Source organism: Methylomonas sp. Uni0009 (genome assembly GCF_054188105.3).
The window spans coordinates 3,908,832-4,024,174 of record NZ_JBTAFN010000001.1; the positions used below are offsets into that span (position 1 = coordinate 3,908,832).

Annotated in this window: 96 protein-coding genes and 2 tRNA genes (1 of these 98 only partly in view); 51 read left to right on the forward strand and 47 right to left on the reverse strand. The window is 53.5% G+C overall.

Features of this window, described 5'->3' with window-relative positions:
- Window positions 1-171: 171 nt before the first annotated feature.
- Entirely contained in the window at window positions 172-336 is a 165-nt protein-coding gene (locus ACWAU0_RS17955; protein WP_458137477.1) for a hypothetical protein, read from the reverse strand.
- 355 nt (window positions 337-691) lie between these two features.
- Between ACWAU0_RS17955 and dbpA the strand changes: the two genes are divergently transcribed.
- The 5 genes from dbpA (at window position 692) to ACWAU0_RS17980 (ending at window position 5,602) form a co-directional block, all read left to right on the forward strand.
- Entirely contained in the window at window positions 692-2,080 is a 1,389-nt protein-coding gene (gene dbpA, locus ACWAU0_RS17960) for an ATP-dependent RNA helicase DbpA (RefSeq protein ID WP_458137478.1), read from the forward strand.
- 214 nt (window positions 2,081-2,294) lie between these two features.
- Complete coding sequence (locus tag ACWAU0_RS17965) at window positions 2,295-3,431, forward strand: acyltransferase family protein (RefSeq protein WP_458137479.1); 1,137 nt, start codon at window positions 2,295-2,297, stop codon at window positions 3,429-3,431.
- A 36-nt stretch (window positions 3,432-3,467) separates the two neighbouring features.
- A complete protein-coding gene (gene mepA / locus ACWAU0_RS17970; RefSeq protein WP_458137480.1) occupies window positions 3,468-4,325 on the forward strand; it encodes a penicillin-insensitive murein endopeptidase in 858 nt (285 codons plus the stop codon).
- Window positions 4,326-4,392: 67 nt separating this feature from the next.
- Entirely contained in the window at window positions 4,393-4,815 is a 423-nt protein-coding gene (locus tag ACWAU0_RS17975; protein WP_458137481.1) for an HIT domain-containing protein, read from the forward strand.
- 412 nt (window positions 4,816-5,227) lie between these two features.
- Window positions 5,228-5,602 (forward strand): hypothetical protein, encoded by a 375-nt coding sequence (locus ACWAU0_RS17980; RefSeq protein WP_225587603.1) that lies wholly within the window; start codon window positions 5,228-5,230, stop codon window positions 5,600-5,602.
- A 115-nt stretch (window positions 5,603-5,717) separates the two neighbouring features.
- Here ACWAU0_RS17980 and acnB read toward each other — a convergent pair whose 3' ends face one another.
- The 3 genes from acnB to ACWAU0_RS17995 are packed head-to-tail and all read right to left on the reverse strand — an operon-like array spanning window position 5,718 to window position 9,942.
- Complete coding sequence (gene acnB / locus ACWAU0_RS17985) at window positions 5,718-8,276, reverse strand: bifunctional aconitate hydratase 2/2-methylisocitrate dehydratase (RefSeq protein WP_458137482.1); 2,559 nt, start codon at window positions 8,274-8,276, stop codon at window positions 5,718-5,720.
- A gap of 18 nt (window positions 8,277-8,294) precedes the next feature.
- A complete protein-coding gene (locus ACWAU0_RS17990; RefSeq protein WP_101052330.1) occupies window positions 8,295-8,909 on the reverse strand; it encodes a Uma2 family endonuclease in 615 nt (204 codons plus the stop codon).
- A 22-nt stretch (window positions 8,910-8,931) separates the two neighbouring features.
- Window positions 8,932-9,942 (reverse strand): isocitrate/isopropylmalate dehydrogenase family protein, encoded by a 1,011-nt coding sequence (locus ACWAU0_RS17995; RefSeq protein WP_458137483.1) that lies wholly within the window; start codon window positions 9,940-9,942, stop codon window positions 8,932-8,934.
- 322 nt (window positions 9,943-10,264) lie between these two features.
- Between ACWAU0_RS17995 and ACWAU0_RS18000 the strand changes: the two genes are divergently transcribed.
- The 3 genes from ACWAU0_RS18000 to ACWAU0_RS18010 all read left to right on the forward strand — a co-directional run bounded on the left by ACWAU0_RS18000 (window position 10,265) and on the right by ACWAU0_RS18010 (window position 14,484).
- Window positions 10,265-11,179: an ABC transporter ATP-binding protein gene (locus ACWAU0_RS18000; protein WP_458137484.1), complete on the forward strand. Its 915-nt coding sequence runs from the start codon at window positions 10,265-10,267 to the stop codon at window positions 11,177-11,179.
- On the forward strand, window positions 11,176-12,471 hold the full coding sequence (locus tag ACWAU0_RS18005) for an ABC transporter permease (protein ID WP_458137485.1): 1,296 nt from the start codon (window positions 11,176-11,178) through the stop codon (window positions 12,469-12,471). Before ACWAU0_RS18000 ends, ACWAU0_RS18005 begins: the two co-directional genes overlap by 4 nt.
- A gap of 165 nt (window positions 12,472-12,636) precedes the next feature.
- The gene (locus tag ACWAU0_RS18010) at window positions 12,637-14,484 is read left to right on the forward strand and encodes an ATP-binding response regulator (protein ID WP_458137486.1); all 1,848 of its coding nucleotides are present in this window, start codon (window positions 12,637-12,639) and stop codon (window positions 14,482-14,484) included.
- A gap of 89 nt (window positions 14,485-14,573) precedes the next feature.
- Here the strand turns inward: ACWAU0_RS18010 and ACWAU0_RS18015 are convergent, their stop codons facing one another.
- The gene (locus ACWAU0_RS18015) at window positions 14,574-15,248 is read right to left on the reverse strand and encodes a response regulator (protein WP_458137487.1); all 675 of its coding nucleotides are present in this window, start codon (window positions 15,246-15,248) and stop codon (window positions 14,574-14,576) included.
- A gap of 493 nt (window positions 15,249-15,741) precedes the next feature.
- Between ACWAU0_RS18015 and ACWAU0_RS18020 the strand changes: the two genes are divergently transcribed.
- The 8 genes from ACWAU0_RS18020 to ACWAU0_RS18055 all read left to right on the forward strand — a co-directional run bounded on the left by ACWAU0_RS18020 (window position 15,742) and on the right by ACWAU0_RS18055 (window position 24,833).
- Window positions 15,742-17,496: a patatin-like phospholipase family protein gene (locus ACWAU0_RS18020; protein ID WP_458137488.1), complete on the forward strand. Its 1,755-nt coding sequence runs from the start codon at window positions 15,742-15,744 to the stop codon at window positions 17,494-17,496.
- A gap of 32 nt (window positions 17,497-17,528) precedes the next feature.
- On the forward strand, window positions 17,529-17,996 hold the full coding sequence (locus tag ACWAU0_RS18025) for a M15 family metallopeptidase (protein ID WP_319960841.1): 468 nt from the start codon (window positions 17,529-17,531) through the stop codon (window positions 17,994-17,996).
- 71 nt (window positions 17,997-18,067) lie between these two features.
- A complete protein-coding gene (locus tag ACWAU0_RS18030; protein ID WP_458137489.1) occupies window positions 18,068-18,466 on the forward strand; it encodes a hypothetical protein in 399 nt (132 codons plus the stop codon).
- Window positions 18,467-18,519: 53 nt separating this feature from the next.
- Window positions 18,520-19,332, forward strand: coding sequence for a lipase family protein (locus ACWAU0_RS18035; RefSeq protein ID WP_458137490.1), 813 nt, complete (start codon window positions 18,520-18,522; stop codon window positions 19,330-19,332).
- A 109-nt stretch (window positions 19,333-19,441) separates the two neighbouring features.
- The gene (locus ACWAU0_RS18040; RefSeq protein WP_458137491.1) at window positions 19,442-21,208 is read left to right on the forward strand and encodes a T6SS phospholipase effector Tle1-like catalytic domain-containing protein; all 1,767 of its coding nucleotides are present in this window, start codon (window positions 19,442-19,444) and stop codon (window positions 21,206-21,208) included.
- A gap of 66 nt (window positions 21,209-21,274) precedes the next feature.
- The gene (locus tag ACWAU0_RS18045; RefSeq protein ID WP_458137492.1) at window positions 21,275-21,907 is read left to right on the forward strand and encodes a glycoside hydrolase family 19 protein; all 633 of its coding nucleotides are present in this window, start codon (window positions 21,275-21,277) and stop codon (window positions 21,905-21,907) included.
- Between the two features lie 350 nt (window positions 21,908-22,257).
- A complete protein-coding gene (locus ACWAU0_RS18050; protein WP_458137493.1) occupies window positions 22,258-23,466 on the forward strand; it encodes a hypothetical protein in 1,209 nt (402 codons plus the stop codon).
- 2 nt (window positions 23,467-23,468) lie between these two features.
- Window positions 23,469-24,833, forward strand: coding sequence for a lipase family protein (locus tag ACWAU0_RS18055; protein WP_458137494.1), 1,365 nt, complete (start codon window positions 23,469-23,471; stop codon window positions 24,831-24,833).
- A gap of 125 nt (window positions 24,834-24,958) precedes the next feature.
- Here ACWAU0_RS18055 and ftsH read toward each other — a convergent pair whose 3' ends face one another.
- Window positions 24,959-26,890, reverse strand: a complete 1,932-nt coding sequence (ftsH, locus tag ACWAU0_RS18060; protein ID WP_458137495.1) for an ATP-dependent zinc metalloprotease FtsH — start codon at window positions 26,888-26,890, stop codon at window positions 24,959-24,961.
- Window positions 26,891-27,354: 464 nt separating this feature from the next.
- Between ftsH and ACWAU0_RS18065 the strand changes: the two genes are divergently transcribed.
- From ACWAU0_RS18065 to ACWAU0_RS18085, 5 genes are all read left to right on the forward strand, one after another.
- On the forward strand, window positions 27,355-28,056 hold the full coding sequence (locus ACWAU0_RS18065) for a hypothetical protein (RefSeq protein WP_458137496.1): 702 nt from the start codon (window positions 27,355-27,357) through the stop codon (window positions 28,054-28,056).
- Window positions 28,057-28,236: 180 nt separating this feature from the next.
- Entirely contained in the window at window positions 28,237-28,368 is a 132-nt protein-coding gene (locus tag ACWAU0_RS18070) for a hypothetical protein (protein ID WP_319960832.1), read from the forward strand.
- 272 nt (window positions 28,369-28,640) lie between these two features.
- On the forward strand, window positions 28,641-32,330 hold the full coding sequence (locus ACWAU0_RS18075) for a PAS domain S-box protein (RefSeq protein WP_458137497.1): 3,690 nt from the start codon (window positions 28,641-28,643) through the stop codon (window positions 32,328-32,330).
- Between the two features lie 3 nt (window positions 32,331-32,333).
- Entirely contained in the window at window positions 32,334-33,314 is a 981-nt protein-coding gene (locus ACWAU0_RS18080; RefSeq protein ID WP_171695366.1) for a response regulator, read from the forward strand.
- Window positions 33,315-33,521: 207 nt separating this feature from the next.
- Complete coding sequence (locus ACWAU0_RS18085; protein WP_171695365.1) at window positions 33,522-33,698, forward strand: hypothetical protein; 177 nt, start codon at window positions 33,522-33,524, stop codon at window positions 33,696-33,698.
- Between the two features lie 327 nt (window positions 33,699-34,025).
- On the opposite strand, the gene ACWAU0_RS18090 is transcribed toward ACWAU0_RS18085, so the two are convergent.
- Window positions 34,026-34,568, reverse strand: coding sequence for a hypothetical protein (locus ACWAU0_RS18090; RefSeq protein ID WP_458137498.1), 543 nt, complete (start codon window positions 34,566-34,568; stop codon window positions 34,026-34,028).
- A gap of 622 nt (window positions 34,569-35,190) precedes the next feature.
- Here ACWAU0_RS18090 and ACWAU0_RS18095 point away from each other — a divergent pair.
- From ACWAU0_RS18095 to ACWAU0_RS18125, 7 genes are all read left to right on the forward strand, one after another.
- Window positions 35,191-36,585 carry a CmpA/NrtA family ABC transporter substrate-binding protein gene (locus ACWAU0_RS18095; RefSeq protein WP_033156211.1) on the forward strand — a complete coding sequence of 465 codons (1,395 nt, stop codon included), beginning with the start codon at window positions 35,191-35,193 and terminating at the stop codon, window positions 36,583-36,585.
- Window positions 36,586-36,676: 91 nt separating this feature from the next.
- Window positions 36,677-37,690 carry an ABC transporter permease gene (locus tag ACWAU0_RS18100; protein ID WP_033156210.1) on the forward strand — a complete coding sequence of 338 codons (1,014 nt, stop codon included), beginning with the start codon at window positions 36,677-36,679 and terminating at the stop codon, window positions 37,688-37,690.
- Between the two features lie 10 nt (window positions 37,691-37,700).
- Window positions 37,701-39,461: an ABC transporter ATP-binding protein gene (locus ACWAU0_RS18105; RefSeq protein WP_458137499.1), complete on the forward strand. Its 1,761-nt coding sequence runs from the start codon at window positions 37,701-37,703 to the stop codon at window positions 39,459-39,461.
- Window positions 39,462-39,492: 31 nt separating this feature from the next.
- Window positions 39,493-40,785: an alginate export family protein gene (locus ACWAU0_RS18110; protein ID WP_415878117.1), complete on the forward strand. Its 1,293-nt coding sequence runs from the start codon at window positions 39,493-39,495 to the stop codon at window positions 40,783-40,785.
- A 77-nt stretch (window positions 40,786-40,862) separates the two neighbouring features.
- A complete protein-coding gene (locus ACWAU0_RS18115) occupies window positions 40,863-42,086 on the forward strand; it encodes an NAD(P)/FAD-dependent oxidoreductase (RefSeq protein ID WP_051669854.1) in 1,224 nt (407 codons plus the stop codon).
- 12 nt (window positions 42,087-42,098) lie between these two features.
- On the forward strand, window positions 42,099-44,777 hold the full coding sequence (locus tag ACWAU0_RS18120; protein WP_458137500.1) for a molybdopterin-dependent oxidoreductase: 2,679 nt from the start codon (window positions 42,099-42,101) through the stop codon (window positions 44,775-44,777).
- A 19-nt stretch (window positions 44,778-44,796) separates the two neighbouring features.
- Window positions 44,797-45,969, forward strand: a complete 1,173-nt coding sequence (locus ACWAU0_RS18125) for an EAL domain-containing protein (protein ID WP_458137501.1) — start codon at window positions 44,797-44,799, stop codon at window positions 45,967-45,969.
- 258 nt (window positions 45,970-46,227) lie between these two features.
- On the opposite strand, the gene ACWAU0_RS18130 is transcribed toward ACWAU0_RS18125, so the two are convergent.
- Window positions 46,228-47,214 (reverse strand): integron integrase, encoded by a 987-nt coding sequence (locus tag ACWAU0_RS18130; protein WP_458137502.1) that lies wholly within the window; start codon window positions 47,212-47,214, stop codon window positions 46,228-46,230.
- Window positions 47,215-47,405: 191 nt separating this feature from the next.
- Here ACWAU0_RS18130 and ACWAU0_RS18135 point away from each other — a divergent pair.
- The 6 genes from ACWAU0_RS18135 to ACWAU0_RS18160 all read left to right on the forward strand — a co-directional run bounded on the left by ACWAU0_RS18135 (window position 47,406) and on the right by ACWAU0_RS18160 (window position 50,448).
- Window positions 47,406-47,504: transfer RNA gene (locus ACWAU0_RS18135), tRNA-OTHER, on the forward strand.
- 3 nt (window positions 47,505-47,507) lie between these two features.
- The gene (locus tag ACWAU0_RS18140; protein ID WP_458137503.1) at window positions 47,508-48,347 is read left to right on the forward strand and encodes a hypothetical protein; all 840 of its coding nucleotides are present in this window, start codon (window positions 47,508-47,510) and stop codon (window positions 48,345-48,347) included.
- A gap of 296 nt (window positions 48,348-48,643) precedes the next feature.
- A complete protein-coding gene (locus tag ACWAU0_RS18145; protein ID WP_458137505.1) occupies window positions 48,644-49,126 on the forward strand; it encodes a hypothetical protein in 483 nt (160 codons plus the stop codon).
- A 35-nt stretch (window positions 49,127-49,161) separates the two neighbouring features.
- Window positions 49,162-49,419 (forward strand): hypothetical protein, encoded by a 258-nt coding sequence (locus ACWAU0_RS18150; protein WP_458137506.1) that lies wholly within the window; start codon window positions 49,162-49,164, stop codon window positions 49,417-49,419.
- 120 nt (window positions 49,420-49,539) lie between these two features.
- Window positions 49,540-50,037, forward strand: a complete 498-nt coding sequence (locus ACWAU0_RS18155) for a hypothetical protein (protein WP_458137507.1) — start codon at window positions 49,540-49,542, stop codon at window positions 50,035-50,037.
- Window positions 50,038-50,154: 117 nt separating this feature from the next.
- Entirely contained in the window at window positions 50,155-50,448 is a 294-nt protein-coding gene (locus ACWAU0_RS18160) for a hypothetical protein (protein ID WP_415878130.1), read from the forward strand.
- A 148-nt stretch (window positions 50,449-50,596) separates the two neighbouring features.
- Here ACWAU0_RS18160 and ACWAU0_RS18165 read toward each other — a convergent pair whose 3' ends face one another.
- Window positions 50,597-51,346, reverse strand: a complete 750-nt coding sequence (locus tag ACWAU0_RS18165; protein WP_129871393.1) for an IS5 family transposase — start codon at window positions 51,344-51,346, stop codon at window positions 50,597-50,599.
- Between the two features lie 73 nt (window positions 51,347-51,419).
- Between ACWAU0_RS18165 and ACWAU0_RS18170 the strand changes: the two genes are divergently transcribed.
- The 7 genes from ACWAU0_RS18170 to ACWAU0_RS18200 all read left to right on the forward strand — a co-directional run bounded on the left by ACWAU0_RS18170 (window position 51,420) and on the right by ACWAU0_RS18200 (window position 54,615).
- Window positions 51,420-51,644 (forward strand): hypothetical protein, encoded by a 225-nt coding sequence (locus tag ACWAU0_RS18170; RefSeq protein ID WP_458137508.1) that lies wholly within the window; start codon window positions 51,420-51,422, stop codon window positions 51,642-51,644.
- Between the two features lie 84 nt (window positions 51,645-51,728).
- Window positions 51,729-52,040: a hypothetical protein gene (locus ACWAU0_RS18175; RefSeq protein ID WP_458137509.1), complete on the forward strand. Its 312-nt coding sequence runs from the start codon at window positions 51,729-51,731 to the stop codon at window positions 52,038-52,040.
- 95 nt (window positions 52,041-52,135) lie between these two features.
- On the forward strand, window positions 52,136-52,408 hold the full coding sequence (locus ACWAU0_RS18180) for a hypothetical protein (RefSeq protein ID WP_458137510.1): 273 nt from the start codon (window positions 52,136-52,138) through the stop codon (window positions 52,406-52,408).
- Window positions 52,409-52,492: 84 nt separating this feature from the next.
- Entirely contained in the window at window positions 52,493-52,897 is a 405-nt protein-coding gene (locus tag ACWAU0_RS18185) for a hypothetical protein (protein WP_458137511.1), read from the forward strand.
- Between the two features lie 95 nt (window positions 52,898-52,992).
- The gene (locus tag ACWAU0_RS18190; RefSeq protein WP_458137512.1) at window positions 52,993-53,388 is read left to right on the forward strand and encodes a hypothetical protein; all 396 of its coding nucleotides are present in this window, start codon (window positions 52,993-52,995) and stop codon (window positions 53,386-53,388) included.
- A gap of 73 nt (window positions 53,389-53,461) precedes the next feature.
- A complete protein-coding gene (locus tag ACWAU0_RS18195) occupies window positions 53,462-54,067 on the forward strand; it encodes a hypothetical protein (RefSeq protein ID WP_458137513.1) in 606 nt (201 codons plus the stop codon).
- An 89-nt stretch (window positions 54,068-54,156) separates the two neighbouring features.
- Window positions 54,157-54,615 (forward strand): hypothetical protein, encoded by a 459-nt coding sequence (locus tag ACWAU0_RS18200; protein ID WP_458137514.1) that lies wholly within the window; start codon window positions 54,157-54,159, stop codon window positions 54,613-54,615.
- Window positions 54,616-54,666: 51 nt separating this feature from the next.
- Here ACWAU0_RS18200 and ACWAU0_RS18205 read toward each other — a convergent pair whose 3' ends face one another.
- The 12 genes from ACWAU0_RS18205 to ACWAU0_RS18260 all read right to left on the reverse strand — a co-directional run bounded on the left by ACWAU0_RS18205 (window position 54,667) and on the right by ACWAU0_RS18260 (window position 65,974).
- Complete coding sequence (locus ACWAU0_RS18205) at window positions 54,667-55,632, reverse strand: IS110 family RNA-guided transposase (RefSeq protein ID WP_458137515.1); 966 nt, start codon at window positions 55,630-55,632, stop codon at window positions 54,667-54,669.
- Between the two features lie 293 nt (window positions 55,633-55,925).
- Window positions 55,926-56,861, reverse strand: coding sequence for a vWA domain-containing protein (locus ACWAU0_RS18210; RefSeq protein WP_458137516.1), 936 nt, complete (start codon window positions 56,859-56,861; stop codon window positions 55,926-55,928).
- A gap of 36 nt (window positions 56,862-56,897) precedes the next feature.
- On the reverse strand, window positions 56,898-57,461 hold the full coding sequence (locus ACWAU0_RS18215) for an MxaK protein (RefSeq protein ID WP_458137517.1): 564 nt from the start codon (window positions 57,459-57,461) through the stop codon (window positions 56,898-56,900).
- Window positions 57,458-58,441 (reverse strand): vWA domain-containing protein, encoded by a 984-nt coding sequence (locus ACWAU0_RS18220; protein WP_033156204.1) that lies wholly within the window; start codon window positions 58,439-58,441, stop codon window positions 57,458-57,460. Before ACWAU0_RS18220 ends, ACWAU0_RS18215 begins: the two co-directional genes overlap by 4 nt.
- On the reverse strand, window positions 58,438-59,355 hold the full coding sequence (locus ACWAU0_RS18225; protein WP_051669851.1) for a hypothetical protein: 918 nt from the start codon (window positions 59,353-59,355) through the stop codon (window positions 58,438-58,440). The genes ACWAU0_RS18220 and ACWAU0_RS18225 overlap by 4 nt, the downstream gene beginning before the upstream one ends.
- Window positions 59,352-60,206, reverse strand: a complete 855-nt coding sequence (locus tag ACWAU0_RS18230) for a DUF58 domain-containing protein (protein WP_033156203.1) — start codon at window positions 60,204-60,206, stop codon at window positions 59,352-59,354. The genes ACWAU0_RS18225 and ACWAU0_RS18230 overlap by 4 nt, the downstream gene beginning before the upstream one ends.
- Before the next feature lie 16 nt (window positions 60,207-60,222).
- Complete coding sequence (locus ACWAU0_RS18235) at window positions 60,223-60,849, reverse strand: hypothetical protein (protein WP_033156202.1); 627 nt, start codon at window positions 60,847-60,849, stop codon at window positions 60,223-60,225.
- A gap of 5 nt (window positions 60,850-60,854) precedes the next feature.
- Window positions 60,855-61,874: an AAA family ATPase gene (locus tag ACWAU0_RS18240; RefSeq protein WP_458137518.1), complete on the reverse strand. Its 1,020-nt coding sequence runs from the start codon at window positions 61,872-61,874 to the stop codon at window positions 60,855-60,857.
- Between the two features lie 371 nt (window positions 61,875-62,245).
- Complete coding sequence (locus ACWAU0_RS18245) at window positions 62,246-62,527, reverse strand: methanol dehydrogenase [cytochrome c] subunit (RefSeq protein ID WP_033156200.1); 282 nt, start codon at window positions 62,525-62,527, stop codon at window positions 62,246-62,248.
- A 158-nt stretch (window positions 62,528-62,685) separates the two neighbouring features.
- Complete coding sequence (gene moxG, locus ACWAU0_RS18250; protein WP_033156199.1) at window positions 62,686-63,162, reverse strand: cytochrome c(L), periplasmic; 477 nt, start codon at window positions 63,160-63,162, stop codon at window positions 62,686-62,688.
- 14 nt (window positions 63,163-63,176) lie between these two features.
- Window positions 63,177-64,019, reverse strand: a complete 843-nt coding sequence (gene moxJ, locus ACWAU0_RS18255; protein ID WP_033156198.1) for a methanol oxidation system protein MoxJ — start codon at window positions 64,017-64,019, stop codon at window positions 63,177-63,179.
- Window positions 64,020-64,165: 146 nt separating this feature from the next.
- Window positions 64,166-65,974, reverse strand: coding sequence for a methanol/ethanol family PQQ-dependent dehydrogenase (locus ACWAU0_RS18260; RefSeq protein ID WP_033156197.1), 1,809 nt, complete (start codon window positions 65,972-65,974; stop codon window positions 64,166-64,168).
- A 506-nt stretch (window positions 65,975-66,480) separates the two neighbouring features.
- On the opposite strand from ACWAU0_RS18260, the gene ACWAU0_RS18265 reads away from it, so the two are divergent.
- Both ACWAU0_RS18265 and ACWAU0_RS18270 read left to right on the forward strand, forming a co-directional pair.
- On the forward strand, window positions 66,481-67,152 hold the full coding sequence (locus ACWAU0_RS18265) for a response regulator (RefSeq protein ID WP_033156196.1): 672 nt from the start codon (window positions 66,481-66,483) through the stop codon (window positions 67,150-67,152).
- A gap of 439 nt (window positions 67,153-67,591) precedes the next feature.
- Window positions 67,592-69,793 carry an Ig-like domain-containing protein gene (locus ACWAU0_RS18270; protein WP_458137519.1) on the forward strand — a complete coding sequence of 734 codons (2,202 nt, stop codon included), beginning with the start codon at window positions 67,592-67,594 and terminating at the stop codon, window positions 69,791-69,793.
- Between the two features lie 140 nt (window positions 69,794-69,933).
- On the opposite strand, the gene ACWAU0_RS18275 is transcribed toward ACWAU0_RS18270, so the two are convergent.
- The 5 genes from ACWAU0_RS18275 to ACWAU0_RS18295 all read right to left on the reverse strand — a co-directional run bounded on the left by ACWAU0_RS18275 (window position 69,934) and on the right by ACWAU0_RS18295 (window position 84,778).
- Complete coding sequence (locus tag ACWAU0_RS18275) at window positions 69,934-70,461, reverse strand: SRPBCC family protein (RefSeq protein ID WP_171695348.1); 528 nt, start codon at window positions 70,459-70,461, stop codon at window positions 69,934-69,936.
- Window positions 70,462-70,672: 211 nt separating this feature from the next.
- The gene (locus ACWAU0_RS18280; protein ID WP_458137520.1) at window positions 70,673-81,082 is read right to left on the reverse strand and encodes a YDG domain-containing protein; all 10,410 of its coding nucleotides are present in this window, start codon (window positions 81,080-81,082) and stop codon (window positions 70,673-70,675) included.
- Window positions 81,083-81,108: 26 nt separating this feature from the next.
- Window positions 81,109-81,837 carry a SapC family protein gene (locus ACWAU0_RS18285; protein ID WP_458137521.1) on the reverse strand — a complete coding sequence of 243 codons (729 nt, stop codon included), beginning with the start codon at window positions 81,835-81,837 and terminating at the stop codon, window positions 81,109-81,111.
- Window positions 81,838-81,884: 47 nt separating this feature from the next.
- Window positions 81,885-83,606, reverse strand: coding sequence for a ShlB/FhaC/HecB family hemolysin secretion/activation protein (locus ACWAU0_RS18290; protein WP_033156191.1), 1,722 nt, complete (start codon window positions 83,604-83,606; stop codon window positions 81,885-81,887).
- A gap of 554 nt (window positions 83,607-84,160) precedes the next feature.
- A complete protein-coding gene (locus ACWAU0_RS18295) occupies window positions 84,161-84,778 on the reverse strand; it encodes a TetR/AcrR family transcriptional regulator (RefSeq protein WP_033156190.1) in 618 nt (205 codons plus the stop codon).
- A gap of 109 nt (window positions 84,779-84,887) precedes the next feature.
- Here ACWAU0_RS18295 and ACWAU0_RS18300 point away from each other — a divergent pair, with 109 nt between their 5' ends.
- From ACWAU0_RS18300 to ACWAU0_RS18310, 3 genes are read left to right on the forward strand one after another with little or no spacing between them, the layout of a single operon-like run.
- Window positions 84,888-86,135: an efflux RND transporter periplasmic adaptor subunit gene (locus tag ACWAU0_RS18300; protein WP_458137522.1), complete on the forward strand. Its 1,248-nt coding sequence runs from the start codon at window positions 84,888-84,890 to the stop codon at window positions 86,133-86,135.
- Between the two features lie 3 nt (window positions 86,136-86,138).
- Window positions 86,139-89,330 carry an efflux RND transporter permease subunit gene (locus ACWAU0_RS18305; protein WP_458137523.1) on the forward strand — a complete coding sequence of 1,064 codons (3,192 nt, stop codon included), beginning with the start codon at window positions 86,139-86,141 and terminating at the stop codon, window positions 89,328-89,330.
- The gene (locus ACWAU0_RS18310) at window positions 89,327-90,796 is read left to right on the forward strand and encodes an efflux transporter outer membrane subunit (protein WP_458137524.1); all 1,470 of its coding nucleotides are present in this window, start codon (window positions 89,327-89,329) and stop codon (window positions 90,794-90,796) included. Before ACWAU0_RS18305 ends, ACWAU0_RS18310 begins: the two co-directional genes overlap by 4 nt.
- A gap of 374 nt (window positions 90,797-91,170) precedes the next feature.
- Here the strand turns inward: ACWAU0_RS18310 and ACWAU0_RS18315 are convergent, their stop codons facing one another.
- The gene (locus ACWAU0_RS18315) at window positions 91,171-92,385 is read right to left on the reverse strand and encodes a PepSY-associated TM helix domain-containing protein (protein ID WP_458137525.1); all 1,215 of its coding nucleotides are present in this window, start codon (window positions 92,383-92,385) and stop codon (window positions 91,171-91,173) included.
- A gap of 13 nt (window positions 92,386-92,398) precedes the next feature.
- Window positions 92,399-94,825, reverse strand: a complete 2,427-nt coding sequence (locus ACWAU0_RS18320; protein WP_458137526.1) for a TonB-dependent siderophore receptor — start codon at window positions 94,823-94,825, stop codon at window positions 92,399-92,401.
- A 265-nt stretch (window positions 94,826-95,090) separates the two neighbouring features.
- On the opposite strand from ACWAU0_RS18320, the gene ACWAU0_RS18325 reads away from it, so the two are divergent.
- Both ACWAU0_RS18325 and vapC read left to right on the forward strand, forming a co-directional pair.
- Complete coding sequence (locus ACWAU0_RS18325) at window positions 95,091-95,285, forward strand: type II toxin-antitoxin system VapB family antitoxin (protein ID WP_033156185.1); 195 nt, start codon at window positions 95,091-95,093, stop codon at window positions 95,283-95,285.
- Window positions 95,282-95,671, forward strand: a complete 390-nt coding sequence (gene vapC / locus ACWAU0_RS18330; protein ID WP_458137527.1) for a type II toxin-antitoxin system VapC family toxin — start codon at window positions 95,282-95,284, stop codon at window positions 95,669-95,671. Before ACWAU0_RS18325 ends, vapC begins: the two co-directional genes overlap by 4 nt.
- Window positions 95,672-95,698: 27 nt before the next feature.
- Here the strand turns inward: vapC and ACWAU0_RS18335 are convergent, their stop codons facing one another.
- Together ACWAU0_RS18335 and ACWAU0_RS18340 are read right to left on the reverse strand one after the other, a co-directional pair.
- On the reverse strand, window positions 95,699-96,664 hold the full coding sequence (locus ACWAU0_RS18335; RefSeq protein ID WP_458137528.1) for a FecR domain-containing protein: 966 nt from the start codon (window positions 96,662-96,664) through the stop codon (window positions 95,699-95,701).
- Between the two features lie 6 nt (window positions 96,665-96,670).
- A complete protein-coding gene (locus tag ACWAU0_RS18340; RefSeq protein ID WP_101053120.1) occupies window positions 96,671-97,174 on the reverse strand; it encodes a sigma-70 family RNA polymerase sigma factor in 504 nt (167 codons plus the stop codon).
- Window positions 97,175-97,688: 514 nt separating this feature from the next.
- On the opposite strand from ACWAU0_RS18340, the gene ACWAU0_RS18345 reads away from it, so the two are divergent.
- Entirely contained in the window at window positions 97,689-100,856 is a 3,168-nt protein-coding gene (locus ACWAU0_RS18345; protein ID WP_458137529.1) for a hypothetical protein, read from the forward strand.
- A gap of 6 nt (window positions 100,857-100,862) precedes the next feature.
- Here the strand turns inward: ACWAU0_RS18345 and ACWAU0_RS18350 are convergent, their stop codons facing one another.
- On the reverse strand, window positions 100,863-102,254 hold the full coding sequence (locus tag ACWAU0_RS18350; RefSeq protein WP_458137530.1) for a glycoside hydrolase family 30 protein: 1,392 nt from the start codon (window positions 102,252-102,254) through the stop codon (window positions 100,863-100,865).
- Window positions 102,255-102,492: 238 nt separating this feature from the next.
- On the opposite strand from ACWAU0_RS18350, the gene ACWAU0_RS18355 reads away from it, so the two are divergent.
- Window positions 102,493-102,732, forward strand: coding sequence for a hypothetical protein (locus ACWAU0_RS18355; RefSeq protein ID WP_033156179.1), 240 nt, complete (start codon window positions 102,493-102,495; stop codon window positions 102,730-102,732).
- A gap of 94 nt (window positions 102,733-102,826) precedes the next feature.
- Here the strand turns inward: ACWAU0_RS18355 and ACWAU0_RS18360 are convergent, their stop codons facing one another.
- Window positions 102,827-103,111, reverse strand: coding sequence for a hypothetical protein (locus ACWAU0_RS18360; RefSeq protein ID WP_133120677.1), 285 nt, complete (start codon window positions 103,109-103,111; stop codon window positions 102,827-102,829).
- Window positions 103,112-103,341: 230 nt separating this feature from the next.
- Between ACWAU0_RS18360 and ACWAU0_RS18365 the strand changes: the two genes are divergently transcribed.
- Entirely contained in the window at window positions 103,342-103,662 is a 321-nt protein-coding gene (locus ACWAU0_RS18365; RefSeq protein ID WP_445369211.1) for a hypothetical protein, read from the forward strand.
- Between the two features lie 193 nt (window positions 103,663-103,855).
- On the opposite strand, the gene ACWAU0_RS18370 is transcribed toward ACWAU0_RS18365, so the two are convergent.
- The 15 genes from ACWAU0_RS18370 to thiL all read right to left on the reverse strand — a co-directional run.
- Window positions 103,856-104,989 carry a methyltransferase gene (locus ACWAU0_RS18370; protein ID WP_458137531.1) on the reverse strand — a complete coding sequence of 378 codons (1,134 nt, stop codon included), beginning with the start codon at window positions 104,987-104,989 and terminating at the stop codon, window positions 103,856-103,858.
- A 1-nt stretch (window position 104,990) separates the two neighbouring features.
- Complete coding sequence (locus tag ACWAU0_RS18375) at window positions 104,991-105,602, reverse strand: TetR/AcrR family transcriptional regulator (protein WP_458137532.1); 612 nt, start codon at window positions 105,600-105,602, stop codon at window positions 104,991-104,993.
- A 113-nt stretch (window positions 105,603-105,715) separates the two neighbouring features.
- Window positions 105,716-105,976, reverse strand: a complete 261-nt coding sequence (locus ACWAU0_RS18380; RefSeq protein ID WP_458137533.1) for a hypothetical protein — start codon at window positions 105,974-105,976, stop codon at window positions 105,716-105,718.
- Window positions 105,977-106,063: 87 nt separating this feature from the next.
- Complete coding sequence (locus ACWAU0_RS18385) at window positions 106,064-106,291, reverse strand: hypothetical protein (RefSeq protein WP_458137534.1); 228 nt, start codon at window positions 106,289-106,291, stop codon at window positions 106,064-106,066.
- 210 nt (window positions 106,292-106,501) lie between these two features.
- Window positions 106,502-107,266, reverse strand: coding sequence for a hypothetical protein (locus tag ACWAU0_RS18390; RefSeq protein WP_445369207.1), 765 nt, complete (start codon window positions 107,264-107,266; stop codon window positions 106,502-106,504).
- A 12-nt stretch (window positions 107,267-107,278) separates the two neighbouring features.
- Window positions 107,279-108,436: an AAA family ATPase gene (locus ACWAU0_RS18395; RefSeq protein WP_445369206.1), complete on the reverse strand. Its 1,158-nt coding sequence runs from the start codon at window positions 108,434-108,436 to the stop codon at window positions 107,279-107,281.
- On the reverse strand, window positions 108,433-109,773 hold the full coding sequence (locus ACWAU0_RS18400) for a GmrSD restriction endonuclease domain-containing protein (protein ID WP_445369205.1): 1,341 nt from the start codon (window positions 109,771-109,773) through the stop codon (window positions 108,433-108,435). The genes ACWAU0_RS18395 and ACWAU0_RS18400 overlap by 4 nt, the downstream gene beginning before the upstream one ends.
- 397 nt (window positions 109,774-110,170) lie before the next feature.
- Complete coding sequence (locus ACWAU0_RS18405; RefSeq protein ID WP_445369204.1) at window positions 110,171-111,040, reverse strand: AraC family transcriptional regulator; 870 nt, start codon at window positions 111,038-111,040, stop codon at window positions 110,171-110,173.
- 66 nt (window positions 111,041-111,106) lie between these two features.
- A complete protein-coding gene (locus ACWAU0_RS18410; RefSeq protein WP_523070819.1) occupies window positions 111,107-112,123 on the reverse strand; it encodes an alpha/beta fold hydrolase in 1,017 nt (338 codons plus the stop codon).
- Window positions 112,124-112,187: 64 nt separating this feature from the next.
- A complete protein-coding gene (locus tag ACWAU0_RS18415; protein WP_458137536.1) occupies window positions 112,188-112,436 on the reverse strand; it encodes a flavodoxin domain-containing protein in 249 nt (82 codons plus the stop codon).
- The gene (locus ACWAU0_RS18420) at window positions 112,429-112,644 is read right to left on the reverse strand and encodes a GFA family protein (RefSeq protein WP_458137537.1); all 216 of its coding nucleotides are present in this window, start codon (window positions 112,642-112,644) and stop codon (window positions 112,429-112,431) included. Before ACWAU0_RS18420 ends, ACWAU0_RS18415 begins: the two co-directional genes overlap by 8 nt.
- A gap of 163 nt (window positions 112,645-112,807) precedes the next feature.
- Window positions 112,808-112,884: transfer RNA gene (locus tag ACWAU0_RS18425), tRNA-Met, on the reverse strand.
- A 119-nt stretch (window positions 112,885-113,003) separates the two neighbouring features.
- Window positions 113,004-113,834 carry a heme-binding protein gene (locus ACWAU0_RS18430; RefSeq protein WP_033158637.1) on the reverse strand — a complete coding sequence of 277 codons (831 nt, stop codon included), beginning with the start codon at window positions 113,832-113,834 and terminating at the stop codon, window positions 113,004-113,006.
- A 177-nt stretch (window positions 113,835-114,011) separates the two neighbouring features.
- Entirely contained in the window at window positions 114,012-114,524 is a 513-nt protein-coding gene (locus ACWAU0_RS18435) for a phosphatidylglycerophosphatase A family protein (RefSeq protein WP_033158638.1), read from the reverse strand.
- Window positions 114,508-115,343 carry the 3' portion of a thiamine-phosphate kinase gene (gene thiL / locus ACWAU0_RS18440; RefSeq protein WP_033158639.1) on the reverse strand. It continues 97 nt past the right edge of the window, so only the last 836 of its 933 coding nucleotides appear in the window; its start codon lies beyond the right edge, outside the window — the gene reads right to left on this strand; its stop codon occupies window positions 114,508-114,510. The genes ACWAU0_RS18435 and thiL overlap by 17 nt, the downstream gene beginning before the upstream one ends.

Sequence of the window (115,343 nt, forward strand, 5' to 3'; positions counted from 1 at the left end):
TTCAACCATTAAGTATTTACATACTACTGGGGCTTAAATTTGTGGTTACACTGCAATTTGGCCGAGTCGATCAGCACGCTCAAACATTACGGGCAGGTGCTATTCATTATGGAAACCGGTTGACCTAAGTGACACCGCTTTGCTCAGACGGTGCGATTTACTTAAGCTTTCTTACTCCGCACTTTCCTCATATTCCTCAATCACCTTGTCCGACAAATGCGACAGATGTTTTAAATCACTGATCTCAATGACATTGTCGTAAGACAGATAGGTACACATTTCAGCCCGGTAGGGTACGCACCGCGTACCTTCTGACAGACAGCCACCGGTACGCATTGCGTACCCTACACCCGCTTGTTGGCTTTGGTGATGAGTCGCTTCGAACCATGTTAGCCTTGTTTCAGATGGACGCTGGAGCGTTGGGGTCTGCGTTCCCACGCAAAGCGTGGGAACGATGATTCGTTTGGAACCAAGCTTTCACCGCGATTGTCTGCCTCCGGCTTCAAGCGAATGATCGATATTTTTAATGTTTGAACGGCGGACAATTTTGTTTATCGGCCGATAAGTGAAAAATCGACTGCGAATGGCAAGCTGGCAGCCCGTTGATTCGGCAAGGACCCAATGTGCAACTCTGGTATCATGGCCTCCCGCATGTCGGCAAGCGCGCCGCATCATATCGATTAGAGCCTTTGTGAATACACCCGAATTTTCGTCCCTGCCCTTAAAACCCGCCCTGCTGGAAAACATCGAATCGCTGGGTTACACCCACCTGACACCAATCCAGGCCGAAAGTCTGCCGCATATTCTGGAGGGCAAGGATGTGATCGCCCAAGCCAAGACCGGCAGTGGCAAGACGGCGGCGTTTGGCATTGGCTTGTTGTCGCGGCTGGATTTGAGCAGCTTTAAAGTGCAAGCCATGGTGATCTGCCCTACCCGCGAGTTGGCCGATCAGGTTTGCAAAGAAATCCGCCAATTAGCCCGCTTCACGCAAAATATTAAAGTGCTGGCCTTGTGCGGCGGCACGCCGTTCGCGCCGCAGCGCAGTTCGCTGGAGCACGGCGTACATGTAGTAGTGGGGACGCCGGGCCGCTTGCAGGAACATCTGCAAAAAGCCAGCTTGCGCCTGGATCATTTAAAAGTATTGGTACTGGACGAGGCCGACCGCATGCTGGACATGGGCTTTGCGGACATCATCTCCGACGTGATTTCCTACGCGCCGACACATCGGCAAACGCTGCTGTTCTCCGCGACTTATGCCGAGCCGATTCGCGCCTTGAGCCAGAAATTTCAATTCAAACCGGTCTCGGTCAGCGTCGAAACCAGCCATCTGGACAACCCTATCGAACAACGTTTTCATCAGGTAGACAAAGCCAAACGCCTGAATGCGCTTGGTTATTTGCTGGCTTATCATCGCCCGGAATCGACGGTGGTGTTTTGCAATACCAAGCGCGAATGCCAGGACGTGGCAGATACATTGAGCAATTGCGGTTTTTCCGTGCAGGCCTTGCATGGCGATTTGGAACAAAAAGACCGCGATCAAGTGTTGGTGCGTTTTGCCAATAAAAGCTGTTCGATTCTGGTCGCTACCGATGTTGCCGCTCGGGGGCTGGACATCAAAGACATGCAAGCGGTGATCAATTACGAACTACCTTGGGATCCGGAAGTGTATGTGCACCGAATCGGCCGTACCGGCCGTGCCGGTGCGAAAGGCCTGGCGCTGAGTTTGGTCAGCGAAGCCGAGTTAAACCGGGTTAAAGCCATCGAAGACTATATGGCAGGTTCCGTGAAATGGGACGAAATTGCACCGTTTAAACTGAGCAGCGAACACCGCTTCGAGCCGCCGATGGTCACACTGTGGATAGACGGCGGCCGCAAGGACAAGATGCGGCCGGGCGATATTTTGGGAGCACTCACCGGCTCTAACGGCATAGCCGGCGGCGAAGTGGGGAAAATCGACATCTTCGATAAACGCGCCTATGTTGCGGTGAAACGCGGCAGTGCGGATAAGGCTTTGACCTGCTTGCGGGCCGGCAAAATCAAGGGCCGCAATTTCAACGTGCGCAAATCGCAATGGAATTAGTTTAAAGCCTTGAGCAGCGGTTTTGCTTGGTTTTTCTGACGGTATTCCCGCATCTCTGCCGACGCGGGGATGACGGCTGAAGACGGATGATCAGCAACTTAACAGCGTCTGCTTTCGCAACCCAGCAAATATAACAGCGCTCGATAGCCGAATCGCCAAAGCCTGCTATACCTATGCCAGCCGACACTGACTACTCCAAAATAAGATTCTGCCCGTGGCACCTAAAACACATATCAGTTACCTGGACACCATTCGCGGCCTAGCGGCCTTGGCCGTCATCAGCGAACATTTCGTCATCGCGTATGGCCTACCCTGCGAAACGCCACTTTGCCAGCAATGGTTGGATTTCTCGCCGCTACACATTTGGTGGGACGGCTCGGCGGCGGTATCGATGTTTTTCGTGCTCAGTGGCGTGGTGCTGTCTTTGCGCTATTTTCGTGCAGGGCACACACCTGATCTCAGCGAGTTTCATTTGGCGCGTTTCTTGATCAATCGGATGTTTCGGATCTGGTTGCCGTACTTGTTGGTTTTGCTGATTAGCGCCGGCCTGTTTGTGAACACCTTCGATAGCGCGATACTCAAGACCAGTCTGCCGGCGACCGAATGGATAACCGGCATGTGGCATAAATTTCCGTTAACGCCCGCCGATATGCTGCGTGAGAGCTTTTTGTTGAAATTGCCTGCCTTGATCGTACTACTGCCGCAAGCTTGGACTTTAAGTATCGAATTGGTATTGTCTTTGCTGCTGCCGGTAGGCTTATTGCTGGCCGGACGCGGCAGTTCTTGGCTGGTATTTTTTGGCTTGCTGGCGACCAGCCTATTGGGTGTGTCGATTTTCTTGCTGCATTTTCTATTGGGCATGACCATTGCCAGACACTACACCGATCTTACCCATTACCTGTCCGGCCGACGCTGGCAACGGCGTTTGTTGCTATTGACCGGCTTAGCGTTTTATACCTGCGGCACTTTTGTGCCGTCCGACATATTTGGCGATACCGCAGTCTGGCTGGGTTCCGGTCTGGGAGCCGGCTTGATTTTGATGTTCGTGCTAGGTTCTAAAGATGCACAGCAGGTGCTATCGCAACCGATGTTACGGCAAATCGGCAAAGTGTCTTACAGCGCCTATCTCAGCCACATGGCGATTCTGATTTGTCTGACGCCGCTGGTTTTAAAATTTTTGGAAGGGTTTACCGAAAACCGGCTGGCACTTTGGTTTGGCGGCTGGCTTATCACCATCGGCTGCGTACAAGGGGTTTCTTTGTTGTTTTATCATTGGCTGGAGATCCCCAGCATGAGTTTGGGGCGGCGAGTGACCGATGCGATAGCCGCTATCGGCAAGCCAACGGTATAATCGCGGCCCGTTATTCCATTCCCTTGCCAATTGACCATGCGCCTAGCTAGCATTTCATCCATTTTAGTAAGCGTTGCCGCGTTGGGCGTTAACATCGACGCTACGGCCGGCTCGACCGCTCAAGACTGGGCCAAAATCACCACACCGACCCAGGAACCCAGCGAAAGCATAGGCACCTATACCAGCGGCTGCATCAGCGGCGCGGCCACCCTGCCCCAGGATGGTCAAGGCTATCAAGTGATGCGCTTATCGCGCCACCGCTATTATGGGCATCCTAACTTAATCGGCTTTATCCAGCATCTGGGCCAGTTCAGCGCCGAGCATAAATTGGGCTCGTTGTTGATCGGCGATTTGGGCCAACCGCGCGGCGGCCCGACCTTGAGCGGACATCGCAGCCATCAGTCAGGCTTGGATGTGGATATATGGTTTTTGTTATCCGAACCAGCCAGTAACCGGCAATTGACGGCCAACGAACGCGAAACCTGGAGCGCACCCTCGGTTGTGAACATGCAAAACGATACCATGGATTACCGGCATTGGTCGCCGGATCTGGCAAAGCTACTGGAAGCCGCCGCACGCCAACCGGAGGTCGACAGGATTTTTGTAAACCCCAGCATCAAACAAGAATTGTGCACCACCAAAAGTGCCGGAGCCGGTGAATGGTTGCGGAAGATTCGCCCATGGTGGAAACACGACGATCATTTTCATGTGCGCTTGAAATGCCCCGCGCATAGTCCGCATTGCGACTCGCAAGAGCCGTTACCTGCCGGCGACGGTTGCGACACCAGCTTGGCGTGGTGGTTTTCCGCGGAAGCCAAAGCACCATCGAAAAGCGTGCCGCTACCACCGCCGCCGTTACCGGCATTGTGCGAGCAGCTGTTGCGTCGTCCTTGATTATATTGGCGTATCGGCCTTTACAGCATCAGTCGGCTGATTATTTTATTATTCATTTGAGAGCACCATGCCCGATTTCGTACTTCATCAACAACTAGCGCAAGATTGTTTTAACGTAGGGAGCTTTGCGCTAACGGAATTATTAATGATGAACGACAGCCAATACCCTTGGTTCATCCTGGTGCCCAGGCGCCATAATATCAGAGAAATTTATCAGCTTGGACAGGCGGATAGACAGGCTCTGCAAAGCGAGTCCTGCCTGCTTGCCGAGGCACTGGTGAGTATTTATCGCCCCGACAAACTCAATATTGCCGCAATTGGCAATCTCGTCCCGCAATTGCATCTGCACCATGTGGTGCGCTATCAAACCGATAAAGCCTGGCCGGCGCCGGTATGGGGAAAGTTCGCCAGCCTGCCGTATGTAGGCGACCAGGCCGAACAAAGGATCACCCAACTCCGTTCCGCTTTGCAGATGTATTTAATCAATTAAAAATTGAGTGAATCTTTAGCTAGGGATAGCAAGCGAGAATATGCAATAACTGAAATAACCCAATTATTGTGTGATTGACGCTCGGTGCAAAAGCAAGTCACAATCAAAAAGGTCGCAACGTAAGGACAGGCGCTTGCAAATATCGTGACTCCAGTTTGAGCCCGCATCAGAAGCTCAGGAAATTTCGAGCCAGGTAAGCCGCTTATATCGATTGCTCAAATCCGTCGAGCTTATGGCAGACTGTGTAAAACTTAAAAAAGCCATTGTTACTACCATGCCTATTTTCATCGTCTGCTGTCTAATCTTAACTCCCCTAACCTTAACCCAAAATGCATTTTTACCCTTACTCAATATAGAGGCCGTATGGGGTGCGGGAGCGTGCCTTGCGGTGCTTTTTCTATTGAGTGGTTGTTTGAAATTAGTACCCAGCAAAATATGGCACGATGGTTTTGCCTCCGCAGGCTTATGGACTTGGTACGGTTACTGGAGCCCGCAATTCAGCGACGGCTCACCGCAATTCAGCGTGTTTCCAGTTTATTTTGCTTTGCTTAGCAGTTGGATGCTACTGGGTTTAATCAACAAAAGTCCGCAGTTTGATTGGGAATCCCAAGAATCCTTGCGCTATATGCAAAAATATTTGGCCCGCTTCGATTCCTGCGCCGTTGCGGTTTTGGTGCTGATTTGTCTGGCACTACCTGAGCACTATCTATCCTACCCGCTTGCAATGACCTTTTTCATCGTCCGTAGTGCTTTTCAGCGCTGCCTGGAGATTATTGATAGCCTGTAATTTTTTTCATTGCTTACCACTTCCGCGCCATATCTTCCCACCTGATGCGGCGCGGTAGCCCAACTAAAACCGGGTTACCGCGCCTGCTACGGCGCGATGCCTAAAACTCGCCGGGCTAAGCGACTTCCTTGGCCTTATCCTGATAACTGTCAATTTGATCGAAGTTAAGATAACGATAGGTATCCGCGCTGGTTTGTTCGATGCTGGCGGCATATTGCATATACTCGGCAACCGTCGGAATCTTGCCCAATAGCGAGCACACCGCCGCCAATTCCGCTGAGGACAGATAGACGTTGGCGCCATTGCCCAAACGGTTGGGGAAGTTGCGGGTCGATGTCGATACCACGGTCGAACCTTCCGCCACTCGCGCCTGGTTGCCCATGCACAAGGAGCAGCCCGGCATTTCGGTGCGCGCTCCGACCTTGCCGAAGGTGCCGTAATAGCCTTCTTCCACCAACTGGTTTTGATCCATTTTGGTCGGTGGTGCTACCCACAAACGTGTGGGCAAGGCACCGGCTTTTTCCAGCAACTTGCCGGCGGCGCGGAAGTGGCCGATGTTGGTCATGCAGGAACCGATGAAAACCTCGTCGATCTTTGTGCCCGCCACTTCCGACAAAGGCTTGATGTCATCCGGGTCGTTCGGGCAAGCTAACAATGGCTCGGTGATTTCATTTAGGTCAATTTCAATGATTTCCGCATATTCCGCGTCTTTATCCGCTTCCATCAATACCGGGTTCGCCAACCAATCCTGCATCGCTTTGATGCGGCGCTGAATAGTTCTGGCATCGCCGTAACCTTCGGCGATCATCCATTTCAATAAAGTGATATTGGAGTTCAAATACTCGCGAATCGGCGCTTCGTTGAGTTTGATTGTGCAGCCGCCGGCGGATCGCTCTGCCGAGGCATCTGACAACTCGAACGCTTGCTCGACTTTTAAATCCGGTAAGCCTTCGATTTCCAAAATACGGCCGGAAAACACGTTCTTCTTGCCTTGCTTGGCGACGGTCAATGAGCCGCTTTTCAATGCCGCATAAGGAATAGCATTCACCAAATCGCGCAAGGTGATGCCGGGTTGCATTTGGCCTTTGAAACGCACTAAAACCGACTCAGGCATGTCCAGCGGCATCACGCCGGTGGCGGCGGCAAAGGCCACCAGCCCGGAACCGGCCGGAAAGGAAATACCAATCGGGAAACGGGTATGCGAGTCGCCGCCGGTGCCGACGGTATCCGGCAATAGCATCCGGTTCAACCAGGAGTGGATCACGCCGTCGCCGGGACGCAACGAGACGCCGCCGCGAGTCATGATGAAGTCCGGCAAGGTGTGCTGCATTTGCACGTCCACCGGCTTGGGATAAGCGGCGGTGTGGCAGAAAGACTGCATCACGAGATCGGCGGAAAAACCCAGGCAGGCCAGGTCTTTGAGTTCGTCTCGGGTCATCGGCCCGGTGGTGTCTTGCGAACCTACGGTGGTCATTTTCGGTTCGCAATAGCTGCCAGGCCGCACGCCGGCCACGCCGCAAGCCTTGCCGACGATTTTTTGCGCCAGGGTAAAACCTTTGCCGGTATCCGCGGCTTCGCCCAAGCGGCGAAATACCGTAGAAGCAGGCAAGCCCAAGAATTGGCGGGCACGGTCGGTCAAACCGCGACCAATGATCAACGGAATCCGGCCACCGGCGCGAACTTCGTCGAAGATCACTTCGGTTTTCAAAGCAAACTCGCAGACGACTTCGTCCGTATCATGCCGTTTGACGATACCTTGATAAGGATAAATATCGATCACGTCGCCCATCGCCATGCCAGTGACGTCGCATTCGATCGGCAGTGCGCCGGAATCTTCCATGGTATTGAAGAAAATCGGCGCGATCTTACCGCCGATACAAACACCGCCGCCGCGCTTGTTGGGGATATACGGAATGTCGTCGCCCATGAACCACAACACCGAGTTGGTCGCGGATTTGCGCGAGGAGCCGGTGCCGACCACGTCGCCGACATAGGCCACCGGGAAGCCCTTGGCTTTCAGTTCGGTAATTTGTTGCTCAGCATTGGTGATGCCGTCGCGCGGCATCTTCAGCATGGCCTTGGCGTGCAACGGGATGTCCGGCCTGGACCAGGCGTCCGGCGCCGGTGACAGATCGTCGGTATTGGTTTCACCGGTGACTTTGAACACTGTCACGGTGAGTTTTTCCGGCACTTCCGGCTTGGCGGTAAACCATTCGGCATCAGCCCAGGATTGCAGTACCTGTTTGGCGTAAGCGTTGCCTGCTTGGGCTTTTTCCTGCACATCGTGAAAGGCGTCGAATATCAGCAGAATTTGCGACAGCGCTTTCGCGGCAATCGGCGCCAATGAGGCGCTTTCCAGCAATTCGATCAACGGCGCGACGTTGTAACCACCCAGCATCGTGCCGAGCAATTCGGTGGCTTTTTCCGGCGTCAGCAGCGGTGAAGTCGCCTCGCCTTTGGCAACGGCGGTCAAGAAACCAGCTTTGACATAAGCGGCTTCGTCGACGCCGGCTGGAATGCGGTTTTCCAGCAAATCCAGCAGAAACGCTTCTTCGCCGGCAGGCGGCTGTTTCAATAATTCAACCAGCGCGGCAACTTGTTCGGCGTCCAGTGGTTTGGGAACGATGCCTTCGGCAGCGCGTTCGGCGACATGTTTTCGGTATTGTTCTAGCATGATGATTTCCGGTAAAAATTATTGGACTTGGGACGCTTGGTCTGCGGCGGCCTGTTCGGCGATAAAAGTGCGCATGTCGTCGTTATCAACCCGCTGATAAATCTCGGCAACGTCCAGCGTTAAATCCACTGACTCGAAGCGGGCTTGATCGCCGAGAAAGTAATGATTGGAGACCCAGCCTTCGCTACGCCGGCAGACCTCGACATCGACGATGTCCTGCTCGATCAGCACATATTCCAGCAAGCTGGGAATGGTTTGGTATAAGCGGCGCTTGATGGTTTCGTCGCGGCGGCGGGTGGATTTGGACAGTACTTCGACGATCAAGACTGGCGCTTCGGCATAATAGTCGTGGGTCGAGGTATCCTCGCAAACCACCATCGCATCGGGGTAGAACAGATACTGGCCGATCTTGACTTTGACATCGGAACTGAAGGGTTCACAAGGCTTGCCTTGTAAATGATTACCCAACAGTCGAGCCAAACTCATCTTGATGCGCTCATGATTCTTGCTGGCACCCGACATGGCCACCAGCTCGCCGGCGTCATACTCGTGCTTTATGTCGCTGAGCAATTCCGCTGCCAGATAATCCTCAACAGACATCCAGGGCTTATCGAATTTAGGTTGCGCACTCATAACCGCCTCCGCCGCAGGTTAATCACTCCATCGCATCGACGATGGCTTGACCCATTTCCTGGGTGCCGTATTTGGTGTCCGGGTTCAAATCCGGGGTGACATAGACACCGCCGTTCACGACTTTTTCAATCGCGTTCAGCATCCGGGTAGCCGCTTCGTGTTCGCCCAAATGGTTCAGCATCATCACGCCCCCCATCATCACCGCCGTAGGGTTGGCGATATTTTTGCCGACGATGTCCGGCGCACTGCCATGTACCGCTTCGAACAGCGCGGCGTCGGCACCTATGTTCGCACCAGGGATCAAGCCCAAGCCGCCTACCAAACCGGCAGTCAAATCCGACAAAATGTCGCCAAACATATTGGTTGTGACGACCACATCAAATTGTTCCGGTTTCATGACCATGTGCATACAGGCCGCGTCGACGATTTTTTCGTCGAATTCGATGCCCGGATATTTGGCCGCCACTTCCCGTGCCGCTTTGAGGAACAAGCCCTGGGTGTATTTCAAAATATTGGCTTTGTGGCAGACCGTCACTTTCTGACGATTGTTATCGATAGCATACTTAAAAGCATATTCCACTATGCGCTCGGAACCGGCCTTGGTGACCACGGCCAAGCTTTCGGCAATGTCTTTAGCCGGCGTCAGATAATGTTCCAAACCGACATAGAGGCCTTCGGTATTTTCGCGCACAATGACAATATCGACGTCGTCGTAACGGGTTTTTACGCCTTTCCAGCTTTTCGCCGGCCGCACGTTGGCATAAAGATCGTATTGTTTGCGCAGTTCTACGTTGATGCTTCTAAAACCCTCGCCCACCATCGTGGTCAACGGTCCTTTAAACGCCACCCGAGTCTGGGCGATAGATTCCATCGTCGCATCCGGCAGCGGCGTGCCGGTTCTTTCATAAGCCGACATGCCGGCGTCCGCCTCATGCCAATGAATTTTCGCACCCGAAGCGTTGATCACCGCCACGGCGGCGTCCATGATCGAAGGGCCAATACCATCACCTTTAATCAACGTGACGTTATGCATTCATTTCTCCTACTTGATGTTTAAAAATAACTAGTCATTGCGTGCGCTCATCTGTATCGCGATTGAGCCGTTACTCATTCGCGCAATAAAGCACGTTATTGCAAGTAATAATACACAGTTTCGCGCCCCGCCGCATGGTCAAGCGGGATTGGTGTAGGCCTTAATTTCGGGCGTACTCGGAGTTTATCAGCCAAACTCACCCCAGAAATGCAGCAAAATTCATACCCAAGCAGCCTAAGCCGATAATCGGCGTCTGGCAAACCAAAAAGCGGTATCATCAAACCCGCATCATTTTTTACCCAAGCCTTCACTAAAGCTAAACATGATCTCCGTCGATAAGCTGATTTTCGAATACCCAGGCCTACGCGCATTGGACGATGTGTCGTTCGACATCGCTGCCGGCAGCATCACCGCGCTGGTCGGCCCCAACGGCGCCGGCAAAACCACGCTGCTGCGCTGCATAGCGGCGCTGGATCAACCGGTCAGCGGTGCGATCAACATCGCCGGCATCAATGTATTGGAACAACCGCGCGAGTGCCATCGCATCATCGGCTACTTATCGGATTTTTTTGGGCTTTATCAACGCTTGACGGTGCGGCAATGCCTGCATTTCGTGGCCCGCGCCCAGGGCATTTTTGCAGCTGATTGCCCGGCCGCTATCGAAGCTGTCAGCCGGCGTTTGCATATTCAAGATAGATTGGAAAACAGCCCGGCCGAATTATCGCGCGGCTTACGTCAACGGGTAGCCATCGCCCAGGCCATCATCCACAAACCGCCGGTGGTGTTGCTAGACGAACCGGCATCCGGCTTGGACCCGGAAGCCCGCCACGAACTGGCCGAGCTATTTTTAGACCTGCAAGCCCAAGGCATGACGCTGCTGGTGTCCTCACATATCCTCGCGGAACTGGAAGCCTATTGCACCGATATGCTAGTGCTGCGTCACGGCAAGATCGTCGAACAGGTTGCGGTGAAAGCGCCGTCCCTACTTAAACCGTTTAAATTGCTGTTGGCACATCCAATAGAACACCTGCTGCAACGCCTGCAATCGCTACCCAATGTTAAGGTGTTGAATAGCGACGATAAACAACAAGCCTTATTGCAGCTGAACGGCGACGCGGCTCAACAACACCAAGTGTTGAAAGCCCTCATCGCGCTGGATTTACCGGTCTGCGAGTTCGCACCTGCTGCCAGCAATCTGCAAGACGCTTACCTACAAACTATCCGCCACAGCTCATGAATCTGAATCCCGAATTTGAACGCCAGCTGATTTTGGAATGCTCGCCAGCTCGGCTGGTCGGTGCGCCAATCGTGCTGGGCACGGTGTTTACCTTAAGCTATTTTTTGGACGACTACCGGCTGGGCAGCATCACCGCGCAAGCCGCTTTGACGCTGTTCATGTTGATCACGCTGCTATGGGGCACCCGGCAAAGCCTGGACAGCATTGTTGAAGAATACCGCGACCGCACCTGGGATACGCAACGCCTGTCGGCTCTGGGGCCGTGGGAAATGACCTGGGGTAAACTGCTGGGCAGCACCAGTATGGTTTGGTACTGCGCGGGCATTTGTTTACTGGTCCATGCGCTGGCGACCGACAATCCGGCCGCCCTACCCTTATTGTTTTTTTACGCCATTGGCACTGCATTACTGGTACAAAGCGCCGGTCTTTTGTTGGGTTTGCTGGCAGTGCAACGCGGCCAGCTAAAAACCGGTTCGATACTCATTTTGGTATTGGTGGGTTTCCTTGTTTTTATGCCGTCTTTGACTGATTTAACCGAAACGGCCAATTATTTGTCCGGTCATTTTCAAAGCAACACCTGGTATAACCTGACTGTTAACTCACAGACTTTGCACCAAATAAGCCTGCTTTGCGCCTTATTCTGGTGCGTCATGGGCAATTATCGCTTGCTGGCGCAAGACTTGAGTTTGCGAAATTTGCCCTGGGCCTGGCTGGGTTTTACGCTGTTTTTGATTGTCTATTTGGGCGGCTTTATTCCCAATACCCACTATTCCTTTTCCCTGGCTGCTTTAGCCGTTTGCAGCGCTTTAACTTTCATTGGCGTCATCGTCGAACGGCACGAGCCAATGCGCATCAAACGCTTACTGGATTATTGGCGACAAGCGAATTGGCGCCGAGTGGGTGAGGAACTACCCTTGAGCGCATTGAGTTTTGCGCTAAGCCTGCCGTTTGCGATATTTCTGAGCTTCCAAGAGCAACGCTTTGCCTGGCTGGACATCTCCCTGCATGCCTACCCACTGGCAGTCGCACTATTAGTACTACGCGATTGCGCCGTTTACCTGTTTTTTTGCTACGGCAAAAATCCGCAACGCGCGTTTAGCCTGAGTTTACTGTCCGCGGCGCTGCTTTACGGCATTCTCCCCGGCTTGTTCGGCGCGGTCGGCATGACCGGCGTTTCAGCCTTATTCTTTCCACTATGGGCGGATTCTGCATTCTCGGCGTTAGCTTTTGCCGCGCTGCAATGTGCGCTGATTTTACGCCTGCTTTATCAACGCTGGCGGCAAAGTGTTTAAGGCCGATAGAATTTGTTGGTGCGTTAGCTAACTTTTCTTGCTTAGGCCTACCGGAATAGAGAAAATAAAGCCCAGCTACAAAAACAACAATAACTTGGCTATCGGAAACACTGATGCGCTCTTTGCGCCGCATCGAGTACGATGGTTGCGACCGGGACCGGCGGCATGCGCATACCAAATCCATTCATCGAACATCTTGCCAGCAAGGCTTTTTTTCGCGCCCCCACCCACCAACCGCTCCGACGTTTTCTCGATACCAAACTATCGCTCAGCCTCACCAAACTGTTTGCCATCCCGCAATTTGATGAAGATAGCGAACGGCAGTTTTGGGAAGAACGTTACCTAGTATTACTAAGCCCCCTCAAATGGGCGTTAGGCTTGGGAGCCATCGCATTCCTGGTCTATATCCTGCTGGATCTGCATACTGGTAATACCTCAACCGCAGAAGCCATCTTAAGACTTCCCATAGTCCTGGTACTTTTGGGCTTATTCAGATACCTAAATGTCTGCGTAGAAGCGGCGGCAAAAATCAACACCATCGCCAAACTCAGCGCCGGACTGTCCGCAGCCAATTTAATCGCCATCTTGCTATACGACGGTAATCCTCGCTACTACGCCGAAACCTGGCCGGCCCTATTGCCCATGTATTTTTTCAGTTACGGGCAAATGTTCATGTCGTTGCGAGCGACAATAAGTTTTGGCTGGAGTACCGCGCTGACCATGCCGCTGGCCGGCTATTGGCTTGGACTGACCATGATTGACTTGATCCCGTCTATGCTGAATCTTTGCATCGTCAATATCTTCGGCGTCTGCACTCGTTGCCAATTGGAAGCTTACGCCCGCAAATCCTTCAGTGAAAAGCGCAAAGTGGAACTGGTCGCCGAGCGTAAGAGCCGCTTCTTGCGGCAGCTCAGCCACAATTTGCGGCAACCACTGCAGGCCCTGAGTTGCTATTCCTCCGTCATGGAGGCAGCCTGTATGGACCCTGCCACTCAATCATTGCAACATATCGCCGGGCGTATGGGCTTTGCGATTGATGAACTGAACCGCGCCGTCAACCATATTTTGGACATTGGCAACCTGGAAAACGGCACGCAACGTCCGTTGCTGACTACCGTCGACATCAATTTGTTGCTGGCCGCATTAGAAAACCAGTTTGCCCCACAAGCCGCCAAACGCGGCCTGAATTTGATCGTGCATCTCCGTCGAAGCCCACCTTATAACGTCCACAGCGACGCCAGCATTTTGAGCCAGATCATCGGCAACCTGCTGGATAACGCGATCAAATACACCAATAGCGGCTGGATCATACTGACGGCCGTCAAAATCGGCCCGGACTGCTTGCAAATCCATGTGCGCGATAGTGGCCCCGGTATCTCGACGGACATACGCGGCGACATCTTCAAGGAATTTGTCCGCGGCCAGCGCCGCAATAACGACCCCAGCGCGCATGGTTTGGGGATTGGTCTGGCTTATGTATCCACCGCCGTCCAACATCTACCCGATCACGAACTGGCATTGCATTCCAAACCGGGACGCGGCTGCGACTTTAAACTGAGCGTACCCATCGCTCAACCCAGTTTGACCAATTTCGAATCACCGGCGCCTATCGGCGACTTTGCCGGCCGTCTGATCCTGGTTGTGGACGATGACGCCGAAACACTCGAAGCTCTGAGCTGCCGACTACAAGCCTGGGGCTGCGACGTACAAACCGCGACTTCGCTTGTCGAAACCCGACTGGCTCTGGCCGACACTCTACAAGTGCCGGACTTACTGATTACCGATTTTTACCTGGGTAACACCGAAACCGCCCACAACATTATCGCCGCCGTCCACGCCGATTGCGGTCCGGTGCCGATCTTGGTGCTGTCGGCGGAAGGCATCTGCGAAGAGGACAAAGCCCACTGGCCGGCCGGTACTCAGTTGTTGCGCAAGCCGGCGAAGTCCAATGTGCTAATGGCGACGATAGTTAAGGCGTTAGAGCGCGAGACGGAGAATGCACAACTTATTTGAGCCTGCCATCGCGCCTACGTCTCTACGCGACCGCAAAAACGCTGCCAATTCCCCCCCATTTATAAAAATAGGGAAAAGGGGGAGATTTTCTACAATCCTGCTCCGGTCAACCCAAACACAATCCCTTGCTCGAACAACTTCACCAGCAATTCGGTCCGCCGTGACACCCCGAATTTCTGGAAAATAGGCCGCAAATGATTCCTGACCGTCTGCTCCTGAATGTTTAACCGCTTGGCAATCGACTTATTGGTATGCCCGCAGGCAATCCAACGCAGAATTTCAAATTCGCGCGGCGTCAGACCCAAGCTGGTCGGACTGGTTTTTGGCTGAATGCCGGACATTGAGTCGTCACTGCTTGCGGCTACCGACGGCTTACCAGCCATAGCCGCCGGCAAATACACCTTGCCAAACAACACGTCGCGCAAAGCCTCGACAAAGGCCTGCCGCGACACAGTCTTGACCACAAACCCCATCGCTCCGGATTTCAGGGCTTGAAATACCACGTCCCGGTCTTCCACCCCGGAGAACATCACCACGCACAAATCCGGAAACACCTGTTTCAGCTCGGTTAAACCGTCCAGACCACTTCGATCCGGCAGCTGCAAGTCCAGCAATACCAAATGCAAAGTCTGAACCCGCGCAATCGCCAGACCGGCGGCGAAACTCTCCGCCTCGAACACCTGCGCGTCCGGGTAAATCTGTTTCAACAAACAGGCCACCCCTTCGCGCGCGCAAAAGTGGTCGTCGATTAACAAAATATTCACAGTCTTCATCCCCGTAGCAAGCCTGATTGGCGGATTGTAACCCCGTACAGCCCACAATAGACCCAGTACACTTGTACTAGTACGGAAAACAAGTGGCAGTGGGAATTGCGTTGGGCCAGAATCCTTATAGGCAAAACCAAAGAGGCACCGACATGGCAAGTATCCATCGCCAACTTGGCTGCCGGCTCGACTTAGCCTGTGCTCACGGCTATCACATCTGGCTGAGCAAGCACTCAAAAGCTATTATTAAACCGGCGCTCAAATATAGCCGCCCCGCGTATGCGGGGCCCAATTTTCAAGGTGGGTTCCCGCTTCCGCGGGAATGAGGGAACCAGGGAATCTAAGGACCGGGTTAATAAAAGAGGCGGCAAAGCAATCAAGACCTAACCCGACTGGGTTTTATCGTGTAATTTCGAGTTTATTGGCAAACAAAGTTTCGATCTTTTTCATTTAATATTAATTTCTACGCGGACATTAACAGGGCAACGGTACCATGGCCAATTTCAAAGATCTGCAAGGAAAACCAACAGATTTCGACCAATGCTTCCCCGATGTTGTCAAATACGACCCCGCCTCGAAAACCTTCGAAATTGGGTTGGTCATGGGCGGTACGGTGTCGTCAGGCGCCTATACCGCAGGCGTAATCGATTTCCTGATCGAAGCGTTGGACAACTGGCAAACCGCTAAAGAAAACGGTGAAGACGTACCGGACTGGAAGGTCAAACTCAAAGTGGTGACCGGCACTTCCGGTGGTGGGGTCACGGCTGCGTTGTTAGCGCGAGCATTGTCCTTCGATTTTCCGCCGGTTCGTAAAGCGTCAAGCCCTAGCGATCAAGAAGCTAACCCTTTCTACCGAATCTGGGTCAAGGAAGTCGATATTCATAAAATGCTGGATACCGCTGATATCGAAGGCCCGGAGCCGACGGTTTCCTTGTTGAATGCACGTGTGCTCGATAACTGCGCTTGGATGATCGCCAATTTTGACAAGGCCTTCCCCAGCCTGACGCTCAAAGCCAAAACCCGCGAGTTTATCGAAAATCCGCTACCAATTTATCTGACCCTGACCAACTTGCGCGGCATCCCTTACCGGATCGACATGGGCGATAATGGCCTGCAGCAGGAATACGTCAATCATGCCGACCATGTGCGGATGGCAGTTTTTAGTCAAGGGCTGAATCCTAATTATCAGGTTCGCCCGGATGAGTTTACGGTAGGCGGCAACACAAAAAACGCCATTCCATGGGATCAGGCCGTGCAATATGCTTTGGGTACCTCTGCTTTCCCGCTCGGATTTCCGTTGCGCGCTTTGTCACGACCGATCACGCATTATCGCTACCGCGCCATTATCTTGCCTAATTCGAATGATCCCATTCGCCATATCGACCCGATCTGGACCGAATTGGCTGTTGAGCCGATCACTACTTCTCAGGGCATGGTCGCCGACGTCGTCGCTGATGAGTACCATTTTGCCGCCGCCGACGGCGGCATGACCAACAACGAACCTATCGAATTGTGCCGATCCGCACTGGCAGGTTTTTTAAATTCCAACCCTCGTGGCGGCGATGATGCACATCGCGCCTTGATTTTGATTGATCCCTTTGCCGACCAGGCTTCGCTGGGTCCAAAGGATCAGCCCGAGCTATTGAAATCGATTCCCCCCCTGCTGAGTGCTTGGAAAAATCAGGTCCGCTACGATAGCCGCGATCTGATGCTGGCTGCGGACAGCAACATTTTCAGCCGTTTTATGATTACCGCCAAACGCGACGGCGAGGTCGCAGGGGGTAAGTCCATCGCCACGGCATGTGCTTCTGCTTTTGGTGGATTTTTAAGTGAGCGTTTCCGCCGTCACGATTTCTTGTTGGGCCGTAAAAACTGCCAGGACTTTCTGATCAGCACCTTCAATTTGCCGGTTTCCAATTTATTGGTCAAAGACTGGGCAAACGCTCATACTGCCAGCTCATTAATTTCAAACGGTAAAATTAGCTTAATTCCTCTTTGCGGTAGCAGCCAGTTTCCCGAGCAGACAGAGCCTTATCCAAAAGACGAATTTGACTTGGATGCCGCCGATTTTCAAGCCCCCTTGGCAAAACGTATCGCCCGTTTGATTGAAAAAGCCAAAGGCCGCATTAGTCCGCACGGTGTATTTCCCCAGCTCTATCTGGCCCCTTTGTTCGAAAATTCCAAGGACGGTTTACAAACCAAAATCAACGATTGGTTAAAAACGGCTTTGCGAGAGTGGGGGCTGTAAATTCATTATTTAACAACTTTTAAGGAACCATCATGAGTGGATTTAAATTGGGCGAAAAATCCCTTAAAGAACTTAACGGCGTCCATGCCGATTTGGTGGCCGTTGTCAAACGGGCCATAGAACTCACCAGCCAGGACTTCTCCGTTCACGACGGCATTAGGACACTGGCCGAACAGCAAAAATTGGTTCAATCCGGCGCGTCCCAGACGTTGGATTCCCGGCACATCACCGGACATGCGGTCGATTTGGTACCATATATCAACGGCAAACTGCGTTGGGAGTGGGAGCCTATTTACAAAATTGCCGACGCGGTGCGCACTGCCGCGAAAGAACTGAATGTGCCGATCCGCTGGGGTGGTGCCTGGGATGTCACTTTAACCAATACCGACGAAGCGCCGGAAGACTTGGTTGCCGATTACACGGCATTACGTAAAAAGGCAGGGAAAAAGGCCTTCATTGACGGTCCGCATTTCGAGTTGCCAAAAGCAAAATATCCGTAACGCCTTGGCTGCACGGCTACCGACATTTACATACCATCCGCTGACTTTTGAACATTAAACCCTAAGCAAGCATGAAATTAGAACCCAACCACACCCATCAAGTAGACGTTGATCCTCATCACCGCTATTACCCCACCGGCTTGGACGTTGCTGTTGGTGAGAAATATCAATTTACTGCGTCCGGCAGTTGGCGAGATGCTTCGCATATTTGCGGCCCCACGGGTTGGCGAGAAGACTGGACTCAGTATGTGGCACGATTTAGCCGTTTACCGGACTACGACTTGTTTTACTTGTGCGGTGCAATCGACGAGAATGAAAAGAACAATTTTCCGATCGGCGCATCAGCCGAAGTCACGATGACAGCGAACGGTAAGCTCAGTCTATTCGCCAACGACTTGTGGCTGTTTTACTGCAATAACTACCGAGTTCACGATGCGCCCATGTTGGCGAACATTCGGCGAACTGCCTAGTGATTGAATTTGACTATCGCGATAGGCCAACACTCCAACCTTTGGTGATCAAAATGAAACAACTCACTATAGAACCCAACAACACCCAGTTTTCGCTGCCGAACGCCTATGCGCTGGCTTTAGCTTCCAAATTGGCGTATGCCACGGAAGCCGAGGTTTTGAACAAACTGTCGGTGCAAGGCTTTAGCGGCCGATTTATCGACGGCAGCAAAATCGCCGGCTCCAGCCAGGATACCCAGGCCTTTATTGCCCACAGCGGCAGTGTCATCGTGATTGCCTTTCGCGGCACCGAAAAAGTGCCGGAAGACTGGTGCGCCGACGCCAAGATGGCATTTCGCTCCACGCCACACGGCAACATCCACACTGGCTTCGACGATGCTCTCGACGCCATTTGGGATACCTTGATCGATACCCTGGAAAGCGTCCATCAATACGGCCAGTCGTTGTGGCTGACCGGCCATAGCCTGGGCGGCGCGTTGGCGGTGCTGGCGGCGGCGCGTCTGACGCTGGACATCGACCAACGCATCTACAAATCCATCAACGGTTTGTATACCTTCGGCCAGCCACGGGTCGGCGACCGCCGCTTCGTCACCGAAATGGACCAAGCCCTGAAGCCGCGCTATTTCCGTTTTGTTAACGATAACGACATCGTGCCGCGCGTACCCGACCGGCTAAACAAATATCAGGAAGGCGGCAGTATTCGCTTCTTCGATTCGGAAGGCAAATTACACGAGGATGTCGGTTACTGGTTTAAATTCATGGAACGGATTAAAGGCTCGCTAAACCAAAAACTCGATTTAATTCCATCCTTTATCGAACATCATTTCATCGACCGATATATTCAAAATATCGAGAAGAATTTATGATCTCCAGGCAAACGCAGTTGCCGAGTCGGAACGTACATATGGGACAGTTTAAGCAAGGCCTCGGTCAATAATAATAACGGCAAACCCGCCAATTCAAGAGAGGTATACCATGAGCACTAAAAACATCGTTCTCTGTTCCGACGGCACCGGCAACAAGGGCGGGTACGGTAGCGACAGCAACGTGTACAAAACCTATAAGGCGGTGGATGTCACCAGCGGCAACGCCCATCAATATACCTTCTACGACCAGGGCGTCGGCACCGACAAAAGCGACACCAGCAAAAACAAATATTGGACCGCTATGTCCGGCGCGTTCGGTTTCGGTTTTCGCGACAATGTCTTGCATCTTTATCACTTCCTGGCCCGTAGCTATAAACCGGGCGACAAGATTTTTTTATTCGGTTTCAGCCGGGGCGCCGCGACAGTACGCGCCTTTGCCGGGTTTCTGAATGCGTGCGGCTTGGTCGATATCCGCCATGCCCAAGGGCCTAGCGGCTTTGATTCCGACCGGTTCGAAGACTTGGTCAACCAAGCTTTTGCTTGTTACCGAAGCAAGGACGCCGCCAAGCAGCAAGCCTTCAAGGACCAATACGCGCTTGCCGGTGACGGTTACGCGCCCGGCGGCAATTTAGCGATTCATTTTATCGGTGTCTGGGATACGGTATCGGCGTTGGGTTTCCCGAAAGATTTCAGTTGGGCGCTCGAATATCTCTTCGGCGCGTTGGATAAATTCACAGACCAATTCCCGAAACTGGCGCATAACTTCTACGACTTCAAACTAAATAACTCGATACAAAACGCCTATCACGCATTGTCGATAGACGACGAGCGGCAAACCTTTCACCCGCTGGTCTGGGATGAGCGCCATTTCAACAACACTGTCGAACAGGTCTGGTTTGCCGGCGTGCATTCCAACGTCGGCGGCGGTTACCCGCGCACAGGCATGTCGGATGTCGCGCTGGTCTGGATGCTGGAAAAAGCAATGGCCCACGGACTGATTGTTTATGACGACGTGCTGACCTCGTATCGGGAAAGCGCCAACGTCTACGATAAACTGTACGACTCCCGCGACGGCGTTGGCTTGTATTACCGCTACGGGCCGCGCAACCTGCGCGCCCTATCGCTGGACCCCGATACCGACGAACCGATGCTGAAGGGCAATATCGCCGTGCATTTCAGCGCCTACCGCAAACTCAAGGAATTCAGCGAAGGCTACGCGCCGGACGGCATGCCGGCCCGCTTCGATGTAGTCGATGTGGTTGATGCATCGGGCCAGCTACAACGCTTTACCACCGATGCCCTCGAAAATCACGCTAAACCGCAGCACGAAAGCAAACCGGACTGGCCTACGCTAGATGCGGCCGGCAATAAAATCATTCAATCCCGGAAATACCTTTACCGAGCGTTCGTTGAAATCACGATGCTGATCATCATCGTCGCCAGTGTTTTTTGGAAAAATCCGCCCGAGTCTGTTATCGAGCTAAACGACTGCGAAGCAACCCATGTTCAGATTGCCCGAATTCACATCGAATCCGGCAATCAAACCTGCGACAAGGCGTCGCTGGCCGGTAACGATTATTTCAGCATCACGCAAAAAGTCTTGGACGTGCCGGACTCGGTTCAGTACCAAGCTTGTGGGGACGAGAGTGAGCCGAAATTCTGCGCGGCGGCGACTAATAGGCCATTACGTTTGCTAGGCGACCTGCTTCGCTATGTCACGCCCGTCTATTTCGAAAACTTCATTACTTACGTGGTCGAGGTTCATCCGTGGATATCGGTGCTGATGCTCGCGGTCTTGTTGGCAATGAGGGAAACTCGAAAACGTCTGGTCAATAAGCTCGACAAAATCTGTCGGCAGATGACGGACCTGCTATAGCGTTAGAGCCAAGCCGCCGAACCACACGCTCGGTGGCTATCGATCACAGAAATGAGAGGTAACCATATGATAGACGCCACGTTACTTAAAACCGCTCTCCCCCAATGCAAAACCCCTGACATCTGGGCCGACGCGTTGAATCCAGCCATGGAGCAATTTCAAATCAACAATCCCGGCCGCATCGCCTGCTTTCTGGCCCAGACCGGCCACGAATCCAGCCAGTTCAACCGCTTGACCGAAGGCCTTTACTACAAAACGGCCGCCCGATTGGTGGCGGTCTGGCCCAAGCGTTTTCCGACCGAAGCCGTCGCGTCTCCCTATGTCGCCAACGAAGAGAAATTAGCAAATTACATCTACGCCAACCGCATCGGCAACGGCCCGGAAAGTTCGGGCGACGGCTATCGGTTTCGCGGCCGGGGCTTGATTCAAATCACCGGCCGCAGCAACTACGCGGATGTCGGCAAGGCCCTGGGCGTCGATTTGATCGCTCAGCCAGAATTGCTGATTGAACCGAAATGGGCAGCGTTGAGCGCGGCCTACTTTTGGTTTGGCCACGGCTTGAACGCATTGGCAGACGATGAAACCAACGATAACGATATCGAGGACTTCACTTCCATCACGAAGAAAATCAACGGTGGCACCGCCGGCTTACAAGATCGTCTGGCTTTGTATAGATCGATCAAGCCCTTAGTGAAGTAAGCGGAAAAGTGATCGGGCATTGGCTGGCCAACTGAGCGATCACTAGAACAGGTTGCTGCGGATTGCGATAGGCGTGTCTAAAGCGCACCCGGCGCGCCCTACCCAGAAGCTAGACTAGGCGGTGCGCCTTTCTCGATTGCGTAGAAGTACAAACCTGGGATTGCAATCCCAAGGGTTGGGAGGCCCGGCAACCCAGGCTGGCGCACCAATTTAAATGTAAGCCAGCCGACAGTTTTCAATAGTGCTTTTATACTCGATCCGCGCGAAACCTAAACGCGGCGCGACGCAATCATGAATGGCGCCGCGCCGGAACGGATTCGGCAACGGCCTTATCGGTTGTCGAAATAATAATGACTCACGCCACAGGACAAACCATGGACAACGCCTATTTCTCCACTACACGCCTTTTACCCTGGCTGCTGGCAGCCTCCACCGGTCTGGTCGTCGGCTGCGCCGAGACGCCGAAAGCGCCAGTGGCCACGGTAAGCCACCTACCGGCCTTCGAGAAAATTAAAGACAAACTACAGGCGTTGAATCTGACGCTACCCAAACCGGTAACCCATATCGACGCCGCCGGATTCGTCGGCTGCATGGCGCCTTTAACTTCGCGCCTCGAACCCGGATTGGTCAAGGCACTAGGCAATCTAAAAGCCGAACTCGACAAACTGCACGACTTGGACGATGCCAATCTGCTTGGCAAGCCATCGCTGATTTCCGATCTGTTGGACAACTTGACCACCTCGCCGCACTTCGACGGCCCTGCCGGCCTGGCCGACAAAATCAAAACCGGTCTGACAGAGCACCGCAAACAGCTTCATGAGCGCCTGAAAACCGAAACCGCCCTGCTCGCCGCTGACACCGAGCAAGTTCTGAAACTCGAAGAAGACTATCTAAAGGCCTATTTCATAAAAGGCGGCGCGCAATGGTTGTCCCAAGCCATTAAAAACCCCGCCGAACAAACCGAGCTGCGGCAACAAGCCGCGTCAGTTTTAAAGCTGAACCCTGATGATCCCAAGCTGGAGAAAGTTCTGGCCTTGTTCGACAAGCAACTCGGCAAAGCCACCGGCAAACTGGCGCAAAAAAGCCGCGGCTTCGTCGGCCGCGACGGTACCCAATACGGCTATCCCGGCATCGTCGAAACCGGCAACCAAGTCAGCATCGATCACAGCCAAATCGCCGCCGACACCTTGCGTATCACCTTGGAAGCCTTCCGCGACCATTACGCGCCGTTGCCGGTTCTGCCGAATACCAACGCCGCCGCCAGCTTGAAAGATTACGTCATAGATTTCAACAAACCGGTGCACTGGGTTTACGACCGCCGCGACGGTGCCTCTGCCACTATTACCATCGACGAAGCCGGCTTCCAAGCGATCGAAGCCCAGGCCCGTAAAGCTGAAGCCAGTGTCGCCGGGGCAGTTGGCAAGGCCATCCGCGGGGGGGCGTGGGGTGCGTTGAACAACGAAGCGGTCGCCAAACTGGCGGAAACTGCCGCCGGCGTCGTCGCCCGCCACATAACGGAACGCGGTCAATGGTGCTTAAAAGCGCAACAAGGGGGCTAGTGATGAAATGGTTTACCTATCCACACCCGCAGCTACCTTTAACTTGTCTTGGCCTGTCCTTGCTCGCCTCGGGTTGTGCTACAGCACCTACGCCTCATTCCTTGGCACCCTATCAAAACTTACGCGATCAGGCTGTCGTTTCCAATATCATTCCAGCCGAGTTCTCGGCGGCGGAAGCTGCTTCGTTATTGGAGCTATGCATCGAACTGAACAACCAGGACGACCGCAACAATCCCAAGTTTAAAGATCCTGAGGGCCAATTTCAGGCCAAGCCCGATGATTGGCGGCTAGTCTATGACAGTCGCTACCCAGGCAACGCCGATTGGAACAAAGTTTGGTCTTGGAATGGTGAAGGGGAGAATCCCAACGACATCAAAACCAACGGTCTCAAACCACTGAATAATGCCTGGATCATGGCAGAATCCAAGCAAAATCCAGGACACATTGCGATAGCGATTCGCGGCACGGTAGCCGAATGGACCAGCATCCTGGCTGATGCCTATGCCAGCACCATCCCAGCATTCGGCGGCATTGAACTCCCTAAAAACCGCTCGCTGCCCATCGCCTTTGCCGCCACACCGAGTGCGGAAGTACATTTAGGATTTGCCTACGCCGCATTCTCGCTGCTATTCGATCAGCAGCGAGGCATTCTCGAGCAACTGCAACAGCGCTTGGCAACGCAGCCGATAAACCGAATTACAGTAACCGGGCACAGCCAAGGTGCAGCGGTCGCAACGCTAATCCACGCCTTTTTATACTACGCCACCGTCGATCAGCAGAACCCCTATCAATTGCCGCTCAAGAGTAAACCGATACTCAAATCCTACCTATTTGCACAGCCCAAACCCGGCAACTTACAGTTTGCCCAAGACTTTGCAAGAATCGCCGGTTCTACCGCTTTTGTGGTCAACAACGACCGCGACCCAGTGCCGCAAGTACCTTTAAGCTTGGAAACCGTATCCGAAGTCACCCGTTTCGTGACGGAAGATAATGTCAGCGTCGGCGGGATTTTGAATCATGTGTCCGATTTCTTTGGTGACGCCAAGGAAGCCGTGCGGGGCTCAATAGCAGAGTTATTTACCGGGCACGTTGCCGACGACTTTGAAAACACCGGTGTAAAAGCCAGCGTAGCCAAATATTTTGGCAACGCGCCGGCCAACAACCCGGAAATCCACGCCAAATCACTGAATTACACGCTGGCCGGACAATTGATACCGGTTTTCGGTGTCAAGGAAGGCGGCGACTGCTACACAATCGGTAAACAGCCTGACATTCTGTTGCAGCACCACGCCACTAGCTATCGAAAGCTGATTAATGCTCAGTTGTTACGTCGGGACAGCCGCTGCGGAAACCCGAATAACCCGTAATTCAGAAATAGGCTAAACCCATTCATCTCCTAAATAAAACGGTGATCGGAATCCCTCACTGCCCTGCTGGATGCACGCAAACAGGGCTGTATCTCAGCATGTTTTGAGCAGATAGTCCGTTTTCTTTAATTTTTACTGCTAAACAAGGTCTGCATCTCCTCCCGCTGAATGACTTCTTTGTCTTGCAGCAGCTCGGCCAGTTTGTCCAGGTAGCCGCGTTTTTCGCTGAGTATTTTGTGGGCGCGACGCTCGGCCTCCTCAATTAAGGCTTTGATTTCGGCATCCACTAAGCGAGCGGTTTCTTCGCTGTAGTTGCGTTGCTCGTTGACGTCGCCGGGCAGAAATTGCAATTGCTGGCGTTGGCCATAGATTTGTGGACCCAGTTTTTTGCTCATGCCCAGGTAACAGACCATGTTGCGGGCAATTTCACTGGCTTTTTCCAAGTCGTTCTGGGCACCGGTTGAGACGCTTTGCAGCGCCAATTGTTCGGCCACCCGGCCGCCGAGCAGGATGGCTAATTGGTCTTTCAGCTCGTTTTCGGTGGAAAGATATTTTTCCTCAACCGGCAATTGCAACGTAAACCCCAGCGCAGAGACACCACGCGGGATGATGGAGATTTTATGCACCGGCTGTCCGGTCGGCACGTTTTCCGCCACGAGTGCGTGACCGGCTTCGTGATAAGCCACTCGGCGCTTTTCGTCCGGGCCGAGAATGCGGTTTTTCTTTTCCGGTCCGGCCATCACTCTATCGATGGCGGCTTCGAAATCCGCCATGTTGACGGTGTCGCGGCCGCCGCGCGCAGCCAATATCGCCGCTTCGTTGGCGATGTTGGACAGATCGGCGCCGACGAAACCGGGTGTGCGTTTAGCAACCGTGTTTAAGTCGATATCTTTGTCCAATTGCATGGCTTTGCTGTGCAATTTCAGGATAGCCACCCGGTCGATCAGGTCGGGTTTATCCACCACAATTTGCCTGTCGAAGCGGCCGGCACGCAGCAAAGCTTTATCCAGGATTTCCGGCCTGTTGGTGGCTGCCATCACCACGACGCCGGAGGTGGCGTCGAAGCCGTCCATTTCGGTCAACAATTGATTCAAGGTTTGCTCGCGTTCGTCGTTGCCGCCCAGCATCGCCGGGCCGCCGCGCGAGCGGCCAATCGCATCCAGTTCGTCGATGAAGATAATGCACGGGGCTTTTTGCCGGGCTTGTTCGAATAAATCCCGCACGCGCGCCGCGCCGATACCGACAAACATTTCGATAAACTCGGAGGCGCTGATGTTAAAAAACGGCACTCCGGCTTCGCCGGACACCGCGCGGGCCAACAGGGTTTTACCGGTACCCGGCGAGCCGACCAGCAACACCCCTTTCGGCATGCGGCCACCCAACTTTTGCAGTTTTTCCGGGGATTTTAAAAATTCGATGGTTTCCTTCAATTCCTGCTTCGCGCTTTCCGCACCGGCCACGTCGTCGAAGGTGGTTTTAGACGTTTCCTGCTGAATACGGATTTTATTGCCCAAGTTCAAAAAGCCGCGCCCTGCTCCGCCGGTCATTTTCGGCAATAGCCAAATCCAGATTCCGGCAAAAATCGCCAGCGGAATCACCCAGTTAAACAGCAAATTGCTCAACCAATTGTCACCGCTTCTGACTACGTATTCGACTTCATGCTCTTGCAGGTTTTTAACCAGCGACTCGTCCCACAAGGGCACGGTGAAAAAATGCTTGCCGATTTTCTTATCTTCTTCTTTTAATGTGCCGTTGATGAATCGCTGGGTAACCACGGCGTTTTCGACTTTATTGTCATTAACCAAAGTTAAGAACTGGCTGTACGGTATTTCCTGGCCCTGGATGCGCTCGCCGCCGGCGAATAGCGACATTACAAAAATCCCCAACAGCACGTATAACCATATCGGCGAACGCTTAGGCTCACTGCCGTCGGGCTGGTCGGTACCCGGTTTAGGTTTGGATAGGCTTTGCCACGTCGATTTGAGCCACGCCCAAAACACGCATAACCATTTAATAAAAGTCTGATAAAGCTCGGTTAGTTTTTGCTGGTCTATCATGACGCACTCCCCTCTTGTAGTTATCGAGGCCATTGCAGGGTCCCTAATCCGCCATTCCAGCCAAAATGGGGATACCTGTTTTGGGCCTCTTTGTTCGTTCACTGTACGCCAGTTTTACCGGTTTTTAACGAGTAAGCAAATGTACTGAGCCGGAAATATTTTCTTAAATATACGGAAATCCGGATATCAACTACCTCTAGCCCCAGCTTCAAGCGAACGCCGGCATTTGAGACGCGGGTTAATGATTTAAGGTCCGATGCACTATTTTTTGCCGTTAGCAAAGTGAAAAATGCATCCAAAGCTTGGGTATTTACGTACATCCTCATACAAGCCAATGTCGGCATAATGGGTTCATCAATTGAGTTGCTGTTTCGCCGCGTTTGCTATCTAATGACCAACGGTCAAAGCAACCGGGCGCACCGTGTCCCGCAACTCATTTTTCCCAACTTAGAAGGAGGGACAAAATGTCAAACCCGCTCAATACGCTGATCGGCAAACTTTTCACAGACCCGATCGAACAAGTCGGCATCGCTTTGCCGTCCGCTACTTTGGTAGCCGTATTCTTTAATTACCGCGAACAGATTCACCCTGCATTGCAGGATTTGCCTGACCCGTTTGACGCCAGCACGGCGGGTGCGTTAATTTTTATGCTGCTGACACTGGCGATCTCCCTTATCGTCAAACGCTTGTCGCACGACATACTGAACACCGCTTACGATTATTTATATCGAAACCGCAAACGCCAGAAAACGGATAGTTGGTATCGGCGCGCGCAAAATCTGGCTTTAACCACCAACGACCCGTTGTTGAGTCAATATCACGAAGCCTTGGATAGACTTAGGGACAACGACAACCCCGTGGTGGCCAAGGTGGAGGCGTTGCAATTGCAATCCAAATTAGCGCGCAGCCTGACTTTGATACTGGCCATTTTTACTGTGGTCTTGTTTATTGAGAAGTTGCTATTACTGGGATGGGTATGCGGCGGCGTTTCAGGATTAATGCTTTCCAGTTTTTGCAAGGAACGTTGGGCCGCGTCCGAAATGGTTTATCAAGCGCTTTACGAAACCTATTACCGCCAGGAGCGCCGTCATCCGATATGGACCTCGCCGATGATGAGCATCAACAAACCGCCAACGCAGCCGCGCGAGCCCGAGACTGTAGACTAAAAAACTCAAGAACACCGACCAGTCGCGGAGCGTAAATATCAGATCGGCAAATAAGGGGGTATATCATGCGCCGGGCAAGTCTAGTTAGAGACCTTAATCCCCTGCAATTCGCTTCAAGCCGGCACCGCTTACAACGCAGGCGGCATCTATCGTAACGACTCGGCCCGCAATCGTTGGAAAATGCGTCAATACCCGATCGGCAGCGCCGAACACGCCGACCGTTTTGTGAAATGGTTTAACGATTGTTTTGTGTTTTTCGACAGTAACGGCGGCGCACCCGAGTGTAGTTTTTTCAATGCCTTGCGCAAATAAGCTGCGCAGCTTTCTCCGCAAAAGTTGGGGCCTCTGAGCGCATCGATTACGACAATTTTGCTCCCGCCTGCGCGGGAGCGGCGACTTTTAAGTTTGGAGCAATCACAAGATGGGCTCTCTGGTTCCAGGTGTCCTTACCACCACAGTTTGACAATTCCCTACCCCGAGGAATCTTAGCGTTATGTGAGTGTCGACTGGCGTAAGATATTGCCGCATCGCCACCATCCATGGCATAAAGTCGGCTAACCTGCTTGCCGACATGGAGTCCCAACATGCTGCAAAAACGCCTGATTGCCCTGCTGTTGCTGTTGATCCTGTTGCCGACTTTATCGGTCGGTTACATGGCCTATCGGTTTGCCATCAACAATATCCGCACGGATCGTTTTAATATTGTCAGCCGCGTCGCGGATAACCGCCATGAACAACTCAAACTGGTACTGGCACGTGCCGACACGCGCGCCCACGCCTTCCTGGCCGAGGTGCTAATGAAATGCGTGGCGGCGGAGCAATTGAACCGCGCCTGTGCCACTGATTTCATAAACGACTATTTACTCACCGAAGGCGCTGCCGGCGCGGTGTTTTTCCGGCTCGACTCCGAATCGGGCACGGTCAGCGTCGGCGAGCAGCCGGTGGCACTTTCTGATCTAAAAAATTTTCAAGCCGGACAACTGGCCGACTTCAGCAAACCGGTTCCGGACCAGCCACGTTTTTATTATGTGATTGCCAAAGATGCCAAACTGCCCTGGCAATTGTTGATCAGCTATCCGGTTAGCCTGATTCAAAGTATTTTTACGGCTCACCCCGATTTGGGCAAATCCGGCGAATCTTTCCTGGCCGACAGCAGCGGCTTTTTCGTGACCCAGCCGCGCTATGCCAGCCGACAAGACCATAGCCATGCTATCGCTGCGCAACCCATGCAAAGCTGCCTGGCCCTGAAAAACGCGGAAATGATGGTCAGCGATTACCGGGAGCGTGCCGTCATTCATGGTTTCCGTACGATTCCGGAAATCGGCGGCGGCTGCATCATGGCGCATATCGAACAGGCCGAGGCGCTGGCCCCCATTCAGCGCCTGGAAAAACAAATGCTGCTCACCGTGCTGGTTTTTGTCGGCTTGACGACGATAATCGCCAACGCCCTGGCCCGGCGTATCGTCCGGCCCATCTCGCGCCTGACCTGTACCGCCCGACGCATTCGCGACGGCGACTTGTCGGTGCGAGCAGAAGTCCGAGGTCTGGATGAAATCGCCGAATTGGCCAACTCCTTCAATCACATGACCGATGCACTGGCGGATGCCCAACATAATTTGGAAGCGAAAATCGCCGAACGCACCCACGCCCTGCGTACCAGCGAGGAACGCTATATGCTTGCCGAGCGGGCTGTTAACGACGGTATCTGGGACTGGGACATCGTGCATCACGAATACTACTTATCACCGCGCTGGAACAAGATTCTGGGTTATGCCGACGGCGAATTGCCGAACGTGGAATCGATTTTCTTCGAATTAATCCACCCCGATGACAAAGCCCGCGCCAGTGAAGCGTTTCGCAAACACTTGGAACATAACGAGCGTTACACTACCGAACTGCGTCTGCGGCACAAAGACGGCAGCTACCGCTGGGTGCTGGATCGGGGGGATGCGTTGCGCGACGCCGAGGGCCGGCCGGTGCGGATGGTCGGTTCCATCACCGACATTACCGAACGCAAGGCAGCGGAAGCCGAATTGCTGAAATACCGGGAGCACCTGGAAGAACTTGTAGCGATGGCCACCACCGAGGTCAAAGCGATTGTGCAAACCGCCGTGAATGGCGTGATTTCCATCGACAGCAGCGGGCTGATTCGGATGTTCAATCCGGCCGCCGAAAAACTGTTCGGCTGGAGCAGCGCCGAGATCGTCGGTAAGAATGTCTCGCTACTAATGCCGGAACCGGATGCCTCCGCGCACGACAGTTACATCCAGCATTTTTTAGCCACCCATCAGGCCAAAATTCTCGGCATAGAGCGGGAAGTCATCGCCCAACGCAAAGACGGCAGCCGCTTTCCGGCCAATTTGGCGGTGGGGCACGGCATTATCTCGGAGGGCCGGCACCTATTTGTCGGCTTTATTTCCGACATAAGCCTGCAGAAACAAGCCGAGCAGGAACTCAGACTGGCTAAGGAAGCAGCCGAGGCCGCCGCCAAAGCCAAGGCCAATTTTCTGGCCAATATGAGCCACGAAATCCGCACGCCCATGAACACCGTGATCGGCTTTGCCGAAGTGGCCTTGCAAGATCAAAACCTGGCCGCCGATACGCGCGGCCACATCAAAACCATCCTCAGTTCCGGCCGGCATCTGCTGGGTGTGATTAACGATATTCTGGATTTTTCCAAAATCGAAGCCGGCAAAGTAGAGTTGGAATCGGTGTGCTTCAACCTGCCGTTTGCGGTGCAAGAAGCGCTGCAAATTATGGGTTTACGCGCCGCCGAAAAAGGTTTGCGTATCGATCTGGCGATAGAAGCCGGACTGCCCACCCATTTCGTCGGCGACCCGAACCGTTTACGGCAAGTGATTTTGAATCTGGTCGGCAACTCGGTAAAGTTTACCGATACCGGCAGCATAGGCGTGACGATCAAGCGTGCGGAAGGCATAGAGATGTTGCATTTTGCCATCAGCGATACCGGCATAGGCATGACCCAGGAACAAACCGAGCATATCTTCGAATCGTTCTCGCAAGCGGATACCACCACTAGCCGCCGCTTTGGCGGCACCGGTCTAGGTACCACCATCAGCAAACAAATTGTCGAGATGATGGGCGGTCGTATTTGGGTGGAAAGCCAAGCCGGGGTCGGCTCGGTGTTTCATTTCACCGTGCATATGCCGGAATCAGCCAGCGCGGAAAACTGCCTGTACGATGTGAGCTCGGTGCATAGCGTGGCTTATTTTTCGCCGCGCCGCTTCAAGGTATTGCTGGCGGAAGACATAGAAGCCAACGCCACTTTGGCGCGCTTGCGTTTGGAACAACAAGGCCATCAAGTCAGCTGGGTTAAAAACGGCCAGGAAGCGGTGGACGCCTTTCGAAGCGGTGACTACGACTTGATTCTGATGGACTTGCAAATGCCGGTGCTGGATGGCATAGCCGCCACCCGGCAAATTCGCAAACTGGAACAAGCCAGCGGTAGCCATATCCCGATTCTGGCCCTGACCGCCAGCGTATTGAGCCATGAACGCCGTGAATCACTGGATGCCGGTATAGACACCATCGTCGGCAAACCCATCGATGTCGACGATTTATTAACGCAGATGGAACGGCTAGTGCCCAAGGGGCACGGCATTGCCAACACCGGCGTGAATATTGCCGAACCAGTAAAAATTGCCGTGGACTTTACGCCGTTGACGGGCTTCGCCGATTACGAAAAAGGTTTGGCAACCTGGCTGGACCCACTGATTTATGCCGATGCCTTACTAAATTTTGCCGAACAACATGGCGCGGACGGCAGAAAATTACTACGTAATTTACAGGAGCACCCGGAGAATCCGGAAGCGGTCCGGCGCATCGCCCATGCGTTAAAAGGCGTGGCGGGCAATCTGGCCTTAACCGTTATCGCTGGTCTGGCGACCGAGGTTGACGCGCAATTCAAAAGCGGCGACCTGCAAAATATCCAGGAATTGATCAAGACGCTGGACGCCGCGCTAAACGCCGCTGTTGCAGCCATACACCAACTAAAACTGCCGAGCAAACCGGTCGCCGTCGCCGCAATAGCCTTCGATGCCGATCAGGTCGGCAGCCTTTTACAGCAATTAAACACCGCGCTGGACAGCTTGAATCCTGACCACGTCGAACCGGTTTTACAAAGGCTTAGCGCGTTTCTCGACGAAACCGAGCTGAAAGCCATCCGTTTTGAAGTGGATAGTTTCGATTTCGACGCCGCGAAAATCCAAGTTAATCGCTTGGCGGATAAATTAGCGATCACGTTTAAGGAATAAGCCATGAAAGACAGCTACAAAGTATTGCTGGTCGACGACGAACCGAACAATTTAAAAGTGTTACAGCAAATACTCAAGGACCACTTTCAACTGCTATTTGCCATCAACGGCGAAAAAGCCTTGGCCGCCGCCCGGGAACATCAACCGGACATTATTCTGCTGGACATCATGATGCCGAACATGGACGGCTACCAAGTATGCACGCAGTTAAAAGCCGATCCGCTGACCGCGAAAATCCCGGTGATTTTCGTTACCGCGATGGGAGAAATGGAAAACGAGGCGCGCGGTTTCGATGTCGGCGCAGTTGATTACATCCAAAAACCGGTCTCCGGCCCCATCGTATTGCGCCGAGTGCAAACCCATTTATCGCTGGTACGAGTTGACGAGTTGGACCAACTCGCCCGCGCCGCCATCGAAATGCTCGGCGATGCCGGCCACTATAACGATCCGTACACCGGCGACCACATCTGGCGCATGGCTGCCTATTCGGCGGCACTGGCCCGCGCCGCCGGCTGGACGCCATCGCAAGTGGCGATGATGGAATTGGCCGCCCCCACCCATGACACCGGCAAAATCGGCATTCCGCACGGCATTTTAAAAGCCGCACGGGCGCTTAATGAAGAAGAATGGCCGATCATGCAATCGCATTCGCAAATCGGCTACGACATTCTGAACAAAAGCGACAATCCGGTCTTCAAAATGGCTGCGGAAATCGCCCGCCATCACCACGAAAAATGGGACGGCAGCGGCTACCCGTTGGGCTTGGCCGGTGAGGCAATTCCGGAATCCGCCAGAATCGTGGCGATAGCCGACGTGTTCGATGCCTTGACCACTAAACGTCCTTACAAAGAACCGTGGCCGCTGGAAGAGACTTTAAAATCGATGCAAAGCATGGCCGGCAGCCATTTCGATCCGCGCCTGCTGGCCTTGTTTATGGAAATAATGCCGGAAATCTTACGCCTGAAAGCGGCATGGGGCCAATAAGCTACTAAATATCGTATCGGTGACGATTTTCCGTAACGATTGCTGGCGGAAACGGGCTTTTATATTTCTGGCCTTATCAAGCTCTTCGCACTCAGGCCGCAGCCTGCAAGGCTTGGCCGCCCTCTACCCCAAACCCCCGTTTAATTCGATAGTTTTGGCATTTTTTATGCTGCGTACTGCTTGTCATTAAATAACCAGGGGCGCGTCATGAAAACCTACGAAAAAATACAAATCGGCGATGTCATCCACAGTAACTGGTATGGCGACGGCACCGTCGCCGATCTGAATGAAGCCGGGACAGGCAAAATCAAATTCGGCAGATTCTTCGTGCTGTTCCGGGAGTTTGAGATTTTTTATGCAAACGGCTGGATGTTGTCGGTGTAAAGGCAGAGCATACTAGCCAAACACAACACTCGAACCGGTGAGGACAAGTCCACGCACAGTCAGCGGATTGGCTGTTCCTCTCTGGTTTGATGGGGGTATTGGGTACTCCAAAGTGCAAAGCACTTGCTTAAACACGTTTCAGTGGTGGCATTAACCCTGCTGCGGGTCCCTCTCTAATCAAGGCATCCGCAGTGAGCTTGTCTGGCGTTTTCAAAATACCGTTTTGGTCTTGTCAGCCGGAAATTGGCTTAGCAGTGTGATGTGGCAGCTAGTCGCTGTCCCGTGAATGTCGGACTGCGCGGGAGCGACGATATTTACGGGCCGGGCTTAGGATTTAGCCGCGCTTTTACTGCCTAGTAAAATCGTATGGCGTTGATAGCCGTCTTCTGCCGCTGCAGTCTCAGCCTCGGCTTTCCGCAATTGCTCGGCTCGGTCGTGTTCTAGCGCTTCTCTGAGTACATCGCGGTAAGACCGATTGATGCTGCTGGCATATTGTCTGTCTTTTTTCTCTTGGGTTTCGGCGATGGTCTTGGTCGGTTCCGGGTCGTAACGCTCTTCAAGTTCCTCAGCCAGTTTTTTTAGCTGTTGGCTGATTGCCAGGGCTGATTGAGATGAATGGGTTTTGTTGTCGTCCAAACTAAAAATTCGGATCATTTCATCCCGCAAATTAAACCCATACACCACAGGGTCGCCGTGCTTTTGCTGAAAATCGTAGGCAATAAAAAAATCCAGCGGATTGGTAGGATTTTTATCGAAAAATATCGTAGCGCTTTCCATGGTGTAATTCAGCGCCTCGACAAACTGCTTCCTGGCCTGCTCCATTTCTTCAAAGATAAAGTCATCGGCAATTTGTTTTACGATGTATTTCATAATCCGCCCCAGCTTAAATTCGATTGACTCGTCTACCTAAAACTCGCTGCATCCTATTCTGTTTCATAGACGGCGAGCATCATTGCTACGAATTGTATCAATTTGCTTCGCTCGTGCGCCTAAATGAAATATTGCCATTATCCGGCAGGTTTACACCTGGCAAAATGCCTATCCAGCCAACGGGAAGCTCATATCGGCCCAGCCCAATCCTGCATCGCAGACCCGCGACCTTAGCAATACCGCTAATTCTTCCGCATGTCTCGGCGAGCCTCCCCATTCCGGTGCGCACCACGCATGTGCAAAAAAAGCACTTCCGAATCAATAGAGTGCATGATTTTTCTGCATGCCAAGATGCACCCGCAAATTTCTCCAAAAACAGACGCACCCAAAACAGATGTAACACACTGTTTATAATGGTTTTTTACATATAGTTATCACAAGGTTCATTAAACTGGCATCAGCATTGCTTATTAAGCAGCAATACTCCAGTGTAGGAGTGGTAAACCCAAACCCCGCTCACTGTTGAGCACTAAAGACAAAGGCGTCTACTGTCAGGCTTGCAAACAAGTCGGACATAGACGCCTTTTTTTTGGCCCGTTTTTCTCAATTGACAGGAACCGACATGAAACAGAACCGCATTTTCACCCCGAAGACACTTGCCGCCGCTTTCAGCTCGGTGGTTGCGCTGGGCATATTAGGCTTTTCCAACCACAGCTTCGCCGCCGGGAAACTGGAAAAAGAAGATTTGAAGTTCGGTTTTATCAAATTGACCGATATGGCACCGCTGGCGGTGGCTGCGGAAAAAGGTTTTTTTGAAGAGGAAGGCCTGTTCGTGCAACTGGAAGCACAAGCCAATTGGAAAGTGGTGATGGACCGGGTTGTGAACGGCGAGCTGGACGGTTCGCACATGCTGGCGCCGGCACCGTTAGCGGCCAGCATCGGCTTCGGCACCAAGGCCGACATCGTGACTGCCTTCAGCATGGGCTTCAACGGCAATGCCATCACCGTATCCAACGACATCTGGAAACAAATGAAAGCCAATGTGCCAATGGAGGGCGGCAAACCGGTGCATCCGATTAAGGCTGATTATCTGAAACCGGTAGTGGACAAATATAAAGCCGAAGGCAAGCCATTCAATATGGCGATGACTTTTCCGGCCGGTTCCCACAACCTGAAACTGCGCTATTGGCTGGCGGCTGGCGGCATTAATCCTGGCTACTATGCGCCACCGCAAGACATTTCCGGCCAGATCAGCGCCGATGCTTTGTTGTCGGTCACGCCACCGCCGCAAATGCCGGCGACGCTGGAATCCGGCACCATCTTCGGCTATTGCGTCGGCGAGCCGTGGAACCAGCAAGCAGTATTTAAAGGCATCGGTGTACCGGTGATCACCGACGAGGAATTGTGGAAAGACACTCCGGAAAAAGTGTTCGGCGTGACCAGCTCTTGGGCCGAGAAATATCCCAACACCTATCTGGCAGTCACTAAAGCCTTGATCCGCGCTTCGATCTGGCTGGATGCCGAAAGCAACAAAAACCGTAAGGAAGCGATTGAAATGTTGTCGCAAAAACAATATGTGGGCGCCGACGTTGAAGTACTGGCGGCCAGCATGAACGGCACCTTTGAATACGAAAAAGGCGACAAACGCTCCCTGCCCGACTTCAACACCTTCTTTCGCCACGGCGCCAGCTATCCCTCTTACAGCAGTGCGGTTTGGTACCTGACGCAATTACGGCGCTGGGGCATGATCGCCGAGCAAAAACCGGATAACTGGTATCTCGACACCGCGAAAAAAGTTTATCGCCCCGATATTTATTTGGCTGCGGCGAAAGAATTGGTGGCCGAGGGTAAAGCCAAAGCGGAAGATTTTCCGGCCGACACCGGCATCAAGCCTTCACAAAACTTTTTCATCGACAAAATTCCGTTCGATGCCAACAAACCTAACGATTATCTAGCCAAATTTCCGATTGGCTTGAAAGGCAAACAAACCGTCTCCGGCGGCAAGATTGTCGACTAAGAAACTCTGGTGGGTGCTCTACACAAGGATCGTATGTTGATGCAAGGACGCATCCTTTTTACCGACACCATTAAGACAAGCGAGCAAAGACATGACTAATACATTGATCAAATTCTTTAACATCACCGGCCTGACTTGGTTCGTACCCTTGGTCAAAATCGCCGCCGGTGAAAATCCTGCCCAGCAAATGCGCCAGTTATGGCTGGTCATGGGCGTGCCCATCATCGCTTTCATCTTGTTTTTAGGATTTTGGAGCGTCACTGCCGCACGCATCAACACCAGTTTGGGCGCCATTCCCGGCCCGGTCGCAGTCTGGTCGGAAGTCAGCGGTTTGGTGACTGAACACTATGCGGAAAAAACCAAAATGGCCGAGTTTTACGAACGCCAGGAATTGCGGAATAAAGAAAAGTTGGCCGAAGACCCCAAAGCGGAAATCAAGCCCCGCCCCTACACCGGCAAACCGACTTATCTGGACCAAATATTTACCAGCCTGCGCACCGTATTCGCCGGCTTTATCATCGCCACGCTGATTGCCGTGCCTCTAGGTATCATCTGCGGCATGAGTCCGGTGTTGAATACTGCGTTTAACCCGTTGATTCAAATCTTCAAACCGGTATCGCCGCTGGCCTGGTTGCCCATCGTCACCTTGGTGGTGAGCGCCATCTATGTCACTGACGACGATTCCTGGTTCGCCAAATCGTTCGTCACCTCGGCCATCACCGTGACTTTATGCTCTTTATGGCCAACGCTGATCAACACCGCCGTGGGTGTGTCATCGATAGACCGCGACCTGGTCAACGTCGGCAAAGTGTTAAGACTGGATTGGGCCACGCAAATCAAACGCATCATTCTGCCTTCGGCATTGCCTTATATCTTTACCGGGATGCGCCTATCCTTGGGCGTGGGTTGGATGGTGTTGATCGCTGCCGAGATGCTGGCGCAAAACCCAGGATTGGGCAAATTCGTCTGGGACGAATTCCAAAACGGCAGTTCCAATTCTTTGAGCAGAATCATGGTGGCGGTATTTACCATCGGTATTATCGGCTTCATTCTCGACCGGGTAATGCACTCGTTACAAAACCTGTTCTCGTTCCAAAAAATCTGAGGATACCTTCATGAGCGCCGCCCAAGCCAAAATCATCGAACTTTCCATGCACAAACAATCCGCTATGTCTTCCGTTCCCGCCAACGATGAGTATAAGCCGCTAGTAGAGTTGAAAAATGTCTGTAAATCTTACGGAGAAGGCAAAGACAAAACCTCCATCCTCAGAGACATTAATCTGGATATTCGCGAAGGTGAGTTTATCGCCATTGTCGGTTTTTCCGGCAGCGGCAAAACGACCTTGGTATCGATGATTGCCGGTTTAATCCATGCCGACAGCGGCGAACTATTGAAACAAGGCCAGCCCATCACCGAACCCGGCCCGGATCGCGGCGTGGTGTTTCAAAACTATTCCTTAATGCCCTGGCTAACCGTTTACGAAAACGTGGCGCTGGCGGTGGATGCGATCTTCAAGGACTGGACGCCGGAACAACGCCGCGCGCATACCGAGAAGTACGTCAAAATGGTGAACCTCGGCCGGGCGATAGACAAAAAACCCGCCGAGTTGTCAGGCGGTATGCGTCAGCGTGTTAACGTGGCCCGGGCGCTGGCCGCCAACCCGGATATTTTGCTGCTGGACGAACCGCTCAGCGCCCTTGATGCATTGACCCGCGGCAACTTGCAAGACGAAATTCTGCAAATTTGGGAGCAGGATAAAAAGACTGTCATCTTGATTACCAACGACGTCGATGAAGCCATTTACATGGCCGACCGGGTCATTCCACTCAATCCCGGCCCGGATGCCAGCTTTGGCCCGTCCTTTACGGTCAACCTGGAGCGGCCGCGCGACCGCACCGCTTTAAACCATAACGATGAATTCAAACGCCTGCGCGCGGAAATCACCCGTTATTTGATGAATATCGGCATGGAAAAAGCCCAAGCCGACGCTGGCGACAAGCTCAAGCTACCGGATGTCCGCCCCAATACCAGTAACGACTGGAAGCTGGATACCTCGGCGCTGAAACCCAGCGCCCGCGATCTGGGCAAGGCCCGCTATCTGGAATTCTCGAATCTGTCCAAAATCTACCCTACCCCGGACGGCAACAGTACCGTTAAAGTGGTGGACGGCTTCGATTTAAAAATGAAGAAAGGCGAATTCATTTCCATCATCGGCCACTCCGGTTGCGGTAAATCCACTGTATTGTCGATGACCGCCGGCCTGAACGAAATTTCCGAAGGCGGCATTATTTTGGATAACCGGGAAATCAGCGGCGCCGGTCCGGATCGCGGCGTGGTGTTTCAGGCTCCTAGCCTGTTTCCCTGGCTGACCGCCTTCGAAAACGTGATGCTGGGCGTGGATAAAGTCTACCCACATGCCTCGCAAGACGAACGCGAGGACATCGTCGAATACTACCTGACCCGGGTCGGTCTGGCCGATGCGATGTTTAAAAAAGCCGGGGACATGTCCAACGGCATGCGCCAGCGCGTCGGTATTGCCCGCGCCTTTGCCTTGTCGCCCAAATTACTGCTACTGGACGAACCGTTCGGTATGCTGGATTCGTTGACCCGCTGGGAATTACAGGAAGTATTGATGGAAGTCTGGGAACGCACCCACGTCACCGCAATTGTCGTGACCCACGACGTCGACGAAGCCATCCTATTGGCTGACAGAGTGGTGATGATGACCAACGGCCCGCACGCCAAAATCGGCAAAATTCAAGAAATCGACCTGCCTCGGCCGCGTACTCGCAAGGCCCTGCTGGAGCATCCGGATTACTACAAGTACCGGGAGAGCTTGCTGACCTTCCTGTCCGAATGCGATCACACCCATTAATTTATAACCGCTTGTTTTCCTAGGGGGCCTTATGCCGCAAACACTCAAACGTCCAACCGGCAAGTTACCGGCGACACTATTATCACTCACCTTCTTCAGCCTGCCGGCCGCCGCCGACATTACCAAAGAGGTAGAAGACGCCTTAAATTTCTACCATTACGGCAGCAACGGCGCGGTAAAAATGGATTTAAATTACCGCTGGGAGAATGTCGATAAAGACAACTCTGTTCGTAAACCCGCCAATATGGGCGGCCAGCCGGTGGAAACCGCCAACGCCAATACGGTGCGCCTGCGGCTGGGTTTCCTGACGCCGGTTTTTCACGATTTCCAAGGTTACGCGGAATACGAAGGCCTCTACGCGGCGCAAGCCGACTACGACCGCGGCGGTACTACCTCGAACCGTGACCGCAACTATGCCGTCATTGCCGATCCTGCCCGTAACGAGCTGAATCAATTCTGGATCAGCTACAAAGGCATCGCCGACACCCTGATCAAAGTCGGCCGGCAACGCATCAAATTGGACGACGACCGCTTCATCGGTAACGTCGGCTGGCGGCAGATGGAAATGACCTATGATTCGATTCTGATCACCCACAATAATCAGACCTTGTTCGGGCTGACAGCAAACGTCGGCTATATCGACCACATCCAAAACATATTCGGCGAAACGCATTCGATAAACGCGCCGTTTTTAAACCTGAATTACAAGATTAATGACTGGGGCAACCTGATCGGTTACGGATACTGGCTGGATTACCGCGAACGCGCTAACTACGCTAACTCCTCGCAAACCTACGGCTTGCGCTTCGACGGCAAATCGCCGCAGTTTTTTGACACTGTCAATGCCATCTACACGGCCGAATGGAGCAAACAATCGGACTACGGCGACAACCCCAACCACTATCAGGCCGACCGCTTCAATCTGATGGCGGGGGCCAGTGCTTACAATCTGACCGTGTCAGGTGCCGTGGAGCAGCTAAATGGCTACGGAGCCGGCAGGACTTTTCAAACCCCGTTGGGCACCAATCACGCTTTCCAGGGTTGGGCCGATTTATTTCTAACCACGCCTGCTAATGGTATCCGCGACGTCTTCGCCACCGCCAGCTACAAAGCAATGAACGACAGCTTGATCATTACCGGCGTCTATCACGACTTTAAAGACGATACCGGCAAAATTGAATACGGTAAGGAATGGGATTTTCAGGCCCTGAAAAAGTTTGGCAAACATTACTCGCTGTTAGCCAAGTACGCGAACTTTAACAGTGATAACCCGGCGTTCCCGGACACCCAAATTATTTGGATGCAAGGCAACGTCAGCTTCTAGGCAACAGCGGCGCAAACTGTCTTGCACAGTTTGCGTCCGATTTCCCACCGATCTTCGCAAATAGTACCGACAACATCATGAAACTCAAATTGGTAGTGATAGGCAATGGCATGGCCGGCATGCGCACCGTTGACGAATTGATTCAAACCGTACCGGATCGCTACGACATTACCGTGTTCGGCGCCGAGCCGCACGGCAACTACAATCGCATCATGCTGACACCGGTGTTGTTCGGCGCCAAAAGCGTTGCCGACATCATGATTCACGATTTCGATTGGTATCTAAAAAACCGCGTGACCTTGTATTGCGGACCGGACAAAGCGGTTGTCGATGTGGATCGCGAACGCCGCTGTGTCATCGCCCACGACGGCACCTGTGCGTTTTACGACAAACTGTTGATCGCCACCGGTTCCTTGCCGCTGATGCTGGACATACCGGGCCGCGACGTCGAAGGCGTATTGGGCTTTAGAGACATCGCCGACGTGGAAACCATGATCGAAAAATCCGCCAGCAAACGCCATGCGGTGATTCTGGGCGGCGGCTTACTGGGTCTGGAAGCCGCCAACGGCTTATTGCAACGCGGTATGCAAGTCAGCGTCATCAACCGTGCCGACCATTTGTTGAACCGGCAATTGGATGGTAAAGCTGCGGCGTTTTTACAACGGCAATTGGCGGATAAAGGCATTCAATTTCATCTGGGTACCACCATCCAACGCATAGACAGTCAGGACGGGCATATCAGCGCGGTGACTTTAAGTAACGGCAGTGTTTTACCGGCCGACATGCTGATCATGTCCACCGGTATCAAACCCAATATCAGTCTGGCGAAACGCATTGGCCTGGCGTGTCAGCACGGCATCGTAGTCGACGACGGCATGCAGACTAGCGACCCGGCGATATTCTCGGTCGGCGAATGCGTGCAGCATCGGGGCGAACTGTTCGGTTTGGTCGCGCCGGTCTACGAACAAGCCAAAGTCTGCGCCCAACAACTGGCGGGTAAAGTCGACAGCCAATTTAAAACCTTATCGTCCGCCACCATGCTGAAAGTCACAGGCATCGATTTATTCTCGGTAGGCGATTTCGAAGGCGACAGCGAATGCCAGATTTTGCAGTTGATTGACCACGGCCTGGGCATCTATAAAAAAATCGTGCTACGCGGCGACGTCGTCGTCGGCGTTATTTTGTACGGGGATACCAGCGACAGTGCCTGGTATCTGAATTTGGTTAAAGAAAGCACGCCGATTGCCGCGATCCGCGACCGCTTGATGTTCGGCAGAATCCCGCTCGCGCGCGCGGCTTAAATTCCTTTACCCATGAACACCATCAAAACCACTTGTCCTTATTGTGGCGTCGGCTGCGGCATCGAAGCCACGATAGAAGACCACGCGACACACCGGGTCAGCATCAAAGGCGACAGTAAGCACCCGGCCAATTTCGGCAGACTTTGCTCCAAAGGCGCGACGCTGGGCGATACCGTGTCGCTGGAAAATCGCCTGCTCTATCCCAGCATTCAAGGGAAACAAGTCGATTGGGCGTCAGCTTTAGATCATGTCGCAGAACGCTTTAACACCATTATTGCGCAGCACGGCCCCGAAGCGGTGGCGTTTTATGTCTCAGGCCAATTGCTGACCGAGGATTACTACGTCGCTAACAAATTGATGAAAGGCTTCATCGGCACCGCTAATATCGATACCAATTCCCGTTTGTGCATGTCCTCGGCGGTAGTGGGCTACAAACGCGCGTTTGGCGCCGATACCGTGCCTTGCAATTACGAAGACCTGGAACTGGCCGAATTGATTTTACTGGTCGGCTCCAATGCCGCCTGGTGCCACCCGATTGCCTTTCAACGCATCCGCAAGGCTAAGGAAAACAACCCAAATTTAAAGATTGTGGTGATCGATCCGCGCAGCACGGCCAGTTGCGACATCGCCGATTTGCATCTGCCCGTTAAACCGGGCATGGATGCACTATTGTTCAACGGCATTTTGGCTTATTTAGCGCAAAACGGCCGGATCGATCAGACTTATATAGCCACGCATACCGAAGGTTTCGAAGCCGCATTGCAAGAAGCTGTGAAAACCGCCGGCAGTATCGAGCAGGTCGCCGCAGGCTGTGGCTTGCCTAGCGAAGCAGTCGCCACACTGTTCGACTGGTTTGCCGGCACCGAGAAAACCGTCACGGTTTATTCGCAGGGCATCAACCAGTCCAGCTCAGGTTCGGATAAATGCAATGCCATCATCAACTGCCACCTCGCCACTGGCCGCATCGGCAAACCGGGCATGGGACCGTTTTCCTTCACTGGTCAACCTAACGCGATGGGCGGCCGTGAAGTGGGCGGTTTAGCCAACACCTTGGCTGCGCATATGGACTTGGAAAACCCGGAACACGTCGATAGAGTCGGCCGCTTTTGGGGCATTGACAAAGTCGCCGACAAACAAGGTTTGAAGGCCGTAGCGATGTTCGACGCCATCGCCGCCGGCCAAATCAAGGCCGTGTGGATCATGGCGACCAATCCGGTCGTATCGATGCCTGACGCCGACAAAGTTAAACGTGCCTTGCAACAATGCGAATTGGTGGTGGTATCCGATTGTATCGCCAACACCGATACCGCCAAGTTGGCCCACGTGTTGCTACCGGCCACCGGCTGGAGCGAGAAAGACGGCACCGTCACCAATCTGGAGCGGCGCATCTCTCGGCAACGGCCCTTGTTTCCGGCCTCCGGCGAAGCCAAACACGACTGGTGGATCATCAGCCAAATCGGGCAACGCATGGGTTTTAAGGATGCCTTTGACTACCAATCCAGCGCCGATATTTTTCGCGAACACGCAGCGCTGTCGGCCTTCGAAAACGATGACGAGCATCAGTTACGCGATTTTAATTTATCGGCCTTTGTCCACTTGGACGGGCAAGGTTATGACGCGCTGCAACCAGTGCAATGGCCGGTCACCAACGAGCAAACCGCAGGCATAGCCAGAATGTTTACTGACGGCCAGTACTACACAAGCAATCGTAAAGCCCGCTTCATCCCGATTACCCCGCGTCCGCCTGTTAACGCGCCGGATAGCGATTATCCGTTTACGCTGAATACCGGCCGCCTGCGCGACCAATGGCACACGATGACCCGCACCAGTCTGGCCGCCAAATTAAACGCGCACCGCCCGGAACCTTTCGTCGAGATAAACCCCGCCGACGCTGAACGCCTCGGCTTAAGCGCGCGCAGTCTGGCGCAGATCCAAAGCCGGTGGGGCAGTATGCTGGCCCGCGTCGATCTCAATCCGGGGCAACAAATCGGCAGTCTGTTCGTACCTATGCACTGGACCGAACAACTCAGCAGCCACGGCCGCATGGGTGCCGTGGTCAATCCGGTGATCGATCCCTATTCCGGGCAACCGGAAAGCAAGCAAACACCGGCCACAATCCATGCCTGGCCGGCACGTTGGTATGCCACTATTTTGTCGCGCCGTCCCTTACAAATTGGCGGGGCCGAGTATCAAGTCAGTGTGCGCGGCGACCGCTATTTTCGTTACGAGTTAGCGTCTACCAAACCCGGCGAGGACTGGCGGGCCTGGAGCCGCGCGCTGCTCGCTGACACAAGACATATCGATGATGATAGCTGCTGGCTGGAATACAGCGACCATCAAGCCGGCTATTACCGTACCGCTTATTTACCGGATCGCGAATTACAAGCCTGTTTGTTCGTCGGACCGGATTGCGAGCTGCCCGAGCCTGGCTGGCTGGGCAGTTTATTCGCTAAAAATGAGTTGAGCCGAGCCGAGCGCCTGAGCTTGCTGAGCGGACTGCCGCCAAAAGGTGAAGCCGATATTGGCCGAATCGTCTGTTCGTGTTTCAATGTGGGCGAAAAAACCATCCGACACGCGGTGCAAACCCAGCAACTGCAAAGCGTCGCCGACATCAGCGCCTGTTTGAGCGCCGGTAGCGGTTGCGGTTCCTGCGTCGCGGAGTTGAAGGAGTTTTTACCCAAACCCAGTTAAATTGATAGCCCAAGGGACGATGCCAGCTAAAACACAGTTATTTCCGTATTTCCAACCCATTATTTCGGTGGCCAGCGGCAAAATCATCGGCTACGAAGCCCTGGCCCGCCAATACGACGACAAAGGCAAAGTGGTGTCCGCCGGTGCCCTGTTCTCTTCCGCCGAGGTCGATGCCAAAACCCGCATCGAGCTGGACAGGCAGGTGCGCTGGCAAGCCCTGGAAAAGTTCTCGGCCTTGGCCGATACGCAAAGCTATCTGGCGCTGAATATTTCCGCGGCCTGGATAGAAAATCTGCGCCAATTAAACACGCTGCCCACGTTACGGATGTTGGACGAGTTGAATATCGACCGGCGGCGCATCATCGTGGAAATTTCCAATGCGCATGTCGATCCGCAGAAGTTAAAACAAATCGTGCAGCGCTACCGCAAACACGGCTTGAGTGTGGCTATCGGCGATTTCGGCGCCGGCGCCTCGCAGCTGGAACGGGTGATCGCCATTCAACCCGACATCATCAAAATCGACATGCGGCTGTTCAAACTGGCCACCAAGGGCGGCATCGCCGGCGACATCATTCATATGATTTCGCGGCTGGGTAAACGCACCGGCTGCCGGATTATTTGTGAAGGCGTGGAATCGGACGAAGCGTTTTTATTTAGTTTGAACTGCGGCGCGCAATTCATGCAGGGGTTTTTGTTTGCCAAAGCCGAAGCCGATTTTCAGCATGCCGGGCTTTACGAACAACACATCGCCTCATTGCGCACCAAATTTTTGAAAAACACACTGGTTAAGGTGCAAAAGAAAGTCAGCGCCATTAACACCACCAAGACCCTAATTTACAAGCTGGCCGAAACCTTGCAGGACGACTTTAACTTGAATGAACTGGTCAGCTGGAACTTTACCGATAGCGGCGTGATACGGTTTTATTTGTGCAACAACCACGGCGACCAGGTTTCGCCGGATTTCAATTTCAAAGAAAACCAATGGTTTACCGATCCACGCAAGATCGGTTTTAACTGGTCCTGGCGTCCCTATTTCTTTCAATTACTGGCCTTGGAAAACTGCGGCGACCGCAACCGCATCGTCACTTCCGAGCGCTACATGGATTTTGAAACCAGCTTGCTGTGTAAAACCCTGTCTTTACGCCTGGATAGCGAGCGGATTTTGTTGGTGGATACCGTGGCGGGCGATTGATTTACCTTACATCGGGTACATTCAAACAAACCGCGAAAGTCCCACGGGAGTTTTTTCAACGCCATTACTGGCGTGGCTTTGAACTGATTTAGAACTTCCCAATTTTTTGAATCCAATGGGACAGGTCTTAAAATATACCAAAGTCTTTCATAGTTGCATGATTGCAAGATCTAACCCTATTCTCCTCTCCGAACAAGCAGCGCTCGGCTAAATCGAAAATAGTGTTCAAGTTTTCTCCTAAATCGTCACACTGACCAATCAAATAGCCAAATCATCCAGCGGACTGATGACGCCCTGCCCACCCTGATTCAAAACATGGGTATAAATCATCGTCGTTTCCAGCTCACTATGCCCCAGTAACGCCTGAATGGTTCGAATATCCGTACCACGTTGCAACAGATGTGTGGCAAAAGAATGCCGAAAGGTGTGCGCGGAAACCCGTTTGGCAATACCGGCTTGCCGAACCGCAGCCTTGATAGCCTTATTCACCAACGATTGATCGATATGATGGCGTCGAGTCTCGCCGGACAAGGGATCGACCGATAAGGAACGTGTTGGAAACACATATTGCCAGCCCCACTCTCGCTCGGCATTGGGATACTTTTTAGCCAAGGCATAAGGCAAATACACCGCGCCGAAACCATCAGCCAAATCCTGTTCGTGAATCGCCTTGACCTTTTCCAAATGATTTTGTAATAAAGGCATCAGGCTTGCAGAAAACGTGGTGACCCTATCCTTGTCGCCTTTGCCGGAACGTACGGTAATCTGCTTATAGCCGAATTCGACATCCTGCACCCGCAACCGGACAGCCTCGGTAATCCGCAAACCACTGCCGTATAAAAGCTTGACCACCAACTGCGCCACGCCTTCCACGCGCGGCAAAACCTGCTTGACCTCGTCTATCGTCAACACCACCGGCACATGGCGACTGGTTTTGGAACGGATAGCCTCGATGCGCTGGGGCACCGGCATATTCAGCACCTGTTTGTATAAAAACACCAATGCATTCATCGCCTGATTTTGGGTGGCCGATGCCACCTTGTGCTCTGTCGCCAGATAGCTTAAAAACGCTTCTATCTTGGCCTCGCTGTTTTCAAACAGCCCAGCTCGCTCATCCAGTTGATGAAACTTCACGAACTGCTTGATCCACTCGGAATACGTACGTTCGGTATGCAGCGAATAATGCTTGAGCCGCATGACGCGGCGAACATCTTCCAGCAAGGTCGGCGATTTTGAACTTGACATAAAAGTGTTAACAGCTATAGTCAGGCGAAAATATATTATATAGGCAAATTTGCCTGAATTTATGGCTAATATCAGATTATAAAGGCACATTTGCCCGGTTCGGGAGTTATCAGGGCAAAAACGCCTGAAAAGACCGGCAATATTAACTTATCAGGCAGATTTGCCTGATAATCAATAGTTAGCCAACATATGCACCAGTCGTCTCATGGGTTAAGACGTTCCCCTTCATTAGGGCCGCGTGGCCTTCCTCAGAGGGAAAGACGCAAGTTCGAATCTTGCTTGGTGCACCAAATATGAAAAAAACACTAGCCCGAATTCAGTTCAAAAAACATTTTGGTCAGGCCAACCATCACCTGATAACTTCCCTTGTCGCACTCCATACCTTAGAAAAGAGCCACGTAGTTGAGGCGCCCGCTGAACTTCACACTGCATGGAGTCCAAAGGATAAAAATGCCTCAGTTATACGTAGCCGGAACTTTGTCCTCCAGTCATTCTTGGGTTGGGCTGTAGATTCCATTGATATGTATTTAGGCCTTCTCAACCGAAACCCAAATTATCTTCAAAACTCATCGCTATCTAACAAACTCGATGGCGCAGGGCGATCAGTACTGAAAAAGATGATTATTTATTCTGACCACTACAAGATTACAGAGACCACTCAAGCACTAATTGATGTGCTGATAACTTGGCGCAATAACGTATTTCACGAACTGGCAGATAACAAGCTTCGCGCTGAGAGCAGAAAAACACTATCAAATAAGAGCACTGAGATTGCTGAAATCTACAGAGGATTAGATGTCAGCCAGTTGGCAGAAAAGGCTGAAAAGGGAGCATCGCTAACGTTCAAGGAAACTGCTTCACTCATAAATGCGGCAGATCACTTTGTGCAGGAGTTAGACGAGAAAATATTGAACACCTTTGATGCCATCGAATTCTGTAAAGAAGCCATTCAGGATGCGTTGAACAACAAAGACCAGCCTACGGGATTTGCAGCAAAGTATCTAGGCTTGACCGAGGAACAGCGCTTCAGATTTCTTCGCAATTGGTTCATGAATGAATTTGGCTTTGATGAGCCAAGAGACGACATCCTCAAGAATTGTGTTTGTATTCACAGGAACGCAGATGTTGGCTAACCCAGCATTCAAGCGGGACGCGCTGAAGCGCGCCCCTTAATTTAACGTTATGTTGCATCATGACCAAGCGCAGAAAATTATTCACATGGCTTGGGTTATTTCTTTCGTTACTAGCTGCTGGTTACGCAGGTGTGAGCTTTATTTTCTACCCGTGGCTAAGTGCTGCGGAACCCGAGCGTTGGCCACCTGAGCGAGCTGGGGTTTGGGCATTCGGTGCATTAGCACTCGCAATTATTTTTTGGGCTTGTTCGTTTATTGCATCGTCAGCCTGATCCGAGAAGCTAACCGGAGATATCGTGAATCACAGTAAACAACATAACCCGGCGCTCAAAGGGACGCTCCGCTTCGCTGCGCGCCCCTTAGCTCAGCGTTATTTAGCCATGAACGGTTTCTGGATCACCACGAAACAACCCTCAGCCGTCGTGCGGCGGCTCTTGGAATCGCATCCGACGGAGGTGGAGGTTCGCGTTGATCGGAAGCGGTACAGCGACAGCGATCTGCCGTGGTTGCTCAAGCAATGGTGTACCAACCGAAATATCCGATCTACGAACACTTTCGAGATCAAACATCGCGGTGAACCGGTGTTCGGCTTCCACGACGACATCAACGAAGCTTGGGCGACGGAATCAGAGCGCGAAACGGTTGAACAATTGGTGCGCGAACGAGTCGTCCGGGTGCGGCTGATCGCTGGCCAAATAACCCACCATTGCAGTGTACCGAGGCCGCGTCGCGTCATCTCGTGGATTCGAAGTCTGCTGGGGTACGGCCCCAGCCACTGAATGGTTATCCGTTATAAAGCAGCGCCTGAAGATATATGGATGGGATACAAGTTCTAATCAAAGTAATAAATAAACTTCTACCGCATAAACTGGCGGCGCTTGTAGTAGCTTTTTCCGTTTGGATATTTGGATTCAGATTTTTAATCAAAAAACACGGTCAGCGGCTTGAATCTGAAAACAAGGAATTCACAGAAAACATACAACTACACCAAGTGAACGCCAAAGAGTGGCTTGTTTTCACTGTGTTTTTAATATCAGCATTTGGACTATTAGTAATTGCTGCAAATTTGTAAATTGCCTTATAACAACCACATCAACATGGAAAAAATAAAGCTACGTTCGCTATCGCTCGCTCCACTTTATTTTTCCAGTTATGTGGAGCGTTGGGCCCAAAGAAAGGAGTGTGGGTGTAAATGAAACTTGTAGTTCTTGTTTTAAGCCTTTTGTTACTCGGGTCGTGGCTTTTATTGTCATACGTCTTGTTTGGTCAAGTCCACATTTCTTGGCTGAAGCTTGCCCTCCCGAAAACAACCGCAGAGTTTGGTGATTCTATCGGCATTCTCAACGGGCTATTCTCCGCGCTTGCAGTAGTTCTTGCGTTGGTTGCAGTCCTCTTACAAGGAAAAGAGCTTCGGGCATCCACTGAGGCCCAGAATGACCAAGCAAATGCTTTGCGAGCTCAGCTGATACATCAGGAGAAAATTAATAGTGAGCAACTTAAGCGCTCACAAACTATGCTTGATCAGCTTCAGCAACAACAGATAGCAAACCGAGCAATCATTCTCCAGGCACAACAGCAATATCATGCCTCGGAGGTAGCTAGAATGGATGCTCTCCTTGAAAAATTGGAGGGCAACCACGAGAAGGCCGATCTTTTTAATAACAGTGTTTCAAGCATCTTAATAATCTGAAAAATATTCAGAAACAGTTTCAAGAAATTTAATGACAAACTGCACAACCCGGCGCTCCACCCGACCAAAAACCGCTACGTGGTTTTCGTCGGGTGAGCTTGTCGTTAGAGCGCATCAATGAAATTCGAAGCCCTCCCAGTCCATGACGCGGTCCTTGCCGCGATCTATATCAGCTGGGAAGCAGACCGTTGCGATCTGCGAATTCATCCCGTGGGGACAACTTCGCACTTGTTGGTGTTCGAAGGATTCACCGCCCTGGAATTTCCGAAGCAAGAGCCGTGGGGGCCGTCATCCTCGATCAATGCTGTTCGCGAGCCGAAGCAGGGTCAATTCGAGGTCGAACTTCAGTCCGGCGACGTTCTGCGAGTTCTGGCTAAATGCTGGTCTTATCGCCCGGAGGTCTCGCAGTGACATGCTCTAACGTTGGCTTTCCCGCCCCCACTTACTGGTGGTGGGCCATGCGCTCTAACCCTGCGGTTCACACGGACTCCGCGCCTGCGGCGCTCCGCCGGTGACCTCCACGTTATGCATCACCTAATTATTAGGGGCTGTTGCCGTTTCACATCGGTAACCAGATAAATGCACAAGCCAGGGCGATAGCACCTTCAAAATTGCGTTTTAGTTTGTCATATCGGGTGGCAATAGCTCTAAAATGTTTCAGTCGCGCAAATACGTTTTCAACGAGGTGGCGATATTTATAGAGACACCAGTCCATTTCCTCATTCCCGACTATTGAATTTTGTTTTCTTGGGATGATGGGGACTGTGCCTTGGTCTCGAATTTGAATCCGTAACGGCTCGCTGTCATACCCTTTGTCTGCAATCATGTAGCCCGCCTGGGGGAGTTTGGCCACAAATTCCGGCGCTTCTTTGCAGTCATGTACTTCGCCCCCCGTAATCGAAAACTGGATGGGAAGTCCACCGGCATCAACCGCCATATGGATTTTGGTCGTGTTGCCTGCGACCGATTTCCCGATGGCTGTTGGATTTTCATGGGCGCCGCCGCTACTGTGTTGATGGGCTTTAATAATGCTGCCATCAATAAATAGCCATTCCAAATCAGGCTCAATCACTAGCGCTTGAAAGATACCCCTCAGCTTTTCTTGCAGTGACCAGGCATTGAAGCGCTTGTACACGGCATTCCACTTGCCAAAAGCGACGGGCAAGTCTCGCCAAGGGCAGCCAACACGCAAGCGATAAAAAATCCCTTCGACCGTTTGCCGAAGACCGGGTTTGTCGTAAATGCTGAAACTCAACATAATCGTTTTTAGCTTTTCCCAGTGGGTATCTGTAAGCAGTTGGCGTGGCATTCGCTAGTTATCGTTTGATTGAAAACTCAATCAATATGGCTCGCCAATCGATTTTCAAAGGGATTATGACAAAATGGCAACAGCCCCTAGTGTTTGTACCAATTTTGGCATTTTTTTATACGCTTACAAAAAATTGGCCTTCCCTTACCTCCATGAAGCCCAGCGCATGGAAAATGCACCGCACATATTTAGCTATGTTCTTTTAGCTTTTATTTTTAGCTCAATTCTATTTTTTTTAGTTCAGCGCTTGCTAACCAAAAAAATGCATAACAAAGCAATCAAACGGATGGATTTTTAAGTTGCTCTTTTGCCATTCCGCTTCGCTCCATTTTATGGCAAAAGTGCAACTTAAAAACCACCGTTTATCGCAACGTTAGCTGACATGAACTCACGATTGAGTGCTGAGACAAAACGTCGCATTGATGCTCTCTTTGCCCCAAGTCAAAGAGACGATGTGGCGCGTCTGCTTCAGGACGAATGCGGGAATAATCTTCCGATGCTTGAAAACTTCGATGAAGTTCAACTTGAAAGATTTCGCTTCGCCGCTCTAAAGCTGAGCACAGGGAGCCTCCCGAAACTACACGACGCGGTGCGTTTAGCGAAGGTGGACTGGCGTGATCTACTTGTCGCCGCAGAGTTCGAGAATGACATCAATGCACATAAACAGTGGTTCCCCAATAATGCAGCCAGCTAACCCTGCGCTCAAGTTCGCTCCCTCCGGTCGCTGGGACGCGCCTTCTGCGCGCCCCTTAGCTGCATGTTAGGCACTACAAATCTTCTGGAGCCACTATGTCACGCCCATTTCTAGGCCGATCAGCCATCGTAGATATCATCAAAGACAAAGAGCGCACGAATGCCATTCAAAAGCGTGAAGGACTGACGAATCATCCGGTGCGCTTTACGGTATGTGGTTGCCCAGATCCGAACTGTGGTGGCTGGCATACCATTGAAATGAATCGAACCGTTCCATCGTCTGGTGAGTGCGAGGCACTTCTCAAAGCGGACAACGTCGAGCGTAAGTCCAAGAAGCCTCACAAAGGTAAGGGACCGACAAGTGACTAACATGGCGCTCAACCTCGCTCCCTTCGGTCACTGGACGCTGCGCGATAAAGCCGCGCAGCGCCGGTTAGCTCTACGTTAGCAGTCATGACACTTGACCTGAGCACATCTCAAGAACTTCAACTGCGCCTTGATCCAGTTGCGTCCGAGGATAGATTTCCTTCTGTTGCGTTCGATGTCGAAGCCAAATTCACTATGCCATTTCAGCAGACCACCATTTCCATCAAAGAGTGTTGGTTTTCGCATGCCGACCTCAATAGGTTTGAGGAAGAGCTGGGCAATCTGTGCCGGCAAGAAACGGGTACCGCCGTTCTTCTCAATATGAGCGGGGACCCAATTGTTGCCGTGGAACGATGTAATCAAGAAATCACAACCCGAGTTCAAGCCACTGACACCGTAGGTATCGGCAAAGTTGTTCTTGAGGTCACCGGGTATCCCAGCGAAGTACCGGTCATGCTAGAGAAAGTTCGGGAGTATCCCAAGTGGTGGTGATCCGACTGCTAACCCATCAATCCACCGGACGCTGCGCGATGAAGCCGCGCAACGCCGGTGATTTCAAACGTTATGCATTTTAAGTAGGAGGAAGCATGAGCCCGCTTTGGAGAATCATCGGTCTAGGAGTTATTGCTGTTCTGGTGTTTGACACCACTGCCTCGTTTGCTGCCTTAGCAGTGGGGTTCCCATATGCATATGCTTCGATAGGCTCGTTTGTAATCTATACCCTGGTCGGCTACTTCGCGTTTCGCCGATGCGGACTCTTTCGCGCCATCGGAGCTGCTGTCCTAGTGGAGCTAGTTGATGCAACACTGGGCTGGTTTATCTCTTGGCAAATCGGCCCCGGTGCACTCCCAGAAGATCAAGTAACAACATCCATCGTCGCTACCACCTTGGTGTTGGTTCTTGTTTTCGCTGTTGCTTGCTCGATTATTGGTTCTACAGTCGCCCGTGTGGCGCATGGTCCTCGCCAGAAAACCAATGCATAACACGTCGCTCAAAGGGACGCTCTGCTACGCTGCGCGCCCCTTAGCTTTGCGTTAGCCCTTTCAGGTTCATTCTATGAATATGCCATTCGAGTTCTGTGCGCTTAGATTCCTTCTGCAATGGGAGCGGAGCGAGAAGAGCCTACATCGCGAGATGAAGGGAACACCAAGCATTGCGGATATACGAAAGTCTCTGAGATATTTTCAAGTAGCGAGAAACTTTTCTGGCCTCAAAGACGATGGCCGCGCTCAAATGGTTTCACAAGCGCTGGGGTCAATTGATTTGGAAAGCGACCTTACGCCAGAGCAAAAGGTGGACAGGCTCGCACGTCGCTTCAAACGCGATTTCAATCAATTTAACCTGTCAGCCGCATCCAAGCTATTCTGGCTTAAACACAAGAGGCCATACATCATTTATGATTCGCGAGCTGTTAGTGCGCTTAAAGAGCTTGGTCACACATTTGACAAACGAAACTACGCTGCATACTGCAAGTCATGGCGCGAACAATATCGACTGGATCGGGACAACATCAAGACCGCTGCCTCAAGGCTTATTGAGATTCGTGGCTTCCTTCCTGCTTGGCACGTGGACGAAGAAACGATGTCAAAACTGACTCGTCAACCTTGGTTTCTTGAGAGGGTTTTCGACATTTACCTATGGGAGGCAGGCGGTGAGAGCTAACCCGGCGCTCAACCTCGCTCCCTTCGGTCGCTGGACGCTGCGCGATAAAGCCGCGCAGCGCCGGTTAGCTCTACGTTATGCCTCAACACATGGATGACGCACAAATAGGGTGTCTGGTGGCGGAATTGGAGACCACCAAAACGAGCGAAGAAGAGGCTGCATGGGAGCAACTCAGGCCCCTTGGGCCTAGAGTGTTGCCATTCTTACTAGAGTTCTACCCAAGAATGAAGAAATGGCAAGGCAGAGTTTCACTGGTATTCCATGCCATACCTTATGCGAGAGACTACGACGACGCAATTCAGTTAGGGATCAAAGCCACGAAAGACAAGGCCACAGTCGTGCGCTATCGCGCCTGTATGTTGCTTGCGTATTCGTTGAAGAACGATGCGCTGCCTCATCTACAGGCGCTGCTGAACCACAGTGACACGAAAACCGTGGACGATGCAAAGGCCGCTATAGATGCGATTGAACGCAAGAACCACAACTACTTCGTTGACCGGCAGCATTCTGGAAAGATGTTTTGGACCGTTGGTGATAATGCTGCATAACATGGCGCTCAACCTCGCTCCTTTCAGCCCGCGTAGATACTGTTATCCAAGTCAAGCCAAATGCACAGCCGAATCGAAAGGTTTTGCGGATTTCAAGACACCGAATGCCACATGAATCAATTTACGCATCATGGCCCCGATAATCAGTTTATTGGGCTTACCAGCACCGGCTAATCGTCCACGGAATTGTTTACCCCAGGCTGTTTTATAAAGAGTCACCATGGCAGGCATATAGAGCGCTTTGCGCAGGAAGGCATGGCCTATTTTGGAGAGCCTGGGTTTGCCCTTGATACTACTACCCGATTCGTATTGCCTAGGATCGAGTCCGGCAAAGGCTGCGGCTTGTCGGCTATTGGCGAAGCGCGAGGTATCGGCGTAGAACGCTAGGATAATAGCGCTGGTGCGCTCGCCAATGCCGGGGATGCTGTCGAGTAATTCGCGCTGTTGCTTGAGATCGGGATGGCGATCAATGTGATCGTTGATGGCGTCGATCAATTGTTGGATCGCAGTATCCAGCCAATTCAGATGCTGTTGAATGTCCTCACGCACGGCCTCGCGCGCCACTAGCAAGCGGTTGTTTTCCTGGGTGCGCATGGTTTGTAAGGCGTCCAGCCGTAATACTAGTGCGCGCAGTGTGACTCCCGCCTCGCTACGGGGCTGCCAAGCAGGCGGTTGGCGCTCGGCGCAGAAATCGGCGATGAGTTTAGCATCGACCGTATCGGTTTTGCTGCGGGTGAGCCGTGAAGCGCCATAGGCCTTAATTTGTGCTGGATTGACGACGCTCACGGTGAAACCAGCGGTTGCCAGATGCTGAGCAACGTCTTCCCAATAAATGCCGGTCGCTTCCATGCAGACATGAGGCGATTGGGCCTTTTGAGCGGCCAACCACGTCAACAACGTCGCGAAGCCGTCGAGAGTATTGGGAATGACTTTGGCGCGAAACTTACCGCTGGGCAAGCGCAACGCGCAGTCCAGCTTGGCTTTAGCAACATCGATACCGAGATAAAAATGGGACATGAAAACCTCAAATGATCTACCTTGTGAATGCAGGCTGCCGGAAACCGGGCCGAAGAGACTGTTCGATCGTTGATCGAGGGTGGGTCGCTGCTGCAAAGATCTACGCCGGGGATTTCGAAATCCAAGCTCCGATACGGCATCCAGCGACCCAAACCTGAGGTGCCCCTCAGGTGTGTTTTCATGGTTTATTATCCTTTGAAAAGCACGCTTGGATAATACAAGCTCCGAATAGCGAAGCGTATTCGGAGGAATGAAGACTTTAAATTCGTCCGATTACGTTTCACTAAACGGACCTACGGCCTAACATACACCGCCGCGAACAACAATAAGGCTAGGCCGGCATAACGCCAACCGGTATCGACATTCTGTTTGCCAGGCTTGGCAAACTCGGCTTGTTGCAGCGCTTGATCCAGACTGTCGGTATCGGTCAGATGCCGATACTGCAAACCGCTCTCGGCGACCAACTGGCGCAGATAGCTTTCGTGCAGCCGGCTCATATGTTCGTCACCGCTTGCCGCCTCGCTGCCGAATGGCGCATTACGGGCGTTGTAGCCCTGGATTTTCTCGGGGTTCAAGTCCGATTCGCCAAACGAAGAACGATGCGGCACGTCTTCGGGTTTGTAAAAGCCCTGGCGTTGGCCCTTGGCGTCGAACTTGGGGATGGGCGACAGTTGTTCGCCGCCGACGCCGACGATCACACCTTTTACCTTATCTTTAACTGGCGACAGATCGGGTTTGTAACGCGGATTGGGCGGGGGTGCCTCCTGGCCGTCGCTAAAAAACACCAGGGTCTGATCTTTATCTTTCAACATTTCCAGCGTACTCAGCAAGCCACTGGCGATGCGGCTGTCGGCGGCCCAGGCCATGCGCCAATCCAGCGCCGCAATCGCTGCGTCTATCTCGGCAAATCCCGAACACACGTCTATCGGTTCGAACAGCAACGTCGAGTGGCGTTCGGTAAACACCCCCAAGCCGACTTGCGAACCACAAGGCAGTTTCAACAACTCTTGGCGCAACGCCTGTTTGACAAACTGCAAGCGGCTGACCGGCTGTTTATCCAGCTGATAGTCTTCGGTGTTCATGCTGCGGGTAATGTCGACAACAAACACCAGCCGGTACAGTGACACTTGCGCGCTGGTTTGCGGATGGAAAAACACTACCGACAAGGACAGCAAGGCCGCGGTCAGCAACCAGAAACGGTAATTCCTAAGATTGGGGGCGATAGTCATATAGCGAAATTATCGGTCGGGAAGATAAGCGCCAATTTAGGGCAAGCCACGCGGAAAGCCCGGCAAGGTGGTCCACAGTTGGGTCTGTTGATTAAGATCATCCTGCTCGTCGCCGCTGCTGATTCTGTCCATCTCCGGCAACAGCCGCATCGCCACTTCCAGATTGTACTTGGCATCCCAAAACTGACTGTCCAGCGTCAATGCATCGCGATAGGCGTGCTTGGCCAACCCCAGCAGCGGCATCGCTTCGTTGACATTGCCCGTTTCGGCTTTCTGCATCGCTTGCCTTAGATACAGATTACCCAGATTGTAACGGGTGTGCGCCTGTGCCTCTGCGCCGGCTTGCTGCAACAACAAATTCAGCGTTGCCAAGGCTTCGTCGTAGCGTTGGTGCCGGCTGAGATACACCGCTCTGGCCATACGTACTTCCGGCGCCGAGGTGGCCAATTCGTCTGCGCCGACATCCTGATCGGCCAGTAATTGGCCGATCAGCCGATTTTGGCCGGCTAGGCCATACAGTTGCAGCAATTGCGTCAGAGTCACTAATAAAGCTGCTGCCAATATGGCCCACAGCGCCCAGTGTTTTAACTTACGGATCACAGTCTGGCCTCGCAGAGTTTCACGCCCAACAATAACAACATCAGCGCCGCCGCAAAGGCATAACAGCGCGTGGATAAATCCTGCTTCGGAATCCGCTCGAAATAATGCAAAGGCCGATTCTCCAAGCGGTTGATGTCGTCAATGGCCTGCTGCAATGCACCGGGCGTTTCGGCTTCGTAGGCTTGATAGGGAATATGCAGACTGTTAAAGAACAGATGCAGATAACGTTCCGGCATGGCCTGAGCATTATCGTCGCGCGGGTCGTCGGGCACTTCAAACAAGCCAGGGCTGTTGGCGGTGCGCAGAAACACCCAATACAAACTGACTTGGCGTTGTTTGAACAACTCGCGCAAGGCCGCTTCGCTGTCCGGATCGATTACCGCCGCGCCGTCCGACACCAGCAACACGATGCGCGAACCGGTCACCGGCCGGCTATCGAAGAACTCCAAAGCCATGCTCAAGCCTTTGCTGACGTTGGTATAAGCCAAGGCCGGCAAGGCGGTGGCGTCTATCGCAGCATGAATCGCGGCTTTGTTTTCAGTGAGCGGTAGCACGAATAGCGGCGAAGTACTGTATTCGGCGATGCCGATCAAATCGTGCGCTCGGTGATCGACAAACTGATTCAACAAGCGGCGGGCGGCGTTGGCTTTGGATTCCTCGCCTTGGGTTTCCGGCGTCTTGCCGGCGAAGGTGTTGTCCATACTGTTACTGCGATCCAACAGCATAACGATGTGTGCGCCGTGGCCGATGCGCTCCACTTGCTGTTCTTGCTGATAGGCACCGGCCAAGCCCAGAATCAACCCGCCTATCGCCAGCACGCCCAGCAAGCGGATCAAGGCGCTGATAGCCAGCGATAGTGGGTCGACAGGCAATATCGCCAGCCAGGGATAGGGGTTGGCGACCATTCCCATTCTCCACATCGGCAACAGGCATAAGCCCAAACCGAGCAAGACCCAAGGATACTCAAAGCCCAAATTCATCGGCTGCCTCGCTCGATTTCCCGGCAATGCAGGCACAGGGTTTTGAGTTTTTGCAGATCGTGTTCTTGCGGCATTATCGAAGCGTCACCGAAAAAGTAACGATTGGAATAATCGAAAAACCAAGTCAATTCGTCAGCGATGCTGCGATATTCCGGGTGGCCCTGATAAAACTCGGCCAATTTGTGCAAAAACACCGGCTTACCGTGAAGACCGTTAAACGCCGTATGCACTGCGGCAAGTGCTTGCGGTAATTGTTGAAGGCCAAGGTTTTGCAACTGACGCTGCGCGCGCTTGAATACGCTGCGTTTCGGTAGTCCCGGTAAATAACCGTAAAGCCAAGCCAAACGCAAAGCGATGCCCAGCGCCACCGTCAGCGACACGCATAAGCGCCGGACAATTGCCGCGTCATCCAACAAGCTCGGCGCTTGGTCCGGGCGCATGTATTCGCCGTGTTCATCCTGCCTGACCACCAACTCCCGCAATGGCGAGGTCGTGAAGGTCCAGGCCGCGACCGGCTGTTCCAGAGTTTGCCCGTGCTGCTGAAAGCGCAAGGTAAAACCGGGTATGCTCAAGGCTTTCACTTCCAGCGGTGCGTAAAATTGCTGATATTGCAGATCGATTTGATAGCGCTTGCCGTCATTGCCGGCCGTTTCCTGCACAGTCACCGCGTTCAGTTGTAACCAGCGATTCAAACGGCCCGGCGCCGGCAGGCTATTGCGCTCCAAGATCATACCGGCGCGCGTTTCCAGCACAATCCGCTGCGGGATGGTATCGCCGATCACATAACCGAACGGCCGCGGCGTTTGCAGTTGAAAGTCGCGGAGTGCTTGGTTAGACGTGCCGGAGCACGCCGCCAGCAGCGTGACGCATACCCATACCCAAGCACAACCAAGCCGCTTTGCCGCCAACGTCACCCTGCTCTCCTTAAAAAATATTGCCCCAGCTGCTCGGCGCGGTAGCCGTTGTCGATAAACAGCGGCTCACAGCCCGAGGCCCGAAACTGCTGTTGCAATTGCTCCCGGCGCTGGGCAAATGCCTGTTCTATCTTGCGCTTCAAACCTGGACGCAACCACAGCGTGCTGCGCTTGCCGGATTCCAGATCCTGAATTTGAAACAGGCCCCAATCCGGTAAGCGGCTGTATTCGGTTTGGTCCCACAGCACCAGCGGTATCAGGTCGTGGCGACGCAAGTTCTGTAAAATGGCTTGCAGCTGCGGCAACGGAAAATGAAAATCCGACGCCAGAAACACCAAGGCTCGATGCTTGGGTAGATAGCGTTGGGCTTGCTGCAAACCGGCCGAACCGGGTTGCAGGTCGAGTGTTTCCAGGCGTTTTGCTGTCGATTGAATCCGACCTAGGTGTTTACCAGCCGGCAAATAACAGTCGGTGAGCACCTGCTGGTTAGCCGCAATAAACCCGATGTTGTCGCCGTATTCCAAGGCCGATGCGGCAATCGATAACAGCATATCGGCCATTACACGGCGCTTGTCGTTATTGCCGCCGAAACGCATGGAAGCAGACAAATCGGCCAGCAAATACACGTCGATAGCACTGTGTTGTTGCTGCACCCGCACTTGATAATTTCCGAACGGGTCGAGCAGGCTGGCCCGCAGATCGATGCGTCTGGGGTCCGGACGGGCGATCAAGGTGTCATGGCGCTTGAACAATTGGCCGTTGCCGACCATCTGTCCGGGGTGCGCGCCGGGAAATACACCGACTGCCGGGCGTGGCAGGCGGTATTGGAAAGGCTTTATCGTGGCCGACATCGTTTTAGCGAGTACCTTATTGGCTGACAACCAAATTCGCCAGCACGGCCGTCACGACCAGGTATCCGGGCAGGGAAAATCTCAGCGGCACCCTCATCAATAAGGCCACCACGCCTGAGTAAGTTTTCGGATTGCGGCTATGGATGGCTTCGCCGAACAGCCATAGCAGGGAGTTCAACAGGCATAAGGCCAGGATAGTGAAAAAACCGACATCGCTGAACAAAAACGATTTGTTAGCCAGCAGCGAAATGCGCTCGCTAGTATCGATAAAATTGGCGGTCAAAATCCCTATCATCAGGCCGCCCTCGTCGAAGGCCACCAAAAAAAACGTGTAGGTAAACCGCCGCAAGCGCCGGCTGAACTCCGTCAAGGCGGGAAAATGCAGCGATAGATATAACACCGGCAGGCTCAGACAAAACAGTAAAGTGCCGACCACCGCTAATAAAATCCAGAACTTAAAGCCCACCGCGTCGTTCAAGGCGCTGGTGTAATACGCGGCGTAAGGGACGTCGGCATGTTTATCCAAGCTACTGGCGATAAACGAGCAGATAAAGCCGACACCGGACCAAGTTAAATAGGTGTCCAATAAGTGGCCAAGGCCAGCATGCGGCAGCATGGCCTGCAGAATCGATTTAATGTTCATGACTGTTACGGTGCGGCGATTTGGTTGAGTATGCTGTCTATCAAGGTGGGAATAATGTCGTCTTGGCGATAGCTGTACATCGGATTCAGGAATATCCGGTGCGACATGGTGACGGCGAAAACCGCCTGCAAATCTTCCGGCAACAGGCTGTCGCGATTTTCCAGCCAGGCCCGGACTTTGGCGGCACGTATCATGTAGCTGACGCCGCGCGGACTGGCACCGGCCTGCAGCAGGTTATCCATGTCCACATCGGCTAAAGCGATGCCGAATGCGCCGGGATCGGCGGTGGCTTTCCATAAATCCAAGGCGTATTGGCGCAAAGCGGCGCTGGGCTGGATGCTGTCTTGAATCGCCGCCGCCCAGTCGTTGAGCTGGTAATAAGGTATTTGGCTGGCGGCCATTTCCCCGATCAAGGTATCGACATCGTGGTAACGCGGATTGAACAGCAAATCGTCCAACACCTTGTCGTCACTGGGTGCGGTGATGTTGATTTCCATAAAGAAGCGGTCGCGAGCGGCCGCCGGCAATTCAAAGGTTTCTTCTTTTTCCACCCGATTGCGATCGGCAAATACCTGAATGTGCGGTATCCGGTATTCGCGGTTGAACGCGCCGATACTGCGCTCGGCCATCACCCGCAACAGCAGCGAATGCACTTGCGGCCGAGCCCGGTTGATTTCGTTAAAAAAGAACACCGATAACTGTTCGCCCTGCTTCAACAAAGGGCCGGGATCGACGCAGGGCCGGCCTTCTTGATTTAAATAGGTGTAATAGATCAAGTCGGCAGGCATTAAGTCGATGGTGCCTTCGATACGCTGGTAGTGTCCGCCCAGACCTTGGGCGATGGCCCGCAATAAGGTGGTTTTGCCGACGCCGACTTGGCCTTCCAGCAACATATGGCCGCGGGCGAATACGGCTATCAGCAGATTTCTTACCGCCGCCTGCTGGCCGACGACGACATGGTTGATTTGTTGTTCCAACTGCAACGCACTGGCGCGCCAGTCGCTGAGGGTTTGCTTGCTTGTCATAGCTAATTGAGCGCTGTTGATTAAAGCCAATACCGCAAAAAGAACTCCGGTGCTCGGTTGCCATGCCGCCGATTGCTGACATACGCGCCGCTGATAACGGGCCGTCGTGATCTAAGCGGCATAGCAACGGCCCGGAGCCGTGAGGTTTCGTTTAGAAGCTGTTTAAAGGCTACTGCACTCGCGAAGTTCTTAAACAGCTTGCATGGGTTGAGCGTGCCGTTGCCCTGGGCATTCCCTGGTCTTCGCTTCGGCAGAATAATCTTCGATTCCCTCCGCATCATTAGTTACCGCCATCCCTGGCGGCGTCCTAAGGGTTCTATCCTCGTGGTCACTGTCGGCTTGCGCACTGCGCATCCCGACCCACCCGTTGCTTATTGGCCTTCGACGTCGTAAACAAACTTGCCGGTTTTCGCCAGCACTTCAGTACGTTTGGCGTTGCGGGCTTCCATTTCCTTGATCGATTGCGCTTGTTTGTTCAGCTCGTTGGGATCGTGTTTCGGGTCGTATTTGCTGCCCGCCACTTGCGCCGGATAACCCGGTTTCGGTTCCCAGCAGTTGCCGGCTTCTTTGCATTTGGTGCCGTCGTAGGCTTTTGCCGCGCCGGACAGGCCAAAAGCCAGCAGTACCGCGCCTAACATTACTAATTTGTTCATGTTGATCTCCTAATAAATTGTTGGATAACCCTCACCCTGCCCTCTCCCCTGGGGAGAGGGTTCAATACCTACTTCCAAGGCAAACTCAAGCCGCCTGGAGTTAGCTGTATAGTGGCTTTATGCCCTCTCCCTCCGGGAGAGGGCTAGGGTGAGGGCGTTTATTTCAACCACTCGGCTTTCTTCGGATCGCCTTTGTAAATGCTGCGCAAGAAAGCCATGATGTGCAGCATGTCGTCGGTGCTGAAGTTGACGTATTGCGGGCCCATCATGCCGTTGGCACCGCCGAACAGGATTTCGAACAAGCCCTGGTCGCTCAGGCCGCGCGGATAAGTCCAGTAGTCGTCGGCCAAACCGGGGCCAAGCTTGCCTTCCGCTTCATGGCCGTGGCAGCCCGAGCAACCGGTCATGTACAAGCTCTCGCCTTTCTTGGCTGCCTCGGCATCGCCGTTGTAAGGGTTTTTGCCGGTTTGCATAAATTGCTTGAATTTGTCGGTGTTACCGCCTTTTTTGGCAAAACTCAAATCCAGCGCTTCCCCGGTCAAGGCATGGCGCAGGGTGATGTCGGCCTGGACAGCACTTGCCGCCAGCGCTGACATTGACAGCACGGCGCCAGTCAAAAATGTTTTCAATTTCATTCAAGGTTTCCTGTTTAGTTCATGGACACGGCGGTTTCAGGTTGATCCAGCAACGGAATGCCTTCCGCTTCCAGCAACGCTTCGATATTGTCCTGCCCGTCTTTGATGATTTTGTTCAATTGCCCCAGCAAAGCGCTGTCGTTCTTACGCACGCCAATGGAAGTGCTGTAATGCAAACCCACTTTTTCGCCGTCGGCGCGCTTGGCGTTGTCCGGAATGACCGTCATCGTCAGCGGCGTGGCCGATGTCTTCACGTAGCGGGCCGCGGCGGGTCCCCACAAGATGGCGATTTCCGCTTTGCCGGAAGCCACTTCGTTGACCAATTTATCGTTGTCGTACTTGACGTACTGGTTACGTTTGGACTTGAAGCCGGCCAACTCTTGTTGGTAATTGAACATATCGTTGTAACGGCCGATAGCCCGCAGCATGGTTTCGGCTGGAGAGCCCGGTGCGAAAGCAATCCGCTGGGCTTGCTTCAAGGCCGGGCTATCCCAGTTCTGCAAGTCCAACCCATCTTTTTCGCGGCTGATAAACACGTAGCCGGACCGGTAGTAAGGTGCCGTGGTCAACAAACGCGGGTCGCCGGCATCGACGCCCATTACCACGTCGCACAAGCCTTTATCCAGGTAATCGCGGATAAAGTAGCGCGGATCTGTCCAGCTGACGGTTTCCAATTTGCGGCCCAGTTGTTCGGCCACATACTGCGCCAATTTGTTTTCAAAGCCTTCGCCGTTTTTATTGGAGTAAGGCATTTCGTTTTCAGCCGTGCAGACTTTTAAAACCGGCTGTTCGGCTTGAACTGTGGAAAAACCAAAGCCCAATGCCAACGCAGCCACAATGCGTGTGCTTGTTTTCATAGTGATTCTAGGAATTAAGTAGACTCGTTGCCTCGTTCCCACGCGCTGCGCGGGAACGCCTTAGTAGCCGCGCTGCGGCAGATCATCGCCACCGCAGCGCGGTTAACCTGAATTCCCACGCAGCGCGTGGGAACCAGGAAAGCTTTCTACAACGCGAACACCATCACGCCGCCGCCCATTTGGGTGTAGTGCGCCAACTCTTTAAACGCACCCACTGCACCCAGACCGGCAGTCGGATCGGCCAAGTCGAATACCAGACCTACGCCAGGCCAGCCGCCGACACCGTAATAAATCGCAACGTACTGTTTGTTGTTGTGTTTATAAGTGATCGGATGGCCGATGACGCCGGAAGGCAGCTTAAACTTCCACAGCTCTTCGCCGGTTTTGGAATGACGGGCTTTGATGTAGCCGTCCAAAGTGCCGTAGAACACCAAGTCGCCGGCTGTGGCTGTGGTACCGCCCCAGACCGCGAATTTCTCCTGAACTTCCCATTCCATTTTGCCGGTGACGGCATTCATGGCTTTGACTTGACCCAAAGTGCCTTTCGGACCCGGATACATGTTCAAGGTCGCGCCGACGAAGAACTGGCCGGCCCGGTAAGGCAGCATGAACGGTTCCCAGTCCATGCAGATATGGTTGGTGCCCATGAAGAACAGTTTCTTATTCGGATCGTAAGACTCGATACCTTGGTTGTGGTAACCCATCGCCGACGGGCAGATACCGGTGGCTTGGTGGTCCATGTGTGTCGAATATTCCGGATCGCGGATCGGCAGACCGGTTTTCAGATCGACTTTTTTCACCCAGTTGACGGTGTCGTCGATTTTGAAGGCATTGACCAAGCTGCCGTTTTCGCGGTTCAAGGTATACACCAAACCGTTGCGGTCCGGATGCGTCAGCAGTTTGGTCATTTTGCCGTCGACCATTTGCTCGGACAGACCCATGTAGTTAACGCCGGCGTAGTCCCACTCGTCGTGCGGGGTTTTTTGGTAACCAAATTTGGCTTCGCCAGTGTTGACGTCGCGGCCCCAGATGGTCATGGTCCATTTGTTGTCGCCGGGACGCATGGTTTCGTTCCAAGGTGCTGGGTTGCCGGAACCGTAGTACAACATTTCCAGGTCGCTGTCATAGGCATACCAACCCCAGTTGGTGCCACCGCCGATTTTCCAGGCGTCGCCTTCCCAGGTTTTCAGACCCAAACCGAACTGACCGTAATGCGGGTTAGCGCTGTTGAAGTCTTTGGATAATTTGATGTCTTCATCCGGACCGGTGGCGTAAACGCGCCAGGCTTGCTTGCCATCCTTGATGTTATAAGCGGTGGCGTAACCGCGCACCCCCAACTCGGCACCGGAGGTGCCGACGATGACTTTGTCTTTCACCACGAACGGGGCGACGGTCAACGTCGAACCCATGGCGATGTCGGAGTTTTCCATTTTCCATAGTACTTCGCCGGTCTTGGCGTTAATCGCCACCACATGGCCATCCAGCTGGTTTAAGAAAATAGTAGCAGGGTAATCTTTGCCGGCCGGCGCATAGGCCAAGCCCCGATTGACCACGTCACAGCAGGCTACCGCGCGAGCCGCCGGATTTTGCTTGGGCTTGAACTGCCAGAGGATTTTATCGGGCTCATCCAGGCTGATGGCGAAGACGTTGTTAGGATATGGCGTATGGACGTACATAATGCCATCAACAACCAGAGGCCCACCTTCATGACCGTTGAGCACGCCCGTGGAAAACGACCACGCCACTTTCAGATTTTTGACGTTGTTGGCGTTGATGTCGATCATTTCGCTGAAATGAGTCGAACCGTAATCCTTGGTCTGCATCACCCAGTTGGTGTTTTGCTTGGCTAGTTGTTCCAGTTCTTTATTCGCTTGCGCCGATGACGACACGGCCAAGGCCGCAGCCGTGACTAAGGCCGTGGTCGATACCTGCTTGGCAAACCGTGAAATTTGCATGAATCCTCCTATGTTGTTTATTAGGTTGCATGGCCCGGCAAATCGGTTGGTTAGGGGAGCCTTCCGTTAAAAGCGGATAACGCCATCGGCATTTCCGGGCAAAATCAATCACACGCTGCGCTTAATTTTGGCGTCCATCCGTGACGCGAGATTTTGCTTTGCGGCAGAAATCTCCTTCACTTTTCACATCAGCAATCTCAATCAAGTCGCACACAATATTGACTTAGACCTACCGGGCCATGCTGGCGCAAATGGTAAAGAAGGCGGCCTATCGGGCGTTACGGAATAATCCATAAATAGCCTGGGAATTCCGCGAAAAAAGTCATGGAAGTTTTCCCGGTCGCACGCAGCCGCACGCCGCGGCAAAACGGGAAAAGCTCCCATGGTTTCCCGGCATAAAAATCGGCATCATGGCGGGGCAAGAAGCGCCAGCTAGGGATAGCACCGGTTCTGCCGGGGGCGTTTCTTGCTCATCCACACCAAAAACCAATCAGGACACGTAGTTAGTGGCGAATAAAATCAGCGTTTTATTAGTAGACGACCATGCAGTGGTCAGAGCCGGATACAAGACTTATTTATCCTTGTCGGAACGAATAGGCGCCGTCTATGAAGCCGATAGGGGCGAGACCGCTTGCCAGGTATATGACAAGCAGACGCCGGATGTGGTGGTGATGGATTTATCCATGCCCGGTCTGGGCGGTTTGGAATCGGTGCGGCGCTTATTGGTTCGCTATCCCAGTTGCAAGATATTGGTATTTTCGATTCATAACGAACTGGTCTACGTCACCCGCGCGATCAAGGCCGGCGCCAAAGGTTACATCACCAAAAATAATGAGCCGGACACGCTGGTGACCGCAGTCTGCACGCTAGCGGAAGGCGGCACGTATATCGAACCCGCTTTGGCACAGCAATTGGCGGTGAATATGGCTATCGGCCAGGATGAGGCATATAAAGTTAAATCGCTGTCGCCGCGCGAATTCGACATTTTTTGCCTGCTGGCCAATGGTTTGAGTACCCGTCAAGCAGCGGAAAAATTATGTTTGAGCTACAAAACCGTCTGCAACCACAGTACGGCGATCAAAGAAAAATTAAACGTCAAAACCATGTCGGAATTGACACTGCTGGCTGGTCGCCAGGGTATTATCAATACCGGCAGCGAACTGTATGAGCACAGCTAGCGCGGAACACCCCCTTCCCTATTAACCAGGCCCTATTTATCCCTGGCATGCCGTTCGGGCTGAGCGAGTCGAAGCCTAGGCCTGTGCGCGCTTCGATAGACTCAGAGCTAACCGGTTTAACAACGCTGTTAATGGGCGCTTGCGACCGGAACTCCCGGTTGTAAGCCTGCAAATCCCTCTCCCAAGCAACTGGCTCAAGACGCCCGATTAAAGCCTTCCCGGTCTAAAAGCTGCGCCAGTCTTAATCATTACTTCATTATATTTTCATCTTCAATTCATGTTGAATGGTTATTGTGCCGACTGAATAACCTTATTAAAAAAAGCAATAAAGCATCATCGAGAAGCGACGCGGTATCGGATGTTGGCCGTTTGCTTCCATTCATATGGGCAATTCATTAACGATTACCCATCCGATCAAAACGTATTCATGGGAGATATTATGAATGCACGTCTATTTATATTTCAGTTTCTGCTGATTTTTCTGGGTGTATGCGAATTTGGTAGCGTCCAGGCGCTTGAACTCAAACCTAATTCCGTCGAAATCTTCGTAGGTGAACTAGCCAAGATTGCGGTCACAAAATCATCAGGAAGCATCAGTGTAAAATCCAGTAATACCAGTGTGGCGACAGTCACTTACGCTAGCGGTATCGCTAGCATCAAGGGTGTAAAAGCCGGCTCTACGACGGTCACGGTGAGAGATCGTAAGAGCTCGAAGCGCGTGGAAGTCAAAGTCATCAGCGCCCCTTCTCCCGTCTTGACGATTTCGCCGGCCGTATTGGCGGTCAATGTGGGCGGCACTGCCACCGTCACGGTCACTAACGCCTCCGGCACAGTAAACATTCAATCGTCGGACAACTCAATTGCCAGCGTCGGCTATGCCAATAATCTCGCTACCATAAAAGGTCTTAAAGCCGGCTCGGCCACGGTGACCATCCGCGACAGCAAGACGTCCAAAACGGTCGCGGTGACGGTGTTAAATACCACAGCGGTCGGCGAATACACCCTGCTGGCCTGGAATGATTTAGGCATGCATTGCATGGACGGCCTGGATTTTTCCGTGTTCGCGATCTTGCCACCCTACAACACCCTACATGCGCAATTGAAAGACAAAAACGGCAAGTTAATCAGTAGTAATGTGTTGCTGACTTATGAAGCAGTCGCCGACGGTAGCGGCTCTATCAATACCAGTAGTGCCAATAAAACCAATTTCTGGTCTTGGGTCGGTGAGTTGGTAGGCCTGAATCCGGCACCGGATGTCGGGGTTAACCTGGACGGACTCGCCAGCGGAAACCCCATGCCCGGCAACAAAACGCCATCCCTGACACCCGCGCCTATGACCTACAACACAGCGTTCGGCTGGTTCGAAGCCGAGGGTATTCCGGTGACGCCCTTCGACGACAAAGGTAACAAGAACTTCTATCCCACCGTCAAGGTCGTGGCTAAGGATGCGCTGAGCGGTAAGGTTCTGGCTAGCGCCACCACCGTGTTGCCGGTCAGCGACGAGATGACTTGCAAAGGCTGCCACGCATCCACTGACACCAATAACAATGCCGCACAAACTGCCGCCAAACCGGTGACGGGCTGGGTGTTCGACGCTGATCCCGACAAAGACTGGAAGCGTAACATTCTGCGTCTGCATGATGAAAAACAGGCGGGGAGTAAATTATTCAACGATGCACTGACCACATTGAATAGCAAAGGCTACAAATCAACAGGTTTACTCGCAACGGCCGATGGCGGGCAACCGGTTCTTTGCGTGGCGTGCCATGCCAGCAATGCCTATTTCGATAAGGAAAACAAAACCACGGTGATGGGCGGCATGGCCGGCATTGCGCCATTCACCCAGTCCTTGCATTTAAAACATGCCGATGTAAAAGACCCTGCCACCCAGTTAACCCTGGATAGTCTGGACAACCGCAGCGCTTGTTACCAATGTCATCCGGGATCGGTAACGCAGTGTCTGCGTGGTGCGATGTCCACCGCCACGGACGCCAGCGGCGACCCTGCTATCAGTTGCCAAAGCTGTCACGGCAATATGAAAGCGGTCGGTAGTGCCACTCGGCAAGGCTGGTTCAACGAGCCGACCTGCGAGTCTTGCCACAATAGCGCCGCGCCCGGCAAACGCGCGATCTCAGGTATCGACGCCACCGGCAAAGCGATTGTGCCAACAGATCATACCTTTGCCACCAATGCCAATACGCCGGTTCCCGGATTGAACTTGTACCGCTTCAGTAAAGGCCACGGCGGCTTGCAATGCGAGGCTTGTCACGGTGCGACACACGCGGAGTATCCCTCCACACATGCTGACGAAAACCTGCAAAGCATCGCCGTGCAAGGACACGCCGGTACGGTAGCCGAATGTAAGGCTTGCCATACTACAGTCCCGAACACGGTAAACGGCGGCCCCCACGGCATGCATACCACCGGCGACGCCTGGGTTAAGCAACACGAAGACGCCAATAAAAACGGCACAGCCACTACGCCAAGCTGTAGCTATTGCCACGGTACGACCAGCGCCGGCACTCCCTTGAGTGCGGTAAAGGTTGCGAAAACCATTGATGCCGATGAGTTTGGTATTAAGAATTGGCCGGCGGGTTATCAAGTGAGTTGTTTTAGCTGCCACAACGGACCCAATCCGTAAAACTTCAGACAACAGATCGCCCCGCAAGGGGCGATTTTTTTTGTGGGTTGACTCCGCTCACTACAGGAGACGATTGAAATTCACATACAAAGGTCTCTGGCTCTGTCACTCCCACGTAAGCAGGAATGACGACATAAAATTTACTTCTCCAGCTTGGCCTTCAAGCCATTCAAGCCGTTCTTGAAAAAATGCGTCATTGCTTTAACCGCCGCTTCGTCACTCAAATTCTCCGGTGGCGTGTTGCCGGTATCACCGCGGTAGAAGCGGCTTTTGATGGTGACCACGCTGCTGTCGGCGGCCTCACCTGCCGCGACTTTTACATCGACCGTATGCGAACTGGTCGGAAGCGCTTTGGTGTTTTCGGTTTTCAGCCGGTAGCTGTATTCGTGTTCCGCTTCGTTGTAATAATCCAATTCTTCGGTGAGGGTTTCATCGTTTTGAAACGTCAACGTGCGCAGACCGCCGGACTGATTCTTGCCGTCACCCGCGCTCTTTTTCAAGTCGCTATGCCAATTGGCAATGTCGTCGAAATTTTTCAGCTCTGCCCATACCTTGGCGATAGGCGCTTGGATGGTCACAGACTCCTTGGCTTTTTGCGGCGTCGGGCCGTGAGCGTGAACTTGCCAGGAAAGGAGCAAAAAGCTGAATGAAAGCATGATGTGTCGCATAAGCAATCCCGAAGGGTGGTGAAAAACCCGGTATTATCCGGGCGCACCGCCAGCGTTCATCGGGAATAAACCCCGAATTGATCCGGGGAAACTTCATTTAGCCTGCTGCCGGCAACTGCCGAAAGGAGCGAAAAGGTAAGTGCATCGCGAAGCCGACGCGGTTAAACCGAGCAAAGGTTCACCCGGTCGATCAGCTTTTATTGCCGTAGATTCAGATTGCTTGGTCTTGTTTTTCGATAGTCACCACAATCGATTTTTGTTGGTCGCTCGCGCTGGTCTGAGTGATCACGACTTGCAGTGGCAACTGCGCCGCGCCGGCGCTGTCGGTACTGAAGCTTAACGATTGGCTATTAAAACTCAGCCAAGAAGGTAACGGCTCGCCATTACCCATTTTCGCCGAAACCGTACTGTCTCCGGCCGTTGTAGGCAGTGTTCCGGCTGGCAGGGCAAAACTGAACCCACTGGCGTAATCATTAACCTCAACGTTGGCAACGATCTGCATCTGCCCTCCCGCTACCAGGGTTTGGGACGCCAATAAGTGCACGGTATTGCCTGATTGCGACGGCCCGGTACCACCCGTCGTCAAGCCGGTGGCGCTACTACCACCGCCATTGATCCCCGAGTCGGCGATATTAAATTGTACGGTCCGGTTGCTATCGGCACCGCGTAACGCAGAAAGCGCCAAGCCGCCGGTTTTGGCGCCGCTGTTGGAACCGTTGTTGCTCACGCCGCCGTTTCCGCCGCTGTCCGGTACTACGGTACCGGCGTCGACGGTATCGGTTGGCGTATTGCCGGCGGAGCTTTGTAGGATGGTGACCACTGGATTGCCGCCGGCTAGCGTGTAATTGCCGGCCAAGCCGCCATTTCCGCCGTCGCTCAAGGCCAAGGTTCCAAGATCGACCGGTTTATCGATACCGGCGCTACTATCTAACATTTGGCCAGCCCCGCTCAGCAGCAGAGTTTCATTGCCAACCAAAGTGCCTAAATTGAATACATTAGCGTTCACAAGGTTGCTGCCGTCGAACGCCCTCGAACCGGTTAAATGGATGACGTAAGGCAAAATTGTGCTGGTCGTGTTATCGCTGTAACTGATTGCGTAGTTGTTGCCACCATTGCCGTCGGAAACGCTAATACCGCTAACTCTCACGGTGCTACCGCCGCTGGCATTCTTATCGATGAATGTGTACACACCGCCGGATAAGCTGTCCGAGCCGAACAGTTGGCTAGCGCTACCGGCTTTGACGATTGGCGTGCCCGAGGCGGACGTGGTGCCGTCGTACGTTTTGATGATGTCGCCGGTGGTCAAAATCAGATTAGCTTGGCTGATGTCCGCTCTAAGATCTCCTCCTATCAAGGTGTAATTGCTGACCAAGCCGCCGTTGCTGCCGTCGGCCAAGGTCAAAGAGCCCAAGCTCACGCTTTTGCCGATGCCAACGTTTTTATCGCCGATGGAGCCCACGCCTGTGAGGGTTAAAGTCTCGCCACCGACCAGACTTCCGATGTGCAAATCCGTGGCGGCGACGACTGTGGTGCCGTCATAGCTCCTGCCGCCACTCAGGTTCACAACAAACGGGCTGATAGTGCTGGTTGTGTTATTCAGATAGGACACCGAATAATTATTGCCGGCATTGCCATCGTTCACGGTGACCCCGGCAACCGTGACGGTCTTGGTGCCGATACCGACATTTTTATCGGTGAAGGCAAACGTGCCGCCAATCAGGCTGTCGCTACCATAGAGTGTGCCGCTTGAGACCATGGCGGCGCCTATCGCCGACGTATTGCCATCGTAGGTTTTACTGACGTTTCCAGTGCTGACGGTCAAACTTGCCGTAGTGAGGGTCGCGTTATGTGTGCCGCCCGTTAGCGTGTAGTTGCTAGCCAAACCACCGTTGCTGCCGTCGGCCAGCGCTAGGCTGCCCAGCGTCACGGATTTACCGACCCCTACGTGTTTATCCGCTACCGTACCGGTACCGCTTAGGTTCAAGGTTTCGGTTCCAAGCAGCGCACTCATGGCAAAAATATTGGCAGCCACATCGGCACTGCCGTCGTAGCTGCGATTGCCTGTCAAACTGACTGTGTAAGCCGTAATATTGGCACTAAGCGTACCGCCAACCAAGGTGTAATTGCTGGCCAGACCGCCGTTGCCGCCATCATTCAAGGCCAAAGAGCCTAGCGAAAGCGTTTTACCGGTGCCGACATTTTTATCGGCGACCGTTCCGGCACCGCTCAGGCCCAGGGTTTCGCTACCGACCAGGGCAGAGGTCGCCAAACTAGCGGCAATGATGGCGGTGGTGCCGTCGTAGGTACGACTGCCGGTCAGGTCGACGACGTAGGCTGTAATATCGGCAGCATGCGTGCCGCCGGTCAGCGTGTAGTTACTGGCCAAACCGCCGTTGCTGCCGTCGGCCAGGGCCAAAGTCCCCAAGGTCACCGCTTTGCCGGTGCCGACGTTTTTATCGGCGACCGTGCCGGTGCCGCTCAGGCTCAGGGTTTCGCTGCCAACCAAGCTGCCGGTGGAGAATATGCCCGCCGCCACGTTGCTCGAACCGTTATAGGCCCGGTTGCCGGTCATGCTGACCACGAACGGCGTGATGGTGCTGCTGGTGTTATTGGCGTAACTGATCGAATAGTTGGCGCCGCTGTTGCCGTCGCTGACGGTCACGCCGCTGACGCTCACCGTCTTGTTGCCGGCGCCGACGTTTTTGTCGGTGAAAGCGAATGTCCCACCGCTCAGACTATCGCTGCCGTACAGCGTACCGCCGGTCAGCGTGGCGGTCCCGGCCGCACTGGTGCCGCCGTCGTATGCCTTGCTGACGTCGCTGGTGCTGACGGTCAAGCCGGCGGCTGAAATATCGGCGGTATGCGTGCCGCCGGTCAGCGTGTAGTTACTGGCCAAACCGCCGTTGCTGCCGTCGGCCAGGGCCAAAGTCCCCAAGGTCACCGCTTTGCCGGTGCCGACGTTTTTATCGGCGACCGTGCCGGTGCCGCTCAGGCTCAGGGTTTCGCTGCCAACCAAGCTGCCGGTGGAGAATATGCCCGCCGCCACGTTGCTCGAACCGTTATAGGCCCGGTTGCCGGTCATGCTGACCACGAACGGCGTGATGGTGCTGCTGGTGTTATTGGCGTAACTGATCGAATAGTTGGCGCCGCTGTTGCCGTCGCTGACGGTCACGCCGCTGACGCTCACCGTCTTGTTGCCGGCGCCGACGTTTTTGTCGGTGAAAGCGAATGTCCCACCGCTCAGACTATCGCTGCCGTACAGCGTACCGCCGGTCAGCGTGGCGGTCCCGGCCGCACTGGTGCCGCCGTCGTATGCCTTGCTGACGTCGCTGGTGCTGACGGTCAAGCCGGCGGCTGAAATATCGGCGGTATGCGTGCCGCCGGTCAGCGTGTAGTTACTGGCCAAACCGCCGTTGCTGCCGTCGGCCAGGGCCAAAGTCCCCAAGGTCACCGCTTTGCCGGTGCCGACGTTTTTATCGGCGACCGTGCCGGTGCCGCTCAGGCTCAGGGTTTCGCTGCCAACCAAGCTGCCGGTGGAGAATATGCCCGCCGCCACGTTGCTCGAACCGTTATAGGCCCGGTTGCCGGTCAGGCTGACCACGAACGGCGTGATGGTGCTGCTGGTGTTATTGGCGTAACTGATCGAATAGTTGGCGCCGCTGTTGCCGTCGCTGACGGTCACGCCGCTGACGCTCACCGTCTTGTTGCCGGCGCCGACGTTTTTGTCGGTGAAAGCGAATGTCCCACCGCTCAGACTATCGCTGCCGTACAGCGTACCGCCGGTCAGCGTGGCGGTCCCGGCCGCACTGGTGCCGCCGTCGTATGCCTTGCTGACGTCGCTGGTGCTGACGGTCAAGCCGGCGGCTGAAATATCGGCGGTATGCGTGCCGCCGGTCAGCGTGTAGTTACTGGCCAAACCGCCGTTGCTGCCGTCGGCCAGGGCCAAAGTCCCCAAGGTCACCGCTTTGCCGGTGCCGACGTTTTTATCGGCGACCGTGCCGGTGCCGCTCAGGCTCAGGGTTTCGCTGCCAACCAAGCTGCCGGTGGAGAATATGCCCGCCGCCACGTTGCTCGAACCGTTATAGGCCCGGTTGCCGGTCAGGCTGACGACATAAGGTGTGATGGTCAAAGTGCCGTTGACGTAGCTGAAATCGTAGTTGCTCGCGGTATAGCCGCTCGCGGTAAAGGTGTAGCTACCCGCGTTGGTGGCGCCTTGCGAGGTGCCGCCGTAACTGACACTGCCGCCCAATACGCTTGATGTTTCGCTGTTAACGAAGCCGGTAATATTGACGCCATGGCCACCGCTATAGCCCAAGCCGTTGTAGGCGCGGCTGTCGTCACTGGCGGTCACGGTCAGCGTTTTTTTGTTGACCGTTAAGGTTCCGCTGGCGCCCCCGGTGCCTATCGTTGTCGAATAACCGGCCCCGCCGCTGATCGCAGCCGAACCCACCGCGCCGTTGACGTTATAGCTGCCGACCGCACGGCCGGTGCCGGCCGTGCCGCCGACAATGCTAAAACTCGGCGTGCCGCTTAAACCCGCAACGGTGGCCGAGTCCGTCACGCCGTCGTCGTTGACGTAGCCCGAAAATGCGCTGCTCGCGCTAGGGTCGGCGTCGCCGTAGGTTTTACTGATGTTGCCGACGTCGACGCTCAAGCTCGGCTGGTAGTCATAGATCAGGTGATTGCCCGCGACGATTGTTGCAGGCGCGTTACCGTCGTAAGTTTTGTTGTATAGCCTGGGGAGCGCCGAACCCGCCACCCCGGTCAGGCCGCCCTCGGTCGAGCCCGATGGGCTGTGCATGTACACCAACCAGCGTCCGTTTCCCGCAGAGAGTACATTGCTACCCACATTGTTGATCAGCTCGCCGCCGCTGGCGGCCGCCAAAACCAGCGCATCCCCGCTGCCGTTGGCGGTCAAACCTGCACCGCTGTTCAAAACGATATTCTTGCTGCCGCTCGCGCCGCCGGTGCCGCGATGGATAATACTGATCGTATCGGCCAATAATTGTCCCGCCAACGTGATATTGCCGCTGTCGTCTTCGGTGTTGCCGGTGCCGTCGCGCAATTCCATGGTGATGGAACCGGTGCCGGCGTTGATCGTAACACCGTTGGCAACTTCGATGACGGCATTACCGGCCGCACGATCAGCGTCGACCACGCCGTTGGCGGCCAAATCGTTGGCATGCAAGACCAAATTGCCGCCGTCGGTGGTGATGTCGGCATTGAGGTAAATGCTGCGTCCCGCCTCCAATTTCAGGGTCGCTGACGAACTAAAAAGCCCGGCGACATTGAGCGCACTGTTAACGGTGATGTCGTTGCTGGCTTGTAGCGTGACGTTGGTACCCCAGCCGAGTAGATTGGTCAAAACGTCCGGGGCTATGGCCATGTCTTTGCCGACCGCCATCCCATAAGTAATGCGACTCGGATCGGTGGCGCCCGAGGTGACCCGGCCGGTGTTCTCGTTGGCGAAGCTGACCACAAAGGTATCGCCGTGGTCGTAGGCAAAGCCGGGCAGCAGGCTAAAATAGTTGGTGCCTGCATATTGATAGTAATCCACCCAAGGGCCACCGGTATCGAAGCTGATGCCGCTGTTCGCCGTGGTGCCGACAACGCTGTTCGCGTCCGAAACCTCACCGAAGATACCGTAGAAGGCATCGCCGTAGGTCACGGCGCCGGCGTTCGCCAATGCGCCGTTGCGCCAATCGGTATCCATGACCAGATAGTCGTAGTAATAGGTATTGTAGTTAACGGTTAATCTAACTTGGTTCAGGCCTACGTCCTGATTGCTGTAACTACCGATCAAGCTGTTGCTGGCCGACACCGCGCCGGCGACACCGATGCTGGCGCGCGCCCAGGATAACGCCCCGGCATCCGCAGCGGAACCGTTATGCCAGTGCCGGCTACCGACTAAATAAGATACGCCCAAGTCTATGATCCCGTCGCTGCCGACCTGATCGCCAGCCTGGCTGCCGACCAAGCTGTTACCGATCCCGACCACCGCGCCTTGGCTGCTCTCGCCGTAAGCGAAACCGGTTTTTTCCGCGACCCAGGTTACCGCGCCGGCATCGGCATTAGCGCCGCTGTGCCAATGCGGACTTAACACCAGATAGTTGTAACTCCAGACGCTGTTGATGGGGTCGTAACCGTTGGTCAGAACCGTGACGCCGCCGCTGCCGATCTGGTCGCCGGACGTGGCGCCTATCAGGCTGTTGCTGCTGCTCACCGCCCCTAAAGCGCCGGTCAGGCGGCTGCCCCATGTCACCGCACCCAACTGGGTGTCGGTGCCGTTACCCCAGTTCGGGCTGATCACAATATAGCCCACCCGCGTCGCGTTGTTATATTCAGCCGGCAGTGCGACCACGCCGCCACTGCCGACGCGGTCGTTGGCGTGAGTACCGACCAAACTGTTGGCCGCGCTGGCATTGCCGGTCAACGGCGACGCCGCGCCTGCCGTCGTGGTGACGCTGCCCCAGGTCACCGCGCCGGCATCGGCCGTCGCGGCGTTGTCCCAATAAGGACTCGCAATCGAGTAATAATCCAGATGGTACTGTTTCTGACCTACTCCGCTACCCGTGGTCCAGTCGTACGGCAACAGCGTGACGCCGCCGCTGCCGATTTGATCGCCTGCGGTACCGCCGATCAAGCTGTTTGCCGAGCTAATACTTCCGGTTATGCCTGTGGCCGCCGCGGTTTTGGTAACGGCCCCAACGTTCGCGTTGCCGCCGTCGCTCCAATTGGGGCTGATAACCAAATAATACGCAGTGCGGGTGCCTGACCAAGTGCTTCCGTTGTAAGTCAATTCGGTATATTGCCCGGCTTTGACGCCGCCGCTGCCAACCTGATCAGCTGCGGTGTCGCCGACGAGGCTGTTACCAGAGCCAACGGTTCCTTGGATACCGCTGGCTTCGGCGCCGAATGTGACAGCCCCGCGATCACTGTCCCAATGCGGGCTGATCACGCCGTAAAAATAGGTGTAAGTCCAGTTGTTTGCGGTCTCCACACCGTTAAAAGCCGTTACGACGCCGCCGCTACCTACTCGGTCGTTGGTATGACTTCCAATCAAGCTGTTGCTGCTACTGATAGCGCCACTGACGCCGCTGCCGACACTACCCCAACTCGCGGCGCCCGCATCGGCATTACCGCCGTTATCCCAGGTGGGGGTTAGGACCACGTAATCGGCCACGCCCACATCGACGATATTGTTGACGTCGCTGCCGACACCGTCGTTGGCTGTACTGCCGACCAAGCTGTTTCCCGCGCCGACCGCGCCGCTGACGCCGCTCGTTTTGCTACCCCAGGTGACCGCCCCGGCATCAGTGGCTCCGCCGTTGTCCCAGTCAGGACTCAACACCAAATAGTAACCGTCCTTCATCAAAATTCCGCCCCCTCCGACATGATCGTTGGCGGTCGTACCGACCAGACTGTTGGCCGAGCCCAAGGTGCCGGTCTTGGTGGCTGTGGCGTTCCAGAAGGTCACCGCACCGGCGCTGCCATTCCATAACGGGCTGAGTACCATGTAACCCGGATCTTGCCCTAGGTAACTGGCGCCGCCGCTGCCGACCTGATCGCCGGCATGGCTGCCGACCAAGCTGTTGCCGCTGCCGATGACACCGGATACGCCGCCGTTGTTGGTGCTGGTTTCGGTCGGGATATTCGTTAGCGTGTTTCCGAATAAGTCCGTCGTCGTGACAGTGCCGTAGGTGATGGTGCGGCCGTCGCCCCAGGTGATCGCACCGGCGTCGGCGGTTGAGCCGCCATTGTTGAAATGGGGACTGAGTATCAAGTAATACGGATGGGTTGAAGTATAGCCGGTATCCGGGCTGCGGCTGGTGTAGTGGCTGAGTAACTGGATGCCGCCGCTGCCGACCAAATCGCCGGCGGTTGCGCCGACCAGACTGTTGGCGGACGATACCGCGAAACCGGCAGTCGCGCCGCCGGACGCGTAACCGGTGGCGGCATTGAGCCAGGTGACTGAACCTTTGTCGCCGTCCCAATGCGGGCTGGCGACCACATACGCCGCGTCGGTACGGTAAGTGTTAACGTGGCCGTGCGGCGGGGTGTCGCCGGGTTGACTGGTATAGTTGGTACTGCTGGAGTAATAAAGCGCTTTGATGTCGCCGCTACCGATCCGGTCGTTGGCATTGCCACCGACCAGGCTGTTCGACGAAGAAACTGTGCCGGTCAATGCGGCCAAACCACTGGCCCACGTGACCGCACCGGCGTCCGCGCTGGCGCCGTTCTGCCAGTGCGGGCTGGCTATCGCGAAATAATTGCGGTAATACTCGGTGGCAGTAATCAACGCGCCGCTACTGTTGTAATCATGAAACTCGGTGACGAATTGCGTAATGCCGCTGCTGCCGATTCGGTCTCCAGACGCCGCACCGACCAGGCTGTTGGTGGATGAAATGACACCGGATATTCCGCTCAAAGCACTGCCCATCGTGACCGCACCGGTACTGGCATTCCATTGCGGGTTTAGGACCAGATATTTCAAATAGCCGTTGTCGTTGCTCCAAGTGTGACCAGTCGCGCCGTAATAATTATCGACCAACACGATACTGCCGCTGCCCACGGCATCGCTTGCCGAGCTGCCGACCAAACTGTTGGCTGACGATACGGTGCCGCTCAAGCCGGCGGTACCGCTGGACCAGGTCACCGCCCCCTTGCCACCATCCCAATGCGGACTGGAAATCAAAAAGTTGCCTAGCGAATTGAACGAGACGTTGACGTTGGTATTGGTATTTTGGCTAACCAGCTGGGTGATCCCACCACTGCCCAGGCGATCATCGGCGTGGCTACCGGTGACCGTCGCGATCAGCGCCCCGGACCAGCCGTTGTACAAATAAACCGCGCCGGCATCCTGGCCGCCGAAGTCGTCATAGGGATTCGTCACAGCCACGTTGGTGCTCCACAGGACCGAAGTGCCGGTGCCGAAGCCGGATGTGACGCCCAGTGTGTTGGTCGGATTGGGGTCTTCGAAATCGAATTGCGGGTACTGGCCGCTGCTGTCGATGGTGATGTTGCGCGGATCGAGTAATAGACTGCCGTTGCGGCCCTGACTGGCCAAGGTGGTAACGGTTCCGCCAAACAACAGGGCGTCGTGAGACGAGACTTCAACGGTGCCGCCGTCGCCGCCCGCCGAACCGCCCTTGGCGGAGATCGTGCCATAAAAATCGGTTTTCTGATCCGACCAAACCACGACGTCACCGCCATCGCCCTTTTCAGTTGCGTCGGCTTGCAATTGGGTGAAGGGATTGATTCGCGTTATCGTGGCATTGCGAACCGCCGCGTCCTTGCCATGAAAGCCGCCGCCAATGCTGATCTTGCCGCCGCCTTTGGCACCGTTGGCGGTGATCGTCGCAGCGGCCAACGTAACGTCTTTGCCGCCGGTGATGGTGATATTGCCACCGCGTCCAGAAACGCCGCTAGCATCGATGGTGGCAGAACTGAACACGCCACCTTGGCCACCTGCGGTCACGGCGATGTCGCCGCCGTTTTGGCTTCCCTTTGTAGACAGCTTGGCGGATGCGGTCTGGATGACTCGACTGTCGGCGGCAATCGTAATTCGGCCGCCTTCGGAGACGGTACCTTCGGCGCTGAGCGTTCCGGTTTGCAGCACGCGGTCGCCGGTCAAGCGAATATCCCCGCCGCTATCACCGTCGGCGCGGATGGCGCCGGTATCGACGACCAACCGGCCGCGCTCGACGACATTGCCGCCTTGGGTATTCTCGGCGGCGGACACGTCCAGTGTGCCGCTGTTGCTGACCTCGTCGCCGATCAGTTCTATCGAACCGCCGCGATTGACCAGGGATTTGGCCTCAACCACGCCGCTGTTGTTAATCGCGGCGCCGCGCAATTGGTCGGCGGCGCTGGCCGTCATGATCACCCGGCCGCCATCGGCGCGGATCAGCTGTTTGTTCTCGATAAGCGTATTGACGGTGGCTGGATCAACCTGAACATTGACCAGTTTACCTTCGTCCAATTCCAGTTTTACGCCATCGCCGCCGGCTAGCGCCACCGTGCCCAAACGGGCCTGGACCAGACCTTCGTTGCTGACGCTGGGGGCCAGCAACGCCACGTATCCGCCGTCCTTGGCACGGATGTCGCCCTGATTGACGACGCCGGCGTCGCTGCCCTCGCGCTTGAAATGGTAGTTGCCGGCATGGAAATCGGCATCGCTGATGTTCATCGTCGACGCCGCCATCGCGCCGACATCGACTTGGGCGCCCTTGGCAAACAGCACGCCGTTGGGGTTCACCAGAAACACTTGACCGTTAGCGGTCAATCGGCCGGCAATGACCGATGCTTCGCCGGATGTCACGCGGTTCAGCGCGATCGCGCTGGCGTTAGGCTGTTGATAATCCACATGGGCACTGGCGCCGATGTTGTAGCTCTGCCAGTTGATGATAGCTTTATCACTGCCTTGTACGACATCCATCCGTGCGCCATCTTGGTGGATTTGTGCCTGTCCCGACGCCACCTGGCCGCCATTCGGCAGCGCATTGCCGGCCAATTCGGCCAAGGCCGGCTGCCAAGCACCGGCCAAGGCGATTTGTATCGCCAGCACCAGCGGATGACGGTTGAAGTGTGGCGTGCGACTTTGGTTAGCATATCGGTTCATAAGACTGTCCTCTCGAATCAGTGCGGTTATTCGGTGCTTACGGCGGCTTTACGCTCCAATAGGCGGGCAAAATTGCTCAACGACGCCAAGTGCAGATAGATCAATCCTAACCAGCCGGCTTGGAACAGGCTGTCCAACGCATCGCGGCCGATTTTTTGGAAGCGCGCCTCGTCCACGATCCAAAGGCCGGATAAGGAGTAACGCTCGCCGCTCGGTGATACCGCATCGGCGCGACGCTCAGTTAAGAGGTCCAATTCGTGCAAGGTGGCGGCGAATTGCGCGGTCCGCTGCGATTCGGCGTGGAACTCGCGCAAAAAGGCGATGATTTGTTGCAGGTAAGCTGACGGTGCGCCGTCGACCAGCAAAGGCTCGCCGGCCGTTTCGTTAAAACGCGGGCAAGTGTCGTCAAAACAGACGACCAATTGCTTGTCTTCGGCCTGTTCGGCAGGTACGAACGGGTATCGGCGGACGAAGGCTGGTATGTAATGTCCGGTCCAACGGCCAGCAGCGTTGACGAACAGGTTTTCGCCGTCGTTCAAGCCCAGCACTACCACCGGAACGAAGTGGCCGTCGCCGGCTTTGGCGAAGGCGATCGGGTATTCCTTGCCGGCTTCGCTGAATTCGGGACCAATCAGCGGCACCGAGTTACTGACGCGCGCGTAACTGACGTCTTCGGACGGCGCGATATGCAACCGGCCGTGAGCGGCTGGGTTCAAACTGACGATGCGTTTATAAAACAGCAATTGGTTATCCACAGTGGTATCGCCGATTGAGTGGGTGGAAAAATGGCGTCAAAAGACTTTTAAAACGCTTTGCTCAGGCTGACCCAAAAATGAGGCGTTTTGTAAGTGCCGTCCGAGTCGTTGCCGTCTGCCGAACGGGCTGGGTTGGCGCCTATGCGTTGGGCAACGCTGCCGCGGATGACGAAATTACCGGGTACCACCCAGTTGATTCCGAAGCCGCCGCCGCTGAGCGTGTAATGATTAGGCCCGCCTTCGGTGGCATTCGGCCAGAGGTCGTTGTGCAGCGTGATGCCGCCGTGATCGATGAAGCCGACCAATTCGACATGCTCGTAAACTTCGTAGCGTAGTTCAAAATTCATCAGATAGCCTTCGTCGCCCAGGGCTTCGTTGACTGGATAAGCTCTGATGCCGAAAGGCCCGCCCAGACTGAATTTTTCGGAAGAATCCAGATTTTTCGTGGCCAGTTGTCCACTGACGCCGGCATAGAAGCGCAATTTGTCGGTCAGGCTTTGTAGACGGGAGGCGTTAAGCGAGAACTTTTGATAGGCGCCGCCGGCGCGGGCCGTGGCCCGGTTTTGAGTCTGGTCGGTCAAGCTTCCCGACAAATCCAGGTTGCCCGCCACCATTGTTGCGCCGAATAGCGTGACCGCGCCGCCTAGCAAGTCGTCCTGATGATCGCCGCTCAGACCGATGTAGCCGCTTTGTACCTCTTTATCGCTGACCACGCTCCCGAGGCTGGTGTTGTAATAGTGGCGATCGTCGAAACCGCTGGCCACGTAAAGATTAGTGCTCACCCCGCGAAGCAAGGGATAGGTGGCGAAGGTACCGCCGGTCCAGGCCGAACCTTGAGCGTCCAATGACTGAAAGGGTTCACCCAGGGTGTAGTCCAGCGCGGACGCGGCCAGACCAATCCGCAGCCCGGAGTAGCCTACCGGCAGCGAATAGGCAATTCTGCCGTAAACGTTACCGCTGCCGCCTTGAACCCGTAACGAGGCCAGATCGCCGAGGCGCAACGGATTATTCAGATTTAGCGATCCGCCGAATTGGTTCATGCCGACTGAGCGCACGCCGGTATTGCTGTAATCCACGGAGCCGCTGATTAAGTTGCTGGGATCGATTTTCAGCAGCAGGTCGGATTCGCCGGCTCTAGCACCGGCCTTCAGAGTGGAAGAAACCGTGCCGCCGGTCAGATCGTTCAACAGCAGGATGCCGCGTTGCATATCGGCCAATCGCAAAGCCTCCCCTGTGGGCTGAGCCGCCAACATGGTTTGTCGGGGAATATCGTTTCGGTAGACGGCGGCCGGGTCGTCGACCTCCACTTTGCCTAATTTCGCTTCGCGGATCAGGATTTCGACGATGCCGTCGCGAATTTGCTGAGCGGGCAATACCGCGCGGGCAAAAAAGCCACGTTGCTGGTAATACTCTGCTATATCGCGAGTGATCTTGCGCAGTTCGGCCAAGCTTAAGTCCTTGCCGATGTGGTCTTTCAGAAACGCCTGTAGTTCGGCTTCGCCGATCAACTCGGCGCCGCTGATTTTCCATCCCTTAACTTGAATACGGATGTCGCCTTCACCGGCAGGCGCCGGTTGCTCCGTGATTTCGAACGGGACGTTCGAATCACCCGGCAAAATCGGTTCGGGTTTGATATTTCGTAGAATCGACCCCGCCTCGGGAACCACTTCAGCGGCTTGACCGGGAACCGGACAACTGATTAGGAAAGCTAAGGCAGCGGCGCTGAGCCGAATCCGGATGAGTTTGCGATTTCGAAGGGTCGGTTGCATACGATTCCAATTGCTGACATGAATGGAAATGGTCGCCTGTCCGCTTTTTGTCTTAAGGCCGCTAGGTCAGTTATGACTAACGCGGCCCGTCTGGTGGTTACTCGATGCGGATTAGCGTGCTCAGACAAAATAGCTGCTCGATCATAACCGTTCGGCTTAGTTGCCGCAAAGGATAGTTTCCGACAGACCACAAGAACGGTATGGAAATAATATAGTCGATTTAAAATGAGTCGAACGCAAAAATTTGCCTAACTTTAATTCAAGCGCGTTAATTAGGTTTCTAGTTTGAGCAAACCGCGGCTTTTCGCGCTGTGACCGACTATATTGTCAACTTCTCTAATATGCGGCGCTTGTCATTAGCCATGGGCTTACCTGCCGCCCTGTGGCTAGGAAATGAAAATAGCAGCCCAACGACCTATCTCGGTGTCCGAAAAAAGTCGCCCACTACAACCGGACCTTGATGATCGTCACCGCCGCGAAATCCGGAACCCCGTTACCGGAATGGATTAACTGCGAGGTCTGACGGATGCCGCCACCGCGACACATGAAATGCCTTAACGGGTTACCAGACACCCTTGCAAAAACAAGCTGACAGACTGACGCACCCAAACGTCTATCTCCGCTTCGTCGGGCGTCGGCTCCAAACCCAACTGTAAGCGCTGTAAGCGTTCGCCACGCACCGCACTGATGAATTGGTCGGCCAGGAAATACGGGTCCATATCTATCATTAAGCCGGCCTGTTGCTGGCGGATAAAAAACTGCGCTAACAATCCCAGCGTCCGGCGCGGTCCTTGTTCGTAAAATTGTGTCGCCAGATCAGGGAAACGAGGTGATTCGCCGATCAATATCGCCCGCATCCGCAATACATCCGGACGGGTAATCCGATACAAAAACTGCCGGGCAAAATTGGTCAACGCCTCTTCCAATTCGCAATCGTCGGACAGGCTACCGATAAATTGATCACTGCAACGCCGGATCAACGCGCCGAACAAGCCGGCTTTGCCGCCGAATTGGCTATAGATGGTGCGTAGCGATACCCGCGCATCGCGGGCGATGGTTTCCATACTCAGGTTTCCGTAACCGTTTTCAAGAAAAAGCTGTAAGGCCGCATCGAGTAATCGATCCCGGCTTTGCTGTTCATCGCCCTTACAGGGACGTCCACATTTAACCATGCTGTGTGATTCGCGAAATGAATTGACTTGGATAAAGATGATAACCTAGACTAAACGGTAATAGATATTACCATTTTTAGTTAAACGACGACTAAGGCAGTACACGGCAATGGCAAAAAACCCGCGCATGACGCTTGCAGACCAACAGACCCATTCATTGCCGGTAGCGGCTGATTTTGCAAGGCAAACCCATCGCCAAGCACAGCGACATGTGGTAAAGCTCGGCGTGGTCGGCATCGCCCTGCAACTGACTTTGGCTGGCTGTGGCGATGCCGGAGCCCCTGCCGGCGCAACAGCCGCGCCACCGCCGCCCAATGTAAAAATCGCGCAGCCCTTAAACCGCGAAACGACGGAATGGGACGAATACACCGGCCGGATCGAAGCGATCAACTCGGTGGACATCCGCGCCCGGGTCGGCGGTTATTTGGATACCGTTAATTTCACTGCCGGCGCCAAGGTCAAAAAAGGCGACTTGCTGTTTCAAATCGACCCTAAACCGCTAAAAGCCCAGCTTAATTATGCGCAAGCCGAACTGGAGCGCGCCAAAACCAAATGCGAGCTGGCGAAAAACGATTTGACCCGCGCCGAGAATCTGTTCAAAGCCAAAGCCATTTCCGCCGAAGAATACGACATGCGCACCAAAGGCTTGCGCGAAGCGGCGGCGGCGGTCGAATCGGCGGAAGCCAACGTCTACACCGCAAAATTAAACCTGGAATACACCGAAATCCGCGCGCCCATCAGCGGGCGGGTTGGCCGGGAGATGATCACCGCCGGCAACCTGGTCAAAGCCGACGACACCGTGCTGACCAATATTGTGTCCACCGATCCGGTGTACGTGTACGTCGATGCCGACGAACAATCGGTGTTGCGTTACCGCCGGCATGCCCAGCAACACGCCAAAAGCGCCGCCGATCTGAAAGGGACACCGGTGCAACTGGCGGTGGCCGATGAAACCGATTTTCCGCATCAAGGCAAGCTGGATTACATCGCCCCGCGCGAGGATGCCGCCACCGGCACGCTGAGCTTACGTGGCGTGTTCGCCAACCCGGACGAATTGCTCAGCCCAGGCTTTTTTGCGCGCTTACGGGTGCAGGCCTCGGCATCCTACCCTGCCCTGTTACTGCCCGACCGCGCCGTCGCGACCGATCAGGCGCAGCAGTTTGTCTGGGTCATCAATCAAGACAACCAAGCCGAATACCGGCAAATTACCCCCGGCTCGCGTATCGGCGAGTTGCGGGTGATCCGCAGCGGCTTGCAAGCCGGTGATTGGGTGGTAGTAGAAGGCGTGCAAAAGCTCAAACCCGGCGCCAAAGTCAATCCGGAACGCATCGATTTGGCCGCGCCGGGAGCGCAATAAGCTATGGATAAATTCAGTCATTTTTTTATCGACCGGCCGATCTTTGCGGCGGTGTTGTCGATTGTCATCCTGCTAGTCGGCGGTTTGGCGCTGATCGGTCTGCCGATTGCCCAATATCCGGAAATTGCTCCGCCTACCGTCGTGGTCAGCACCAACTATCCCGGCGCCAATGCCAAAGTCGTCGCGGAAACGGTGGCAACGCCAATCGAGCAGGAAGTGAACGGCGTGGAAGACATGTTGTATATGTCTTCGCAGTCCACCAATAGCGGCGCGATGTCTTTGACCGTCACCTTCAAACCCGGCGCCAATCTGGATAAAGCCCAGGTTTTGGTGCAAAACCGGGTGGCGCTGGCCGAACCTAAGTTGCCGGAAGAAGTGCGCCGCCAAGGTTTGAGCGTGAAAAAGCGCAGCCCGGATTTAAGTCTGGTGGTTAACCTGGTCTCGCCGGATAAACGCTACGACAGCGTTTATATGAGTAACTACGCGCTGCTGCAAATCCGCGACACCTTGGCGCGTTTGCCCGGCGTGGGTGATATTCTGCTGTTCGGCGCCCGCGATTACAGCATGCGCCTGTGGCTGAATCCGCAAACCATCGCCGCCCGCAACCTGACCGCCGCCGAGGTAGTGAATGCGGTGCGCGAACAAAACGTGCAGGTGGCGGCCGGGGTGGTCGGTCAGCAACCCTCGCCGAACAGCGCAGAGTACCAATACACCGTCAGCACCCTGGGCCGCCTCAGCACCCCCGAGCAATTTGGCGAGATCGTCATCAAACAAGGCGAAAACGGCCAAGTGACGCGCCTAAAAGACGTAGCGCGCATCGAACTGGGCGCCAAGGATTACAATTCCGGCTTGTATCTGGACGGCGACGAGACGGTCGGTCTGGCGATTTTCCAACTGCCCGGCTCCAACGCCATCGACACCAAAAACGCGGTAATGGCGGCGATGGAAAAGCTGAAGACCCGTTTCCCGGAAGGCCTGGATTACAAACTGGTTTACGATACCGTGGTCTTCGTCGAGCAATCGATAGACGCGGTAGTCGAGACCCTGTTCGAAGCCTTGCTGCTGGTGGTCTTGGTGGTGATCGTGTTCCTGCAAAACTGGCGAGCAGCGGTGATTCCGTTGCTGGCGGTGCCGGTTTCGTTGATCGGCACCTTTGCGGTGATGTCGGCTTTGGGGATTTCCTTAAACACCCTATCGCTATTCGGCTTGGTGCTGGCTATCGGTATTGTGGTGGACGACGCCATCGTGGTGGTGGAAAACGTCGAGCGGCATATCGCCGAAGGCCTACATGCCCGAGAAGCCACGCGCCTGGCCATGTCAGAAGTGGTGGGCCCTGTGGTTGCCACGGCCTTGGTGCTGGTGGCGGTATTCGTGCCCACTGCTTTTATCACTGGCGTATCGGGCGCGTTTTACAAGCAGTTTGCCTTGACCATTGCGGTGTCCACCGTGATTTCGGCGTTTAACTCGTTGACACTGAGCCCCGCCTTGTGCGCGCTGCTGCTGGATCGCGCTCATGACAATAAAGACGCTTTCACCAAAGTATTCGACAAGTTGTTCGGTTGGTTTTTCGGCGCGTTTAACCGCTTTTTCGAGCGTTTCAGCGTGGGCTATTCGCGCTTGGTCGGCCGGTTGATTCGCGTGACCGCTGTCGTTCTGGTGCTGTATGTCGGCCTGAACGGCTTGAATTTCCTGGCATTTGAGAAAGTACCGACCGGTTTTATTCCGCAGCAAGACCAAGGCTACCTGGTGTTGTACGCGCAATTGCCCGACGCCGCTTCGCTCGCTCGCACCCAGGACGTGGTACAACAAGCCAGCAAGATCATTCTGGATACGCAAGGCGTACAACACGTCAACGCCTACGCCGGTTGGTCGGTGCTAAGCGGGGCTAACCAGTCCAATGTGGCCACCATGTTCGCCCGCTTAGGCGAATTTACCGACCGGGCCGGTCACCCCGAATTGCATGCCGACGAGATCGTCAAAAGCCTTACACAGCGCCTGAGCGTGATTCCCAACGCCCGCATCGCCGTGTTCGCGCCGCCGCCGATTCGCGGCATGAGTTCGGTCGGCGGTTTTAAGCTGCAAATTGAGGACAGAAACAACGCCGGCGTGGACGAATTGCAGCGCGTCAACAATGAAATGTTGGGCAAGGGCAATCAACAGCCCGGTTTGGTGGGATTGTTCAGCACGTTTAGATCCGGCGTGCCGCAATTGTTTGTGGACGTGGATAGAACACGGGTGAAGGCGATGGACGTACCGTTGAAAGACGTGTTCGATACCTTGCAAATTTATCTGGGCTCCTTATACGTCAACGACTTCAACGCCTTCGGCCGCACCTACCAAGTCACCGCACAATCCGACGCCCCATTCAGGATGTTGCCGGGCGATATTGACCAATTAAAAACCAAAAACCGCCAAGGCGGCATGGTGCCTTTGGGTGCGGTCAGCGAGGTGAAAGAGATCGCCGGCCCGGACAAAATCACCCGTTACAACATGTATCCGGCGGCGGAAATCAACGGCGGCACCCTGCCCGGCATCAGCTCCGGCCAGGCCATCGACACCATGAGCAAACTGCTGTCCGCCGAGTTGCCACCCGGCTTTGATTTCGAATGGACCGAACTGAGCTTACAACAGGTATTGGCCGGTAATGTGGCGATGCTGGTGTTTCCGCTCAGCGTGATCTTCGTCTTTCTGGCCTTGGCCGCACAATACGAAAGCTGGTCGCTGCCATTCGCGGTGATTTTGATTGTACCCATGTGTATTTTATCGTCGATGACCGGGGTGTGGTTGAGCCATATGGACAACAATATCTTCACGCAAATCGGCTTCATCGTACTGGTGGGGCTGGCGAGTAAGAACGCGATTTTGATTGTGGAGTTTGCCAAACAACGGCAAGAAAGCGGTCTTAACCGCTTCGAAGCTGCTGTGGAAGCCTCGCGCATCCGCTTACGGCCCATTCTGATGACCTCGTTTGCCTTCATCATGGGCGTGTTTCCTTTGGTGATCGCCCAAGGCGCCGGCGCCGAATCTCGGCGTCTGCTTGGCACTGCGGTGTTTAGCGGCATGATCGGCGTGACGGTGTTCGGCTTGTTACTCACCCCGGTGTTTTATGTGGTGGTTCAAGCCATCGCCCAACGCCTGCGCCCCACAGCCACCGATTTAACCAGTCATCAACCCGCAATCGAGGCCCACAAATGAGTCTGCGCCCCTCCAAATTCCGGCATCACGCCCTGAGTGCTGCCGGCCTGATCAGCGTGCTGCTCGGCGGTTGCGCGGTTGGCCCGGATTATGAATTGCCGGCCACTGCGGATTTACCCGCCAGTTTTGCCAACGCCCAAGAATTTTCTGATCGCGGTATCGAAGAACAATGGTGGCAACTGTTCAACGACCCGCAATTAAGCACGTTGATCGACAACACCATCAGCCACAACTACGAACTAAAAATCGCCCGTGCCAATCTGGCCGAGGCCCGCGCCTTGTATCTGGAAACCGGCCTGAACCTGTTACCGACCGTCACTTCGCATGCCAATTACACCGAGCAAAAGCGTAGTACCGGCTCATTCAATAACCGCACCGGGGTTTTTCCGCGCGAATTGAAGTTGTACAACACCGGTTTCGATGCCTCCTGGGAAATCGATTTCTTCGGCCGGGTGCGACGCAACGTCGAGGCCAGCAACGACGAAGTCGAAGCGCAAGAAGCCAGTCTGCGCGACATCGGCGTCAGCTTAATTGCCGAAGCGGCTCGTAACTATTTTGAATTGCGCGGTCTACAAAACCAATTAGCGGTCGCCCGCAAAAATGCCGACAACCAGGCGCAAACCCTGGCGCTGACCCAAGTCAAACTGGAAAACGGCCGCGGCACCGAGCTGGACACTTCAAGAGCGCTGGCACAATTGGAAAGCACCAAAGCAGGCATACCGCGCCTGGAAAGCGCCATCGCCCAAGCCATCCATAGGCTCAGCGTATTGACTGGGCAAATGCCGGACGCCTTGACAGCTACCCTTTCGCAGTCGGCGCCTCTACCAAAAGCCCCCGATACCATCCAAATCGGCAACCCGGAGCAACTCCTGCGCCGCCGGCCGGATATTCGGGTTGCCGAACGCAGCTTGGCCGCCGCCACTGCCCGCATCGGCGTGGCCACGGCCGACTTATTCCCGCGCGTGACGTTTGTTGGGAGTCTGTCGTTGGAAGCCAGCACCCTGTCCGGCTTGGTCGCTCCGGGCTCGGAAACCTATTCAGTTGGCCCGAAAATCAGCTGGGCAGCATTTGATTTAGGCCGGGTTTACGCCCGCATCAAAGCTGCCGACGCCCGCGCCGAAGCCAGCCTGGCTCAGTATGAACAAACCGTACTAAATGCCTTGGAAGAAACCGAAAACGCCCTGGTCAGCTACAGGCAAGAACGCGCCCGCCGCAGCTCGTTACTGGCTGCGGCGCAGGCCAGCGAAAAAGCCGCGGCACTGGCGCATCTGCGCTATCAGGAAGGTATAGCGGATTTTCTGACCGTGTTGGATAGCGAACTTCGCTTGTTGCAGGATCAAAGCCAGCTGGCGCAAAGCGAAACCGTCATGGCTACCGCCTTGACCGCTGTTTACAAGGCTTTGGGCGGCGGTTGGGCGGAGTCATCCGCCCCAGCGGGTAAGCTGGAGACTAGCCTTATCCAATAGGTTTCTAAGATTACAATAGTTAACCCTCTAGCGATTGTCGCGCCGCCTCTACCAAGTTTGTTGGCAGGGGCGTTTTTTTATCCCGCCCCCACCCGCCGAGCCAATCCAAATACGAGAGACTAAGCAATTAGCCGGCTACTTTGTGTAACGCTGTCCAAACCTACGCATGCCAATTAGCGCTGATCCGTATCAAAAACCGTTCGCCCTGAGTTTATCGTTGGGGTGAGGCACCAACCGCAACACGACAACCATAAAACCACCCGCAAACCATCAGCAACGCAACAATAAAGTGATTGATCACTTTTAGACCATCAATATTGGGATAGGCCATCATGTTGGGGTTCTTGCCTCACCCCTACGGCCCTGCGACAAGTTTAGTTAGGCTTTCGAATACGCACTTGTTTTGCAGCCCTTCGCTTTTGTAGCCAGCGAATCAAACCGGTGACGAACAGCGCCGCGCAAACCAGCCCGCTGGCCAATACCAGCACACGGCCCGGTAGGCGCAGGAACTGGCCGGAATGCAACGGCCACTGCCACTGTAAAAACACGTTGCCGGCCCCGCCGGACAAGGGCGTGGCAACATGCAGAATTTTCCCGTCGGATTGGTCTAAGACTATTTGCCAACGGCCGCGAAACACACCGCCGAAATCAACGTGTTTGGTAAAAATGAACGTCCCATCGGCGGCATCGGGCAGTTTCAGCCAATACCACTGGCCGGCCGGCGTGGCTTGGTCGGCCAGCATCAAGGCTTGATCTGCCGAGAGGGGCTTAGGGCCAGGGCGAGCGACGGAATGGAACTGTTCCAGCGGCTTGGTTGGCGAGAAGCAATCGACCAGCCAGCGAAATGGCTCGCCGAAATTGAAATACACCCCGGACAGCAACACCCCGAACAGAATCAAGCCGCTGTAAAAACCCAGGGTTTTGTGCAGATCGTGGTTGAAACGCTCGACACTGGCCCGCGGTTTGATCGTCAACGCGCTGCGCCAGCGCCCGGTCAGCGGCCACCACAAAATCAAACCGGTCAGTACTGAAATGGCACTCAAAATGGCGACGGTACCGACGATCCAGCTGACGTCGTCCCAATCCAGCAGTAAGGCATAATGCAGCTTGAATACAAAACCGATCAGGCTACCGGCTAATAAATCGTCCGCATGCTCCCACAAGCGGATGCCCGTGACTCGGGCCGTGTAAGGGTCGACGAAGGCGTTCCAGGTATGCTGACGTGCCTCGCCGCCGGCCGGCTGCTCGTAAAACAGCCAGAAGGCTTGTTCGGCGTGGCGCGGGTAATAAATGTAGCCGCGTTTGGCGTCGGCCGGCATCGCCGCATCGGCGGCCGCGACAATCTCGTCCAGCGGCCGGTAAGCCGCTGCGCCCTCTGCCGCCGCCGAAACCTGGTGCATGGTCGGGTTCAACACCGCATCCAGCTCCTGCCAGAAGGTAATGATGCTACCGGTCAGGCCGGCAATCAATAAAACCGAACCGGCCAGCAAGCCCAGCCACAAATGAATTTGCAGCCAGAACTTGCGGCGGCGTTTTAGCTTAGTTAAGTGCCTAGCGGCGGGGAGAATCAGCGAGGCGGTGTTGGCCATCCACTTCCCTCACTCAATATTCCAAACGAATCGAACCAAAAGCCATAAGCGGTTCCGCCGGGTTATTCGACCAAGTTGCGCGTTGGATGTAATACTGGGTCGAAGACACGTTGTTGATGTTGACCTGGGCAGTCAGGCGGGTCTTGCCGATATTCATACGATAAGCCGCCATTAAGTCCAGGCGGGCATATGCGTCGTCATAAAAGCTGTTGTCCCGGTCACCATAGCGCAAATCGGCGGCATAAATGCCGGCGCCGACGCTAAAGCCTTTTAAAAACGCCTGTTGAAAATCGTACTTCACCCACAAACTACCGGAATGCAGTGGCGCGTAGGGTAATCGGTTGCCTTGGACGCCGGAGTTGTCCTTGGTAATTTCGGTATCGGTATAGGCATAGGTCCCGATCATGCTCAGTGCATTCGTCAACTGGCCGCTGACATCCCATTCCAAGCCCTGGCTGCGCGCTTCGCCGATGGCAACGCTGATGTTTGGCGTCACCGGGTCGGGCGTCAGCACGTTTTGCTTGGTCAAATGGTAGTAAGCCAGAGTGCTGGTTAACTTGCCGTCGAAGAACGAGGTCTTGATACCGCCCTCGAATTCCTCGGAAGTCTGCGGCGCAAACGGCTTGCCGGACGCCTGCCGGCCGTTGTTAGCACCGAAGGACTCGACATAATGGCCGTACAACGACAACCAGTCTCTCGCCTCGTAGAGAATGCCGACGCGCGGGCTTAAATTGTTTTCCTCAATATCGTCGTATGCCGCACTGGCCAGCGCCAAATTCTGATCGGAATAGCCGTAGCCATAAGTTGAAATGTCGTAACGCAAACCGCCCATGACATGGAGTTTATCCCACAACGTGATCTCGTCCTGACCATAAACCCCAAACCACTCATTGTCTTCGATAGCGCTATAACCAAATGGTGGCTGCATGGCGGCTTGTACATCAAACAAGGGCATGCTCTGGAAAATGTTGACCGTATCCAGAGCACGCGCCGTCGCTTGGTCGCGCGTGCGCTGATGGTAATAATCGCCACCGATCAGCATGTTGTGGTCTATGCCAAAGGTATTGAATTTGCCGGTCAAATCCAGATACACGGTTTGAGTATCGTACCCCAAACCGCCAAACCAGGCGCCGCGCGGCGTATCGCCGTTTACCGCCGCCTTACCGTCGGCATAGGTTTCTTGCAAATTGGCGTCACCTTCGACAATGACCATACCGTTTCTGATCTTCCAGTTATCGTTGAAGCTGTGCGACCAATTGAAATCGACCAACCAGTAGGAGTCCTTGTCCGCCAGCCCTTGCTGGGCGAAGGTTCGAGAAATCAGCGCCGGCGCGACCCGGTTGCCGGTCACCGGCAGTCCCGAGTCGTACGTTTTTTCGTCGTCCAGGTATTCCACCGAAAGATTCAGCTCGGTGCGATCCGTAGGCTTCCAGCTCAGACTGGGGGCGAAAAATATCCGGTCATTAAAGACGTTGTCCCGAAACGAATTGCTATCGAGATACGACATGTCCAAGCGGTAGGCCAGCGATTTGTCGTCAGTGACCGGGCCGGTCGCGGTAGCTTCGGTGCGGTAATAATCGTAGGAACCAAAGCGTTGTTCGATCGAATAGTAAGGGTCGGCCAAGGGCTTTTTGGTCACCAAGTTGATCAAACCGCCGGCTTCGATACGACCGTACAAGCCGGAAGCCGGACCTTTGACGACTTCAACCCGGTCAAGGTTGGCAAAGTCGGCGCTGCTTTTTTGCATGCGGATGCCGTTGCGATAGTAGTTGCTTCTAAAGCCCAATTCAAAGCCGCGCACCACGTACGCATCGGCACCACCGGTGGTGCCGCCATTCGAAGACTTTTGCTGCACGCCGCTAACGTTTTTCAAGGCATCCTGCAAACGAAAGGCTTGTTGATCGCGAATAACTGCTTGCGGAATCACCTGTACGGACATCGGAGTTTCCATCAGTGCCGTGTCGATTTTAGTTGCAGTTGAAGCGTTTCTCCGATTGTCATCCGGGTTATAAGGATCAGCCGAATCATAAACCGCCTTTCCCTCCACCCTCACCGCCGGCAACGTCGATACGTCAGCAGGCGCTTCCGCCACTTTAATCGCCACCGCATCACCCGCCGTAAACGTGTAGGTCAAGCCAGTTCCCACCAACAACTTCTGTAAACCTCGCTCTACGGTAAATTCTCCCTCCAGCCCCTGGCTGGTTTTGCCATCGGTTAAACGGGCATCTGCCGAAAGCATAATCCCGGCGTTGCCGGCGAACTGGCTTAGCGCATGGCTCAAGGTGCCACTGCTGATGTGATAGCTGCGCTCGGTACCGGCGGGTTCGGCGGCAAGGGCGGGCATGGCCGCCAGCGAGGTTGCCAGCACCAACCCGGTCAGGGCTTGTTGCACGCTGCTACTGGTTTTGTCGATGCGGTACTTGGGTTTTCGCTTGGACATGGGGTCACTCCCTTGGTTTGTTTAGGTTTCAATTCACTTGCCAATCGAAAAGCGAAAAAGGGAACCGCAAAGGTTAATTTTTTTCGATTATTTGCAATTATTTTTTTATGTTGTTAATAATCAAATAGTTACTAACCTATGCTTTTTATAGGCTTCTCCGTGCATCATTGTGCATATGCGCGGTTTGCCTGGTAAATAGTATGGGCGGAGACAAATCGCTAGTTGTGATGTATGATTTTCAAATATCATACACACGGAGATTCCGATGCGGACCAATATCATGATTGATGAAGCACTAATGGCCGATGTTTTAAGCGTGACAGGCATTAAAACCAAGCGCGAAGCGGTCGAACAGGGCTTAAAAACTTTATTGATGCTAAAGCAGCAGGAAGCCATCAAAAAAATGAAAGGTCAATTAAAGTGGGAAGGCGATTTAGATCAAATGCGGGCTGAGCGGTGATTTTGGTCGATTCCAGCGTGTGGATCGATTATTTCAACGGCACGGAAACCATCGCTACCCAAAAACTGGACGGTTTGCTAGGTGTAAAGCCTGTGTGCACGGGCGATTTGATTTTGGTGGAAGTGTTGCAGGGTTTTCACAACGATCAGGATTACCAAACCGCAAAAGCGATGTTATGTGCTTTGCCCATGCACACCATGCTTGGTAGGGAGATTAGTTTAAAGAGTGCGGAAAACTTTAGAAGTCTACGCAAGCAAGGTATCACCATTCGCAAAACCATCGACACCCTGATTGCGACTTCCTGCATTGAAAAGCAGATGCCATTGTTGCATTCGGATAAGGATTTTCTGCCATTCGAACAGTTTTTGGGCTTGCAGGTTATCTGAGACAGCCATGGGCCGCCAGCGCAAAACTCAACGCCGCTCAATCCTCACCCACAACGGCGACACTTGCGATACTTTAACCGGCAAGGTTTTTTCCAGCTGGGCCAGAATCCGGTCGGTGTCGTGAATGGGGTAGGCACCAACGATGCGCAGTTCGGCAATCTCCGGCGCACAGGTGATGTAGCCATGGCGATAGCGTTTGAGTTGCACCACAAATTCGCCGAGTGGCTGATTGTCGGCCAACAAAAAGCCTTGGGTCCAGGCCGGTTGATTGAGTTCGGTGGCTTGAATGGGGGCGATGGCTTGGGCGTTAAACTGGGCTTGCTGTCCGGCGCTTAAGGTCTGGTGACTGGCACCGGGGCCGCTTGGGGTGATCTCCACGGCACCGGCGTAGACACTGGTTTGGCTTTCTTCATGTTGTTGGTGAACGCTGAAGCGGGTACCAATTGCCCTAACCCGACCTTCCGCACTATCTACGACGAACGGGCGATGCTGGCCGTTGCTGTCCGGTGCGGTTTCAATATAAATTTCGCCGCTTAGCAGGCGGATTCTGCGCAAGTCAGTCGAAAAGTCAACGTCGATAGCACTGGCCGCATCCATCTCGATGCGGCTGCCATCCGCCAAGCTAAGGCTGCGCGTGACGCCTATGCCGGTTCGGTAATCAGCTCGCCACCCTCTCAGATAATCGGACCGCCACAACTCAAAGCCGGACAAGCCTACCGCAGCCAAAATCGCCAAGTTTTTAAGAGCCTGACGGCGCTGCATATCCGGCGAGCCTAAGGCCGCCGCTGCGGTTTGCGTGGGCAGGCCATCGAATTTATGGGTAAAAAATTCCACCCGAGACCAAGCCGCCCGATGCGCGGGATGCGACGCCAGCCAAGCCTGCCATTGTTGCTGTTCAGTTTGACTGGTAGCGCCTGATTCCAATACCGCAAACCATTCCGCTGCCTCTGCCAGGATGCGGGGGTGAATGTCCGGATGATGTCGTTTAGCCATGATTGTTTATAGTGTGGCGGTGAGGCAATGCAACATCGCTCGGGCCATGTATTTTTTCACCATCCTATCGGAAACCCCCAAGCGTTGCCCTATCTGTACATAAGTTAAGCCATCCAGTTGCGACAGCAGAAATGCGCTACGGACTTTGGCGGGTAGTTCGTCCAGCAAGGCATCGATTTCCTGTAGGGTGGCGAGGATGATGGCATGCTCTTCGGGCGATGGCGCCAATGGCTCCGGGTACGCCGCCACGGAATCCCAGTAGGCTTGTTCGATAGCAGCGCGGCGCCAATCATTGATCAACAAGCCTTTGGCAATCGTCGTCAGATAGGCGCGCGGCTCGCGAATGGCTTGCATATCCTGTGCGGTAAGGACGCGCATGAAGGTATCGTGCGCGTGGTCTTCGGCCTGCAAGCGGCATTGAACGCGGCGGTTTAGCCAACCGAGCAGCCAGGAATGATGCTCTTGGTAGAACTCAGCCAACCCTTTGTCGGGCATTATTGTGGCTGTCATGATTTATGTCCTTCAGCGTGCAAAATGAGTGTGAATCCAATCAAGAATAAACAGGGGCGGACAGTGTGTTGTGTGCTCATGGAGGTTGCCACAATCAGGGTAAGGGCCAATTCAGACGCGCGATTTCTTATAAAAACCTATAAACAAAGCAAATTTAGGGCCGAATATAGGGCTTTGACTGCCCCTGTGCGTCGCTTGCGAGCTTATTATTTTATTTCAAAGGCTTACAGGAAGTTTTTCCGAAGTATTAACTGGGAACTAACTGTAGTTCAGCGATTTTCCTGGATAAATACGACGAGAAAAGACTGCTTAGGCGGGGATTTGACCGAATTGGTTTATGGTATATGACGCAGTTTAATTGTTTAAGCGCTCAGCAGGCTGTTAAACCATGCAGTCTGCACACATCAGCCTTCTTTTTTAAAGCGAACTGTCACCACGTAGGAACCATGCTGGCACTTAGTAAAACGCTTGCTAGAGTTGTAGTACTTTCAATCCCGAAAACAACGGTATCCCCATGAATCAGCCCCGCTATTTCTTCGCCGGTGACCAATGCTTTGTCATCGAACGGTATAACGACTGCGCCCCCTTCGCCAGCTTTCTGCCGGGGATTGCCGGCATGCATGGACGTCCAGAGTGGGTGTTTTATGTCAATCGCGGCCAGGCGATTGCCAGTTTTGGGGTGCGGAATAAAGACGGTGCGTTTTTAGAGTTTTTCCCGGCTGATAAAGCGTATCAACTGACGCCGTCGCGCGGTTTTCGCACTTTTCTTAAAGTTGGCGATGGTCAGCAAACTCGTACTTACGAGCCGTTTCAACGTGGCGCCGGGCTGGAGGTGAAGCAACGTCTTTACGTGACTCCGCATGAAGTAGGCGTGGAGGAAGTCAATCCCCCACTGGGTTTACGCTTGCGCGCCGACGTGTTCACGCTCGCCGAAGCGCCGGTTGCCGGGTTGCTGCGGCGGGTGGAAATTGCCAACACCACGGATAAAGCCCTACACCTCGAGATCGTCGATGGCTTGCCGCAAGTGCTGCCGTATGCGATGAACCAATGGATCCTCAAATTCATGAGCCGTACCTCCGAGGCCTTTATGCGGGTGGAGGACGTGGCGGAAAATCGGCCGTTTTACCGGCTGAAAGTCTGGCCCACCGACAGCCCGCAGGTGGAAGAAGTGGTTGCCTGCAATTTCTTTGTAGGCGTTTTGGATGGGCAGTTCAATCAAGCTATTGTCGATCCGGAGCGGATTTTCGGTTTGGCCGGCGATTTTTCGCAAGCGGAGCGATTTTTTTCAGACCAGCCCTTGGACTTTGCCGAGCAAGTCTGCGGCAATCAAACGCCGGCGGCGTTTCAACATCTTAAGCTGTCTTTGCAGCCCGGTGAAAGCCGGGTGTTTTACGGGGTTTACGGGCATGCCGGTTCCCTCGAGATTTTCGATCAATTTCTGATTGAAGCCGCTCAACCGAACTATTTTGAGAGCAAACGCGCAGCCAACCGGCGCTTGGTGAACGACATCAGCCAACGCGCGTTCACCGCCACCGCCCAGCCGCTATTCGATGCTCACGCCCGGCAATGTTATCTGGACAACGGCTTGCGCGGCGGCTTTTCCATGCCGGTGCCGGGCGGCGCGCATTTATATCTGTTTGGCCGCAAGCACGGCGATCTGGAACGCGATTACAACGATTTTTTATTGCAGGACACGCCCTATTCCGAAGGCAATGGCGATTTTCGCGACGTGCTGCAAAACCGGCGCATGGACTTGTTCTTCGATTCGGGCTTGGATGCCAAGAACATTCGTTACTTTTTCAACCTAATTCAGCCGGATGGCTATAACCCTTGCGCTTTGCGCAACTCGCGGTTTGTCGTGGATGCACCGGCAAATTTTGCGCCGTATTACACCCGTTTCCCTGCATTGGAACCCTTATTACACAAGGAATTTAAGTACGCGGAACTGGTGGAAACTCTGGGCACCGCGGACGATGCGGAAAACATCCTGACTACTGTTTTGTCCCACGCCCAAGAAGTGGAAGATGCTGAATTCGACCGCGGCTATTGGTCGGATCACTGGACCTATTTGGTGGATTTATTGATCAGTTACGCGGCGATTTTTCCGGATCGCTTGGCCGGTTTATTTCAGGACAAAACCTACAGCTTTTTCGACCCGCCCCATCAAGTGGTGCCACGCGCGCAAAAGTATGTGGTCACCGCAAACGGTGTACGCCAATACAATGCCGTGTGCTATTGCCCGGAGAAAAAGGCATTGATCGATGCGCGACAGCAGCGCCGCTATCAAGTGCGTTCGCAAGCCGGTCACGGCGACATCGTTTACACCACGCTGTTGGGCAAGATTCTGACACTGATTACCAACAAATTAGCCACACTGGATCCGGCCGGCGTAGGTATCGAGATGGAAGCGGACCGGCCCGGCTGGTGCGACGCCTTGAACGGCTTGCCCGGCATTTTAGGTTCGTCGGTCAACGAAACCATCGAGCTAAAGCGGCTGGTGGATTTTACCCTCAGCGCGCTGAACCAATTGGAGGGCGCGTGCGCCGTACCCTTTGAATTGGCCGACTTTGTAACGGCGTTGCATAAGGTGTTAACTCGCACTGACTTGACGCCGGAACTGTTCTGGCAGGCAAGCGGCGCGCTGAAAGAAGCGTATCGGCAACAGGTATTCATGGGTTTTGCCGGTGCCGAACAAGCACTTGAATTGAGTGAAATCCAAGCCTTCCTGAGCTTGGTAACCCATTATCTGGACGCCGCAATCGACAAAGCCCGCACGCCTCAGGGCATAGTCACCTATTTTGCGTACGAGGCAGAGCGCTATCACGAACTGGACACCGGGGGCATTGCCGTGACGCGCTTTCAGCAAAAGCCGCTGCCTTTGTTCCTGGAAGGTTTTGTGCATGCCTTACGGATCGCCGACCCGATGCAGGCGCAGACCCTCTATCAAGCCGTGCACAATTCGGATTTATACGATGCCAAACTGGGTATGTACCGGGTCAACGAACCCTTGGGTGACAAAGCGCTGGACTTAGGGCGCATCGGGGTTTTTAACTACGGCTGGCTAGAGAATGGCTCGATCTTTTTACACATGCATTACAAGTTTGTGCTGGAGATGGTGCGTGCCGGCTTAGTCGAAGAGTTTTACGCCCACGTCGAAACGCTCTTGCTACCGTTTCACGATCCGGAAACATACAAACGCAATCCCATCGAAGCCTCCAGCTTTCTGGTCAGCAGCGGTTTTACGATCGATGCCCGGCAGCACGGACGCGGCTGCGTGGCCCGATTATCCGGCGCTACCGTGGAGTTTTTACACCTGTGGACGCATTTATTTGTGGGAGCTACACCGTTTGTACTTGAGGATGGCCTGTTGGCGTTTAAACCGGCACCAAAGTTGGCTGCCGCGTTTTTTACCGCTGAAGCACAAATTGCCACGCCGTTTGTCGAGCCTGAAACCTTGCCGACCGCTAGTGCGACCTGCACGCTCTTCGGTTCGACGCTACTGGTTTACCGCAATCCGCAGCGCCTGAATACTTTTGGTCAGGAGGCGGTTAAACCGATTGAGTACCGGCTGTATGGTCGAGACGGCACGACACAGACCCTAACCGCAGCCAGTGTCTCAGGCCCGGTAGCAGAAGCGTTACGTTTAGGGCAATTTCGCCGGGTCGATGTACTACTGGGCTAAATGCCGCTAGGCTGCCCACACATAGGTAGCCACTGCTCTGCCCGGTATCTCAACAAGCGCGTTTTTGCCTTGATAGTGGATAGCAAAGGCTTGCGGCTCGGCTGCGTCGTTTAACACGATCAATACGATAGAACCTGCTGGCGTGAGGAAGGCAACGTTCGGCAAATAGTCGTTTTGCACGCCGGAATCAATCCGCACGGAACCGGGCCGGACAAACTTCGCCGCGTGGGCAATCAGGTAATAGGCAACATTGCGTGTGACCTGATCGCCGTCTATCGTCAACGCGCCCACGCAGCGGGCTTCCCCACCCGGCGTGTGCGGCCCGCAAAACGGGTCGGAGGCCAAATTCCATTCCAACACCGCCCTGCTCCAGTGCCGCAATGAGCCGATCAACACGTGGCGGGCGTGCCACATTAAATCGCCACCAAACTCGCCGTCCGAACCCACCCATTGTTCGGTGAAATACAGTTTCATGTCCGGGTAAGCTTGATGCACTTCCGATAATACCGAAATATCACCACCATACAGATGCCAAGCCGAACCGCTGAGATACTGCCGAGCTTCGGCGTCGGCGAACACCGTCAACGGGTATTCTTTGACATCGCAATTATGGTCCCAGCAAAACACTTCCACATCAGCTAATCCCGCCTCGCGCAAGGCTGGTCCCAAATGATGTTTGATAAATGCAGCCTGCTCCGGCGCTTCCATCACCATGCTCGGCTCGTTTTTTTGATTCAGCGGCTCATTCTGCGGCGTGATACCGTGAATCACGATGCCGCGTTCGCGCATCGCTTGCAGATATTTCACCAAATACGCCGCGTAGACGGCATAGCATTCGGGCTTAAGTTTGCCGCCGATAAACGCTTGGTTAGTCTTCATCCAGCGCGGTGCCGACCAGGCGGTGGCGATAATTCGAATAGTTGGATTGAGCGCCAGAATATCTTGGAGTAGCGGAATAACATCAATATCGCCGGCATTCAAATCAAAATGCTTAAGTTCCAAGTCGGTCTGGCCATCAGGCGTGTCGGCATAGCTAAAGCAACGCTCGCTTAAATCGGAAGCGCCGATACTAAGCCGCAAACAGCTGACGCCGATCCCTTCACCATCTGGCAAAAATAGTTCCTGCAACAAAGCTTGCCGTTCGACGTTGGGCAGTGCCGCAATCAGCATGGCGCTACCGCCAGTCAAGGAGAAGCCAAAAGCTTCCACGGTTTGATAAACATCACCGGTATCGACCGCTATTACCGGCACATCGCCGAGAGGGTTGTTAAAACCAAAACCACTGGTCTGTGGTTGTAACAAGGCTTGCTGGTCGGCAGTCGTCAGCCAAATCTGTATGGGCGCGCTTCCCTCGTTTTCAGAAGATAGTGATTGAAAAGCGTTGGTTTGCTCAGACATGACAGCCCTCATGGTTAATGCGGAAGCGGTTCCGCCGGATTTAATACAAACAACATCGCGCTATATTATCGACTTTGCTCAGGCTAGCCAGTTAATTTTCCCGCCTGTTTAATGCCATCGTGAAAACTGCACAATCCACACATTGTGTTCAGGGTCTCAGGCTTTTTGTTGGGCAATGTCATAAAACCGTCAAAATCACTTATACTGCGATTTCCGTTTTAACGTATGGAGATCGGATATGAAAAAATTGGTTTCAATTCGCGCGCTAACCACTCGGCTAAATCGTAAGCTGGCCAAGGAGTCGAAGAAGTTATTGAAGTACAAGCCGAGGTTGCAGAACAACGATACGATTGTCGAATACGCCGTTGTGGATCTAAAGACGAACTCCATCATTAATTTTCATATGGCGAGCGAATTGCAAGAATTTGCCAGAGGACTAGGCTGCTTAGCCAGTCTGGAAGAAGTTTCTTTCGAATAGCAGCCGTTTAGCGTTGCAGTTCCATAAAGCCGGGTACGCCCGGCTTTTTTGTGCGCCTAAATCGCGGCTTATCTATATTCAGAGCATCGGCTTTTTAGGTTTTTCCGTTTAACTGGTTACTCAAAGCGCGTTCCGAAATATCGTTGTACAAATTGGCCAATTCAGCGATCAACTTTTGATATTCAGGGTGGTGCTTCAATAGCGGCATCATAGTGCTGGCCTCTGAAAGCATTTGTTCAAAATGCATGATTTCAATCTCGTTCAGCGTATCGCCCTCTTCCACTCTTTTTTTAACGGCCAACGCGCGCGGAATAGACTGCTCTTCCAATTGCTCCACAAAGGCAGTGATAATGCCGATTTCATCATCTGACGAATACATTTGTATTTCCTGTTTGTTGCGACGAAAAGCCATCGCTGCTGAATTATCGCCTTGTCTCCCGGAAGTCTCTAACCTTCTGCCTGTCTCGGAGCATAGCGTTTCCTTTGGTTTTTAGAAGCTCCCTTCCCTGAGTTTTTGGTATTTTGCGGAAAAAATCAGATGTAAATTTTGACTTTGAACATGGTAAAGCCGAATATTGAAACTACTCTTTAGCATTTTTGGATAAAAAGATGACGTTTCTTAAAAAAATATCTGCCCTAGCTCTTTTAGCTCTAACAACGAATACCGCCTGGTCCGAACCTGTTCACTTTTGCAAAGTGCAAAGAGTTTATGAAGACGATGTCAGCGTACAGCCAAAGATTGTCCATGAGGACTGCTCCGGCGTCGCCTTTCTTTGGTATGCCAAATTTTACGTCGAAGCATCCTGCTGGCCCGGCGCTATCGAATTATTGAAGGGTAAATGCGAACAAACTGAAGTCGATTCCAAAGACTATGCTCCCGAGCCAACGGCAACCGAAACCCAAGAAGAAAATCAGGAAAAAGGTTTTTAGGCAACAAGCCCTATCAAGCAGAAACGCTTGAACTGCGATTCAGGTTTTCCTTCCCTGCGTCGATTGCCTTCAGACTTGCCGGTAAGGTCCACGGCAACCATCCGCCGGACATGCTGTTGGCCGTCCGGCCGTGAAATGACCAAGCCTGCCGAAATTCATCCGTAGGCGAACTCACGCCATTCGAATTCCGGAATCAGGCCTTGCCGGTGCTGTGAACCGCCCGCAGCACCAATATTTTCCCGAACGTTCGCAAGCTCACCACCTCTTGAAGTACCAATCCACTGGCATCGAACAGTCGCCGCCATTCGGCCAGCGTTCGCTCCCGGCCGTGGGTGTTGACGAACATTTGCATGTCGAACGAGGCCGTGCCCGTGTCGGCCCGCTTGTCCGGCATCACCATCTCCATCACGGCGATGGTAGCGCGGCTATCTGCACTAGCTTGCGCGACATTGCGCAGCACGGTGACGCAGGTGTCGTCATCGAAGGCATGCAGCACCGCGCTCAGCAGGTAAATATCCCTGTCGCTATGCGCCTTGGGCACGGCTTGCAGCAAGTCGCATATTTCGAAGCTCATGCGTTGCAGTACAGCGCCCTCGCCTTTTTCCTGCCAGAACTGCGCCGCACCTCGGATAACCTGTTCGCGGTCGGCTACCAACGCCGTAAGCTGCGGATGGCGTTTGAGGATGGCAAGCGATTTTGCGCCTTTGGAACCGCCGACGTCGATGATGCGCTCGAAGCGCGACCAATCCAAATCGGTAACAAAGCTGTCCCCGGCCAAGGCTTCCACGTTATCCATCGCCTGCGCGAACAGCGCATCGAATTCCGGATTTCCGTCCATATAAGCGTAAAACGCCTGCCCGTGTGCCGATTCGAACGGCACACCGCCGCCACGCACGCCCTGTTCCAATTGTTCGAACCACGGCCTGCTCATTTCCGGCGAATTGTGCATCAGCACCATCGCCCTTACGCTTTGGGGATGATCCGGGCGCAGATAAGACGAAAGCCGGTTTTTTTTGAAACGTTTGGAGGCCACTTCCTCGAACACGCCCATCGCCACCAACATCCGCAGCAAGCGGTAGAGCGCATCGGCGTCGGCGGCGACGCGCTCGGCCAGGGTTTCGATGCTCGCTTCATCATCAGCCAGCGCGCCGGCGATGTCCAGCCGCGCGGCGACATATAGCGCCCGCGATTGCCAAAAAGCCGAACCGATCTGGATCAGGCGGAACGGCGGCGGCACGAGTTTGTTGGGCAGATTTTGCAACCAGGCGCCGAATCTGGCGAGTTTGGCGAAACGGCGCACCGCGCCGGCATTGTTTTGCAATGTCATGTCACACTCCCGCTTGCACCGCAGCCATGCCAGTCGCCAATAGTTTGCCGTTGAGCGTTGCGAGTTCGTCGAGGAAGGCTTCGTCCATCTGCCCACCCATCTGTTCCTCGAAAATATCCTTCAGCAGCATCGGCATCATGGCAAGGCTGACGAAAGCCATTCGCGCCACGTCGGGGTTGATCGTTATATCGATCTGGCCGCTTGCCTTCAGCTGTTCCAGCCGCCGCGCACCGCCGCTGCGGCCGCGTTCCAACAATTGCAGGATGAAACGCCGGCCCGGCCCGTGGTTGAGGGCCAGCACTTTGAGGATGAGCTTGGGAAATTCGGGATGCCGGCGCATGGTGTCGTAATAGAGGCGCAGATAGCCGGCGAAGCCGCCAACCTCGGACAGCGTATCGCTGTCGAGCATGTCCAAGAGGGGCTTGAGCGTCTCGCGGATCATTTCTTCGTAAAGGCCTTCCTTGTTGCCGAAGTAATAGCGGATCATCGAGATATTGACGCCCGCCTGGTCGGCAATGGCGCGGGTGGTGACCTTGTGGTATTCGTCGGCGAGGAAACAGTCCAGCGCCGCCTTGAGCAGACGCGCGTAAACCGGATCGGGAATATCGTTCATCGTAAAAACTCCTGCAAGCTATGATGGCGGCAGGTTAGCATCGGCGGTACAACCGCCCTAGCAGTTTTGCTAATCAAGATGCGGGGTTTGATTGAACGGCAAGCCGTCCGCAGTCAGCGTAACAAACGAACCCCGAGCAGCATACAGCCCACGGCAAAGGTGAAAATCCCAACAGTAGACACGTACACCGAAATCATAGGCCGCAGTGCATAAACCACGGCGCCGGCGAAGATCAATAATGCCGCCGGCTTGGGATAGATCGCCGAACGGTAGATAGCCAGGCAAAACAGCACGATGCCGATTAATATCGTCGCGGAAGCCGAGATTCTAAACGCCAACACCGCCGGATCGTTTTTGATGATGGCGTCGCGCAACAGAAAGGCGGTTTCGGGATAGCGGGCGATGACGGGGTAAAGAAACAGCTCCCAAGTGACCTTGCAAGCCTGCAGTAAATAAGCCGCCTAGACGAATAAAAAACCCACGGCGCCCTGTACGCCGGCCGTGTCGCGCATCCTGGCATAAACCGCATAAAACGCCACCAGCAAGGCTAACAAGCCAACGAAGGCGATCAGGGCTAAAGGCACCCAACCGGGGCTGCGCACCACCCCGGCATAGTCGAAACTTCCCGTCCCTAGCGGCAACACGATCGGGAACAAGACCGCATAGGCGCTGAACAATGACGATCCCACGATGATGGCGATGCCGCCGAGTTTTTAGAAAATGTGTATGTTTCTCTTTATGCTTCGATTGATTGTCCGCCACCGATTCCGAGAGGAATAGGGCAATTGGGTATAACGATTTTTGGAAATGGAAATTGTTGCAATCAGCACAAATCCGACATTCATTTTAATATTTTGATCGGATATAAATCGGTCCGTGATTGAAAGATAGATCAAACTTTATGCCATGCAGTTATTTGCCATTTCCTCCGAAATCTCATCCCTTTCAATTTGAAATCCATGATAAATATTTTTATCGGTGTGCGTTAATTTGAAGCGATAAAATTTTTTGCTCCCTTGATGATAAGCAATTCGGTCATTACGGTCTTCTACTGAGATCAACAAAAGTTCTTGAGCTTGCTTAGTGTCAAGTGGCATAGCTGCAACCTGTTCTCCTCTAGTAGAGTCAAAATAGGACTCTTTGCGATGTTTGTTTGAGGGTTCGTAGCTTGGTAATAGCTGCTTCAATGATGCCTGATGATAAGCATTTTTTACGGTGAATGGGGTATTTCCATTTTGTGATACGTTATATACTTTAGCTTCATTTAATAGATGTTTTCCAAAGCTAATCCAATGGGCGTCTTGAAGAAGTGAATTTCCACTAATATCACCTTCAACAAGCTCAGGGCAATGCGCTGAACTGACAGTCGTCTGAACTGGATTCTGTAAAACATCTTCTGCATTATTTCTTGTATATCGAAACCATAATGTCTTTACATCATGTTCCTCTTTTGGCAACTTGCTAATTGATGCCTCAAAAAACTCATGACAAATAAACTGTCTGCTTTCAATGCTGGAATCATAAAGTAATTTTATTCTTTCCTTTTTTATAGCAGGCTGTAAATATTTAAAACATTCCACCAAAGCGATCATTAAATCCAAAACGTCATTCGATGTATGACACTGCTCATTGACTGACAAAGGATTGATGTAAAAATTGTTCATACGCCACTTTGCCTAAAGTTTAGAAAGATCATCTTCAATTTGATCGAAAAATCCTTCGGGCCATCTATCTAAACGACCATTTTCTTGAATGCGAATTGGAATAACGGTTGCAGAATCACCGTCAATCGGTGGTTTGAAGAAATTAATATAAACTTCTTCTGGTTGGATAAAACCATATTTAACAGCCAGACGTATACCGTTGATAACGTGATCACTATGCGTTTCCAGAAAAATTTGCCTTCCTGTGGCCGCCATCACGGCAAGAAAGACGCCGATCCTTGATTGACTAAATGGATGCAAATGCGCTTCTGGATTTTCTACCAGCAACAAGCCGTTCCTTCGCAAAGCTAAAGCCGCAGTAATAATAGGTAATGTATAAGTTAAACCGAAGCCTATATGCGTTGCTCGAACAGATGTTTTTGTTTTTGGATTACGAATAAATCGCAGTGTTGCCGAGTCTGTTTGATCGTGTTCCTTAGCTTCAAATGTACTGCCAGGCAATATCCAGGATAGCATCAGATTACAGACCAAATCGAGCCGCCCTTCCGTATCAATTAATTCTCGCAAAAGGTCACGCCCGTCCAGTTTGTTTACAGCATCAGCGAGATTAGTTAGAAACATTTCATCACCGTCGTCAATCATTATGTCGTTTGACGCCCTATCCAAAATAGCTGCTGTATATTCACCATGCTTGCCAACCAAGCCACCTAAATGCAACTCATCGGGTGGCAAAAAGTAACTCACTCGAGGGCCAATTCGTTCAGCATTCAAATAAGCAAAGCTATTCTCACGATCATAAATTTCAATCGGCAATTGCTTTGAGTTATTTGCTCGTAATAAACGAATTGGGGTTTGAGACCCCCTATCTTCATCACTATGAAAAAATAATAAATCGGTATTTTCGCCATTATTTTGAAACTGAAGCTTGATTCGATACTCTGCGGCTGGATGTAAAACATCTAGGGCCGTGCCGGCCTCATAAAGCAAACCAGATAAATGCAAATTATCGACCTTACCATCTTTATCTGCGGACTGCCTTAACAACAACATGGCTTGTAATACGCTAGATTTACCTGATGCGTTAGGGCCAACTAAAACATTCAAAAGACCTGTTTCAATATCCACATCTTTTAAGCATTTATAACCATCTATTGAAATTCGCTCAATCATTGGCAGCTTTCCTTAAGTAATTTGTCAATTGCACCAAAGCGTGTAATAACTGCCCAAGAACTACTTGTTCCCGAACTAATTGATCTTGAAAAACTATTATCCCAAGAAGAAATTAATTCTATGAAGCCGTCAATGATCCGATCTTTGTTTAATATCAATTGATCTTGAGTATAATTGCGAACACTCACTGTCCACACTTCAAATAACGCCTTGTTTAAAGGCGAACGCCGTCCATTTCGCTGTGTAAATTTTCGAAACGCATAACGACCAAATACAGCCCTTACCTTCTTCAAGGATTCAACAAAATCACGCTCAATCTTTTTTAATTCAGAATCTGATAACCCATTAAATTTATCCATTGCATGCAATAAAAATTTATCTAATTCGTTAAAGTTTTTATAGGCATCAACGCCCAAGCTCATAAAGGCCAGCGAACGCAAAATCAGCTCACGATCACTCATGCGAACACTCTCAACAACACCATCTGTTGCCGATCGAAAATCATTGCCTACCGCCAAACGTTGAAGTAATTTTGTTGATTTACCTTGGCTTAACGCATGCCGAATTTCTTGGGGTGTTAATTGCATTCCTCCGGTATTCACCCTGGAGAAAATAGTATATTTGGCTTGTACAGGGGTGCCGGGCATTAAGTTATAAAATAACAGGGGAGTGTCATCTTCTATTAAAATTCTATACTGAGGGGGTAACTCTTCAAATTTTAGTCCTTCGAGCTCAGTTAAAAACTGAAGTCCTATTAGGGCAAAATCCTGTTTTCGACAATATTTATACATTGTCGTTAAGCGCTGTAGCCCATCAACGACATTCCAGGAAACTTGATCAGTCGCATCAATATAAAATGCTGGCAATGGGATTCTAATCAAAATTGATTCAACCAATCTACTTTGCTTTGTAACATCCCAAACAAATGCCCTTTGAAAATCAGGATTTAATATTATTTCATTTTTTTCAATTTTACGTAGAGCTTGGAATATACTGAGGTACTTAGTCTCCATTTTTAGTTTTGCAACATCATAAGGGTGCTTAGGTTTGTCTGCACTGCTAGTATCTTCTGCTTCTACATCCAACTCATTACCTTGAATATCTAACCAAGATGCTCCTTGTTCAGTCAAACTTAGTCTGTTATTTAGATTTTCAATCCAAATTTTTTCTTTAACATAATCCAAAACTAGATCAAAGTATTCATCTGATTCCAACTTGTGTTCGACTAAACTCTTTAATTCCTCATAGTTCAGCGACGTGTGATTACGAAGGGCACGCATAAGAATGGCGGCTTCTCCATCTACAACAACTGTATTTAATTTAGATTCGTCGGTCATAGTCTATAAAGTTTTAGAAAAAGCATCGTCCGTCATATTGAGCTACATTTTATACACCAAAGGCTATAGGGCGATAGGAAGCAGTAAAACAAAATGCACCACATCTCGCGATGAGGTGCGAGGGCGACCGTAACTCACCTCAATCTACACCTGCTTTTGGCTGGATATTTGCCAGTTTTCGTCTGACACATTTTAGGCGGTTTTGGACCTACAACTACAGAACTATCCAGCCAAGTTCACACCGGCTCCAAGACCATAAGGCGCAATCGTAGGGCTTCAATAGGCGTTGCCGCATTGCGCCGCATGTTGGTCATTAACGTTTCGGCGCACTACTCTAAAGCTAATGCGCCCTGCGCGGCTGAGTTTTACCATGGATCAACTATTCGACCGCTTTCGTTTACACCAAAGGCAGATATACATCCGTAATCTGTTCGTGTTCGGGCGTTTCAGGCACCCGTTTGATGTAATGAAAAAACAGTGGAAATTCCCGCAATTCCTCTCCGCTTTCCGGCAGCCACTCCCGGTAAAGGTAATAAACACTGTCGCTAATCCGGTCGGTCGAACCGATATGGCGCACCACGGCGCAACGTCCTCCCGGAATCAATTTGTTAATCACCCCTTGCGAGTTTTCCGGCACGGGTTGCTTGACCTCGCCGCATACATCGAATCGGAATGATTCAGCGGGCGTGACAGCCGGGTCGTCATACGCGATACCAAACGTCCGACTGCTGGCGATCGGCGACAAGCCGCTCTGCTTGCGCCAGTCTATGAAGCCTCTGACTGACTCCATTACCAGGTTGGGCGACCCTCGGTGCTCCAATGCTGCGATCATGGTTTCTGAAAAATCGACGATGTTGACGTTCATCTGCGGACTCCTTATGCGTTGGGGTAATAGCATGCGCTCGTTCCAAGGCTGCCATGCTGGGTGCTTTCGAAATTGAGTAGGCGTTTGTCCGAAGCATTTTTTGAATGCGCGGGAAAACGATTCCGCATTTAAGAAACCGGCCTCCAAGCCAATATCGGTAATGCTGCGCTGCTCCTGAAACACTAGTTGGTAAGAAGCCTTACGCAAACGCAATAACTGGATGTAGCGCGTCGTGCTCAGCCCGGTGTAAGCGGAGAATTGCCGTTGAAAGTGAAATCGGGAAAAATTGGCCTGTTTGCTCAGTTCATTGACCGACACCGGCTCGAACAGATGCTTGTCTATGTAATCGAAAATCCTATCGAAGCGCATGGCATAGGCCGCGCTGGCCGTTTTATCGTCCACTTTCATACCTCCTCAATCGAGCGCTACTGTAACAAGCGCCGAATCATCTCGCCTGACTCAACGTGCTCAATTGACCAGAGGCATATCTAAAACAAATTCACGCACTGCGGCGACGAATGCATCGGCTTGGTCCTGCATGATGAAATGGCCGCTATGACTGACGGTAATATGCCGAGAATGGCCGGACAAATGGGCCAGATCGTCTTGCTCGGCCATTTTAATCTTGGCGAGCACCTTTTCCGTTTCAACATCTTTGCCCGCCCTCTTTGCTTCGCGCTCGACTATAGCCAAATCCACCAGATTGCCGGCGGTTAGCACCAATAACGGGAGATTGCCTAAGCTGCGTGGTGGCGGTGTCGTCGGATCAAGTCCTTGGCGCATGACGGCGATTTCATTGACCACCGCATCAGCGGTATCGGTGCGATTTTGTATCGCGGTTTTCGCGGCCAGGATTTCAGCCGGTAGCGGAGATGGCCTGCGGTCGGCATCGGCGATGCCCAGTAGCCTGACGATACCGAGCCGCGACAACGGTTCGGCAATTGCGATTTGCAGGGCTTGATTCCGATAATCCCAAGCGGCATAAGGATAATCGTGCATGGGGCCTTGTTCGTGCGTCGAATCGACCAAGACGATACCCTGTGTCTGTTCGGGAAACCGCTGATAGAAAGCACGCACGTAGATTCCGCCCCGCGAATGGCCAACCAGTACAAACGGCGGGGCAATGCCGGCGTTGTGCAATAAGGCCTGCAGGTTTTCAGCCACTTCTTCCGGCTGGATAGCAGCGGCTATGGGATCGCTCCAGCCCAAGCCTGGGCGGTCGTAGGCGCAAACGCGCATGGTCTGGGCAAGCTTGGCGTGAACCGGATACCAGCTCAACATGTTTTCGCCTAGGCCCGCTTCGAGAACCAGCGTTGGCGAACCGGAGCCCAGGCAATAGAGATGGAGATTCACGCCTTTCGCTGAAATCATGCGTCCTGGCGGCGGGAATGCGGCCTGGTCGGCTGAGGTTCTTTTGGCTTGATAAACGGTGCCCGTGAGCGCGGCGAGACTGCCGATGGTCAAACTGAAGAGCAAGTAACGCATACGACGCGATAAAACGAATGTCATGTCAGCCAACGAGATAATGGATTGCGAACAATGGAACCACCTACATATGACAGATACGTTTTGCGAATGCATTCACGCTCGCCCAGTCGGTAAACTTAATTGCGATATTGGGATTAGTGAGTCCGTTAGTTATCCACATGATGCAACGGATGATATGTCCATCTAAGAAACGACAACTTGCATAGTCAATTTTTCCGGCAAAGACCGCCAACTCAAAAGGCTGCCAAGCGGATTTTTTCAGAAACTTCCTGATGTAAGGATTGGTTTCCGGTCGATTTTTATCAGGCATTCGCGCCGTCCGTCAGATTGACCGAAAAAACGCGCTGGGCTTGTTGATCAGGATCGCTAAATTTCGGCGCACCCATTCGTATTGTGTCTTTTGCCGATGCAACAAATTCGGCCGAATGACCTGTGCCGGTGATTCGTTGACACTGCCTGCATTGGCATAAAAAGACAGACGCGGCTCGGATTTCACTGCGTATTGAACCACTCCGCACATGCAGCCGCCTTTAAATTCGCTCATGTAACTCTCGATGTTAGGCGTGAGGAAAAGCAAATGGCGCTGATTTGTATTCCATAAATTCGCTTACTATCTGCTTACCAGAAACTTACAGGCAACAAAAAAGGCCTAGGTCGTTAAACCTAAGCCTTTGATTTGTCTGGTAGCGGGGGCAGGATTTGAACCTACGACCTTCGGGTTATGAGCCCGACGAGCTACCAAGCTGCTCCACCCCGCGATTGATTTGACTTATTATACAGACCTTAAATTATTTAGCAAGCAATAAACATGCTATTTGTTAAATAATGTCACCAGATAAGTTCCTTATCTGCTTGCCGTTGCTTTTAAAGCGGATGATTAAGGTTGGCCGGCAGGCAAATCCGCTGTATTTAGATCGGTATTTAAACAGGTGGGATGGCCGAAACCTCCTGCGCTAATTCCGGTACCACCGTTCGGATTGGCGGTAATGTCGAAAATGATATTATCAGGACGCTGTGGATCGCCACTCACTCCCCCGACGCCGACAATGTGGTCAAGCCCCAGATTATGTCTGACTCTCCAAGCGATATTATGATCGGCACAAGAGGTGTCGCCGCTTAAACCGACGCCACCGACCAGCGTTTTTCCGACTGAGTACAAGCCCAGGCCACCACCGAATACATTAACACCACCAATTTTCGACCCTACCATAGGATCTTGAGGAGTACCATTTAAGCCTGGGTTTCCGCCGTAAGCAGCGCCCGTTTCAACGGGATTGCTCTCTTGAAGTCCAAACAAACTACCACCAGGTTGCACGGCTGAATATAAATTCGCTGTCGATAACGCCAAACCATTGGGTTTGCCGGAACCCGCGGAATCTGAGGAAGAATCGAGACTCAGCGAATTGGCGGTATTGGCTTTTTGCGCCGAGATAACTCGACTGGCCGGCCACTGTGCACCCCGATTGGTGCCGGAAAACGCTACGGCACAAACCACGCCGTCACGGTTGACTAAAGTGGCCCACATATGCAAATTAAGCCCGCTTTCCTCCGCACTCACTGCATCGTCAAGTGCTGCTTTCAATGTGGCGTGATTAGGCAAGCCCCTACAGGCTTGCCCCACTCCTTTATTGTTATCTTTATCGGCGATTGCCGCACCAGCGCTGGTCAGCATCACAAGTGAAGCAGCGAATAGCCATCTTGTATTCATAAAAAAGTCCTCCTAAGTGTTTGTATAGTTATTAGGTTTGAAGCTTAATATTTGCGGCATTCGCTGCACGCAACTAATCCCCCAAACCGGCATGGATTTTAGTCGCATGAATTATCATGGGTCAAATGAGAACAATGCCCCAAAACCACTGGCTTGTTGAATGAAAACAACACTCACTCAGTTCGCCGGAAAATCAAACCAGAAGTGCATAATCAAGCCGGCAAAAACCCCTGCCACCACGTCGTCCAGCATAATGCCGAAACCACCGTGGACATGCTTATCAAGCCATTTAATCGGCCATGGCTTGACGATGTCGAACAAGCGGAACAGCAGAAAACCGGCCAATAGACTCTGCCAGGAATAGGTTACGCCGGTCATCGTAATCAAAAATCCGGCGACTTCATCCCAAACAATACCGCCGAAGTCATGGACTTCCAATTTTTTAGCGGCTTGACCACAAATCCAGATGCCGATGCAAACGCTGATCAGCGTCACCGACAGATAAATCCACTCATTGGTTTGCAGTAAAGCAAGGTATAGCGGAATCGCGGCGAGCGTGCCCATCGTACCGGGCATTTTCTTAGCCAACCCAGAACCGAAACCAAACGCCAGAAGCAAGGTGGGATCTTTGACGATTTGTAACGCAGTCAAACGTGCGTTGCCGTAGTGCTCTCTAAGAAAAATGCTCAAAACCCTTCACCTCGAATGCCTCCACGCGCCCAGCCTTACGCATCCGCAAACCCGGCTCGGCTTCGATAATCCCCACGCAAGTAGCCCCCGGTAATGCGTGAGAACAATCTGCCGGCACCGTAAAACACAATTCGTAATCGTCCCCGGCAATCAAGGGCATACGCCAATCGCCGCTGTGATTGATGAACTCTGCCACTGAAGCGGATAGCGGCAAGTTGTCCCATTGCAAACACGCACCGACGCCGCTTTGCTGCAAAATGTGCCCCAAATCGGCGGCTAATCCGTCAGAAATATCGATACAGGCATTAGCGATGCCGCGCAGCGCCAAACCTTCCGACACTCGCGGTTGTGGCTGATTAAAGCAACGCAAAGCCAACTCCGGATCTGCGCAGACATAACCCTGTTTAATTTTTAAACCCAAGCCGGCGTTACCAAGCTGACCGGTAACGTATATCAAATCGCCAACCTGGGCACGGGAACGCAATAGCGCCCTACCCTGCGGCACCGCGCCCATCGCCTGCACCGTCAAAGTCAACGGTCCAGACGTCGTATCGCCGCCAATCAGGTCGACATTGTGCTGACGCGCCAGATTGATAAAACCTCGTGAGAACGCTTCCAGCCAGCTTTCATCGACTTTAGGCAAAGTCAAAGCCAAGGTGACCGCGAAAGGCTCGGCGCCCATGGCCGCCAAGTCACTAAGATTCACCGCCAGTAATTTATGCCCCAGCAATTCAGGATCGGCATCGGCAAAGAAATGCACATTCTCGACCATCGTGTCGGCGGTGACCGCCAATTGAAGGCCGGCCGGCAGGTTCAGTA

Excerpts from the sequence above, each read along its gene's own strand:
- ACWAU0_RS17955 (WP_458137477.1), bottom strand. The coding sequence starts at position 336 with ATGCGTACCGGTGGCTGTCTGTCAGAAGGTACGCGGTGCGTACCCTAC.
- mepA (WP_458137480.1), top strand. The coding sequence starts at position 3,468 with ATGCGCCTAGCTAGCATTTCATCCATTTTAGTAAGCGTTGCCGCGTTG.
- ACWAU0_RS17975 (WP_458137481.1), top strand. The coding sequence starts at position 4,393 with ATGCCCGATTTCGTACTTCATCAACAACTAGCGCAAGATTGTTTTAAC.
- acnB (WP_458137482.1), bottom strand. The coding sequence starts at position 8,276 with ATGCTAGAACAATACCGAAAACATGTCGCCGAACGCGCTGCCGAAGGC.
- ACWAU0_RS17990 (WP_101052330.1), bottom strand. The coding sequence starts at position 8,909 with ATGAGTGCGCAACCTAAATTCGATAAGCCCTGGATGTCTGTTGAGGAT.
- ACWAU0_RS17995 (WP_458137483.1), bottom strand. The coding sequence starts at position 9,942 with ATGCATAACGTCACGTTGATTAAAGGTGATGGTATTGGCCCTTCGATC.
- ACWAU0_RS18000 (WP_458137484.1), top strand. The coding sequence starts at position 10,265 with ATGATCTCCGTCGATAAGCTGATTTTCGAATACCCAGGCCTACGCGCA.
- ACWAU0_RS18005 (WP_458137485.1), top strand. The coding sequence starts at position 11,176 with ATGAATCTGAATCCCGAATTTGAACGCCAGCTGATTTTGGAATGCTCG.
- ACWAU0_RS18010 (WP_458137486.1), top strand. The coding sequence starts at position 12,637 with ATGCGCATACCAAATCCATTCATCGAACATCTTGCCAGCAAGGCTTTT.
- ACWAU0_RS18020 (WP_458137488.1), top strand. The coding sequence starts at position 15,742 with ATGGCCAATTTCAAAGATCTGCAAGGAAAACCAACAGATTTCGACCAA.
- ACWAU0_RS18025 (WP_319960841.1), top strand. The coding sequence starts at position 17,529 with ATGAGTGGATTTAAATTGGGCGAAAAATCCCTTAAAGAACTTAACGGC.
- ACWAU0_RS18030 (WP_458137489.1), top strand. The coding sequence starts at position 18,068 with ATGAAATTAGAACCCAACCACACCCATCAAGTAGACGTTGATCCTCAT.
- ACWAU0_RS18035 (WP_458137490.1), top strand. The coding sequence starts at position 18,520 with ATGAAACAACTCACTATAGAACCCAACAACACCCAGTTTTCGCTGCCG.
- ACWAU0_RS18040 (WP_458137491.1), top strand. The coding sequence starts at position 19,442 with ATGAGCACTAAAAACATCGTTCTCTGTTCCGACGGCACCGGCAACAAG.
- ACWAU0_RS18045 (WP_458137492.1), top strand. The coding sequence starts at position 21,275 with ATGATAGACGCCACGTTACTTAAAACCGCTCTCCCCCAATGCAAAACC.
- ACWAU0_RS18050 (WP_458137493.1), top strand. The coding sequence starts at position 22,258 with ATGACTCACGCCACAGGACAAACCATGGACAACGCCTATTTCTCCACT.
- ACWAU0_RS18055 (WP_458137494.1), top strand. The coding sequence starts at position 23,469 with ATGAAATGGTTTACCTATCCACACCCGCAGCTACCTTTAACTTGTCTT.
- ftsH (WP_458137495.1), bottom strand. The coding sequence starts at position 26,890 with ATGATAGACCAGCAAAAACTAACCGAGCTTTATCAGACTTTTATTAAA.
- ACWAU0_RS18065 (WP_458137496.1), top strand. The coding sequence starts at position 27,355 with ATGTCAAACCCGCTCAATACGCTGATCGGCAAACTTTTCACAGACCCG.
- ACWAU0_RS18070 (WP_319960832.1), top strand. The coding sequence starts at position 28,237 with ATGCGTCAATACCCGATCGGCAGCGCCGAACACGCCGACCGTTTTGTG.
- ACWAU0_RS18075 (WP_458137497.1), top strand. The coding sequence starts at position 28,641 with ATGCTGCAAAAACGCCTGATTGCCCTGCTGTTGCTGTTGATCCTGTTG.
- ACWAU0_RS18080 (WP_171695366.1), top strand. The coding sequence starts at position 32,334 with ATGAAAGACAGCTACAAAGTATTGCTGGTCGACGACGAACCGAACAAT.
- ACWAU0_RS18085 (WP_171695365.1), top strand. The coding sequence starts at position 33,522 with ATGAAAACCTACGAAAAAATACAAATCGGCGATGTCATCCACAGTAAC.
- ACWAU0_RS18090 (WP_458137498.1), bottom strand. The coding sequence starts at position 34,568 with ATGAAATACATCGTAAAACAAATTGCCGATGACTTTATCTTTGAAGAA.
- ACWAU0_RS18095 (WP_033156211.1), top strand. The coding sequence starts at position 35,191 with ATGAAACAGAACCGCATTTTCACCCCGAAGACACTTGCCGCCGCTTTC.
- ACWAU0_RS18100 (WP_033156210.1), top strand. The coding sequence starts at position 36,677 with ATGACTAATACATTGATCAAATTCTTTAACATCACCGGCCTGACTTGG.
- ACWAU0_RS18105 (WP_458137499.1), top strand. The coding sequence starts at position 37,701 with ATGAGCGCCGCCCAAGCCAAAATCATCGAACTTTCCATGCACAAACAA.
- ACWAU0_RS18110 (WP_415878117.1), top strand. The coding sequence starts at position 39,493 with ATGCCGCAAACACTCAAACGTCCAACCGGCAAGTTACCGGCGACACTA.
- ACWAU0_RS18115 (WP_051669854.1), top strand. The coding sequence starts at position 40,863 with ATGAAACTCAAATTGGTAGTGATAGGCAATGGCATGGCCGGCATGCGC.
- ACWAU0_RS18120 (WP_458137500.1), top strand. The coding sequence starts at position 42,099 with ATGAACACCATCAAAACCACTTGTCCTTATTGTGGCGTCGGCTGCGGC.
- ACWAU0_RS18125 (WP_458137501.1), top strand. The coding sequence starts at position 44,797 with ATGCCAGCTAAAACACAGTTATTTCCGTATTTCCAACCCATTATTTCG.
- ACWAU0_RS18130 (WP_458137502.1), bottom strand. The coding sequence starts at position 47,214 with ATGTCAAGTTCAAAATCGCCGACCTTGCTGGAAGATGTTCGCCGCGTC.
- ACWAU0_RS18140 (WP_458137503.1), top strand. The coding sequence starts at position 47,508 with ATGAAAAAAACACTAGCCCGAATTCAGTTCAAAAAACATTTTGGTCAG.
- ACWAU0_RS18150 (WP_458137506.1), top strand. The coding sequence starts at position 49,162 with ATGGATGGGATACAAGTTCTAATCAAAGTAATAAATAAACTTCTACCG.
- ACWAU0_RS18155 (WP_458137507.1), top strand. The coding sequence starts at position 49,540 with ATGAAACTTGTAGTTCTTGTTTTAAGCCTTTTGTTACTCGGGTCGTGG.
- ACWAU0_RS18160 (WP_415878130.1), top strand. The coding sequence starts at position 50,155 with ATGAAATTCGAAGCCCTCCCAGTCCATGACGCGGTCCTTGCCGCGATC.
- ACWAU0_RS18165 (WP_129871393.1), bottom strand. The coding sequence starts at position 51,346 with ATGCCACGCCAACTGCTTACAGATACCCACTGGGAAAAGCTAAAAACG.
- ACWAU0_RS18170 (WP_458137508.1), top strand. The coding sequence starts at position 51,420 with ATGGCAACAGCCCCTAGTGTTTGTACCAATTTTGGCATTTTTTTATAC.
- ACWAU0_RS18175 (WP_458137509.1), top strand. The coding sequence starts at position 51,729 with ATGAACTCACGATTGAGTGCTGAGACAAAACGTCGCATTGATGCTCTC.
- ACWAU0_RS18180 (WP_458137510.1), top strand. The coding sequence starts at position 52,136 with ATGTCACGCCCATTTCTAGGCCGATCAGCCATCGTAGATATCATCAAA.
- ACWAU0_RS18185 (WP_458137511.1), top strand. The coding sequence starts at position 52,493 with ATGACACTTGACCTGAGCACATCTCAAGAACTTCAACTGCGCCTTGAT.
- ACWAU0_RS18190 (WP_458137512.1), top strand. The coding sequence starts at position 52,993 with ATGAGCCCGCTTTGGAGAATCATCGGTCTAGGAGTTATTGCTGTTCTG.
- ACWAU0_RS18195 (WP_458137513.1), top strand. The coding sequence starts at position 53,462 with ATGAATATGCCATTCGAGTTCTGTGCGCTTAGATTCCTTCTGCAATGG.
- ACWAU0_RS18200 (WP_458137514.1), top strand. The coding sequence starts at position 54,157 with ATGGATGACGCACAAATAGGGTGTCTGGTGGCGGAATTGGAGACCACC.
- ACWAU0_RS18205 (WP_458137515.1), bottom strand. The coding sequence starts at position 55,632 with ATGTCCCATTTTTATCTCGGTATCGATGTTGCTAAAGCCAAGCTGGAC.
- ACWAU0_RS18210 (WP_458137516.1), bottom strand. The coding sequence starts at position 56,861 with ATGACTATCGCCCCCAATCTTAGGAATTACCGTTTCTGGTTGCTGACC.
- ACWAU0_RS18220 (WP_033156204.1), bottom strand. The coding sequence starts at position 58,441 with ATGAATTTGGGCTTTGAGTATCCTTGGGTCTTGCTCGGTTTGGGCTTA.
- ACWAU0_RS18230 (WP_033156203.1), bottom strand. The coding sequence starts at position 60,206 with ATGTCGGCCACGATAAAGCCTTTCCAATACCGCCTGCCACGCCCGGCA.
- ACWAU0_RS18235 (WP_033156202.1), bottom strand. The coding sequence starts at position 60,849 with ATGAACATTAAATCGATTCTGCAGGCCATGCTGCCGCATGCTGGCCTT.
- ACWAU0_RS18240 (WP_458137518.1), bottom strand. The coding sequence starts at position 61,874 with ATGACAAGCAAGCAAACCCTCAGCGACTGGCGCGCCAGTGCGTTGCAG.
- ACWAU0_RS18245 (WP_033156200.1), bottom strand. The coding sequence starts at position 62,527 with ATGAACAAATTAGTAATGTTAGGCGCGGTACTGCTGGCTTTTGGCCTG.
- moxG (WP_033156199.1), bottom strand. The coding sequence starts at position 63,162 with ATGAAATTGAAAACATTTTTGACTGGCGCCGTGCTGTCAATGTCAGCG.
- moxJ (WP_033156198.1), bottom strand. The coding sequence starts at position 64,019 with ATGAAAACAAGCACACGCATTGTGGCTGCGTTGGCATTGGGCTTTGGT.
- ACWAU0_RS18260 (WP_033156197.1), bottom strand. The coding sequence starts at position 65,974 with ATGCAAATTTCACGGTTTGCCAAGCAGGTATCGACCACGGCCTTAGTC.
- ACWAU0_RS18270 (WP_458137519.1), top strand. The coding sequence starts at position 67,592 with ATGAATGCACGTCTATTTATATTTCAGTTTCTGCTGATTTTTCTGGGT.
- ACWAU0_RS18275 (WP_171695348.1), bottom strand. The coding sequence starts at position 70,461 with ATGCGACACATCATGCTTTCATTCAGCTTTTTGCTCCTTTCCTGGCAA.
- ACWAU0_RS18280 (WP_458137520.1), bottom strand. The coding sequence starts at position 81,082 with ATGAACCGATATGCTAACCAAAGTCGCACGCCACACTTCAACCGTCAT.
- ACWAU0_RS18290 (WP_033156191.1), bottom strand. The coding sequence starts at position 83,606 with ATGCAACCGACCCTTCGAAATCGCAAACTCATCCGGATTCGGCTCAGC.
- ACWAU0_RS18295 (WP_033156190.1), bottom strand. The coding sequence starts at position 84,778 with ATGGTTAAATGTGGACGTCCCTGTAAGGGCGATGAACAGCAAAGCCGG.
- ACWAU0_RS18300 (WP_458137522.1), top strand. The coding sequence starts at position 84,888 with ATGGCAAAAAACCCGCGCATGACGCTTGCAGACCAACAGACCCATTCA.
- ACWAU0_RS18305 (WP_458137523.1), top strand. The coding sequence starts at position 86,139 with ATGGATAAATTCAGTCATTTTTTTATCGACCGGCCGATCTTTGCGGCG.
- ACWAU0_RS18310 (WP_458137524.1), top strand. The coding sequence starts at position 89,327 with ATGAGTCTGCGCCCCTCCAAATTCCGGCATCACGCCCTGAGTGCTGCC.
- ACWAU0_RS18315 (WP_458137525.1), bottom strand. The coding sequence starts at position 92,385 with ATGGCCAACACCGCCTCGCTGATTCTCCCCGCCGCTAGGCACTTAACT.
- ACWAU0_RS18320 (WP_458137526.1), bottom strand. The coding sequence starts at position 94,825 with ATGTCCAAGCGAAAACCCAAGTACCGCATCGACAAAACCAGTAGCAGC.
- ACWAU0_RS18325 (WP_033156185.1), top strand. The coding sequence starts at position 95,091 with ATGCGGACCAATATCATGATTGATGAAGCACTAATGGCCGATGTTTTA.
- ACWAU0_RS18335 (WP_458137528.1), bottom strand. The coding sequence starts at position 96,664 with ATGGCTAAACGACATCATCCGGACATTCACCCCCGCATCCTGGCAGAG.
- ACWAU0_RS18340 (WP_101053120.1), bottom strand. The coding sequence starts at position 97,174 with ATGACAGCCACAATAATGCCCGACAAAGGGTTGGCTGAGTTCTACCAA.
- ACWAU0_RS18345 (WP_458137529.1), top strand. The coding sequence starts at position 97,689 with ATGAATCAGCCCCGCTATTTCTTCGCCGGTGACCAATGCTTTGTCATC.
- ACWAU0_RS18350 (WP_458137530.1), bottom strand. The coding sequence starts at position 102,254 with ATGTCTGAGCAAACCAACGCTTTTCAATCACTATCTTCTGAAAACGAG.
- ACWAU0_RS18355 (WP_033156179.1), top strand. The coding sequence starts at position 102,493 with ATGAAAAAATTGGTTTCAATTCGCGCGCTAACCACTCGGCTAAATCGT.
- ACWAU0_RS18360 (WP_133120677.1), bottom strand. The coding sequence starts at position 103,111 with ATGTATTCGTCAGATGATGAAATCGGCATTATCACTGCCTTTGTGGAG.
- ACWAU0_RS18365 (WP_445369211.1), top strand. The coding sequence starts at position 103,342 with ATGACGTTTCTTAAAAAAATATCTGCCCTAGCTCTTTTAGCTCTAACA.
- ACWAU0_RS18370 (WP_458137531.1), bottom strand. The coding sequence starts at position 104,989 with ATGACATTGCAAAACAATGCCGGCGCGGTGCGCCGTTTCGCCAAACTC.
- ACWAU0_RS18375 (WP_458137532.1), bottom strand. The coding sequence starts at position 105,602 with ATGAACGATATTCCCGATCCGGTTTACGCGCGTCTGCTCAAGGCGGCG.
- ACWAU0_RS18390 (WP_445369207.1), bottom strand. The coding sequence starts at position 107,266 with ATGAACAATTTTTACATCAATCCTTTGTCAGTCAATGAGCAGTGTCAT.
- ACWAU0_RS18395 (WP_445369206.1), bottom strand. The coding sequence starts at position 108,436 with ATGATTGAGCGAATTTCAATAGATGGTTATAAATGCTTAAAAGATGTG.
- ACWAU0_RS18400 (WP_445369205.1), bottom strand. The coding sequence starts at position 109,773 with ATGACCGACGAATCTAAATTAAATACAGTTGTTGTAGATGGAGAAGCC.
- ACWAU0_RS18410 (WP_523070819.1), bottom strand. The coding sequence starts at position 112,123 with ATGCGTTACTTGCTCTTCAGTTTGACCATCGGCAGTCTCGCCGCGCTC.
- ACWAU0_RS18415 (WP_458137536.1), bottom strand. The coding sequence starts at position 112,436 with ATGCCTGATAAAAATCGACCGGAAACCAATCCTTACATCAGGAAGTTT.
- ACWAU0_RS18430 (WP_033158637.1), bottom strand. The coding sequence starts at position 113,834 with ATGAATACAAGATGGCTATTCGCTGCTTCACTTGTGATGCTGACCAGC.